Annotated in this window: 144 protein-coding genes (1 of these 144 running past the window's edge); 57 read left to right on the forward strand and 87 right to left on the reverse strand. The window is 44.4% G+C overall.

Translation table 11 applies throughout. The annotated features are described in order from the left end of the window. Window positions 1–24: 24 nt before the first annotated feature. Window positions 25–981: an IS110 family RNA-guided transposase gene (locus AC6R16_RS00585; RefSeq protein WP_500673213.1), complete on the reverse strand. Its 957-nt coding sequence runs from the start codon at window positions 979–981 to the stop codon at window positions 25–27. A 1502-nt stretch (window positions 982–2483) separates the two neighbouring features. Here AC6R16_RS00585 and AC6R16_RS00590 point away from each other — a divergent pair. Then, entirely contained in the window at window positions 2484–2864 is a 381-nt protein-coding gene (locus AC6R16_RS00590) for a nuclear transport factor 2 family protein (protein WP_500673214.1), read from the forward strand. A gap of 752 nt (window positions 2865–3616) precedes the next feature. Then, the gene (locus tag AC6R16_RS00595; RefSeq protein WP_500673215.1) at window positions 3617–4177 is read left to right on the forward strand and encodes a hypothetical protein; all 561 of its coding nucleotides are present in this window, start codon (window positions 3617–3619) and stop codon (window positions 4175–4177) included. 22 nt (window positions 4178–4199) lie between these two features. Here AC6R16_RS00595 and AC6R16_RS00600 read toward each other — a convergent pair whose 3' ends face one another. Further along, a complete protein-coding gene (locus AC6R16_RS00600; protein WP_500673213.1) occupies window positions 4200–5156 on the reverse strand; it encodes an IS110 family RNA-guided transposase in 957 nt (318 codons plus the stop codon). 323 nt (window positions 5157–5479) lie between these two features. On the opposite strand from AC6R16_RS00600, the gene AC6R16_RS00605 reads away from it, so the two are divergent. The 6 genes from AC6R16_RS00605 (at window position 5480) to AC6R16_RS00630 (ending at window position 8868) form a co-directional block, all read left to right on the forward strand. After that, window positions 5480–5896, forward strand: coding sequence for a GFA family protein (locus tag AC6R16_RS00605; protein ID WP_031849423.1), 417 nt, complete (start codon window positions 5480–5482; stop codon window positions 5894–5896). A gap of 147 nt (window positions 5897–6043) precedes the next feature. Next, window positions 6044–6664 (forward strand): hypothetical protein, encoded by a 621-nt coding sequence (locus AC6R16_RS00610; protein WP_500673216.1) that lies wholly within the window; start codon window positions 6044–6046, stop codon window positions 6662–6664. A gap of 138 nt (window positions 6665–6802) precedes the next feature. Further along, entirely contained in the window at window positions 6803–7117 is a 315-nt protein-coding gene (locus AC6R16_RS00615; protein ID WP_038210266.1) for a hypothetical protein, read from the forward strand. A 131-nt stretch (window positions 7118–7248) separates the two neighbouring features. Further along, window positions 7249–7530: a DUF6966 domain-containing protein gene (locus AC6R16_RS00620; protein ID WP_457869664.1), complete on the forward strand. Its 282-nt coding sequence runs from the start codon at window positions 7249–7251 to the stop codon at window positions 7528–7530. 142 nt (window positions 7531–7672) lie between these two features. Then, window positions 7673–8008, forward strand: a complete 336-nt coding sequence (locus AC6R16_RS00625) for an energy transducer TonB (RefSeq protein ID WP_171383815.1) — start codon at window positions 7673–7675, stop codon at window positions 8006–8008. A gap of 173 nt (window positions 8009–8181) precedes the next feature. Beyond that, window positions 8182–8868, forward strand: coding sequence for a hypothetical protein (locus tag AC6R16_RS00630; RefSeq protein ID WP_500673217.1), 687 nt, complete (start codon window positions 8182–8184; stop codon window positions 8866–8868). 746 nt (window positions 8869–9614) lie between these two features. Here AC6R16_RS00630 and AC6R16_RS00635 read toward each other — a convergent pair. Together AC6R16_RS00635 and AC6R16_RS00640 are read right to left on the reverse strand one after the other, a co-directional pair. Next, window positions 9615–10124, reverse strand: a complete 510-nt coding sequence (locus AC6R16_RS00635; RefSeq protein WP_069687311.1) for a MerR family transcriptional regulator — start codon at window positions 10122–10124, stop codon at window positions 9615–9617. 124 nt (window positions 10125–10248) lie between these two features. Further along, window positions 10249–11205 carry an IS110 family RNA-guided transposase gene (locus AC6R16_RS00640; protein WP_500673213.1) on the reverse strand — a complete coding sequence of 319 codons (957 nt, stop codon included), beginning with the start codon at window positions 11203–11205 and terminating at the stop codon, window positions 10249–10251. A gap of 288 nt (window positions 11206–11493) precedes the next feature. Here AC6R16_RS00640 and AC6R16_RS00645 point away from each other — a divergent pair, with 288 nt between their 5' ends. The 3 genes from AC6R16_RS00645 (at window position 11494) to AC6R16_RS00655 (ending at window position 13467) form a co-directional block, all read left to right on the forward strand. Next, the gene (locus AC6R16_RS00645) at window positions 11494–12006 is read left to right on the forward strand and encodes a hypothetical protein (RefSeq protein WP_500673218.1); all 513 of its coding nucleotides are present in this window, start codon (window positions 11494–11496) and stop codon (window positions 12004–12006) included. Window positions 12007–12139: 133 nt separating this feature from the next. After that, window positions 12140–12760 (forward strand): hypothetical protein, encoded by a 621-nt coding sequence (locus tag AC6R16_RS00650; RefSeq protein ID WP_500673219.1) that lies wholly within the window; start codon window positions 12140–12142, stop codon window positions 12758–12760. 143 nt (window positions 12761–12903) lie between these two features. Then, on the forward strand, window positions 12904–13467 hold the full coding sequence (locus AC6R16_RS00655) for a VOC family protein (RefSeq protein WP_500673220.1): 564 nt from the start codon (window positions 12904–12906) through the stop codon (window positions 13465–13467). 33 nt (window positions 13468–13500) lie between these two features. On the opposite strand, the gene AC6R16_RS00660 is transcribed toward AC6R16_RS00655, so the two are convergent. Further along, window positions 13501–14457, reverse strand: coding sequence for an IS110 family RNA-guided transposase (locus AC6R16_RS00660; RefSeq protein WP_500673213.1), 957 nt, complete (start codon window positions 14455–14457; stop codon window positions 13501–13503). Between the two features lie 1070 nt (window positions 14458–15527). Between AC6R16_RS00660 and AC6R16_RS00665 the strand changes: the two genes are divergently transcribed. From AC6R16_RS00665 to AC6R16_RS00735, 15 genes are all read left to right on the forward strand, one after another. Next, window positions 15528–15860 (forward strand): hypothetical protein, encoded by a 333-nt coding sequence (locus AC6R16_RS00665; protein WP_500673221.1) that lies wholly within the window; start codon window positions 15528–15530, stop codon window positions 15858–15860. Window positions 15861–15985: 125 nt separating this feature from the next. Further along, on the forward strand, window positions 15986–16183 hold the full coding sequence (locus tag AC6R16_RS00670) for a hypothetical protein (protein ID WP_500673222.1): 198 nt from the start codon (window positions 15986–15988) through the stop codon (window positions 16181–16183). Window positions 16184–16602: 419 nt separating this feature from the next. Next, the gene (locus tag AC6R16_RS00675; protein WP_500673223.1) at window positions 16603–17007 is read left to right on the forward strand and encodes a DUF1801 domain-containing protein; all 405 of its coding nucleotides are present in this window, start codon (window positions 16603–16605) and stop codon (window positions 17005–17007) included. A gap of 127 nt (window positions 17008–17134) precedes the next feature. Beyond that, window positions 17135–17590 (forward strand): GNAT family N-acetyltransferase, encoded by a 456-nt coding sequence (locus AC6R16_RS00680; protein ID WP_500673224.1) that lies wholly within the window; start codon window positions 17135–17137, stop codon window positions 17588–17590. Between the two features lie 140 nt (window positions 17591–17730). Continuing rightward, window positions 17731–18021: a hypothetical protein gene (locus AC6R16_RS00685; RefSeq protein ID WP_500642178.1), complete on the forward strand. Its 291-nt coding sequence runs from the start codon at window positions 17731–17733 to the stop codon at window positions 18019–18021. A gap of 144 nt (window positions 18022–18165) precedes the next feature. Beyond that, window positions 18166–18471, forward strand: coding sequence for an NIPSNAP family protein (locus tag AC6R16_RS00690; protein ID WP_500642179.1), 306 nt, complete (start codon window positions 18166–18168; stop codon window positions 18469–18471). A gap of 200 nt (window positions 18472–18671) precedes the next feature. Next, a complete protein-coding gene (locus AC6R16_RS00695) occupies window positions 18672–18935 on the forward strand; it encodes a hypothetical protein (RefSeq protein ID WP_500673225.1) in 264 nt (87 codons plus the stop codon). Between the two features lie 105 nt (window positions 18936–19040). Then, window positions 19041–19841, forward strand: coding sequence for a class I SAM-dependent methyltransferase (locus tag AC6R16_RS00700; protein WP_500673226.1), 801 nt, complete (start codon window positions 19041–19043; stop codon window positions 19839–19841). Window positions 19842–19871: 30 nt separating this feature from the next. Beyond that, the gene (locus tag AC6R16_RS00705; RefSeq protein WP_500673227.1) at window positions 19872–20876 is read left to right on the forward strand and encodes a S66 family peptidase; all 1005 of its coding nucleotides are present in this window, start codon (window positions 19872–19874) and stop codon (window positions 20874–20876) included. A gap of 82 nt (window positions 20877–20958) precedes the next feature. Next, window positions 20959–21489, forward strand: a complete 531-nt coding sequence (locus AC6R16_RS00710) for a GNAT family N-acetyltransferase (RefSeq protein ID WP_500673228.1) — start codon at window positions 20959–20961, stop codon at window positions 21487–21489. A 63-nt stretch (window positions 21490–21552) separates the two neighbouring features. Then, window positions 21553–22062 carry a GNAT family N-acetyltransferase gene (locus AC6R16_RS00715; RefSeq protein ID WP_500673229.1) on the forward strand — a complete coding sequence of 170 codons (510 nt, stop codon included), beginning with the start codon at window positions 21553–21555 and terminating at the stop codon, window positions 22060–22062. Window positions 22063–22199: 137 nt separating this feature from the next. Continuing rightward, complete coding sequence (locus tag AC6R16_RS00720; RefSeq protein WP_500673230.1) at window positions 22200–22814, forward strand: LysE family translocator; 615 nt, start codon at window positions 22200–22202, stop codon at window positions 22812–22814. Window positions 22815–22842: 28 nt separating this feature from the next. Further along, entirely contained in the window at window positions 22843–23145 is a 303-nt protein-coding gene (locus AC6R16_RS00725) for a DUF1330 domain-containing protein (RefSeq protein WP_494506025.1), read from the forward strand. A gap of 7 nt (window positions 23146–23152) precedes the next feature. Next, window positions 23153–23650 carry a GNAT family N-acetyltransferase gene (locus AC6R16_RS00730; RefSeq protein WP_500673231.1) on the forward strand — a complete coding sequence of 166 codons (498 nt, stop codon included), beginning with the start codon at window positions 23153–23155 and terminating at the stop codon, window positions 23648–23650. Window positions 23651–23683: 33 nt separating this feature from the next. Continuing rightward, window positions 23684–24217 (forward strand): lipocalin family protein, encoded by a 534-nt coding sequence (locus tag AC6R16_RS00735; protein ID WP_500673232.1) that lies wholly within the window; start codon window positions 23684–23686, stop codon window positions 24215–24217. Window positions 24218–24261: 44 nt separating this feature from the next. Here the strand turns inward: AC6R16_RS00735 and AC6R16_RS00740 are convergent, their stop codons facing one another. Next, the gene (locus AC6R16_RS00740; RefSeq protein ID WP_500673233.1) at window positions 24262–26154 is read right to left on the reverse strand and encodes a methyl-accepting chemotaxis protein; all 1893 of its coding nucleotides are present in this window, start codon (window positions 26152–26154) and stop codon (window positions 24262–24264) included. A gap of 175 nt (window positions 26155–26329) precedes the next feature. Beyond that, entirely contained in the window at window positions 26330–27148 is an 819-nt protein-coding gene (fdhD, locus tag AC6R16_RS00745) for a formate dehydrogenase accessory sulfurtransferase FdhD (RefSeq protein WP_500642187.1), read from the reverse strand. Between the two features lie 243 nt (window positions 27149–27391). Between fdhD and AC6R16_RS00750 the strand changes: the two genes are divergently transcribed. The 11 genes from AC6R16_RS00750 to cobB all read left to right on the forward strand — a co-directional run bounded on the left by AC6R16_RS00750 (window position 27392) and on the right by cobB (window position 38511). Continuing rightward, window positions 27392–27856 (forward strand): DUF3305 domain-containing protein, encoded by a 465-nt coding sequence (locus AC6R16_RS00750; protein ID WP_494506020.1) that lies wholly within the window; start codon window positions 27392–27394, stop codon window positions 27854–27856. Further along, window positions 27846–28367: a DUF3306 domain-containing protein gene (locus tag AC6R16_RS00755; protein WP_500673234.1), complete on the forward strand. Its 522-nt coding sequence runs from the start codon at window positions 27846–27848 to the stop codon at window positions 28365–28367. Before AC6R16_RS00750 ends, AC6R16_RS00755 begins: the two co-directional genes overlap by 11 nt. 177 nt (window positions 28368–28544) lie before the next feature. After that, window positions 28545–30206 carry a 4Fe-4S binding protein gene (locus AC6R16_RS00760; protein WP_500673235.1) on the forward strand — a complete coding sequence of 554 codons (1662 nt, stop codon included), beginning with the start codon at window positions 28545–28547 and terminating at the stop codon, window positions 30204–30206. A 12-nt stretch (window positions 30207–30218) separates the two neighbouring features. Next, window positions 30219–30854 (forward strand): TorD/DmsD family molecular chaperone, encoded by a 636-nt coding sequence (locus AC6R16_RS00765; protein WP_500673236.1) that lies wholly within the window; start codon window positions 30219–30221, stop codon window positions 30852–30854. 48 nt (window positions 30855–30902) lie between these two features. Continuing rightward, entirely contained in the window at window positions 30903–31100 is a 198-nt protein-coding gene (locus tag AC6R16_RS00770; protein WP_004745957.1) for a twin-arginine translocation signal domain-containing protein, read from the forward strand. A gap of 10 nt (window positions 31101–31110) precedes the next feature. Next, complete coding sequence (locus tag AC6R16_RS00775; RefSeq protein WP_500673237.1) at window positions 31111–33966, forward strand: formate dehydrogenase subunit alpha; 2856 nt, start codon at window positions 31111–31113, stop codon at window positions 33964–33966. An 11-nt stretch (window positions 33967–33977) separates the two neighbouring features. Further along, window positions 33978–34586: a formate dehydrogenase FDH3 subunit beta gene (gene fdh3B / locus AC6R16_RS00780; protein ID WP_004745954.1), complete on the forward strand. Its 609-nt coding sequence runs from the start codon at window positions 33978–33980 to the stop codon at window positions 34584–34586. Window positions 34587–34600: 14 nt separating this feature from the next. Beyond that, window positions 34601–35668 carry a formate dehydrogenase subunit gamma gene (locus AC6R16_RS00785; RefSeq protein ID WP_500673238.1) on the forward strand — a complete coding sequence of 356 codons (1068 nt, stop codon included), beginning with the start codon at window positions 34601–34603 and terminating at the stop codon, window positions 35666–35668. Continuing rightward, on the forward strand, window positions 35652–36068 hold the full coding sequence (locus AC6R16_RS00790; protein WP_500673239.1) for a hypothetical protein: 417 nt from the start codon (window positions 35652–35654) through the stop codon (window positions 36066–36068). Before AC6R16_RS00785 ends, AC6R16_RS00790 begins: the two co-directional genes overlap by 17 nt. Window positions 36069–36383: 315 nt before the next feature. Further along, window positions 36384–37604 carry an ammonium transporter gene (locus tag AC6R16_RS00795; RefSeq protein ID WP_500673240.1) on the forward strand — a complete coding sequence of 407 codons (1221 nt, stop codon included), beginning with the start codon at window positions 36384–36386 and terminating at the stop codon, window positions 37602–37604. Between the two features lie 169 nt (window positions 37605–37773). Then, entirely contained in the window at window positions 37774–38511 is a 738-nt protein-coding gene (gene cobB, locus AC6R16_RS00800; protein ID WP_500673241.1) for a Sir2 family NAD+-dependent deacetylase, read from the forward strand. Between the two features lie 15 nt (window positions 38512–38526). On the opposite strand, the gene AC6R16_RS00805 is transcribed toward cobB, so the two are convergent. The 6 genes from AC6R16_RS00805 to potA form a co-directional block, all read right to left on the reverse strand. Then, window positions 38527–39309, reverse strand: coding sequence for a GGDEF domain-containing protein (locus tag AC6R16_RS00805; protein WP_500673242.1), 783 nt, complete (start codon window positions 39307–39309; stop codon window positions 38527–38529). A gap of 95 nt (window positions 39310–39404) precedes the next feature. Beyond that, complete coding sequence (locus AC6R16_RS00810) at window positions 39405–40442, reverse strand: extracellular solute-binding protein (RefSeq protein ID WP_239854923.1); 1038 nt, start codon at window positions 40440–40442, stop codon at window positions 39405–39407. Window positions 40443–40628: 186 nt separating this feature from the next. Then, a complete protein-coding gene (locus AC6R16_RS00815; RefSeq protein WP_500673243.1) occupies window positions 40629–41663 on the reverse strand; it encodes an extracellular solute-binding protein in 1035 nt (344 codons plus the stop codon). Window positions 41664–41782: 119 nt separating this feature from the next. Further along, window positions 41783–42553 (reverse strand): spermidine/putrescine ABC transporter permease PotC, encoded by a 771-nt coding sequence (gene potC / locus AC6R16_RS00820; RefSeq protein WP_004745941.1) that lies wholly within the window; start codon window positions 42551–42553, stop codon window positions 41783–41785. Further along, window positions 42553–43413, reverse strand: a complete 861-nt coding sequence (potB, locus tag AC6R16_RS00825) for a spermidine/putrescine ABC transporter permease PotB (protein WP_500673244.1) — start codon at window positions 43411–43413, stop codon at window positions 42553–42555. Before potB ends, potC begins: the two co-directional genes overlap by 1 nt. Next, window positions 43394–44527 (reverse strand): spermidine/putrescine ABC transporter ATP-binding protein PotA, encoded by a 1134-nt coding sequence (potA, locus tag AC6R16_RS00830; protein WP_004745939.1) that lies wholly within the window; start codon window positions 44525–44527, stop codon window positions 43394–43396. The genes potB and potA overlap by 20 nt, the downstream gene beginning before the upstream one ends. A 371-nt stretch (window positions 44528–44898) precedes the next feature. On the opposite strand from potA, the gene AC6R16_RS00835 reads away from it, so the two are divergent. The 3 genes from AC6R16_RS00835 to AC6R16_RS00845 are packed head-to-tail and all read left to right on the forward strand — an operon-like array spanning window position 44899 to window position 47224. Continuing rightward, entirely contained in the window at window positions 44899–45702 is an 804-nt protein-coding gene (locus AC6R16_RS00835; protein WP_004745937.1) for a DUF2189 domain-containing protein, read from the forward strand. Beyond that, window positions 45695–46540, forward strand: a complete 846-nt coding sequence (locus AC6R16_RS00840; protein ID WP_500673581.1) for a glucosaminidase domain-containing protein — start codon at window positions 45695–45697, stop codon at window positions 46538–46540. The genes AC6R16_RS00835 and AC6R16_RS00840 overlap by 8 nt, the downstream gene beginning before the upstream one ends. A gap of 27 nt (window positions 46541–46567) precedes the next feature. Then, window positions 46568–47224, forward strand: a complete 657-nt coding sequence (locus AC6R16_RS00845; protein WP_500673245.1) for a DUF2987 domain-containing protein — start codon at window positions 46568–46570, stop codon at window positions 47222–47224. A gap of 201 nt (window positions 47225–47425) precedes the next feature. On the opposite strand, the gene AC6R16_RS00850 is transcribed toward AC6R16_RS00845, so the two are convergent. Next, a complete protein-coding gene (locus tag AC6R16_RS00850) occupies window positions 47426–48826 on the reverse strand; it encodes an MATE family efflux transporter (protein WP_500673246.1) in 1401 nt (466 codons plus the stop codon). A 340-nt stretch (window positions 48827–49166) separates the two neighbouring features. On the opposite strand from AC6R16_RS00850, the gene ttcA reads away from it, so the two are divergent. After that, window positions 49167–50060: a tRNA 2-thiocytidine(32) synthetase TtcA gene (gene ttcA, locus AC6R16_RS00855; RefSeq protein WP_500673247.1), complete on the forward strand. Its 894-nt coding sequence runs from the start codon at window positions 49167–49169 to the stop codon at window positions 50058–50060. A 69-nt stretch (window positions 50061–50129) separates the two neighbouring features. Here ttcA and uspE read toward each other — a convergent pair whose 3' ends face one another. From uspE to ccoN, 10 genes are all read right to left on the reverse strand, one after another. After that, window positions 50130–51077 carry a universal stress protein UspE gene (gene uspE, locus AC6R16_RS00860; RefSeq protein WP_272239965.1) on the reverse strand — a complete coding sequence of 316 codons (948 nt, stop codon included), beginning with the start codon at window positions 51075–51077 and terminating at the stop codon, window positions 50130–50132. A 143-nt stretch (window positions 51078–51220) separates the two neighbouring features. Continuing rightward, window positions 51221–51970, reverse strand: a complete 750-nt coding sequence (gene fnr / locus AC6R16_RS00865; RefSeq protein ID WP_004414051.1) for a fumarate/nitrate reduction transcriptional regulator Fnr — start codon at window positions 51968–51970, stop codon at window positions 51221–51223. Between the two features lie 88 nt (window positions 51971–52058). Further along, window positions 52059–52733, reverse strand: a complete 675-nt coding sequence (locus tag AC6R16_RS00870; protein WP_171324322.1) for a sulfite exporter TauE/SafE family protein — start codon at window positions 52731–52733, stop codon at window positions 52059–52061. Further along, window positions 52730–52894, reverse strand: coding sequence for a cbb3-type cytochrome oxidase assembly protein CcoS (gene ccoS / locus AC6R16_RS00875; protein WP_004745922.1), 165 nt, complete (start codon window positions 52892–52894; stop codon window positions 52730–52732). The genes AC6R16_RS00870 and ccoS overlap by 4 nt, the downstream gene beginning before the upstream one ends. After that, window positions 52895–55267, reverse strand: a complete 2373-nt coding sequence (locus AC6R16_RS00880) for a heavy metal translocating P-type ATPase (protein WP_500673248.1) — start codon at window positions 55265–55267, stop codon at window positions 52895–52897. A gap of 9 nt (window positions 55268–55276) precedes the next feature. Continuing rightward, on the reverse strand, window positions 55277–55756 hold the full coding sequence (locus AC6R16_RS00885) for a FixH family protein (RefSeq protein ID WP_069666315.1): 480 nt from the start codon (window positions 55754–55756) through the stop codon (window positions 55277–55279). A 107-nt stretch (window positions 55757–55863) separates the two neighbouring features. Further along, window positions 55864–56841 carry a cytochrome-c oxidase, cbb3-type subunit III gene (gene ccoP / locus AC6R16_RS00890; protein WP_171324316.1) on the reverse strand — a complete coding sequence of 326 codons (978 nt, stop codon included), beginning with the start codon at window positions 56839–56841 and terminating at the stop codon, window positions 55864–55866. Further along, the gene (locus AC6R16_RS00895) at window positions 56838–57014 is read right to left on the reverse strand and encodes a cbb3-type cytochrome oxidase subunit 3 (RefSeq protein ID WP_004745916.1); all 177 of its coding nucleotides are present in this window, start codon (window positions 57012–57014) and stop codon (window positions 56838–56840) included. The genes ccoP and AC6R16_RS00895 overlap by 4 nt, the downstream gene beginning before the upstream one ends. Window positions 57015–57029: 15 nt before the next feature. Beyond that, window positions 57030–57650 carry a cytochrome-c oxidase, cbb3-type subunit II gene (ccoO, locus tag AC6R16_RS00900; protein ID WP_004745914.1) on the reverse strand — a complete coding sequence of 207 codons (621 nt, stop codon included), beginning with the start codon at window positions 57648–57650 and terminating at the stop codon, window positions 57030–57032. Between the two features lie 13 nt (window positions 57651–57663). Continuing rightward, the gene (ccoN, locus tag AC6R16_RS00905) at window positions 57664–59091 is read right to left on the reverse strand and encodes a cytochrome-c oxidase, cbb3-type subunit I (protein WP_500673249.1); all 1428 of its coding nucleotides are present in this window, start codon (window positions 59089–59091) and stop codon (window positions 57664–57666) included. A gap of 259 nt (window positions 59092–59350) precedes the next feature. Here ccoN and AC6R16_RS00910 point away from each other — a divergent pair, with 259 nt between their 5' ends. The 7 genes from AC6R16_RS00910 to AC6R16_RS00940 all read left to right on the forward strand — a co-directional run bounded on the left by AC6R16_RS00910 (window position 59351) and on the right by AC6R16_RS00940 (window position 63675). After that, window positions 59351–59713, forward strand: coding sequence for a hypothetical protein (locus AC6R16_RS00910; protein ID WP_171324314.1), 363 nt, complete (start codon window positions 59351–59353; stop codon window positions 59711–59713). Window positions 59714–59921: 208 nt separating this feature from the next. Continuing rightward, on the forward strand, window positions 59922–61067 hold the full coding sequence (locus AC6R16_RS00915; RefSeq protein WP_500673250.1) for a hypothetical protein: 1146 nt from the start codon (window positions 59922–59924) through the stop codon (window positions 61065–61067). A gap of 468 nt (window positions 61068–61535) precedes the next feature. Then, on the forward strand, window positions 61536–61961 hold the full coding sequence (locus tag AC6R16_RS00920) for a phage protein (RefSeq protein ID WP_500673251.1): 426 nt from the start codon (window positions 61536–61538) through the stop codon (window positions 61959–61961). Window positions 61962–62085: 124 nt separating this feature from the next. After that, a complete protein-coding gene (locus AC6R16_RS00925) occupies window positions 62086–62367 on the forward strand; it encodes a hypothetical protein (RefSeq protein WP_500673252.1) in 282 nt (93 codons plus the stop codon). Window positions 62368–62399: 32 nt separating this feature from the next. Continuing rightward, window positions 62400–62777 (forward strand): hypothetical protein, encoded by a 378-nt coding sequence (locus AC6R16_RS00930; RefSeq protein WP_500673253.1) that lies wholly within the window; start codon window positions 62400–62402, stop codon window positions 62775–62777. A 141-nt stretch (window positions 62778–62918) separates the two neighbouring features. After that, the gene (locus AC6R16_RS00935; RefSeq protein WP_253649409.1) at window positions 62919–63254 is read left to right on the forward strand and encodes a hypothetical protein; all 336 of its coding nucleotides are present in this window, start codon (window positions 62919–62921) and stop codon (window positions 63252–63254) included. 34 nt (window positions 63255–63288) lie between these two features. After that, window positions 63289–63675 (forward strand): hypothetical protein, encoded by a 387-nt coding sequence (locus tag AC6R16_RS00940; protein WP_500673254.1) that lies wholly within the window; start codon window positions 63289–63291, stop codon window positions 63673–63675. 63 nt (window positions 63676–63738) lie between these two features. On the opposite strand, the gene AC6R16_RS00945 is transcribed toward AC6R16_RS00940, so the two are convergent. The 22 genes from AC6R16_RS00945 to AC6R16_RS01050 form a co-directional block, all read right to left on the reverse strand. Further along, window positions 63739–65007: a hypothetical protein gene (locus AC6R16_RS00945; RefSeq protein WP_500673255.1), complete on the reverse strand. Its 1269-nt coding sequence runs from the start codon at window positions 65005–65007 to the stop codon at window positions 63739–63741. 57 nt (window positions 65008–65064) lie between these two features. Further along, complete coding sequence (locus AC6R16_RS00950) at window positions 65065–66585, reverse strand: SIR2 family protein (protein WP_500673256.1); 1521 nt, start codon at window positions 66583–66585, stop codon at window positions 65065–65067. A 71-nt stretch (window positions 66586–66656) separates the two neighbouring features. Continuing rightward, complete coding sequence (locus AC6R16_RS00955; protein ID WP_500673257.1) at window positions 66657–67418, reverse strand: ORF6N domain-containing protein; 762 nt, start codon at window positions 67416–67418, stop codon at window positions 66657–66659. A gap of 256 nt (window positions 67419–67674) precedes the next feature. After that, window positions 67675–67830 (reverse strand): hypothetical protein, encoded by a 156-nt coding sequence (locus AC6R16_RS00960; RefSeq protein WP_500673258.1) that lies wholly within the window; start codon window positions 67828–67830, stop codon window positions 67675–67677. Further along, window positions 67830–68240: a hypothetical protein gene (locus AC6R16_RS00965; protein ID WP_500673259.1), complete on the reverse strand. Its 411-nt coding sequence runs from the start codon at window positions 68238–68240 to the stop codon at window positions 67830–67832. Before AC6R16_RS00965 ends, AC6R16_RS00960 begins: the two co-directional genes overlap by 1 nt. Beyond that, entirely contained in the window at window positions 68237–68665 is a 429-nt protein-coding gene (locus tag AC6R16_RS00970) for a M15 family metallopeptidase (protein WP_239826604.1), read from the reverse strand. Before AC6R16_RS00970 ends, AC6R16_RS00965 begins: the two co-directional genes overlap by 4 nt. A 16-nt stretch (window positions 68666–68681) precedes the next feature. Then, a complete protein-coding gene (locus AC6R16_RS00975) occupies window positions 68682–69095 on the reverse strand; it encodes a hypothetical protein (protein ID WP_500673260.1) in 414 nt (137 codons plus the stop codon). After that, the gene (locus AC6R16_RS00980) at window positions 69095–69745 is read right to left on the reverse strand and encodes a hypothetical protein (protein WP_500673261.1); all 651 of its coding nucleotides are present in this window, start codon (window positions 69743–69745) and stop codon (window positions 69095–69097) included. The genes AC6R16_RS00975 and AC6R16_RS00980 overlap by 1 nt, the downstream gene beginning before the upstream one ends. Next, window positions 69742–70518 carry a hypothetical protein gene (locus tag AC6R16_RS00985; RefSeq protein ID WP_500673582.1) on the reverse strand — a complete coding sequence of 259 codons (777 nt, stop codon included), beginning with the start codon at window positions 70516–70518 and terminating at the stop codon, window positions 69742–69744. The genes AC6R16_RS00980 and AC6R16_RS00985 overlap by 4 nt, the downstream gene beginning before the upstream one ends. 127 nt (window positions 70519–70645) lie before the next feature. Further along, window positions 70646–70783, reverse strand: a complete 138-nt coding sequence (locus AC6R16_RS00990) for a hypothetical protein (protein WP_500673262.1) — start codon at window positions 70781–70783, stop codon at window positions 70646–70648. A gap of 65 nt (window positions 70784–70848) precedes the next feature. Further along, window positions 70849–70986, reverse strand: coding sequence for a hypothetical protein (locus tag AC6R16_RS00995; RefSeq protein WP_272280831.1), 138 nt, complete (start codon window positions 70984–70986; stop codon window positions 70849–70851). A 9-nt stretch (window positions 70987–70995) separates the two neighbouring features. Next, entirely contained in the window at window positions 70996–71268 is a 273-nt protein-coding gene (locus tag AC6R16_RS01000; protein WP_272283386.1) for a hypothetical protein, read from the reverse strand. A gap of 9 nt (window positions 71269–71277) precedes the next feature. Then, window positions 71278–72099, reverse strand: a complete 822-nt coding sequence (locus AC6R16_RS01005) for a major capsid protein P2 (protein ID WP_171803105.1) — start codon at window positions 72097–72099, stop codon at window positions 71278–71280. A 9-nt stretch (window positions 72100–72108) separates the two neighbouring features. Further along, window positions 72109–72240: a hypothetical protein gene (locus AC6R16_RS01010; protein WP_257214423.1), complete on the reverse strand. Its 132-nt coding sequence runs from the start codon at window positions 72238–72240 to the stop codon at window positions 72109–72111. 107 nt (window positions 72241–72347) lie between these two features. Beyond that, window positions 72348–73067 (reverse strand): hypothetical protein, encoded by a 720-nt coding sequence (locus AC6R16_RS01015; protein ID WP_500673263.1) that lies wholly within the window; start codon window positions 73065–73067, stop codon window positions 72348–72350. Further along, window positions 73036–73527, reverse strand: a complete 492-nt coding sequence (locus tag AC6R16_RS01020; protein WP_500673264.1) for a hypothetical protein — start codon at window positions 73525–73527, stop codon at window positions 73036–73038. Before AC6R16_RS01020 ends, AC6R16_RS01015 begins: the two co-directional genes overlap by 32 nt. Further along, entirely contained in the window at window positions 73511–73981 is a 471-nt protein-coding gene (locus AC6R16_RS01025) for a hypothetical protein (protein ID WP_500673265.1), read from the reverse strand. The genes AC6R16_RS01020 and AC6R16_RS01025 overlap by 17 nt, the downstream gene beginning before the upstream one ends. Next, entirely contained in the window at window positions 73971–74213 is a 243-nt protein-coding gene (locus AC6R16_RS01030; protein ID WP_500673266.1) for a hypothetical protein, read from the reverse strand. Before AC6R16_RS01030 ends, AC6R16_RS01025 begins: the two co-directional genes overlap by 11 nt. A 218-nt stretch (window positions 74214–74431) precedes the next feature. Next, window positions 74432–74782, reverse strand: a complete 351-nt coding sequence (locus AC6R16_RS01035) for a hypothetical protein (protein ID WP_272283391.1) — start codon at window positions 74780–74782, stop codon at window positions 74432–74434. A gap of 411 nt (window positions 74783–75193) precedes the next feature. After that, window positions 75194–75766: a hypothetical protein gene (locus tag AC6R16_RS01040; protein WP_500673267.1), complete on the reverse strand. Its 573-nt coding sequence runs from the start codon at window positions 75764–75766 to the stop codon at window positions 75194–75196. Next, window positions 75763–76101, reverse strand: coding sequence for a hypothetical protein (locus AC6R16_RS01045; protein WP_171325507.1), 339 nt, complete (start codon window positions 76099–76101; stop codon window positions 75763–75765). Before AC6R16_RS01045 ends, AC6R16_RS01040 begins: the two co-directional genes overlap by 4 nt. Window positions 76102–76193: 92 nt before the next feature. Continuing rightward, entirely contained in the window at window positions 76194–76361 is a 168-nt protein-coding gene (locus AC6R16_RS01050) for a hypothetical protein (protein WP_272245722.1), read from the reverse strand. Between the two features lie 121 nt (window positions 76362–76482). Here AC6R16_RS01050 and AC6R16_RS01055 point away from each other — a divergent pair, with 121 nt between their 5' ends. From AC6R16_RS01055 to AC6R16_RS01080, 6 genes are all read left to right on the forward strand, one after another. Next, complete coding sequence (locus AC6R16_RS01055) at window positions 76483–76755, forward strand: transcriptional regulator (protein WP_500638932.1); 273 nt, start codon at window positions 76483–76485, stop codon at window positions 76753–76755. Between the two features lie 314 nt (window positions 76756–77069). Next, window positions 77070–77498 carry a phage protein gene (locus AC6R16_RS01060; protein ID WP_500673583.1) on the forward strand — a complete coding sequence of 143 codons (429 nt, stop codon included), beginning with the start codon at window positions 77070–77072 and terminating at the stop codon, window positions 77496–77498. Between the two features lie 123 nt (window positions 77499–77621). Then, the gene (locus tag AC6R16_RS01065; RefSeq protein WP_500673268.1) at window positions 77622–77903 is read left to right on the forward strand and encodes a hypothetical protein; all 282 of its coding nucleotides are present in this window, start codon (window positions 77622–77624) and stop codon (window positions 77901–77903) included. 47 nt (window positions 77904–77950) lie between these two features. Further along, the gene (locus AC6R16_RS01070; RefSeq protein ID WP_500673269.1) at window positions 77951–78313 is read left to right on the forward strand and encodes a hypothetical protein; all 363 of its coding nucleotides are present in this window, start codon (window positions 77951–77953) and stop codon (window positions 78311–78313) included. Between the two features lie 141 nt (window positions 78314–78454). Beyond that, complete coding sequence (locus AC6R16_RS01075) at window positions 78455–78790, forward strand: hypothetical protein (RefSeq protein ID WP_500673270.1); 336 nt, start codon at window positions 78455–78457, stop codon at window positions 78788–78790. Continuing rightward, window positions 78777–79211, forward strand: coding sequence for a hypothetical protein (locus AC6R16_RS01080; RefSeq protein ID WP_500673271.1), 435 nt, complete (start codon window positions 78777–78779; stop codon window positions 79209–79211). Before AC6R16_RS01075 ends, AC6R16_RS01080 begins: the two co-directional genes overlap by 14 nt. Window positions 79212–79319: 108 nt before the next feature. Here AC6R16_RS01080 and AC6R16_RS01085 read toward each other — a convergent pair whose 3' ends face one another. The 21 genes from AC6R16_RS01085 to AC6R16_RS01185 all read right to left on the reverse strand — a co-directional run bounded on the left by AC6R16_RS01085 (window position 79320) and on the right by AC6R16_RS01185 (window position 91468). Then, a complete protein-coding gene (locus AC6R16_RS01085; RefSeq protein ID WP_500673272.1) occupies window positions 79320–82115 on the reverse strand; it encodes a hypothetical protein in 2796 nt (931 codons plus the stop codon). Between the two features lie 10 nt (window positions 82116–82125). Continuing rightward, window positions 82126–82446: a GapS6a family protein gene (gene gapS6a / locus AC6R16_RS01090; protein WP_500673273.1), complete on the reverse strand. Its 321-nt coding sequence runs from the start codon at window positions 82444–82446 to the stop codon at window positions 82126–82128. Between the two features lie 305 nt (window positions 82447–82751). Then, window positions 82752–82910 carry a hypothetical protein gene (locus AC6R16_RS01095; protein WP_500673596.1) on the reverse strand — a complete coding sequence of 53 codons (159 nt, stop codon included), beginning with the start codon at window positions 82908–82910 and terminating at the stop codon, window positions 82752–82754. Then, the gene (locus AC6R16_RS01100) at window positions 82907–83317 is read right to left on the reverse strand and encodes a hypothetical protein (RefSeq protein ID WP_500673274.1); all 411 of its coding nucleotides are present in this window, start codon (window positions 83315–83317) and stop codon (window positions 82907–82909) included. Before AC6R16_RS01100 ends, AC6R16_RS01095 begins: the two co-directional genes overlap by 4 nt. Then, window positions 83314–83742 carry a M15 family metallopeptidase gene (locus tag AC6R16_RS01105; RefSeq protein WP_500673275.1) on the reverse strand — a complete coding sequence of 143 codons (429 nt, stop codon included), beginning with the start codon at window positions 83740–83742 and terminating at the stop codon, window positions 83314–83316. Before AC6R16_RS01105 ends, AC6R16_RS01100 begins: the two co-directional genes overlap by 4 nt. 16 nt (window positions 83743–83758) lie before the next feature. Further along, window positions 83759–84172 (reverse strand): hypothetical protein, encoded by a 414-nt coding sequence (locus AC6R16_RS01110; RefSeq protein ID WP_500673276.1) that lies wholly within the window; start codon window positions 84170–84172, stop codon window positions 83759–83761. Beyond that, window positions 84172–84822, reverse strand: coding sequence for a hypothetical protein (locus AC6R16_RS01115; protein ID WP_500673277.1), 651 nt, complete (start codon window positions 84820–84822; stop codon window positions 84172–84174). Before AC6R16_RS01115 ends, AC6R16_RS01110 begins: the two co-directional genes overlap by 1 nt. Beyond that, window positions 84819–85742, reverse strand: coding sequence for a hypothetical protein (locus tag AC6R16_RS01120; protein ID WP_500673278.1), 924 nt, complete (start codon window positions 85740–85742; stop codon window positions 84819–84821). Before AC6R16_RS01120 ends, AC6R16_RS01115 begins: the two co-directional genes overlap by 4 nt. Further along, window positions 85723–85926, reverse strand: coding sequence for a hypothetical protein (locus AC6R16_RS01125; protein ID WP_049843888.1), 204 nt, complete (start codon window positions 85924–85926; stop codon window positions 85723–85725). The genes AC6R16_RS01120 and AC6R16_RS01125 overlap by 20 nt, the downstream gene beginning before the upstream one ends. After that, a complete protein-coding gene (locus tag AC6R16_RS01130) occupies window positions 85926–86066 on the reverse strand; it encodes a hypothetical protein (protein WP_171323606.1) in 141 nt (46 codons plus the stop codon). The genes AC6R16_RS01125 and AC6R16_RS01130 overlap by 1 nt, the downstream gene beginning before the upstream one ends. 9 nt (window positions 86067–86075) lie before the next feature. Next, a complete protein-coding gene (locus AC6R16_RS01135) occupies window positions 86076–86348 on the reverse strand; it encodes a hypothetical protein (RefSeq protein ID WP_099608370.1) in 273 nt (90 codons plus the stop codon). Window positions 86349–86357: 9 nt separating this feature from the next. Beyond that, complete coding sequence (locus AC6R16_RS01140; protein ID WP_171323610.1) at window positions 86358–87179, reverse strand: major capsid protein P2; 822 nt, start codon at window positions 87177–87179, stop codon at window positions 86358–86360. Window positions 87180–87188: 9 nt separating this feature from the next. Next, window positions 87189–87320, reverse strand: coding sequence for a hypothetical protein (locus AC6R16_RS01145; RefSeq protein WP_257214423.1), 132 nt, complete (start codon window positions 87318–87320; stop codon window positions 87189–87191). A 107-nt stretch (window positions 87321–87427) separates the two neighbouring features. After that, window positions 87428–88147 carry a hypothetical protein gene (locus tag AC6R16_RS01150; protein ID WP_500673279.1) on the reverse strand — a complete coding sequence of 240 codons (720 nt, stop codon included), beginning with the start codon at window positions 88145–88147 and terminating at the stop codon, window positions 87428–87430. Continuing rightward, a complete protein-coding gene (locus AC6R16_RS01155; protein ID WP_500673280.1) occupies window positions 88116–88613 on the reverse strand; it encodes a hypothetical protein in 498 nt (165 codons plus the stop codon). The genes AC6R16_RS01150 and AC6R16_RS01155 overlap by 32 nt, the downstream gene beginning before the upstream one ends. After that, window positions 88597–89067: a hypothetical protein gene (locus tag AC6R16_RS01160; protein ID WP_500673281.1), complete on the reverse strand. Its 471-nt coding sequence runs from the start codon at window positions 89065–89067 to the stop codon at window positions 88597–88599. Before AC6R16_RS01160 ends, AC6R16_RS01155 begins: the two co-directional genes overlap by 17 nt. Beyond that, window positions 89057–89299 carry a hypothetical protein gene (locus AC6R16_RS01165; protein WP_500673282.1) on the reverse strand — a complete coding sequence of 81 codons (243 nt, stop codon included), beginning with the start codon at window positions 89297–89299 and terminating at the stop codon, window positions 89057–89059. Before AC6R16_RS01165 ends, AC6R16_RS01160 begins: the two co-directional genes overlap by 11 nt. Window positions 89300–89488: 189 nt before the next feature. After that, window positions 89489–89797, reverse strand: coding sequence for a hypothetical protein (locus tag AC6R16_RS01170; protein ID WP_500673283.1), 309 nt, complete (start codon window positions 89795–89797; stop codon window positions 89489–89491). Between the two features lie 440 nt (window positions 89798–90237). Next, window positions 90238–90810, reverse strand: a complete 573-nt coding sequence (locus AC6R16_RS01175; RefSeq protein ID WP_500673284.1) for a hypothetical protein — start codon at window positions 90808–90810, stop codon at window positions 90238–90240. Then, a complete protein-coding gene (locus tag AC6R16_RS01180; RefSeq protein WP_500673285.1) occupies window positions 90807–91076 on the reverse strand; it encodes a hypothetical protein in 270 nt (89 codons plus the stop codon). The genes AC6R16_RS01175 and AC6R16_RS01180 overlap by 4 nt, the downstream gene beginning before the upstream one ends. Window positions 91077–91240: 164 nt before the next feature. Further along, on the reverse strand, window positions 91241–91468 hold the full coding sequence (locus AC6R16_RS01185; protein ID WP_500673286.1) for a hypothetical protein: 228 nt from the start codon (window positions 91466–91468) through the stop codon (window positions 91241–91243). A 59-nt stretch (window positions 91469–91527) separates the two neighbouring features. On the opposite strand from AC6R16_RS01185, the gene AC6R16_RS01190 reads away from it, so the two are divergent. Beyond that, a complete protein-coding gene (locus AC6R16_RS01190; RefSeq protein WP_099608378.1) occupies window positions 91528–91800 on the forward strand; it encodes a transcriptional regulator in 273 nt (90 codons plus the stop codon). A gap of 66 nt (window positions 91801–91866) precedes the next feature. Then, window positions 91867–92289: a phage protein gene (locus tag AC6R16_RS01195; protein ID WP_500673584.1), complete on the forward strand. Its 423-nt coding sequence runs from the start codon at window positions 91867–91869 to the stop codon at window positions 92287–92289. Window positions 92290–92507: 218 nt separating this feature from the next. Here the strand turns inward: AC6R16_RS01195 and AC6R16_RS01200 are convergent, their stop codons facing one another. The 19 genes from AC6R16_RS01200 to AC6R16_RS01290 all read right to left on the reverse strand — a co-directional run bounded on the left by AC6R16_RS01200 (window position 92508) and on the right by AC6R16_RS01290 (window position 107721). Further along, window positions 92508–93083 (reverse strand): hypothetical protein, encoded by a 576-nt coding sequence (locus AC6R16_RS01200; protein ID WP_500673287.1) that lies wholly within the window; start codon window positions 93081–93083, stop codon window positions 92508–92510. A gap of 276 nt (window positions 93084–93359) precedes the next feature. Next, window positions 93360–93779: a hypothetical protein gene (locus AC6R16_RS01205; RefSeq protein ID WP_500673288.1), complete on the reverse strand. Its 420-nt coding sequence runs from the start codon at window positions 93777–93779 to the stop codon at window positions 93360–93362. Further along, window positions 93763–94101, reverse strand: coding sequence for a hypothetical protein (locus tag AC6R16_RS01210; protein WP_500673289.1), 339 nt, complete (start codon window positions 94099–94101; stop codon window positions 93763–93765). The genes AC6R16_RS01205 and AC6R16_RS01210 overlap by 17 nt, the downstream gene beginning before the upstream one ends. A 181-nt stretch (window positions 94102–94282) precedes the next feature. Beyond that, the gene (locus AC6R16_RS01215; protein WP_011080352.1) at window positions 94283–94723 is read right to left on the reverse strand and encodes a GNAT family N-acetyltransferase; all 441 of its coding nucleotides are present in this window, start codon (window positions 94721–94723) and stop codon (window positions 94283–94285) included. Window positions 94724–94857: 134 nt separating this feature from the next. Continuing rightward, complete coding sequence (locus AC6R16_RS01220; protein ID WP_500673290.1) at window positions 94858–95553, reverse strand: hypothetical protein; 696 nt, start codon at window positions 95551–95553, stop codon at window positions 94858–94860. Window positions 95554–95688: 135 nt separating this feature from the next. Beyond that, entirely contained in the window at window positions 95689–96351 is a 663-nt protein-coding gene (locus AC6R16_RS01225; RefSeq protein WP_500673291.1) for a hypothetical protein, read from the reverse strand. Between the two features lie 47 nt (window positions 96352–96398). Next, window positions 96399–97247, reverse strand: a complete 849-nt coding sequence (locus AC6R16_RS01230) for a hypothetical protein (RefSeq protein WP_500673292.1) — start codon at window positions 97245–97247, stop codon at window positions 96399–96401. 145 nt (window positions 97248–97392) lie between these two features. Then, the gene (locus AC6R16_RS01235) at window positions 97393–97689 is read right to left on the reverse strand and encodes a hypothetical protein (protein WP_500673293.1); all 297 of its coding nucleotides are present in this window, start codon (window positions 97687–97689) and stop codon (window positions 97393–97395) included. Between the two features lie 367 nt (window positions 97690–98056). Then, window positions 98057–98212 (reverse strand): hypothetical protein, encoded by a 156-nt coding sequence (locus AC6R16_RS01240; protein ID WP_171325482.1) that lies wholly within the window; start codon window positions 98210–98212, stop codon window positions 98057–98059. Then, window positions 98212–98622, reverse strand: a complete 411-nt coding sequence (locus tag AC6R16_RS01245; RefSeq protein WP_500673294.1) for a hypothetical protein — start codon at window positions 98620–98622, stop codon at window positions 98212–98214. Before AC6R16_RS01245 ends, AC6R16_RS01240 begins: the two co-directional genes overlap by 1 nt. A gap of 602 nt (window positions 98623–99224) precedes the next feature. Further along, window positions 99225–99374 carry a YoaH family protein gene (locus tag AC6R16_RS01250; protein ID WP_004742753.1) on the reverse strand — a complete coding sequence of 50 codons (150 nt, stop codon included), beginning with the start codon at window positions 99372–99374 and terminating at the stop codon, window positions 99225–99227. A gap of 90 nt (window positions 99375–99464) precedes the next feature. Next, entirely contained in the window at window positions 99465–100643 is a 1179-nt protein-coding gene (locus AC6R16_RS01255; RefSeq protein WP_500673295.1) for a conjugal transfer protein TraF, read from the reverse strand. Between the two features lie 59 nt (window positions 100644–100702). Beyond that, window positions 100703–101581, reverse strand: a complete 879-nt coding sequence (locus AC6R16_RS01260; RefSeq protein WP_500641095.1) for a DUF2861 family protein — start codon at window positions 101579–101581, stop codon at window positions 100703–100705. Then, on the reverse strand, window positions 101581–102240 hold the full coding sequence (vxrB, locus tag AC6R16_RS01265) for a response regulator transcription factor VxrB (RefSeq protein WP_500641096.1): 660 nt from the start codon (window positions 102238–102240) through the stop codon (window positions 101581–101583). The genes AC6R16_RS01260 and vxrB overlap by 1 nt, the downstream gene beginning before the upstream one ends. Beyond that, entirely contained in the window at window positions 102215–103666 is a 1452-nt protein-coding gene (vxrA, locus tag AC6R16_RS01270) for a sensor histidine kinase VxrA (protein ID WP_500673585.1), read from the reverse strand. Before vxrA ends, vxrB begins: the two co-directional genes overlap by 26 nt. 154 nt (window positions 103667–103820) lie before the next feature. Then, window positions 103821–105197, reverse strand: a complete 1377-nt coding sequence (gene pntB / locus AC6R16_RS01275; RefSeq protein WP_500673296.1) for a Re/Si-specific NAD(P)(+) transhydrogenase subunit beta — start codon at window positions 105195–105197, stop codon at window positions 103821–103823. A 13-nt stretch (window positions 105198–105210) separates the two neighbouring features. Beyond that, on the reverse strand, window positions 105211–106761 hold the full coding sequence (gene pntA, locus AC6R16_RS01280) for a Re/Si-specific NAD(P)(+) transhydrogenase subunit alpha (RefSeq protein ID WP_500673297.1): 1551 nt from the start codon (window positions 106759–106761) through the stop codon (window positions 105211–105213). 298 nt (window positions 106762–107059) lie between these two features. After that, window positions 107060–107338, reverse strand: a complete 279-nt coding sequence (locus tag AC6R16_RS01285) for an HlyU family transcriptional regulator (protein WP_500641099.1) — start codon at window positions 107336–107338, stop codon at window positions 107060–107062. A 20-nt stretch (window positions 107339–107358) separates the two neighbouring features. Beyond that, window positions 107359–107721, reverse strand: coding sequence for a late competence development ComFB family protein (locus tag AC6R16_RS01290; RefSeq protein ID WP_500673298.1), 363 nt, complete (start codon window positions 107719–107721; stop codon window positions 107359–107361). Between the two features lie 219 nt (window positions 107722–107940). Here AC6R16_RS01290 and AC6R16_RS01295 point away from each other — a divergent pair, with 219 nt between their 5' ends. Then, window positions 107941–109176 (forward strand): GGDEF domain-containing protein, encoded by a 1236-nt coding sequence (locus AC6R16_RS01295; protein ID WP_500673299.1) that lies wholly within the window; start codon window positions 107941–107943, stop codon window positions 109174–109176. Here AC6R16_RS01295 and AC6R16_RS01300 read toward each other — a convergent pair. Then, window positions 109173–109346 carry the final stretch of a GGDEF domain-containing response regulator gene (locus tag AC6R16_RS01300; protein WP_500673586.1) on the reverse strand. 762 nt of this gene lie beyond the right edge of the window, so only the last 174 of its 936 coding nucleotides appear in the window; its start codon lies off the right edge, out of view — the gene reads right to left on this strand; its stop codon occupies window positions 109173–109175. The genes AC6R16_RS01295 and AC6R16_RS01300 overlap by 4 nt on opposite strands.

Here is a 109346-nt window from a genome sequence, read left to right on the forward strand (position 1 = left end):
AACAAGAGACTATGGCGTCAATAGTTAATTTTTGGCGCTATTGTTATCCCACATTACACCGTCTCTGAGCATCGAGTTTAAGATCACAACCATCTTTCTCATGCAGGCAACTATGGCGACTTTTTTGGGTTTTCCTGCCGCAAGTAATCGTTCATATGTAGTCTTAAAAACAGGGTTACATTGGATGGCAGACATCATCGCCATATACATAACGGTTCTAACTTGAGTCCGACCTCCTTGTATTATGCGCTTTCCTTTGTAACGACCACTTTCTCTAACGATGGGTGCTACACCAATCAAACTAGAGGCTTGTTTATTGGTGATGTAACCAAGCTCGGGGACGTTACTGATGATGGATGCGGCCAGTATCTTACCGACTCCAGGCATGCTTTGAAGTATCTCATTCTTAGTCTGATATTCAGGTGAGATATCGATGAGCTTTGTGATTTTAGCTTCTACTTTTTCAATTTGATTTTTAAGAGCGGTTAAGATGGGCGTAATGGTTGAGGCGATGTTCTTTGGCAATATTTGTAGTCGGTTTCTTTCCATGGTCTGTATGGAGAGTAACTGATTTCGCCTTGATACTAAGTCACTCATTAATCGGATATTTTCGGCTTTTAGCTCGGTTAAGTCAGGCTGAACTTTCTCAGCATAGTGGGCAATGAGCGCGGCGTCTAAACGGTCGTTCTTAGCTCTTTGTCCGATAGCACCAGCGAACCTTTTTATCCTCAAAGGGTTCGCGATGACATAGGGTAGCTTTGCTTGGTCACAAGCAAGGATGAAGGGCATTTCTAATCGTCCAGTAGCTTCAATCACGACACGCTGAGGTTGGTGTTTAGCGATAGTTCTGACGGCTTCTTTAATGCCTTTGTCATTGTTAGGAACGGTGAAGTAAATGTCGAGCGGACGGATATAAATATCTAATTGTGATTTGCCAGTATCAACGCCGACATTAATGTTTTGAAGTGTGTTTGTATTCATAATAAGCTAACTCTTGCTTGCAAATGCGGGCTCGAGACCCAGAAGACTATTCGAGTGTGGTGCTTGGAGTTCTATCTGACGTTCGTACTTGTTATCGGTCTCTCGATAGAGGAGCCATCATTTAATCGAACTATCAGATAGAAGAACTTTAGTTGCAGCTAAAGTCTGGGTCTCACCTTACCCGATTGGAGTGCTTATTATCCATACAAAGCGTTTAAGGCAGATTCGCAACGCTCGGCATTTTGGGTTTGAATCGGCTTTAGTGATTAAGGCGCAATGGTTAAGGTTGGGTGGTTGCGTTGCTCACTACTTAACGCGGCGTTATGTCTACTTGTATTTCAAGGGCTTAAATATCTTAGGCTCTAGTTCTTTGTCCCTCTGCCAGTTCGTTCTGAGTAGACTCAGCAAATCCGCATTTTCGGTCTAAGTTCTTGAATCTCTCAGGCCGTAAAACATTCCAAAATTCGTGGGTTGCTTCATTGTCAGGTCGTGGCGGTCGGCTGTTTGTGTAACTGGCTTTAAGTCGCTTTGAGGTTCTTTGCCAATTAGCATCCTACCTTGGCAGTAGTCTCGGCAACTGACTTTTGTTTGGCGCTGTTGTGAGAAGAGACGAGGGCGCTTGTTGAATGTAAGCCAGGTTGCCTCATTGGGCAGGGAAGTGTTCATACTTGTTTTAGGTTGGTCGTATTTGGTGGTCAAGTTGCTTTTTACCTTGTGGTTTGGTTCAGAAAACCAGTCTAAAACAGCAGTTCTTTCTCAAGTAAGTCAGTAACTTGTGGTAAAACATAACAAACAATTTAAGCAGATTCGCAACGCTCGGCATTTTAGGGTTGAATCAGCTTTAGTGATTACGGCACAATGTTCAGGTCAAGTGGTCGCGTTGCTCACTACTTAATTGGGCGTTATGTTTACTTGTATTTCAATGGCTTAAATATCTTAGGCTCAAGTTCTTTGTCCATTTGGCAGTTCGTCCCTAGTAGACTCAGCAAATCCGCATTGTCGGTCTAAGTTCTTGAATCACTCAGCCCGTAAAACATGCCAATATTCGTGGGTTGCTTCATTGTCAGGTCGAGCTGGCTAGATTCAAGTTTATCTGGCTTTAAGTTGCTTCTAAGTTCTTTACCAATTAGCATCCTACCTTGGCAGTTGCCTCGGCAATTTGCCATTGTCTGGCGCTGTTGTGAGAAGAGACGAGGGCACTTGTTGAATGTAAGTCAGGTTGCCTCATTGGGCAGGGAAGTGTTCATACTTGTTGTTGGTTGGTCGCTTTTGGTGGCCAAGCTTGTTTCTAGCTTGTGGTTTGGTTCAGGCTTTTAGTCAAAATTAGTAGTTCTTTCTCAAGTAAGTCAGTGACTTGTGGTAAAACATAACAAACAATTTAAGCTGATTCGCAACGCTCGGCGCTTTCGGTTTCAATTAGTTTAGTGATTACGGTGCATTGTTTGAGTTTAGTGGTAGCGTTGCTCACAACTTAATTGGGCGTTAGGTGCTTGGAGGAAATAATGAATTCAAAGGAAGTTGTCCTAGCTTTTTGGGATGCGATGAAAACTAATGACTTTGCCAAAGCTAGCGAATGGCTGAGTCCTGATTTCGAGGGTTTCTGGCCTCAATCAGGTGAACTTACTGTTGGCAGAGAAAACTTCACAGCCATTAATTCCTATTATCCCGCAAACGGCGTGTGGGAATTTGAAATCCATTCGGTAGTCTGTGACGGTGCAACGGTTGTAACTGATGTCTCGATTACTGATAGTGTTCAAAAAGCTCGTGCTATTACTTTTCATACCGTTGAAAATGGTTTAATCATCAAGCAAAAAGAGTTTTGGCCTGATCCAATGGAAGCGCAAGAATGGCGGTCAAAATGGGTAACGGTCGTACAAGAATAAGCTACGCACCTAACAAAGCGTTTAAGACAGATTCCCAACGCTTGGCGGCTTCAGTTCAAAGTTTCGCTTAAGTGTTTATGGCACAATGGTTTAGGTTCAGTGGTAGCGTTGCTCACTACTTAACGCGGCGTTAGTTTGCAAGAGGAAAAACGCAGCTATATCGCAAGATCTAGTGGTAAAAGCTCAAAGTTGAAATTGTCGTATCGGCGTTCAATTTCAGTGTTAACTAGCGTGGTGAAAATTCAAAATTGGCATCGTTTCAACGGTTGATTTGTTCTTTGGTGCGGCGACTTTTGGGTTATCTGAGTCGAACTTTTTTGCTGAAACTCTGCTCGTTGAGTTTGTTGGTACAAAAGCCCATCTACTCGCTGAAATAGCGTTTTCTCTGGTGTGGTAAGTTCATGTGGTTTCAGTGGCTTTGTTGAAAGTCCGCATTGTGAGATTTGTTTTCCAAAAGCGCTTTTTGGTGTTGTTAGTTCGTTTTCTGCGGCGTTGTTTGTTCCACGTGGTTTCATTGAGTAGCCGCTTTGAGACTACGCCTGACTTAAGTGCATCAAAACACATAAATTTTATTGTTTGCAAAGTTTAAAATTACGTAAAATCAACGCTTTGGGTTTGCAAACTAACAAACTGCTCAAGAGGGATTCGCAACGCGTGGCATTTTTACTATGTGTTGATTTTAGTGATTAAGGTGGTTTTCGGCGGCTTCGGTATTGCGTTGCTCACCCCTTAGCAGGGCGTTAGGTGAAAATATGAGAAAAATTGAATTACCCGGGACAAATACAGTATCTATTCCGTTGAACTTCGATACTAGTCCAAATGCGCATGGATTTGTTGAATTTAAAGGTATCGATAGTGAAGATATGAAAGCCTTGGAAGTTTCAAAGTCAAATGTCTCGACAATTGTTTGGGCAACACTTTGCCTAGAGCGAAAAATGGAGCGAGTGCTGACAGACTTCTTTTTCGGGAAGTTTAATGGGTTTGATCCTAAACGACACCTGTTTGAAAAAGAGTTGCTTGAATCTTCTGCAATGCAGTTTAGCTTTAAGAAAAAGCTAATCCAAAAAGTTTGCGAAGAGCAAAAGTGTGTATCGGGTAAAAAATCTAGCAAGTTGCAAGGTGCCTTAAAAAGAATAATGGAAGTCCGAAATGCATTTGCACATGGTGAAATGGTGCTAGATGCTAAAGATGGCGTGGTTTTGAACTTCTATTCCGGTGAGCACAAGCAGTTTAAACTCAGCGAAAACTTTTGGACGGATGTTGAAACAGACTTTCACACTGCTGAAAAACTGTTGTCTGAAATTATCACCTAACAAGAGACTATGGCGTCAATAGTTAATTTTTGGCGCTATTGTTATCCCACATTACACCGTCTCTGAGCATCGAGTTTAAGATCACAACCATCTTTCTCATGCAGGCAACTATGGCGACTTTTTTGGGTTTTCCTGCCGCAAGTAATCGTTCATATGTAGTCTTAAAAACAGGGTTACATTGGATGGCAGACATCATCGCCATATACATAACGGTTCTAACTTGAGTCCGACCTCCTTGTATTATGCGCTTTCCTTTGTAACGACCACTTTCTCTAACGATGGGTGCTACACCAATCAAACTAGAGGCTTGTTTATTGGTGATGTAACCAAGCTCGGGGACGTTACTGATGATGGATGCGGCCAGTATCTTACCGACTCCAGGCATGCTTTGAAGTATCTCATTCTTAGTCTGATATTCAGGTGAGATATCGATGAGCTTTGTGATTTTAGCTTCTACTTTTTCAATTTGATTTTTAAGAGCGGTTAAGATGGGCGTAATGGTTGAGGCGATGTTCTTTGGCAATATTTGTAGTCGGTTTCTTTCCATGGTCTGTATGGAGAGTAACTGATTTCGCCTTGATACTAAGTCACTCATTAATCGGATATTTTCGGCTTTTAGCTCGGTTAAGTCAGGCTGAACTTTCTCAGCATAGTGGGCAATGAGCGCGGCGTCTAAACGGTCGTTCTTAGCTCTTTGTCCGATAGCACCAGCGAACCTTTTTATCCTCAAAGGGTTCGCGATGACATAGGGTAGCTTTGCTTGGTCACAAGCAAGGATGAAGGGCATTTCTAATCGTCCAGTAGCTTCAATCACGACACGCTGAGGTTGGTGTTTAGCGATAGTTCTGACGGCTTCTTTAATGCCTTTGTCATTGTTAGGAACGGTGAAGTAAATGTCGAGCGGACGGATATAAATATCTAATTGTGATTTGCCAGTATCAACGCCGACATTAATGTTTTGAAGTGTGTTTGTATTCATAATAAGCTAACTCTTGCTTGCAAATGCGGGCTCGAGACCCAGAAGACTATTCGAGTGTGGTGCTTGGAGTTCTATCTGACGTTCGTACTTGTTATCGGTCTCTCGATAGAGGAGCCATCATTTAATCGAACTATCAGATAGAAGAACTTTAGTTGCAGCTAAAGTCTGGGTCTCACCTTACCCGATTGGAGTGCTTATTATCCATACAAAGCATTTAAGAGTGATTCGCAACGCTTGGCAGTTTCGCTTCGCTCAAGTATAGCCAAGCGTCGCTCACACCTTAATGCGGCGTTATATGTTTTCATCAATTTAGGAGTTATTCCATGTCTTATTCTCAGGCTAGTTGCCTCTGTGGTTCAGTAAAAATTATGGCTGAAAAGGTTAATCCTAAGTTTACAGTTTGTCACTGTCAGTCGTGCCGTACTTGGGGCGGTGCTCCATTCTTTGCGGTGAAGTGTGGAACACAAGTGACATTTGAAGGTGTTGAGAACGTAAAAATGTACGAGTCTTCCTCTTGGGCTTCTCGTGGTTTCTGTACTGAGTGTGGAACTCATTTGTTTTATAAATTCAAAGAAACAGGGGAATACAATATGCCAGTGGGTCTGTTTCCCAATTTAGAAGGGTTGGAAATGGACATGCAGTATTTTAGTGATATGCGCCCAAGTTACTACTGCTTTGCCAATGAGACTAAGGAAATGACTACTGAAGAAATCATGGCCTATTTTGCAGATAAGGTGTAACCAAACATATAACAATAAATTTAAGCAGATTCGCAACGCTTGGCACTTTTGGTTTGAATCAGCTTTAGTGTTTACGGCACAATGCTTTAGGTAGGTGGCAGCGTTGCTCACTACTTAATTTGGCGTTATGTATATAAGGAGTTTATATTGAAAAAGGTCGGTTTGATAATTTATGGCGCTATATTTGCGCTACTACAGATTTTAAATATTGTTAGCTCAATATTAACCTCTTCTTTTTCTGTGGGCGTATTGGTTAGTACAGTGTTCACTACATTGTATTTGTTTGGCTTTTACGGATATATCTTCAAAAAACGGTTTTTTACTCCAAAAGTTTGGAGAAATCTCTTTTATCTACAATGTATAGCGTTGGTTCTACAGCTTCTTCCTTTGCTTAACGGCTTTAATATCGAGCTCCTTATTGGGGTGGGTATCGCAGTTCTTATCACTATCCCAATGCTTGTTTGCCTGTATCGTTACAGTTTGCCAGATAGCGATATTTGGGTCTCTGACTCGGACAGAGACAAAACATGGCAAATCGAACGACTGTTATCAAACGTTGAAGAAATCTCTGCATCCAAGACTGTTGGGGCGAAAACAACCACTGTAATTATGAGTAAAGCAGAAGATGGTTATGTAGTTCATATAAAGCGTATTTCTGAGGAAACAGAGAGTTTTAAAAACGAGTTCGTGACTCTTAGCAGAGCAATCGAGTTCATCGAAAAGTATGCTTCAATAAGTTCAGGTGAGCTTGTTGAATCATATACATAACAAAGCGTTTAAGGCAGATTCGCAACGCGCGGCATTTTCGATTTGATTCAGCTGTAGTGTCTACGGCATGATGTTTAGGTTTTGTGGTGGCGTTGCTCACTACTTAACGCGGCGTTATGTGGCTGAACGGGATGAATTATGAGTTGTGATAGTTGCAAACAAATTAAGTTAAAAATTGGCAGCCCAGATGATTTGGTTACAGCAATACTTCTTGTCAGAAGAAGCGTTGAAGCTAAAAGTCTTAAATACTTAGGGTATGGTGCTTTTGGTGAGCCCTTTTCAAGATTTTCCAATGGTAAGTGTTGGGGGGACATCGTAAATAATTATTTTGCTTGTAAATCGTGTGGTCAACTAATCCATTTGAGAGCGGAAACTTATCATGGAAGCGGTGGTCAGTTGGCTCAAATAGCTGCGTTGACTGAAAAGGTTTGTATCGATGGCTTCACCACATAACAATCTGTTTAAGAGTGATTTGCAACGCTTGGCATTTTCGGTTTGATTCAGCTTTAGTGTTTACGGCACAATGGTTTAGGTGGGGCGGCAGCGTTGCTCACCACTTAACGCGGCGTTATGTGTAGGTGTATATGGGACCGAAAACAAAAGAGTTAATAGAAGTTCTAGACAGGCTTGTTCAGATGTTGGATGAAGACGGGCAAGAGCACTGGCGTGATTGGATGTCACAAGCTCGAACATGGCTATTAGAATCTGACTTTAACGGAATAGAAAAAGTACTATTAGCATACGGTGGCATGGGCTCATTTAATGATATTTATATAAGCAAGTTAACTCGAAAAAACGATTGTTTTAGTGCGCTACGGACACGCGCATGGGAACTTGCAACTGAAATAAAGCACGGACAAGAATAAACACATAACAATCTGTTTAAGAGTGATTCGCAACGCGTGGCGTTTTCACTATGCGTTGCGTTTAGTGTTTAAGGTGGTATGCGGTAGCTTCGATATTGCGTTACTCACACCTTAACAACGCGTTATGTGAAAAAGGGTAAATATGAGATTTATAGAAATTTTCTTAGTGTTATTACTGGTCGGGTGCGCTAGCCCTGAGGAAAATACTGACCCTCTCACATATCAAGAACTCACACCTATAGAGCGTGTATTTCCCAAGTACCCTAAATTAGCAGTTGAAAGTCAATTATCAGGTTTTGTAGTTATGACTTTTAACGTCAATCAGCAAGGGCATGTAACTGATATTACAGTGGTAGAATCAAATCCAGAAGGCGTTTTTGATGAGGCTGCTGTACAAGCGTTATCAAAATGGAAGTATGGACCTTTAAATCATGCTGAATCTGTTCCTCAGAAACAGAAGCTAGAGTTTAAAATTTAACACATAACAAACTGCTCAAGACGGACTATCAACGCTCGGCAACTTTAGTTCTAGTTAGGTATGGTGTTTACGGCGGCTAGTTTAAGTATCGTGCTATGCGTTGCTAGCCACTTAGCAGGGCGTTAGCTACATTTATGCACCGAAAATTAAATTAGGTTAAGGATAATAAAAAAATGTCTAATGGACTGAAAACTATGCTTTTAGCGTTGCTAATGTTGACTTTTGATGCACAAGCAGAAAATGAAAATCGCTCGGATGTGAGAACGACAAAAGTAAGCATCATAAATCTATTTAACTATTATAATGAATTGGCATTCGCCGCTAAGCCTGAGTTACAGGTAGCTAAATCAGACGTTAAGGTGTCTTTGGCTTCAGAATACTTAGCATCTCTTAGTGAAAGTGATCGACTAAGCCTTGAAAAAGAACTGAACAAAATAAAAGATATTGAAGGCACTATTGGGCATGAACTTAGAATTGATACGGTGTCTCAATTGAATAGTTATATTGGCACGACGGAGGGGCAGTTTAAGGTATATGAATATATTTACCCCAATGCTTGTGCCAAAGTAGATATTTTAACGGTTATGAAAAATAAGCGTGAAATGGTAGCTGAGCTTAAATTGAAATCTCCTTACGATAGGATAGAAGACTGTGCTAAAGATGTGGCACTCACTCAATATATGTATCTTGGTTCAATATTTCAGTTAACGGAAGGGACCAACGCAAAGCAATTGTTACATAGTATCTATGAAAGCCTCAAGGCGAAGAAACCTTACAACTTCAGTTTAGATGGGGTTGAAGTAAATGTTGGTTTTGTAGATGGAGAGATTTTGCTTTTATCTATTGAGCCAGCAGTCTAGTGTACGTAGCTAACAAACTGCTTAAGACGGACTATCAACGCTCGGCAATTTTAGTTCTCGTTTGGTGCAGTGTTTGCGGTGGTTAGTTTAAGTGTGGTGGTAAGAGTTGCTAGCCACTTAGCAGGGCGTTATGTTTACTTGTATTTCAAAGGCTTAAAGGTCTTAGGCTCTTGTTCTTTGTCCCTTTGGCAATTCGTCCCTAGTAGACTCAGCAAATCCGCATTGTCGGCCTAAGTTCTTGAATCTCTCAGCCCGTAAAACATGCCAATATTCGTGGGTTGCTTCATTGTCAGGTCGTGGCGGTCGGCTTCTTGTCTAGGTGGCTTTAAGTCGCTTCTAGGTTCTTTGCCAATTAGCATTTCAGCTTGGCAGTTGCCTCGGCAATTTGCCATTGTTTTGCGCTTTGGCTGGAAAGAAAGGGTGCTCGTTAGTTCTTAGTCGGGTTGCCTCATTGGGCAGGGAAGTGGAATTACTGGCTTTGGGTTAGTCGCCTTTGGCGGTCAAGTCGGTTCTAGCCTTGTGGTTTAGTTCAGAAAACTAGTCAGAAATGGCAGTTCTTTCTCAATTAAATCATATGTTTGTGGTAAAACATAACAAACAATTCAACAGTGATTCGCAACGCTTGGCGCTCTCACTTCGGGTTGAGTTTAGTGTTTACGGCGCAGTGTTTGGGTTCAGTGCTTGCGCTGCTCACACGTTAATTGGGCGTTATGCATAATAGTCTCTTCCTTGAGGCTATTTTCACTCTATAGCGCTCGAATCTTAGTAATTTCGTCACCAGAAATACCTAGAGATTCAAGGAACTTCTGGTGTTCATTCGGCTCTAGTTCTTCAAATTTCTGATGCCATTTGACCATATCGGTTTCAGTGAACCCAGCGGCAACCATGATTTCTACCCAGCGTTCTTTATTCACAATGTTTTCCTCTAATAGACTTGGTTCTTGAAGCAATACGACCACAGCTTTCTGCTGTGCTCGTAGGTTTTGGATTTCTCTTTCCAGTTCATTGAAATGGTCTTTCAATATCTTGGTTTGAGACTCTCCGTTTCGGTCTAGTAATGTGCGAATACTGGAAACTGACAACCCGTATGAGCGATAAGAGGTAATCGTTTCTAATCGTTCAACCTCTTTCTCACCATACCAGCGGTATCCATTTTCGGAACGGCAAGCAGGTAACAGTAGTTCTTCCTTCTCGTAGTACAAAATAGTGGTGCGAGAGATTCCGAACTGTTTTGCGATTTGGGTGACAGTTAGCATATTTGCTCCATTGTTTGACCGAATGTGCATCTTGAACCCTAGCCTTATAGACGGGTCAACAGTTTAATTGTACATTCCTCTGATGTGGCACGAAATGCATAACAAGAGACTATGGCGTCAATAGTTAATTTTTGGCGCTATTGTTATCCCACATTACACCGTCTCTGAGCATCGAGTTTAAGATCACAACCATCTTTCTCATGCAGGCAACTATGGCGACTTTTTTGGGTTTTCCTGCCGCAAGTAATCGTTCATATGTAGTCTTAAAAACAGGGTTACATTGGATGGCAGACATCATCGCCATATACATAACGGTTCTAACTTGAGTCCGACCTCCTTGTATTATGCGCTTTCCTTTGTAACGACCACTTTCTCTAACGATGGGTGCTACACCAATCAAACTAGAGGCTTGTTTATTGGTGATGTAACCAAGCTCGGGGACGTTACTGATGATGGATGCGGCCAGTATCTTACCGACTCCAGGCATGCTTTGAAGTATCTCATTCTTAGTCTGATATTCAGGTGAGATATCGATGAGCTTTGTGATTTTAGCTTCTACTTTTTCAATTTGATTTTTAAGAGCGGTTAAGATGGGCGTAATGGTTGAGGCGATGTTCTTTGGCAATATTTGTAGTCGGTTTCTTTCCATGGTCTGTATGGAGAGTAACTGATTTCGCCTTGATACTAAGTCACTCATTAATCGGATATTTTCGGCTTTTAGCTCGGTTAAGTCAGGCTGAACTTTCTCAGCATAGTGGGCAATGAGCGCGGCGTCTAAACGGTCGTTCTTAGCTCTTTGTCCGATAGCACCAGCGAACCTTTTTATCCTCAAAGGGTTCGCGATGACATAGGGTAGCTTTGCTTGGTCACAAGCAAGGATGAAGGGCATTTCTAATCGTCCAGTAGCTTCAATCACGACACGCTGAGGTTGGTGTTTAGCGATAGTTCTGACGGCTTCTTTAATGCCTTTGTCATTGTTAGGAACGGTGAAGTAAATGTCGAGCGGACGGATATAAATATCTAATTGTGATTTGCCAGTATCAACGCCGACATTAATGTTTTGAAGTGTGTTTGTATTCATAATAAGCTAACTCTTGCTTGCAAATGCGGGCTCGAGACCCAGAAGACTATTCGAGTGTGGTGCTTGGAGTTCTATCTGACGTTCGTACTTGTTATCGGTCTCTCGATAGAGGAGCCATCATTTAATCGAACTATCAGATAGAAGAACTTTAGTTGCAGCTAAAGTCTGGGTCTCACCTTACCCGATTGGAGTGCTTATTATCCATACAAGCAATTTAAGAGGGATTCACAACGCTTGGCACTTTTGCTTCTACTTCAAATTTAGTGTTTATGGCACAATGCTTTAGGTGTGGGTGGTGGCGTTGTTCACCCCTTAATTGGGCGTTATGTTTCAGAGGATATGATGAGTAAAGAAGAAATTACCTTAGTTGCTGCTATTCTGGCTGCAACAACCTCTATTGTATCGTTAGTCCTGAGTTCAAGATTAACGTTAAACCGCGATAAGCGGATTGCAAGTTGGAATAAAGAAGTTGAAAGGTTGCATCAACTTGAAGAGAAAATTGGTCTCGCGATGGAGATCGTGTCCGTTTATACAGGCATCGATGAAAAAAAGAATGACTATATCCCCCTTCATGACGAACTAAAGTATATAGCAGGTAAATTTTCACGTTACCCAGCTTTGGCTAAAGCTATTCGTGGTTTTGTCCACGCTTGTAATCTTACGGTTCACAGCCAAATGGAACATCGGGATGAGCGTCCTTACAAAGAGGACGTCCAAAAGCAATATGAACTAGTCATAGTAGAGTGTGATCGTATCTTAAATCCTAAATGGTATAGTGGTCTTATCCGGTCAAAAACATAACAATCTGTTTAAGAGTGATTCGCAACGCTTGGCATTTTTACTATGCGTTGCGTTTAGTGTTTAAGGTGGTATGCGGGAGCTTCGGTATTGCGTTGCTCACACCTTAACAGGGCGTTAGGCTTCAGGAGGATAAATGTCAGAATTATGGAAAGCTATTAAGTATGACATAGTTAAGAGTTTGATAGATAAGCTCTTCATTGGAGCGATAGTTAGCGCGGCTGCATTTTATGCAGCACATTTGTTAGAAGAAAATAAGTCTATTAATAATGCTTATGTCGAATTTAACAAAACAAAAGTGATGAAGCTTGCTGAAGTCTGGGAGCAGGCTTATCTACTCAACACCTCTCTGCATTTATATGATGACTACTACAAATCGGTTGATAAAGAAATTAAGTCTAAAATGATAAAAATGCAGCAGCAAATCAAAGATGGCGTTCCAGCTAAGCAAGCTGAGTTAACCGTTTTGAATGCAGAGAAAACAATAGCTAGGGATTTTAAGAGACAGATCCTAGTCCTCAATCAAAAACACCTAAAGCCTTTTAATGATATATTAAATAAAAACATGTTCTGGCTAGAACCAGAGCATTTGACTCCTCTGTTAGAGTATTCGAAAGTTGTAAATGAAATAGCGAGAACTGCCTCGTTAACAAATGAGGCATCCAAACAACGAGTAAAAGTATTGCGAGCTAAGGCTGACGAGTATTCAAAAACTATCAATGACGTGAGGGATCAACTATTGCGGCAATCACTCTGAAGCTAAGAAGCCTAACAATCTGTTTAAGAGTGATTCGCAACGCGTGGCATTTTTGCTATGCGTCGCGTTTTGTGTTTAAGGTGGTATGCGGCAGCATCGGTGTTGCGTTGCTCACACCTTAACAGGGCGTTAGGATATTAAGGATGAAAATGGAAATTATGGATGAGATTATCTTTCCAAACATTCAGTTAAGTCATATTGAACTATACGTTCAAGACCTAGCTAAGATGGAAGACTTTTACAAAAGTAAATTAGGCTTTGTTGTCACTGATAGAGGTGAAGGGCAAAATGGTATGGTTTTTTTAAGTCGGAACCCAGAAGAGCATCATCAAATTGTTTTAAGTCCAGTGCAATCGCACAGGACTCTTGAAAGTCCAGTTGATCATATCTCTTTTAGAGTTAAAAATATTGATGAATTGAAAGCCTTCCATTCATCATTAAAGTCAGTTTCTGAAATAAGTTTGCAAACAGTATCTCATGGCACTACTTGGTCTATATATTTTCGTGATCCTGAAAACAATAGGCTTGAAATTTTCACAGATACTCCCTGGCATGTGAATCAACCCTGTAAGTTCGCTGTAAATTTAGATTTATCTCATGAAGAGTTAATCAAATTTACAGAGAATGAGATTAGAAATATGCCTGGATTTTCTCCAAATAGTGATTGGGAAATAGTTCATAAGAATAGTTTAGGTGTACTTGGTTAGCCATATCCTAACAAGAGACTATGGCGTCAATAGTTAATTTTTGGCGCTATTGTTATCCCACATTACACCGTCTCTGAGCATCGAGTTTAAGATCACAACCATCTTTCTCATGCAGGCAACTATGGCGACTTTTTTGGGTTTTCCTGCCGCAAGTAATCGTTCATATGTAGTCTTAAAAACAGGGTTACATTGGATGGCAGACATCATCGCCATATACATAACGGTTCTAACTTGAGTCCGACCTCCTTGTATTATGCGCTTTCCTTTGTAACGACCACTTTCTCTAACGATGGGTGCTACACCAATCAAACTAGAGGCTTGTTTATTGGTGATGTAACCAAGCTCGGGGACGTTACTGATGATGGATGCGGCCAGTATCTTACCGACTCCAGGCATGCTTTGAAGTATCTCATTCTTAGTCTGATATTCAGGTGAGATATCGATGAGCTTTGTGATTTTAGCTTCTACTTTTTCAATTTGATTTTTAAGAGCGGTTAAGATGGGCGTAATGGTTGAGGCGATGTTCTTTGGCAATATTTGTAGTCGGTTTCTTTCCATGGTCTGTATGGAGAGTAACTGATTTCGCCTTGATACTAAGTCACTCATTAATCGGATATTTTCGGCTTTTAGCTCGGTTAAGTCAGGCTGAACTTTCTCAGCATAGTGGGCAATGAGCGCGGCGTCTAAACGGTCGTTCTTAGCTCTTTGTCCGATAGCACCAGCGAACCTTTTTATCCTCAAAGGGTTCGCGATGACATAGGGTAGCTTTGCTTGGTCACAAGCAAGGATGAAGGGCATTTCTAATCGTCCAGTAGCTTCAATCACGACACGCTGAGGTTGGTGTTTAGCGATAGTTCTGACGGCTTCTTTAATGCCTTTGTCATTGTTAGGAACGGTGAAGTAAATGTCGAGCGGACGGATATAAATATCTAATTGTGATTTGCCAGTATCAACGCCGACATTAATGTTTTGAAGTGTGTTTGTATTCATAATAAGCTAACTCTTGCTTGCAAATGCGGGCTCGAGACCCAGAAGACTATTCGAGTGTGGTGCTTGGAGTTCTATCTGACGTTCGTACTTGTTATCGGTCTCTCGATAGAGGAGCCATCATTTAATCGAACTATCAGATAGAAGAACTTTAGTTGCAGCTAAAGTCTGGGTCTCACCTTACCCGATTGGAGTGCTTATTATCCATACAAACATTTAAGAGTGACTCTCCACGCTTGGCATTTTGGGTTTGGGTTAAATTTAGTGTTTACGGAGTCGAAGTTGAGTGTTGTGGTAGCGTGGCTCACACCTTAATTGGGCGTTATACGAACGAACAAATCTAAACCCAAGTGCAATAAAAAGCCCACTTGAAAGAAAGTGGGCTTGTGATTTTGTAAATATTTGCTTATTTGCTTGAATTCGAGATAACGAGTTTTTTATTAGTTTACCCTTTTATTTCTACTTCAATAAGAAAACCATTGGAGTCACTTTTAATCATAAGCCTTCCTCCTTCTTTGATAAGATGTAGTCCGTATAAACCTATAAAAAACAGATAGGTGCTCGTAACCAAGGTTACTAAGGTCAGAGTTAGTTTCTTTTTCATTGCGCATTTAAAACTAAGCAAACCCTATCTCGTATGCTGTTGTTTATGACAGCTCAGTTTTCGTGGCTTTAAAAATCGCCTGATAGTAACAATGTGATTAACTACTAGAGTCTTATTGTTGTGATTCGCTTTCGTTCAAATGTTCGGGATGAACTTGGATAATATCATGAGATAAGGGCCCTAAAGGGCTTAACATATAGAGTGGTGGCACTTTCGTGTTAGTCATGATTCCACCGAATGACTAACAATAAAATTATCTATTTTCTGTCATGCGTCTAGTGAAATGAATGAGTAATGGGAGGTATATCATGTGCCGAGTTCGTATAACAGTAAATTTAAGCAGATTCGCAACGCTTGGCATTTTCAGTTTGAATCAACTTTAGTGTTTACGGCACAATGGTTTAGGTAGGTGGTAGCGTTGCTCACTACTTAATTTGGCGTTATAAATTATCACAGTAAGGTGAACAAATTGTCCGGTAATGAAACGAACTATTCGAAGGAGTTGGTGGTTATCATCAACTCAGTCGCAGCTTTTATTATGATCTTCGTATTGAAGTTCGCATATGGCGCGCTTTATTTGAACCTTATGGAGTCTGGGAGTGATCGCTCTTGGGTAATTGGTAGCATCGTTAGTGCTTTTGTTGTCACTACCGTATGTGTTGGTTTGTTTTTGCGGAAAGAGATAGCAAGGAAAGTAGCAATAGGAGGTTCAGTATTTGGGCTATTTATATTTCCTGTGGGTACTTTGGTTTCTATAGTTTTTGCGCTGTGCTTGGTGAAAAATAAGGCCTACTACAAATAATTTATAACAAGCATTAAAGAGTGATTCCTTACGCTTGCCGTTTTGGCTTCGCTCAAAGTATAGGCAAGCGCTGCTCACACCTTAATGCGGTATTAGGCTGCTTTATAAGGAAAGAAATTAAGGATATGAATAGATTACTATTAATAGCATTCAGTGTTGCTCTTCTAGCTTGTAGTGCAACCGAAGAAACTAAAGTACACCCTAAGATAAAAGTAGATAGAGCGCTATTTTCTGGTACATGGCGTTGTGCAAATCCTGAAAGCTCAAAAGATGATGAGGTAAGTTACGATGTTAAAAGACTTATGCTAATAACGGGTTACTAAATGGTCAGGCTTTATTTATTATTAAGATGCCTGATGATTCGGGCGAGTTTGTGTATGAAGTAAAAATCAACGGTACCTGGGAGCTGAAACACAATGAAGTACACGAATATATAGATAGTGTTTCAGTCAAATCGTTCAATGATGTTTCAGTACCATTTGAAGAAAGGTTTAGGAAAGCAATTGAAGAAACAAAAGTGTCAGTGTCAACTATTCTAGCTATCGATAGAAAGCATTTAACTAGGCGTAGTGAAAGTGGTGCGGTTGACTCTTGTATAAAAGTATTAGAATAAAAAGTCTAATAATCTGCTTAAGCCGGACTGCCAACGCTCGGCGAATTTACTTCAAAGTTTGCTCAGCGTTTGCGGTACTTAGTTTAAGTCTCGCGCTATGCGTTGGCGCTATGTGAATAGGAGATTTCAATGGACAAGGCAGTCAAAGCTCGTTTCGATGAATACCCAGAGAATGTTCGTGTTAGGTTAGCGGAGCTACGAAATCTGGTCTTTCAAATAGCATCTGAGTTGGATCTTGGTGAAGTCGATGAAACTTTAAAATGGGGTGAACCAAGCTACAGTGTAAAAGCAGGCAGTCCGCTAAGAATGGACTGGAAACTCAAGTCTCCTAACAATTATTATCTTTTCTTTAATTGCCAAACCAAGCTAGTCGATACATTCCGGGAGTTGTATCGAGAAGAACTTGTATTTCAGGGAAATAGAGCAATAGTTCTGTCTTTATCGGAACCGATACCAGAAAGAGCCATTAAGTCCTGTTTAGAGTTAGCTTTAACCTATCAGCAGCGCAAAAATTTACCTCTTTTAGGCGCGTAAAAATTCACATCACAACAATCTAAGAGTGATACACAATGCTCGGCGCTCACACTTTAAGTCAGTTTAATGTTTATGGCACAATGTTTTAGGTAAGGTGCTAGTAGTCACAAGTAATAGGGACCTAAAGATGGAATTAAAGTATCGTTCAGCTGTTTTTGAAGATCTGGAAAGTCTTGTTGCTTTGCTTTCAAATGACCCACTTGGTAATAAAAGAGAAGACGCGTCTGTTCCGTTGAATAGTGCGTATATTGAAGCGTTCGAAGCAATTGCACGAGACCCAAACAATGAATTACTTGTCGTTGAACTAGAAAACTCTCTAGTTGGGATGCTTCAAATTACTTTTATTCCCTACCTGACACATATTGGTAGTTGGCGTTGTCTTATCGAAGGTGTGCGAATCCATAGTGACTATCGTGGACAAGGTTTTGGTGAGCATATGTTCGCACATGCTATCGAACTGGCGAAAAGCAAAGGCTGTACAATCGTTCAGTTAACTAGTGACAAACAGCGCCCTGATGCAATCAGGTTCTATGAAAAACTTGGATTCAAACCAACACATGAAGGGTTTAAACTCGCGTTGTAGGCCGTACGCAAACAATCTATTTAATAGTGAGCCACGCCTTAATTTGGCTTGAGGTGTTGTCGAGTTCGGTTTAGCTACATCTTTCCTGTGAATCTAATAGTTGTTAACCTTATGTCTGTATGAATGGTTAGGTAGTGGTTATGAAAATCAGTCTGTTGAGTTTAGTTTCTGCACTCCTTCTAAGTGGATGTTCTTTGTTTGTAAGCGAAAGCTACTTTGGTGAAAACTGGACTGGGCATCATATAAATGAACTTGTAGAGCAGTGGGGAGAGCCTCACGAAATGAAGTCTAAAGAAGGTGGTGTGATTGAAGCTGAATATAAAATTTTCAGCGACAGCTGTACGTACATCTTTATTACGGACGAGCAAGGAGTGATTAAATCTTATACGTATGAAAGTACATTTTTAGGAACATGCAAACCGATAGGGTAAACACCCACAATAAGCTCGAGATGGATTTATAACGCTTGACGTTGTAGGTTGTTGGGTTACGCCACAGTGTGGCTTAAGTACCTAGTATAGACGTGACACCGTAGCGCGGTGTTGGGCTCTGACCAATTAAAAGGAATAAACACAATGGTTACATGTTACGTTCGATATATCATCGACCCTTTCAAGCTATCCGAATTTGAAGAATATGCAAAAATGTGGATTCCACTAGTCAACAGACTAGGCGGGCATCATAATGGATATTTTCTTCCTTCAGAAGGCGCTAACAACGTCGCTTTAGCGTTATTTACCTTTCCCAGTCTAGCGGACTACGAGGCATATCGTAACAAGTCGTTAGCTGACAAAGAGTGTCTAGAAGCATTTAAATTTGCAGAAGAGACTCGCTGTGTTTTGAGCGTTGAACGTAGCTTCTTTAGACCGGTATTTGGCTGATATACACATCCGACAATACACTTTAGAGTGATTCAACGCGCTTGGCGCTTTTACTTCAAATAAGTTTAGTCTTTACAGCACAATGGTTTATGACAATTCTCACTACACGCATGCGCGTTATGTGCCAAGTGTGATTTGTCTTACACAATGTGCAACTAGGTGTCTATATTATGTGCGATAGTCATTCATAAGGAGTGGTTATGGCTCTTACAAGTAAACTTAAAGTCGTTATTTCCGTCATTGCGATGGCGATATCTTCGGTATTCCTTGCTCTGGACTTATTTGGTGTTATTCCCTTTTTGGTTCTAGTCGTGTCGTTTTTCACCGTTATTATCCAAGGAACTTTATGTTTTCTGGGGTATGAAGATGGAGATATGTTTGAAGCATACCAAGACTCTGAGCGAACAGAGGCTACAGCGATTACTAACTTGTTCAAAGATAAAAAGGACTGTGACAAACTTTGAGAAAGTAGGTTTTTTAAATAGGGTTTAGCATCTACAAAATAAAGGTTTAAGTTAGGTAAGCATTGCTCGTTACTTAATTTACGTTAACAGCGCTGGAGGAAGTCGGTGCAAGAAGAATATATGGAATACTACGCGAAGTTTGATGAAGACAATCGTCTTGTTTGCCAGAACATAACGCGTATTGAGTTTGATACTACAACGAGTATCCTTGGCAACTATATCGCCCCAGAAAGTCATGTGACCGAACTTGGTGCCGCAACTGGTCGCTATTCACTCCATTATGCTCAACAGGGTATGAAAGTATCAGCGGTTGAGTTGGTTCCTGAATTAGTAGAGCAACTTAATGATAATGCAAAAAGAAAGTCACTGAACTTGTCTGTCTATGAGGCCAATGCAACTGACGTTAGTTTTATCGAGAATGATAGCCAAGATGTCGTGTTAATATTAGGACCGCTTTATCATATACAGTCAAAATCCGATCGAGAGGCTGTATTGCAAGAAGCTCATCGTATTTTAAAGCCTAATGGTGTTGTAGCAATAGCCTATATAAGTCGGTTCTTTGTCGCTGGATTATTAGCAAAAATGTCTAGCGACTTGGTATTACCATCGGTTTTAAGTCAATTGAACGAAAGTGGCTTGGTTACTTCACCGGACGTAGATCCATTTTTTAGAACGGGTTACTTTGCTAAACCATCCGAGATTGAATCTCTAGCCATTCAAGCGGGGTTTAGTGTTGAAAATCATATTGCGACTGATGGGTATGTGCGCTTTATTGGTCAAGAGATCAACCAGCTAAGCGAGAATCAATATCAAGCTTGGTTGAAATATCACCTTTCTACATGCTCAGAACCGTCATTGCTTGGGAGTAGCAATCATGGTTTGGTTATTGCGAAAAAGTCCATTTAACGAAACTTTTATTATGGAGGGTTGAATTACGTGTTGTATCCAAAGGCTTTAAGTGTCGGTGACAAAATAGGCTTTTTCTCACCGTCATCGCCAGCAACAGTATTTGCGCCAAAACGATTCCAACGTGCAAAAGCTTATCTTGAATCTCATGGATTTGAGCTTGTTGCTGGCTCTCTTACGGGAAAGTCTGATAGTTATCGCTCAGGTTCGATTTTAGAGCGAGCAGATGAGTTAAACCAGCTCATTAGAGACCCAAGCATTCGTTGTATTATGTCAACGATTGGCGGTAACAACAGCAACGCTTTATTGCCCTACATTGATTATGACGCTCTACGTAGAGATCCTAAAATTATTATTGGTTACTCAGATGTAACTGCTCTACTCATGGGGATTTATGCACAGACGGGGTTAGTCACTTTCTACGGCCCAGCTTTAGTTGCATCATTCGGTGAGTTTCCTCCTTTAGTTGATCAAACATTTAAGTCTTTCTTAGAAATATTAACTACAGAATCAGGCCTATATTCTTATTCTATGCCAGATGAGTGGACTGATATTAAGCATGACTGGGAAACTCAGGATTCAAATAAAGCGACATATCCAAATGAATGGCGGTTCAAAGGTAGGGGAACAGTTAAAGGACGCGTTATTGGTGGCAATTTAAATACAATAGCGGGTATTTGGGGTAGTCCATATATGCCAGATATCCAGTTTGGCGACATCCTACTTATAGAGGACTCACTAAAGAGTATTGAAACAGTAGAGCGTTCGTTTGCCCACTTGCTCGCTTGCGGAGTATTCGATATGGTTGGCGCAATTGTACTGGGTAAGCATGAGTTATTCGACAATAAAGGGACCGGTCGAACTCCATTGGATGTCTTACTGGAAGTGTTAAACGGAAAAGAAGTGCCAATTTTATATGGTTTTGACAGTTGTCATACTCATCCAATGCTTGTTACACCTTTAGGTGTTCAAGCTAAAATTGACTTTGATAATTATCGCTTTAGTCTTGTAGGACAATGGCTGTCAGAAAAATAACAGTCCATTAAAGAGTTAATTCCCACGCTTACTTTGCTCACACCTTAAGGGGGCGTTATAAGCATTTATTGAGAAGAAATACATGGAAACAGAAAGGCTAAGATTAGTTCCTCCCTCGATGAAGATTCAGCCTTTGATGCTGGAAGCAATATTGGAAAGTAAAAAAGAATTAAGCGAGTATCTGCCTTGGGTTCAATATGCTTTGACTGAGTCCGAGTCAATAGAGAATACAAAGCAGGCTATCAGCAACTTTGAAAACTTCGAAGGTGAACTACGATATTCGCTAATCGATAAAAATACCAATCACTTCATCGGCGCAATTGGTTTAATCATCCGAGACAAAGATGTTCCTTTTTTTGAAATAGGGTATTGGTTACGTAGCTCATGTGTCGGGTATGGTTATATCGCTGAAGCGGTTAAAGTTTTAGAAACTTACGCATTTATAGAACTCAAAGCGAACAGATTGGAAATCAAGGCGGCCGAAGAGAATAGAAAAAGTCGAGCTGTTGCGGAGCGATGTGGGTACGCTTTCGAAGGTATACTGCGTAATGACCGTAAGCTTCCGTCTGGAATGCTAAGTAGTACAGCCGTGTATTCGAAAATCGGCTTATAACCTTAAACTATCTGCTTGTCGGTTACAGGTTCGTTAGGGTCTTTATCAACATAGGGAGGGAATATGGCAATTTCATTTAATAGTAAGAGACTGACAGTGGCTGAAATTACTGGAGAACTTTCTTTGAGCGCACACTCAAGTTTACTCGAACGAATTCCTCAAATCCTCACGCCAGCGGTTGTCGAAAATCTTCCTCCATATTTTCACGGCATTACTTCCGGTGAACAGGCCAGGGCCTGGCTTGAACGAATGTTGTTGGAGAGCCGCTTACTTAAAATAGAAGCAAAGAATCACGAACTAATAGGCTTCTTGTTTGCCTATGTGGAAGGTGAAGATTGTACCCATATCGGTTATCTACTTGCCGAAGATTACTGGGGGAAAGGTTTGGCTAGCGAATTGATTCAAGGCCTTATTGATGAAGTCGTGAAATCTGAACCATGGGTGAAACTCATAGGTGGTGTTGACCCAACTAACGTAGCTTCAGCGAAGTTGCTTACCAAAATGGGTTTCGTAGAGCAGCCAACTAGTGGCAGTGATGTGGTTTTCTATGAGTATAAGCTTCCCAAGCGATAGTTATTAAAATCAATTTAAGTAGAGTCACAATGTTCAGCGTTTTAGATTTGAATCGACTGTAGTGTTTACAGCACAACGATTTAAGTAGGGTGCTAGCTGCCGAATTAATCTAGCGCCAATTACATGGAGAAAAAATTGTGGAATTCTGGAAGTTATTGCTTTTTATACCTGCGTGTTTTGCGCTTAATATGACTCCTGGTCCAAACAACCTGTTGTCTATGAATAATGCTCGTTGTTATGGTTTCAAATCTGCCTTCATCGCTGGGCTTGGGAGAATAACAGCGTTTTCTGGAATGATTGCGTTAGCCGCTTCAGGTCTTGCTGTGGTTCTGTATACATCAGAAGCTCTGTTTCTAACTATTAAAATAGCGGGAGCAGCCTACCTGCTTTGGATTGCCTTTAATCTTTGGGGTTCAGAGTCAAGCCCAATCACAGAGTTTACAAATGCTCAAAACCGTTTGGGTTTAGCGAAGCAAGAATTTTTGCTAGCAGCTGGTAACCCCAAAGCTATTCTGATTTTCACTGCATTCCTTCCGCAGTTTGTCGATGTTTCGGCCAATGTAAATGAACAGTTTTTCGTTTTAGGGGCAACGTTTCTCATATTAGAAATGGGCGCAATATCGATCTATGCCATATTCGGAATATATTTGCGACAGTGGTTTGCGAAACCTGCAATGGCCAAGCGTTTCAACAGAGGCTGCGCTAGTTTCTTAGCTATGTCAGGGGCAAGTTTGCTGTTAAGTCGCCAGTAATTAATCTTATAGCAAAGGAGGCTATGAAATGTACGAGTTCTTAGTTGGCCTAGAAGTTTCAAATGATGATGTTTACTCAAACTACCGAGCTGCTATGAAGCCTATCCTCACTTCATATGGTGGCAAATTCGGTTTTGACTTCATTGTTTCAGAAGTTCTCATCTCTGAAGTGGATAAACCCATTAATCGAGTCTTTACAATACGGTTTCCAGATCAATCCGTTGCCGAAACTTTCTTTACAGACAGTGAGTATTTGAAAGTAAAGGAGCAACTCTTTGATACGGCTGTATCTCATACAACGATTATTTCGAGTTACAACAAAGAGGATTAATTATTACATGGAAGTAGTAGAAGCAAGCATAAGCTTAGCGCCTTTGCTCGCGAGTTATGCTAAAGAGTGCTATGAATCCGGAATTCCCAAATATGCCAATGTAGAGAGTGACCCAGAAAGCTACTTATCTGGTTTAATAGCACGAGCTCAAGAAACCTCTGAATTACCAAATGGCTATCTACCCAGTACCACATATTATTGCCTCGCGGATAACAAGATTTTAGGTGCGATTCGGGTAAGGAGAGGAAGTAACGCTAACGTAGAAAATGTGATTGGTCATATTGGTTACGAGACTAGGCCATCTGCCCGAGGTAAGGGGGTTGCTTCTCATTTGCTCGCCTGGGTGCGCGATCATGTTGTGACCGATCCTGTTATCGTGACGTGCTCAATCGATAACCCAACCTCTCAGAAAGTGATAGAAAAGAGTGGCGGAGAATACCTCGGTAACTACGAGGATAAAAATGAAGGTGTGGTGAAGCGCTATCGATTAGTGCGTCCAGTGTAAACGACGAAGTATGTAATCCATAAGGTTCGGTGTATGAAGGTAACATTTAAAACGGTTCTATTGCTTAGTACAGTTTTCATTTTGACCGCTTGCTTGGGAATGCCAAAGTCAGTGACACCTGTTGGTGATTTTGAACTCACTAACTATCTTGGTAAATGGTATGAGATAGCTCGTTTAGACCATTCTTTTGAACAAGGGCTTACACAAGTTACCGCGGAATACAGTTTACGCGATGATGGTGGGGTAAAGGTCATTAATCGCGGGTATAACAGTGAATCCCAACAATGGAAAGAGGCTGAAGGAAAAGCGTACTTTGTCGATGCAAAGAACCAAGGGTATTTGAAAGTTTCCTTTTTCGGGCCTTTTTATGGTTCCTATGTCGTGTTTGAGTTAGAACGCAGTAACTATGAATATGCGTTTGTGTCTGGCCCTAACAATGAGTACTTATGGCTATTAGCTCGAACACCAACAGTTAGTGATAGTGTGATAGAGAAGTTTAAAACCATGTCCAAAGAGCGAGGGTTTAACATTGATGAGTTGATCTTTGTCGAACAGCCTCAAAGTTAGGCAGACCAAGAGCCTCCGGAGAGGCTCTTTTTATAAAGCTGGGATTAGTACTTAAATTGCGCGACGATTTTCTCAAGTTTGTGGCTTACTCCTGATACTTGCTCACTGCACCTGACAGAGCCAGACACCACCTCAAAGGTGTTGCCCGCCAAATGCGCAATTTCAGTGATATTGCGATCAATTTCGGCAGAGACCATTGATTGCTCCTCTGAGGCAGTCGCAATTTGCGTGTTCAGGTCAAACATTTCACTAATCTGCTCACTGATACCTTCAATGGCCGCCACGACTTTATGAGTGTGTTCGTTGGTCGTTCTTGCCTGTGCTGCGCTGGTTGCCATTTGATTGGCCGTTTGCGAAATACCCTGAGTAAGCGACTGAATCGTCGACTCGATTTGATGAGTAGAGTCATTGGTCATTAATGACAGCTGACGTACTTCATCAGCCACTACAGCAAAGCCACGACCACTTTCACCAGCTCGAGCTGCCTCTATAGCGGCGTTAAGTGCAAGTAGGTTGGTTTGTTCCGCAATGCCTTGAATCGTAGAAACCACCTGATTGATTTCTCGGCTTTGCTCTTCAAGTGATACAACGTGGGTTTGAGATTCTTCGATACTTGCTGCTAACACATCAATTCGATCGCCTGTTGCATGTGTCATATCCAGCGCATTCTGTGCTTCTGTTTTCACGCGCTCGGCATTGTGCGCTGCAGACTCAATATTCGCGGTGATCTCATTAGTCGTCATGACCAACTCATTGACGGCGGTAGCGACGGACTCAGATTCCAGCTTCTGCTGTTCGGCGTTCTTCATACTCTTCGAGGCCGCTTGTTCTGAGCTGCATGAGCTTTCACTTAGTACTTCCATCACCGAGGCGACGTCTTTTATATGCGTGTGTAACTGGCTGACAAAGGTATCGAATGAGTTAGCTAATTGAGCTAGTTCATCATTACCTCTGGCGTTCATCCTGACGGTGAGATCGCCGCTGCCAGATGCGATATCTTTCATTAAGGTATTAATGATTTTGATCCGATTAAGAATACTTCTACCGATCACAAATAGCAGCAAAGAGAGCAGGGCAACCATGGTTAACCCGATTATTTGCAATTGCTGTTTAACTTGTACTGTCGCTAACGAAATCTCTTGCACGATAGCAGACTGTAACGAGGAGATTTCTTCTTCCGTATTGTGAACATTACTTCTCAATTGACCTCTTAAACCTTCATTAGCGCTATAGCCCAATAGCGTTCGAGCATTGATCAACTGCTCCGCTTTCGCTCGATAGTTAAAGAAGTAATTCGCTAACGATGGGTATTGGTCAACAGTCGATTCAAACTGACTTAGTGCATTGACTAAAAGCGTTTCACTTTCTTGTGATATATCGGATAGATATCGGAAATCCGCTTCCATTAACTCAAATAGCGCCACTTTTAAGTTAATATCACGTTGTTCGACGGCCAATTGTCTTAATTCGAGGCGAGCCTGCTCCAACTGACTTGTATAACTTGTATTACTGCCTTTACCTTCAAGCAAATTGACTTGGTTGACCAGTTGATGAAACTGAGCCTGATACTGTTCAAGTGTCTGCGAAATCGTTTTGGTCGACGAAGTGAAGTCAAGATCATTCAGTACTAAGGTATTGGATAAGTCTGCAAGACGTTCTGCCATTTGATCAAATGTCGAATCAAATCGCTTAGGGTATTTAAGATCTTTACGTGCTAAGAAGTCCTTCTCATGGCGTCTTAACATCAATAGATCGACTTCACTGGCCAGATTTTGACTCGCGGCATGCTCTAAAGACTGGAGACGCGCAAGGCTAGAGTGTTCAACAAAGCCGTAGAGAGCAACAAAAATTAAAAGCATGGCGTTGATAAGAAACAGTTTCGCGCGAATAGATAAAGCAAAACCTTTAGAATGCTGAGTGCCTGGAGAATCGTCCATGAACACCTCCCTGATTGCCTAGTGACGTCGATAGCTTATTAATGTGACAAATTTATAAATTTTTTATGACACATATATAAAACTAATAGCAGTGCACCACGTCTTTGCAAGTTTAGAGAGATAAAAAAAACGCACCTTATCGATGCGTTAACGAGTTGCAGGTACAGCTTATTCACTAGCCTTTTACGTCAAACTCAATCTTTTTGGCACCAGTAAAGACTTGAAAGCGTAGGCCTTTTGCACGAGCAATTGTAGTGATACCAAACTTCTCAGCGAGCTCTAACCCCATTTGTGTAACGCCAGAACGAGATAGAAGAACTGGTATCCCCATTTGCGCCACTTTAATCACCATTTCAGAAGTAAGGCGACCGGTAGTGTAAAAAATCTTATCTTCTCCAGACTCCTGATTAAGCCACATTTCACCTGCCAACGTATCTACGGCATTGTGACGACCTACATCTTCAACGAAAGAGAGGACTTCATTACCTTTACACACAGCACAGCCATGAACCGCACCCGCTTTTTTATACGTGTCGTTGTAATGAGTTAATGCTTCCAGCGCGGAATAGATTTCAGATTGCTTAAGAGGGACTTGAGGAACCTGATAGCCTTCGAGCTGCTTCATCACATTACCATACATGGTGCCTTGTCCGCAGCCAGAAGTGACGGTCTTTTTCTTGAGTGCGCTTTCGACTTGTTGAATGTCTTCTTTAGTGATCACCGCTGCCGTATGCGTTTCCCAGTCAATAATGACAGACTCCAACGATTCAGGATCACTGATAAAGCTTTGGTTTTTCAAATATCCGAGAACCAAGGACTCAGGGCGAGACCCAAGCGTCATTAAGGTTACGACTTCTTTCCAGTTCAGCATCACCGTAAGAGGGCGTTCACAGGCGATCTGCTTGGTCAGCCTTTCACCGTATTCATCAAACACTTCTACTTCGATGGTTTGCAAAGGGTTTTCACTGGTTTTAATAATGTTTGGTTTAACCACAGACGTTTCCTATCTAAATACTCAGTATTATTTTTGCTACTTGTTACTTGCAATTAGCGTTCCTATTTGTCGATCCTCTAATTTTGACAAACCAACGCCATCTCAGTCAGAGATTTCAACTAAATTGGTTGAATATAGAGCAAGTCAGTTATGGGTACAGATATTGCTTGCAGCATGAGCATATAACTCTATTTAAGTGATTTGTGTAAATCCATTAAATATCAAATTCGACGCTGGTGAACCATGTCAAAACATCAAACTGTGACTGAAAAAGTAGAAAAATCTGAAGAGCTTTGGCCAATTGAATGCCAACTCGTCGCACATGAAATCGCCACAGGTCTATGGACGACGACGCAATGGCAGTTAGTTTCATTCGACCTTACCCCAAATGAAACAAAGGCAACGGTTGCCTTGCTTCAATTGCATCGAGATGAGCGCACTGATTATCGATTTAACCTAAGTTCAAATCAGCCAAAATTGTTTTTGGTTCTAGATAATGTCGATTCTGATGAGACACCAAACATCGTTACCCTCACAGCTTCGCAAAGTGTCGCAGGCCAGTATATGGATGGCGATTACTTGGTGCTTTCTAATGATATGCCACTCCCTGTTCAAGCGTGGATGGAAGCCTTTATTGGTCGTCATGGGGAGCTGCTCGAACAAAGACGCAAAAAACGTAAAGGGGCAGGTAGAGCAAGTGGCAACTAGTTTTTTTAATCGTTGGTCTAAAAAGAAGTTAGAAGGTGAAAATGTTCCTCAGGATGAGCCTTTAGCCGAGCTCGATCAAGATGTCGTCTTAGCCGAGTCAGAGACAGCAGGGGAGCCTGAAACCGCTTTAGAACCAAGTACTCAAGTAGTTGAAGCTGCTGAGCAACCTGAGACGAACATCGCCTCACTTCTCACGTCAGAAGCTGAGTCTGCGGTAAAAAAAGCGGCGCTAAGGAAGCTGTTCCTATCGGGTCAGTTTAGTGAAATCGATGGCTTGAATGATTATGACCACGACTATAAAGCTGTAAAAAGCCTCTCTTCAGATGTTGCTGAAAAGCTTCGTGATTGGATGCAATCCGATGAAGAAGAGGTAGACAATAATACTCAGATGACAAGCAGTGATGATAACTTAGCTAAACATGAAGAAGTTAAAGAACAAACGATAAGCGATTCATCGCAATCGATAGAAAGTACGGAAACGGTGGGACAAAATATACCACACAAAGAATAGGTACATTTTGACTAAATCATCAATTTACGGAGTGGGACAAATTGTCTCACTCCGTTTTTTTATTGTGTAATTGGTCATCGAATAACGATAAAGCATTGATTTAATGAGTATATAAAGTTGGTACAGCAATTGCTTTTACTCGCCTAAGTGAATATTCCGTTCTACTGGAACAGAGCAATGCTAAAAGAACTACTACAAGAATCAACATCGGCAAACGGAAAGGCGCGACGCTATGCGTTTGAGAATACCGTTGAGCTAACCAATCTTATTCCACCAACTGTCAGCTATGAAAGTGGCGGTAACACACTCATTGTTGGCCCTACATCCATTATTGAGAGCGCCGCTGCTCAGTTAGAGCAGTTAAAGAGTGTCACCTTGCTGTCTACTGACGGTGAGAAAGGTGAGTCTAACAACCTCTATTTTGCTAGCTCAGTTCAAGTATCGGGTTTTCTAGGGACGTTTACTGTCGTTATTGAAAACAATGGAATTGAAAGTAATCTTGCGCAGGTTGCTATCAACAATGGTTGCTTCGATATCGTTCTAGACTTGTGCCTTAGCAGCTGTATGAGTGAAGAAGTCCCAGTCCCTGGTTATTACCCAGTGGGGCGCGGTTATCCAAAACTCGCGGAGGCGCTGGAAGAGATCCCGACTCTGATGGGCACGTTTGATAAGCCCAAGTTCTTTCGTTTATACACAGACTTATGTGCGCATAGCTCTCGTGGCGTGAAAGGGTGCGAGAGATGTGTTGATGCTTGTCCTGCCGGTGCATTATCCAGTGAAGGTACAGATAAAACAGGGCATAGAATCGAAATTAACCCTTACCTTTGTCAAGGAGTAGGCACTTGTGCAACCGCGTGTCCGACAGAGGCGATTCATTACGCGCTTCCTACTCCGCAAGAAACCCAGAAATTCATAGAACGCACACTAGCAAACTATGAGCAAGCGGGCGGGCAAGATCCTATTGTTTTAATTTGTAGCTCACGCCATGAACAATACAACGTGATGGCGCTTAAAGCACTACCAGATAATGTGGTTCCTGTTGTTGTAGAAGAACTGCCTTCAGTTGGAATTGATTCGTGGTTTGCAGCATTAGTGAATGGGGCAACTCAAGTTCTTTTTGCCGCCAGTCGTTTTATGCCAGAAACCATTCTTCGTGTCCTCAACAATGAAGTGGCCACTGCGCAAGAATTGCTGACTCAGCTCGGTATTGCGAAAGAGACCGTAGATATTCTTTATCTAGAATCTCTGAGAGAAGGGGCGCCAACACTTTGTACTGAATCGTTTGATCTAGCATTGGGCGATCTGCAAGGTAATAAACGTCAACGTCTTTTCACCGCACTAGATTCTCTCGCACAAGCTCGTATTCCTGTTGAGAACATCGTAGAACTGCCAGAAAGTGCGCCTTACGGTAATGTCAGCTGTGAAAGTAAAGATTGTACCTTGTGTATGAGTTGTGTCGCGGTTTGTCCTACCCGAGCACTACACACCGATGGCTCTTCTCCTTCACTTCAATTCGTCGAGCAAGACTGCATTCAATGTGGGCTATGTGCTAAAGCGTGTCCTGAACAAGTTTTGACTCTGACGCCTCGTATGAATTGGGACAAAGAGAGTCGCCAGCAAGCCCAAGTCATCCATCAGGAAAAGGCAGCCGAGTGTGTACGCTGCCACAAACCTTTTGCACCGCAGTCAATGATTGACATGCTACAAGATAAGTTACGCGGTCACTCTCATTTTGCCGATGAAGAAGCTCTGAATCGTATTGCTATGTGTGAAGACTGCCGAGTGGTGGACATGTTTGAGTCCATGGCAGAAGACCCAACCAAACAACTGAATTATTAAGGTGTGAGTACGATGGATAATCAACAACAAACAATTCGTGCAGATATCTACCTACTGCTGTCAACGCTGTACCGTCAGCAGCCATCAACTGAACTGATCGCTTTCCTCTCCCAACTAGAGACAGAGCAAGCCGAAAGTGCCATGCATCTTGCTTGGCACAAAGTGAAATCAGCAGCAATCGAAAGCAGCCAAGAGCAGCTAGAAGATGAATACCAAGAGCTATTTATCGGCATTGGTCGTGGTGAAGTCGTGCCTTTTGCGTCTTGGCACCTAACAGGGTCACTAATGGAGAAGCCGCTTGCGTCTATTCGTCATGATCTTGGACTTCTTGGTTTAGAGCGTGAAGAGCAAGTAAAAGAACCAGAAGATCACTTTTCAGCGCTCTGTGAAGTGATGTCTGTACTCACCGACGAAGAGGAAGAGCTACAGCAAGTGTTCTTCAACAAACATTTAGGCACATGGTTCAGCTCTCTGGTTAAACAACTGAAAGAAGCAAAGAACGCGAGCTTTTACTTGGCCGTAGCCGAACTGACGAACGCGTTTATGACTCTAGAGCAGGTGCGTTTCAGTGCCAATCTACAAAACAGCAAAACCAAATTAAAAATTGATGTGAAAAACGTGACTGAGTATGAGCAGCCTCAGCAATAACGTCTCACGTCGATAGCAATACCTACTAAAAAGGGTAAGGAAGCAATAATGAAAGATAATAAAGAGTTAAATCAAAGCCGTAGGGATCTTCTCAAAGGCTTAACGACCGCAGCAGTCGCTGGAGCCGTAGTCGCTGGCACTACCAAAGTGGCTAGCGCTGCAGAATCTGTAGAAGTGAAGCAAGACGAAAAGAAAACGGGTTATCACGAAACTCAACATATTCGTGACTACTACGAAACGCTATAGGAGCTAACCAATGAAATTAGTCAAACGCTCCGATAACGTGAGCAAAGAACAGAATCAGTTAGGTGTATCGAGACGTGCCTTCATGAAAAACAGCTCGCTTGCTGCTGGTGGCGCTGTCGTAGGTGCGAGTTTGTTTACACCCGGCATGATCAAAAAAGCAGAAGCAAAAGCTGTTGATCCTAATGCAAAAACAGAGATCAAACGTACCATCTGTTCTCACTGTTCTGTTGGTTGTGGTATTTACGCTGAAGTTCAAAACGGTGTATGGACCGGCCAAGAGCCTGCTTTCGATCACCCATTTAACGCGGGTGGACACTGTGCGAAAGGTGCTGCTCTACGTGAGCACGGACACGGTGAACGTCGCTTAAAGTACCCGATGAAACTTGAAGGCGGTAAGTGGAAGAAGCTTTCTTGGGATCAAGCGATTGAAGAGATCGGCAACAAGGTTTTGGATATTCGTAAAGAATCAGGCCCTGATTCTGTCTACTGGCTAGGTAGCGCGAAGCACAGCAACGAACAAGCGTATATGTTCCGTAAAATGGCATCGCTTTGGGGTACTAATAACGTCGATCATCAAGCGCGTATCTGTCACTCAACCACCGTAGCAGGTGTAGCCAACACTTGGGGTTACGGCGCTATGACTAACTCGTTCAATGACATGCATAACTGTAAGTCGATGCTATTCATTGGTTCAAACCCGGCAGAAGCTCACCCAGTCGCGATGCAGCATATCCTGATCGCCAAAGAGAAGAACAACTGTAAGATCGTTGTTGCTGACCCGCGTCGCACGCGCACTGCTGCAAAATCGGATCACTATGTCTCTCTTCGTCCTGGTTCAGACGTTGCTTTCATTTGGGGTATTTTGTGGCACGTTTTTGCTAACAAATGGGAAGACAAAGAGTTCATCCGTCAACGCGTATTTGGTATGGATGAAATTCGTGAAGAAGTCGCCAAGTGGGACCCGGCGGAAGTTGAACGCGTTACTGGCGTGTCTGAAGCGGATGTTTACAAGACAGCTAAACTACTCTCAAAAAACCGCCCAGGGTGTGTGGTTTGGTGTATGGGTGGTACTCAGCACACCACAGGTAACAACAACACGCGTGCTTACTGTGTGCTAGAGCTTGCGCTTGGCAACATGGGTAAATCGGGTGGTGGTGCGAACATCTTTCGCGGCCACGACAACGTGCAGGGTGCAACAGACCTTGGTGTTCTATCTCATACACTTCCTGGTTACTACGGCCTTTCTGATGGCGCTTGGAAGCACTGGTCGAAAGTTTGGAATCTAGAACACAAATGGGTTCAAGATCGATTCGATCAAAATGAGTATCGCGGCAAGAAACCGATGAATAACATGGGTATTCCTGTGTCACGTTGGATCGATGGTGTATTAGAAAACAAAGACAACATCGAGCAAAATGACAATATCCGCGCCATGTTCTATTGGGGCCACGCAGTAAACTCACAAACTCGTGGCGTTGAAATGAAGAAGGCAATGCAGAAGCTGGATATGATGGTCATCGTTGACCCATACCCAACAGTTGCAGCGGTAATGAACGATCGTACCGATGGCGTCTATCTTCTACCTGCGACAACCCAGTTCGAAACATACGGCAGTGTAACGGCATCTAACCGTTCTATTCAGTGGCGCGACAAGGTGGTTGATCCTCTGTTTGAATCAAAACCTGACCATGAAATCATGTACTTGCTGACCAAGAAACTGGGTTTTGCAGAGCAGTTGTTCAAGAACGTGAAAGTGGAAAACAACCAACCTGTTATCGAAGACATTACCCGTGAATTTAACCGCGGTATGTGGACGATCGGTTACACAGGTCAAAGCCCAGAGCGTTTAAAAGCGCACCAACAGAACTGGCACACATTCCACAAAACGTCATTAGAAGCTGAAGGTGGTGTTGTTCACGGTGAAACCTACGGCCTTCCTTGGCCATGTTGGGGTACACCAGAAATGAAGCACCCTGGTACGCATATTCTTTACGATACGTCTAAGCCAGTGGCTCAAGGCGGCGGCAACTTCCGCGCACGCTTTGGCGTTGAATTTGACGGCACAAATATCCTTGCCGAAGATAGCTACTCAAAAGGTTGTGAGATTGAAGATGGTTACCCAGAATTTAGCGACAAACTGCTGAAATCTCTTGGTTGGTGGGATGATCTAACGGCTGAAGAGAAAGCTGCAGCGGAAGGTAAAAACTGGAAGACAGACCTATCTGGCGGTATTCAGCGTGTTGCAATCAAGCATGGCTGTATTCCTTTTGGTAACGCGAAAGCGCGTGCTGTGGTTTGGACCTTCCCTGATCGCGTACCACTTCACCGCGAACCGCTCTACACACCACGTCGCGACCTTGTTGCGGATTACCCAACATGGGACGACAGCGAGTCTATCTATCGTCTACCAACCATGTACAAGTCGATTCAAGATAAAGATGTATCGGGTGAGTACCCAATCATCCTAACCTCGGGTCGTCTGGTTGAGTACGAAGGTGGTGGTGAAGAGACGCGCTCGAACCCATGGCTAGCTGAGCTTCAACAAGAAATGTTTGTTGAAGTGAACCCGAAAGATGCCAATGATCTTGGCTTCAAAGATGGTGAAATGGTTTGGGTTGAAGGTGCAGAGAAAGGCCGTATTCATGTTAAAGCCATGGTCACGCGACGCGTTAAACCGGGTATGGCATTTATTCCATTCCACTTCGGCGGCAAATTCCAAGGTGAAGATCTTCGCGGCAAGTACCCAGAAGGTACCGACCCATACGTTATTGGTGAATCTGCCAACATCGCCACGACTTACGGTTATGACCCTGTCACGCAAATGCAGGAAACCAAAGTCACCCTATGTAACATTCGCAAAGCTTAAGGAGTCAACAAATGGCTAGAATGAAATTCCTTTGTGACACCAAGCGCTGTATCGAATGTAACGGCTGTGTCACTGCATGTAAGAACGAAAATGATGACGCTCTAGAATGGGGTATCCAACGTCGCCGCGTCGTCACTTTGAATGATGGTGAACCGGGTGAGAACTCGATTTCTGTTGCTTGTATGCACTGTACAGATGCGCCTTGTATGGCGGTTTGTCCGGCAGACTGTTTCGAGCACACAGAAGATGGCATCGTGCTACACAACAAAGATCTTTGTATCGGTTGTGGTTACTGCTTGTTTGCTTGCCCGTTTGGCGCACCACAGTTCCCTAAACAGGAAGCGTTTGGTGAACGCGGCAAGATGGACAAGTGTACCTTCTGTGCAGGTGGTCCTGAAACAGAAGCGGGCTCTGTTGAAGAGCGTCAGAAGTACGGTGCGAACCGTATTGCTGAAGGTAAGCTGCCAATGTGTGCTTCACTATGTTCAACCAAAGCTCTTTTGGCAGGTGATGCTGAGAAGGTATCTGACATCTTCCGTCAACGTGTTGTAGAGCGTGGTGCTAAAGGCGCTGGTTGGACAGATGGTAACGATCTGTCTTACGACGCAACGAAAAGCTAAGACTGGAGAGATTCATGTTTTCAATGTTTAAACGTGCATCTCTTGTAATGCTGTCAATGATGGCAGCATTACTCTTTGCTTTATCGCTGCCTGCGCATGCTGAGCAAAAAGAGTCTGAAGTTGCACAACGTGAAATGACCCAATTGGCAGGAGCCGATTTCTGGCGTCAAGTTCGTCAAGGCGAAGAGGGCTACACGACGTCTCAGTTCCCTGAGCATGGAATGCTAATTAGTACCCCAGGTCAAACTTGGTACATTTTGAAAGAGAAATGGATGTCACCAGCGGGAGCTGTGGCGATTTTCGGTAGTATCGCATTCGTTACCTTAATGTACATAGTGATTGGGCCTCTCATGTTGAGCGCGCCAAGAACAGGTAAGAAGATCAAACGCTGGTCTCGACTGGATCGCGCCTTGCACTGGAGTATGGCGTTTACCTTCTTAACACTCGCGTTTAGCGGGCTGATGTTGGTTTACGGTAAACATTTCCTTAAGCCGTACATTCCGTCAGAGCTATGGGGCTTCATCATCATGTTAGCGAAGCAATACCATAACTACATTGGACCCATCTTCTACGTGTTACTGCTGTGTGTTCTGATTAAGTGGTGGCGTAAATCGATCTTTAAGAAAGTCGATATTGCTTGGTTTATGAAGCTTGGTGGCATGGTCGGTAAACACAAAGGTTCACATCCTTCAGCAGAGTTTTCAAACGCAGGTGAAAAAGCACTATTTTGGTTGCTTATTGTTGTGGGCTCTGTGGTTGCGCTTAGTGGTCTGGTGTTAGATTTCCCAATCTTTGGTCAGACCCGCCGTGATATGGAACTGTCTAACCTCGTCCATATGTTAGCGGCACTCATTCTGATCTGTGGTTTCGTGTTCCACATCTATATCGGCTTGTTCGGTATGGAAGGTGCACTAGAAGGTATGGTCACGGGTGAGGTTGACGAAACTTGGGCGAAAGAACACCACGATCTTTGGTATCAAGAAATGATGGAAAAAGAGCGTCAAGAGCAGGGAGTAAGTACTGCGGACAACAACTCTGATGACCAAGTAAAAGGAGCGCAGACAAATGAACAAACCTCATAAGGGCATTTGGGTTGCGTACATCCTAAGTTGCTTTACACCGTTCACCTGTTTGATCTCGGGTGTGATAGCCATCATCTATGCGGGATACCGTTTAGATAAGGGAGAGGATGGGGAGATCATTGATTCGCATTATTATGGGTTGATTAGAACCTTCTTCCTCAACCTAACTTACTTCGTTGTACTGATCATTACAGTCGCGACGTCGAATGGTGTTCTTATTGGTGTGAATGACTACTGGTATAAGAGCCATTTGATTGATGACATCGCTTACTATATTCCTTATGTAGGCATGTTATTCGGTTTGATTGCCATCGCGTTGTGGTTTGTTCGTATGTTCCAAGGTATGAATAAGCTGAAAGAGAACCAACCATTTAGCTTCGCTAAAGGTCCAAATCTTTAAATTTGAACCCAATCTAAATAAGCCCTGAATATTCAGGGCTTATTTATGCACCACAATAACCCGCCTCAATCTGGTGCGCTTATCCCCATAACCGTGCATTGCTTCACCAAAGGTGTGCGTCCGATTCCTTTAGCTGATTTCTAGCTACTAGATAAAATATCGATTATTCATAAGCTTAGTTATAATTTATAGAATCATAACTTACTGGCATGTAACTTGCCGTATCAGTGCTTCAAGCAATATCACCAATGTGGTGAGCAACGTTATATGACGCACAGGAAAAGTGCGCGACAACAAAAATGGAGACTTATACGAATGAGCGTAACAGCAAGTCAGGTTCATGGAGCCGTTCAAACCCTGACTCAAAGTTCGGACACACTTTTTCTTCTTCTAGGTGCCATCATGGTGTTCTTAATGCACGCTGGCTTTGCCTTTTTGGAAGTTGGTACAGTAAGGCATAAAAACCAAGTGAATGCGTTAGTTAAAATCCTTGCTGATTTTGGTATCTCAGCGCTTGCTTACTTCTTTATTGGCTATTGGGTCGCGTATGGTGCTAACTTTTTCGCAGACGCTCAAATTTTGTCACAGGGTAACGGATATGAGTTAGTTAAGTTCTTCTTCTTACTTACGTTTGCTGCTGCTATTCCTGCGATTGTTTCTGGCGGTATCGCTGAGCGTGCACGTTTTTATCCTATATTAGTCGCCACATTCTTTACGGTCGGATTAGTTTATCCCGTCTTTGAAGGCATGATCTGGAATGGTAACTTTGGCTTACAAGCATGGTTTGAAGCGCAATTTGGCTATGGATTCCATGACTTCGCAGGTTCAGTCGTGGTGCATGGTGTTGGCGGTTGGATAGCACTAGTAGCCGTTATCTTCCTAGGTATGCGTAAGGGACGTATTAGAGCAGGGAAACACACCAACTTCGCGCCTTCAAACATCCCATTCTTAGCTTTGGGCGCATGGATTCTTTGTGTTGGCTGGTTTGGCTTTAATGTCATGTCTGCACAAACCTTGAATGGCATCAGCGGGCTGGTTGCCATGAATTCATTGATGGCCATGGTTGGCGGTATCGTGGCAGCGCTAATCGCGGGCAAAAACGACCCGGGCTTTATTCATAACGGTCCTCTAGCTGGACTTGTTGCGATTTGTGCGGGCTCTGACCTAATGCATCCTATTGGATCGCTCATTACCGGCGGCGTTGCGGGTGCGTTGTTTGTTTATCTGTTTACCTATCTTCAAAACAAAACCAAGATTGATGACGTACTTGGCGTATGGCCTCTGCACGGCGTTTGTGGAGCGTGGGGCGGTATCGCAGCAGGAATCTTCGGTCAAAGCGCGCTAGGCGGGTTAGGAGGCGTGAGCTTTACCGTTCAGCTACTTGGCACTATTGCGGGTATTGCCATCGCAGTGATTGGGGCGCTCATAGTCTATGGAGTTATCGATAAAATATCTGGTTTACGCTTGTCAGAGGAAGATGAGTTTAACGGAGCAGACTTAGCCATTCATAAGATTTCAGCCACAAACGAAGACTAGTCTTTCGTTCACTCAATAGATAAGGCAGCCAAGTTAGGCTGCCTTTTTGTTTAACCTCACAAAAGCTAGGTAAAACATTGCATATTTCGACCATGGTCTAACTTGCAGCGCTAGGGAAGAGGGAGAGTCAATGCTAAGCTAATCTCAAGAACAGTAACAAGGAAGTAGTATGAATTTCCCGTATCGTAATGTCGTTATTTTAACTGGCGCTGGAATCTCTGCTGAGTCAGGCATCCAAACTTTCCGTACTCAAGACGGTTTGTGGGAAAACCATCGAATCGAGGATGTTGCCACTCCAGAGGGTTTCGAACGTAATCCCGATTTGGTTCAAGACTTTTATAATCAGCGTCGTTTAGGGCTGCAAGATCCATCAATCGAACCGAATGCTGCTCATATTGCCTTAGGAAAGCTTGAAGCGCAGCTCGAAGGCTCAGTAACGGTTATCACTCAAAACATCGACAACCTTCATGAACGTGGTGGGAGCAGTAATGTCATTCATATGCATGGTGAGTTGCTGAAGTCGCGTTGTAGTGAGTCTAATCAAGTCATTGAGGAAAAGGGGGAAATCAAAACAGGCGATCTTTGTCATTGCTGTCAGATCCCTTCGCAGATGAGACCTCACGTGGTTTGGTTTGGAGAAATGCCACTAAGAATGGGGGATATTTATGCCTCATTGGAAGCAGCAGACTTGTTCATTTCAATCGGTACATCTGGGGTAGTCTATCCTGCGGCAGGCTTTGTCCATGACGCAAAAATGCATGGTGCACACACGATAGAAATTAATCTTGAGCCGAGTGCCGTTGAAAGTGAGTTTGAAGAGAAGCGTTACGGCAAGGCGAGTATTGAAGTCCCTAAGCTAGTAGAAGAGATTTTAAGCCTACAGCAACCAGACGTAAAACATGCTTAGTGAGTAGTAAAACTCTCAACGTTTTCGTCGGGAGTTTTTCATTTGATACATTGCTTGATCCGTTTTTTCTAATGCCTCACTCAGCTCATTTTTTGATGTCGCCTCAATACCATAGCTGAAACGAATGCTTTCACCTTCTAACTCTTGTTTGAGTTTATCGACAAACTTTCGTCCTTCAGTTGGCTTAACGACAACAACAAATTCGTCACCACCAATTCGAAATGCTTGTTCATGCCGATCAATGATCTGATTGATTGCCTGTGCAAATCGGATAATCATTAAGTCTCCAACAGCATGGCCTTTATTATCATTAACTGCCTTTAAGCCATCTAGATCTAAATAGATAAGATCAAACGTCTGCATTCTGATATCAGACAATTTTTTCCGATTATAGAGGCCGGTTAGTTCATCTATACAAGCATCATTGTTGATTTGCTTGATCAGTTTAGTAAAGCCAAAGGCAATTAAGAGGTAGGCGATTTGAAGGCTGCCATCTTCAATCATAGTATCAACCAGATCGTATTCATCCGAGATTGCGTCTAGATAGCTGACTTCGGTTAAGACGTCGTATGCTTGATTAAAGATGAGTAACAAGAAACCGTATTTGATGTAGCCATTGTCGAGGATCGTGTTCCTAGAAATAACAAAGATGAAGATCAGAACAAAGAGGGTATTGCTTTCAAACCAGACATCATTGCGAGAGTCGATATAGTCGCTATGAGTTAAAAACGCTATGAGAGTAGACGTCGCAAACAGTAGGCATAATATTATCAGTATGACTTTATACCTTCTTTTCATAGCTCATCCTTAGCTAGCTTTAAGAGGTGTCCCTCAAATACAAAAAAGAGCGGCTTCTTGCCGCTCTTTAAGTATATAACTGATATCTAAAGTTGTTAGTTATCAACTTTTAGCTTTTGGAAGTACTCGTCATAAAGTACGCTTGCTTCACCCACTTCATCTTGCCAAGTACCACTATCCATCACTTCTTGAGGAGGGAAGATGCTTGGATCGTTTGCGAATTCTTTAGGCAGTAGTTTGTGAGCTGTCGCTACAGGTGTAGGGTAGCCAATCTCTAGCGCAATCTTAGCTGCGTTTTCTGGGCGAAGTAGGAAGTCGATCATCTTATGAGCCGCTTCAACGTTTTTCGCTTCTGCAGGAATAGCTAGGCTGTCCATCCAGAAAATAGCGCCTTTTTCTGGCCATACGATATCGATCGATGCACCTTCTTGGCGAGCCATGTAAGCAGAACCATTCCAAAGCATACCTAGTGAGACTTCACCTGCTAGATATGGGTTCGCTGGGAAATCAGAGTTAAACACTAATACGTTAGGCATCAGTTTTTTCAACTCTTCGTAAGCAGCTTTAATTTCGTCTGGGTTAGTCGTATTTGGCGAGTAACCCAGTTTAGTCAGTGCAATATGGAATACTTCACGTGAGTCATCCATCAGCATGAGTTGACCTTCCCACTTGCTATCCCAGAAATCATCCCACTTAGTCACTGATGATTTATCTAGCATGTCGGAGTTGATACCGATGCCTGTCGCACCCCAAATGTAAGGGATCGAGTAATTGTTGTTTGGATCAAAAGGTTTGTTTAAGAAGTTTGTATCCAAGTCAGCAAAGTGAGTAAGTTTCGCTTTATCGATTTGCTGTAGCATACCTTCTTTGCGCATCTTAGATACAAAGTAAGTAGACGGTACTACTAAATCGTAACCAGAACCTTGAGTCTTAAGCTTGGCGTACATGCTCTCGTTAGACTCGTAAGTCGAGTAGATGACTTTAATTCCGGTTTCTTTTGTAAAGTCTTCAAGAACTTCATTTGGAATGTATTCAGACCAGTTGTAGAAATAAAGCTCTTGATCAGCGGCCATTGCCGGCGCAGCGAATAGCGTCGCAGCACATAGTGCGCCTGCGTAGAATTTACTTTTCATTGGTTTTCCGTTTTATCTGTGTTTATCAGCACACAGTCACTCCGAACTGAGTACTCTGAAAAAACATGATTATTAGACTTGCTTGTCGTAGCGACAAACCTAGCAACGGGTAAGTATATCAGCCAAAACAAAAATAGGCAGCTTCTGCTACCTATTTTTACTTTGGTCATTTACCTAGATGAAGGATTATTGTCCTGCTTTCAGTTTTAAGAAGTACTCTTCATACTTAACGGTTAATTCACCGACCGAGTCTTGCCATTCAACGCGATCCAAATCTTCTTGAGAAGGGAATAACGGCGCGACATCTTTAAACTTCGCGTTTGATTCTGCTACTGCTGTCAGGTAGCCCGTGTCACTTGAGATTTGCTCAGCGATTTCAGGACGGAGTAAGAAGTCGATCATCTTATGCGCCGCTTCTACGTTTTTCGCACCGGAAGAGATGGCAAAGTTATCAACCCAACCAATACCGCCTTCTTTTGGGAAAACTAGTTTAAGGTTCATACCTTCGTTTTGTGCCGCGGCCGCAGAGCCATTCCACAACATACCAACGCCAACTTCACCTGACATATATGGAGCTCCTGGGTTGTCAGAGTTGAACACTAAAACGTTCGGCATCAGCTTTTGCAGTTCTGCATAGGCTTCGTCGATCTGTTTAGGATCGGTTGAGTTACCTGAGTAACCCAGTTTGCGCAGTGCAATATGGAACACTTCTCGCGTGTCGTCCATCAGCATCAACTGACCTTCAAGTTCTGGGTTCCATAAATCTGCCCAGCTTGTGAAGTCGTTAGGATCGTACATATCTGCATTGACCGCTAGACCAGTAATGGCGACTACATGTGGGATAGAGTAGTCGTTGTTTGGATCGTATGGCTTATCAAGATAGTTAGTATCTAGGTTTTTGAAGTTATTCAACTTAGACTTATCGATCTTCTGCAACATACCTTCATCACGCATCTTAGCGACAAAGTAAGTGGAAGGAACCACTAAGTCATAACCTTGATTATGCGTTTTTAGCTTCGCGTATAAGGTCTCATTAGATTCATAAGTTGAATAGATAACCTTAATCCCTGTTTCTTTGGTGAACTGTTCTAGGATATTACTGTTGATGTAAGGTCCCCAGTTCATAAAGACGAGTTCTTTGTTTTCGTCCGCAGCCACTGAACCGGAGAACAGGGAAAGCGCACATGCACTACCAGCTAATAGAGTAGCCCATTTTTTCATTTACGTTAGCTCCAAACCAAACGTTGCCTTTCGCGCAAATGATATCTGCGCTATTCAGCAGTAGATAGAAAAACAGAATGACTGATAGCCATTCTGTTTAGTGAATTACATGCTAAGTCTTATTTTACTTTTTCTCTGGCAAGTAGCTGAGAGGCTACCACCAAGATCAAAGAGACAATCAACATGACTGTTGCAAGGGCATTCACCTCTGGTGAAATTCCCACTTTAACCATCGAGTAGATCTTCAATGGCAAAATCTCATAGGTTGGCCCTGTGACGAATGAACTGATAATTACGTCGTCCAGAGACAGGGTAAAGCTCAATAGCCAGCCTGCAGCAACTGCAGGTTTAGCTAGCGGTAGAATAATCTGCTTTAGGATAACCCATTCACTTGCACCCAAATCTTTTGCCGCTTCTAGCATCTTCACGTCAAAGCCATTCAAGCGGCTGTATACCGTCACTACGACAAACGGCAAACAGAAGGTGATATGCGCGATTAATAGCGTAAAGAAGCCCAGTTGAGCGCCAAGCACTAAGAATAACGCTAGCAATGAAATCGCCATCACAATGTCCGGTGACATCATCACCACGAACAGCATGCCATTCACTGCACCTTTTCCTTTAAACGAATAACGGAATAGAGCAACCGCGGTTAAGCTACCGATGATCGTTGCTGCTGTTGCGGAAAACACCGCGACATTCAGCGAATGCCAAGCAGCCTGCATTAGGCTGTCGTTGTTAACCAAGGTTTCGTACCACTTAGTGGTAAAGCCACCCCATTTCATTCCAAATTTATTGGCATTAAATGAGTTAACGATCAACACAACGATTGGCAGATACAAAAACGCATATACCAAGGTCATAAAGCTAAATCTAACTGTACGTCCCATTAGTCTAGCTCCACTTTCTTATTCAATAACTTACCTGCGCGATAGTAGGCATATAGCATAATCGCCATCGCGATCGTTAGAGCAATACTGGTCGCGGCGCCGAACGGCCAATCTCGGGCATTCAGCACTTGGCTCTTAATTACATTACCAATCAGCAAGTTCTTCGCCCCGCCAAGTAGGTCAGAGATATAGAACATGCCGAGGGCAGGGAGTAGCACTAACAAACAGCCACCAATAATACCTGGCATCGTGAGCGGTAGAATAACCTTGGTGAACGTCTGAAACTTGTTCGCCCCTAAATCTTTTGCCGCTTCTAGGTAGGTGTGATCTAACTTCTCTATCGCAGAGTAGAGCGGCAAAATCATAAATGGCAGCAGAATGTAGACTAAACCAATCATTACCGCCGACTCTGTATACATAAGACGAATTGGCTTATCGATGATTTCCATTGCCATCAAAGACTTGTTAAGGACCCCTTGTGTTCCTAAGACAATCTTCAAACCGTAAGTGCGGATCAGTGAGTTAGTCCAAAATGGCACAATCACCAAAAACAACATTACCGGACGCCACTTCTCTGGCATTTTCGCCACGATATAGGCAAATGGGTAGCCAATCACCAAACATAGCAAGGTCGCAATAATCGCCATGTAGAATGAATGCCACAATACTTTGGCGTAGAGAGGATCCATCAAGCGGATATAGTTATCCAACGTGAAGGTCATCTCGATTAAGTTTGCTTCATCACGAGTTAGGAAACTGGTACCAATAATCATCAGATTGGGTACCAATACAAAAAGCGTTAGCCAACCTACGATTAACGCGATGATCGCGTTTTGAAGACTAAACTTCTTGGCTTTCATTGAGTACGACCTCCCAACTTTCAACCCAAGTGATCGCCACTTTTTGACCTAGAGAGTGGTCGACATCAGGATCGTCTTCGTTGAAGAATTCGCTAACCATCACTCGCATACCCGATTCAAGTTCAATCACCGAATCCAAGGTCATGCCTTTGTATGTGCGCTCAGTAACGTGACCGACAATGCCTTTCTGCTCAGACTCTTTAATCTCTTCGATACGTAAGTCTTCTGGGCGAAGTAGTACTTGCAGTTTGTCACCGCTAGCGGCTGGTTTATCGTAGTAAACCACCGACTCAACACCTTCAATCTCAGCACGAATACGTTTCTCATCAATACGCTCAATCATGGTGGCGTTGAATACGTTGATCTCACCAATAAAGCGAGCAACAAATAGGTTTTTCGGCTCTTCGTAAATTTCACGCGGAGAACCGTCTTGCTCAACCACGCCGTCACGCATAACAATGATGCGGTCTGACATCGAAAGGGCTTCTTCCTGATCGTGGGTAACAAAGATAAAAGTAATACCTAGCTGACGCTGTAATTGCTTCAGTTCGATCTGCATCTGTTTACGCAGTTTATAATCCAGCGCAGACAACGACTCATCAAGCAGCAACACTTTCGGTTTGTTGACAACGGCACGAGCAATAGCAATACGTTGCTGTTGACCACCAGATAACTGGTGAGGTTTACGCTGGGCCATTTTCTCAAGACGAACCATACGTAGTGCTTCCATTACACGAGGCTCAATATCGTCAGAAGGCACTTTTTGCATGCGTAGACCAAAAGCCACGTTTTCAAAAACCGTCATATGAGGGAAGAGTGCATAACTCTGGAATACAGTGTTTACATGCCTTTGCTCAGCAGGAACTTGAGTTACGTTTTGGTCAGCAAGGATAATTTCGCCTTTATCTGCGGTTTCAAAACCAGCAATCATCCTCAACACGGTTGTTTTACCACAACCAGAAGGGCCCAAAATCGTTAGAAACTCACCATGATTAACATCAAGGTTAAGATTTGCGATGATCTCCTTACCATCGAAACTTTTGCTAATTCCAGTCAGTTTAACTACTGGTTTTCCTGCATCTTGTTTAGCGTTCAACGTCTGTTTTTCTCCCACCTTGGTCACCGATTTGAAATGACCCGTCGTTACACAAATTCGAGGCGCGCATCATAATCACCAAAATTGTGAATTCAAAGCATTTTCTTATTCTGAAACACAAAAATTTTTGCAGGTAAAAGTAAACATTCCTTACCATACTCTCTGTATGCTAAATAAACCGCGCATTCAGAGGAGAATTTCCTTTATTTCTGAGTCAGATATCTATACTGATACGATGCGTTTAGTGGTTAATTATCAACCAAACAGTCGATAAAGCAAGCAGCAAGGCGAGATCCGATTTTAGACTGAGTTTGGTTGACGTATAATGAAGCCAATTTTTTATCAACAAGTTAGCTTGGTTATTGTCAAATCAGGCACTGGATTCAAGAATGAATAATGACATTGAAAAAGACTTCAACTTAGGTGGCAGCGTAGAGCGCGCACTTTCGGGCGACTACGAACTTAAAGCCGGCGAGGTCTTTAAGGAGGCTTGGCAACACACAGTAAAGCACTTCCTTTCTTTTTCTCCAGCGATAGTGGTGCTGATTGTACTGCAGTTGGCTATTTTCTACATCGCGCTTAAATTGCAGTTAGGTAACCCGGGGATCATTATTGATGCCGTTACCAATCCAGACGCCTTTGATCCAAGCATCTTTAACGCGATTATGGTGGCAAACTTTAGCTACGAAGTAATTAGCGCACCAATTTATGCAGGGATTTCTTTGATGGCGATGAGCCATGCCGCCGGTCTGATGACCAAACCTCGTCATATTGGCAAAGGCCTGCAATACACAGTGCCAGTCATTCTAGCCACCTTATTTAGCTTGTTGCTACAAGGCATAGCAGGGATGATTTTCCCGTTGCTATCTCTCTACCTATCTCTGGCATTTACCAACTCCATTCTTCTGATTTGTGAAAAGCAAGTGCCACCGATGCAATCTCTGCTTTTATCGCTTCGCGCAGTCAATAAGAAGATCTTCGTTCTAGCTGGAATATATTCTGTTGTCTCAGTCATGTTTGTTGTTGGTATGATGTTCTACGGCTTAGGGCTAATTTTCGTCCTGCCTTTCTTCTTCCACGTGAAGGGAATCGTATACCGCAATATGTTTGGCATTAAGTTAAAAATTATTGCTTCTGATAGACCAAAAGATGAAGACGACAATGACAACGATTCACAAGTGTTCAATGCGTAAAAGTGAATTCATTGCTATTGCTGCAGCTGGCGTTATCGCCGGCTGTAGTTTTTATGGCTATGAACAAAACCAAGCCGAAGAGCGTGAACGCCGTAAACAAGCGCAAGTCGCTGAGCAACAAGCTCCAGAGTTTATTGGCAAGTCTATCGGAGCCGCTCCAGACTTTTCTGCGATCAAAGATGTTAAGCAGAAGAAACAAGCGTTTTTTGATTACCTAAGACCGGGAATCGCTATAGAAAATCAGCGAATTGTTTCTGAACGCCAACGCTTAGATTCGATTAGAGATAATTTCCAATCAGGCTCTATCACTGCCTCTGATACCAGTTATGCTAAGCGCTTAGGCAAACTGTATAAGGTTGAGCTGCCTGCTGAAGGTGTCTCTCAAGAGTGGCTAAACAACATGCTCCATCGCGTGGATGTGATACCTGAAGCCTTGGTACTTGTTCAAGGGGCCAATGAATCCGCTTGGGGGACATCTCGCTTTGCAACGCAGGCTAACAACTACTTTGGCCAGTGGTGTTACAGCTCCGGATGTGGCTTAGTGCCCCTGCAACGGGGAGAAGGCATGACTCACGAAGTCGCGAAGTTTAGCTCTGTTCAGCAGTCTATTCATGGCTACTTCATGAATGTAAATCGAAACAATGCCTACAAAGCGCTACGTGAAATTCGTTACCAACGTCATCTCAATGACCAAAGCTTGACTGATACGGATGCGGCAATGGCATTAACCAATGGATTGCTTAAATACTCTGAACGAGGTGAGGCATACGTCAACGATTTACAAAGCATGATCAGGCACAATCAGCAGTTCTGGGAATTACCCTTAGCCAATCAATAGTAAGCTAAATCAATAAGAAAGAAAGTAATGAAAAAAGTATCGTTAGCGATTTTAGCCGCAGCCTTATCTAGCGCGGCAGTTTTGCCTGTTCAAGCTCAAGAATACATGTTTACTTACTCCAAGCTGTTTTCGCACATGAAACAGAATGCCAAAGAAGGACATGATGACGTAAAAGTGGGATTCTTTTTCCTTAACGCGGACACCAAACAACTGTGTGATATTGAAAAAGCGTGGATGGAAAAAGAAGAGCATTACGAAGAGCTGACTATCTCTCCATATAATGAGGTGATTGTCCCGCTCGACAACAACCTAAAATCTGCCAATCCGCTTGTCTTTGTTCATACCCCAATGGATATGCGTTGCGACTTCTCAATGGTTGTGATGACCAAAGAACCGTTCTCAGGAGAGATAAGCTACGGTCAAGTGAAAGTGCTTTTGCCTCAAATGCAGGCGATCTTAGAGCAGCTTGGTGGGATGTTTGCGAGTTGGTTTACACCGGATGTCGAAGGCGTCACGCTAGAGTTCCCGAACAAACTGAACTCGCAAATTCAGTTCTCTAACGGTACAACAAAACAAATTATCGATGGTAAGGTTCAAGTCGCGCTCGATGAAATAGGCGAGGGTGGCACAATGACCCTTCCTCAGGAAACTTCACGAGTACTTCCGTATCTGCCAAAAGCATAAAAGCTAAAAGGGTCGCAATTTGCAACCCTTTGTTTATACCAATCGGGATAAATATGTGCTCAGATAATTGCGCAGGAAAAATCGCTTAGAGCAAGGCATAGATTGCAGCTAGCTAGTTGACCTACCTACAAAATCTATAACGACGCTATCAGCGATTTTAACCAGCAAGAATGACCAGATATTTATTCTGATTGGTATTTTCTACACGATAGCTTGATTTAACTTTTCGCTTGATACGCTTTGTTGATTACGTCTGATCACGACGAAAAGTCGTATCAGCATGGCCAAAGCCGCAGTTGAAAGCCCAGTGACGATCCCAATCCAAAAGCCTTTCTCACCCATTGCTGGAACCAAGTAATCGGTTAAACCTAACACCATACCCAGTGGTAATGCCAATCCCCAGTAGGCTAAAATTGCCAGCATCATTGGCACTTTGGTGTCTTTATACCCGCGAAGCGCACCATTTGCCGACGTTTGTAGCGCATCACTAAACTGATACATCGCCGTAAACACCAGTAGGGTTGCGGCAGTCGCTGAAACGATAGGATCTGTTGTGTATAAACGGATGATCCACTCCGGAAACAGCAGAAAGAACGCAACTGACATTAACGATAGTAGTGCTGCGGTCACAACGCCGACGTAACTTCTCATTGCAGCAAGTTGGTCTTTTTGTTCACCAAGCGCATGTCCGACACGTATTGTGATGCCAAACGAAAGGCTCATTGGAATCATGTAGGTCATGCTCGAAATGTTTAGTGCTATCTGAGCCGCTGCCACATTTTCTGCACCAATTCGCCCAATAAGTAGGGCGATCACCGCAAAAATACTGCCGCATACCGCGATATTGAGTCCGATAGGAAAACCTAACTTAAACAGGTGACTGATCTCATCCCAAACTGGCTTTAACTGCCCAAAATGAAGAATACGCTTATAGTGATGATGATGTTTTATATAGCTATAAAGTAACGCGGACATCAGCCAATAAACAAGGCTTGTCGCCCAGCCACAACCAACGGCTCCTAGAGCAGGGAAGCCAAACTTTCCATAGATAAGGATGTAATTCACTGGGATGTTTACAAGCAAACCCAGAACAGAAATAAGCATAGGTGCGCGAGTATTGTTCATCCCTTCACAAAAACCATTTAAGGTATAAAACAGCGCGATGCCTGGAACACCAAACGCCAAAGCAACGACATAATCACTGGCAATAGGAATAATCTCTTGTGCCACACCAAGCGCAACCAGTATGTTTTCGCCCAGCACGAGGTACACCATCAAACAAGCACTCACGAACACTGCCAGCCAAAGCATTTGAACGAATGCGATCCGAACTTTATCGAGCTGTTGAGCTCCTCGATGGTAGGCAACGACTGGCGTAAGCGCCATGATGATACCACGCAGTAGCAGTGAGACAGGTAACCACAAGCTTGTACCAAGCGCGATCGCCGCAAGATCAGCTGCGCTGACTTGACCAGCCATTGTGGTGTCAACAAAGCCCATTGCTTGAGTGGCAAGCTGCATAAAGATGATAGGGAGCGAGAGATGCAACAGCGCACCCGATTCCTTAAAAAGACCAGAAACAGAAAAAGATGTGTTTTGCATGAAAGTAGATAAACACCAATATCAATGTACCAATGGAGGCAGGATGGCGACGTACATTGTAGGGTGTGCCTGTTAGACATCGGAAATATACGGGCTTTTGTGTTGTGATTCAACTCAAAAAACGCAGCAAGATAAACGTTTGCTCTTAAACAACTGGTATCACAATGAATCGCTTATTTTTTCTGATAGCAAATTGCGCTAAGTCAGTCGAACCTAATAATTCATCTTTGAGAATTAATGAAGCATTTAATCCTTGTGAAAAAGCTCGTATAATCCACGCCCCAATAAAACCACTTAGGAAGTGCTACTGTCGACTTGTTCGGCAATGTGAGAGCCCGCAATGAATCAAAAAGATACACGTAAAGAAACCTTAGAATTCAACAAACTTCAAAAGCGTCTGAGAAGAAATGTTGGAAATGCTATTACAGAATACAACATGATCGAAGAAGGCGATGTTGTAATGGCATGTATCAGTGGCGGTAAAGATTCATTTGCGATGCTTGATATTCTGCTTAACTTACAGAAAGCAGCACCGATCAAGTTTGAAGTCGTCGCGGTTAACTTAGACCAAAAGCAACCTGGATTCCCAGAGCACATCTTGCCAGACTACTTCGAGACGCTGAACATTCCTTACTACATCGTAGATAAAGATACTTACTCAGTGGTAAAAGAGAAGGTTCCTGAAGGCAAAACAACTTGTGGTCTTTGCTCTCGCCTGCGTCGCGGTACTTTGTACTCATTTGCAGAAAAAATCGGCGCAACCAAGCTTGCACTTGGTCACCACATGGATGACATCGTAGAAACCATGTTCCTAAACATGTTCCATGGTTCACGATTAAAAGCGATGCCACCTAAGCTACGTTCAGATGATGGCCGTAACGTGGTAATCCGTCCTTTGACTTACTGCCGTGAAAAAGATCTGATCAAATACGCGGAACACAAAGATTTCCCTATTATTCCATGTAACCTTTGTGGCTCTCAGGAAAACCTGCAGCGTCAATCGATCAAAGCAATGCTAATTGATTGGGATAAAAAGACACCAGGCCGCGTAGAAGCCATCTTTAAATCAATTCAGAATGTAAGCCCAAGCCAGCTTGCAGATAAAGAGCTGTTTGATTTCGTCAACCTTCCATTAGACCGTGAAGGCACCCGCGAAGAATACGAGTTTAGCGAAGCGACTGTCTCGTCAACCAACATCGACGAATCTATGTTTATCGACGTTACCAACATCTAAAACGGCATTTCACTCACATCAAAAAAAGGAAGATAGTCAGCTATCTTCCCTTTTCTTTATCTTACTGATTTAAATCGCGGTCTTGGGATCAAGTGGGCTAATGTATCCTTGTGGTTTAAGCGCCATCACATCGCAATTGATCTTATCAATCACATGCTCTGCGGTATTACCAATAAACACAGCTGACAAGCCTGTACGACCTGTAGTGCCAATAATCACCATTGCTGCGTTTAGCTTTTCGGCAGCATCTGGAATCACATCTTCCGGAAGGCCTTGTTCTACTACCGTTTGCTCCTCATCGTAACCATGTTTCTGGCGCAGCGCCTTCATGGCTGTAAGGTGGTGACCACGAACCGCATCTGTATAAGTAGCAGGATCAAACTCAGGAAGCTCAATCGTAATGTTCGCAGGAGTAACAGGGTAGGCGTTAACTAGATAAGGCTTAGCGCCTAAACGTTCGGTTAAACTGTTTAGTTGCTCAACCATGGCATCATTTAAGCCTAAGTGGGTTTCGTTTTCTGATCCGACATGCACAGAGGCAAGAACACTCGCATCCGCTGGCCATTCTGTGTTTTTAACCAATAAAACAGGACAAGGGCATTTACGGAGTAAGTGCCAATCGGTTGGAGTAAAGATGACAGACTCAAGTACGTCATGTTTACGCGTTCCTTTGATTACGATGTCATGCTCACCGGCAAACACTTCTGCGATAATCGCTTCATAAGGGCGGTTGTGCCATACAACACGAACATCAAACTCAATCTCATCATTGATGTAATCTTTGGCGATCTTGCGCATCCACTGTTCACGCTGTTGAATCACGCCACGGCGCATCGCATCGCGCTCATCAATCGACAGCATAGACGTCATGTCGTAAGAGAAGTCATAGATAGAGAGGAAGAAAGTCACTCGACTAGGCGACCGGCTTTTTGCGGCTAACTGCATCGCTCGCGCAAGCGCAGGCTGTTCGTCTTTGTTAATGTCGGCAACGACTAAAATCTTATTGTAAATACTCATATTGACTCCTTAGAGACGAGGAGGGGTATATGATTAATGTAGCTTAGATGAGAGGAGAGTTTTAGAAATACTTTGCGGAATATAAGAGAAGTATGATGTAGCTCTATTTCGAAGTGAATTGCGAGCTACATCATTGAAAATTATTACGATTCTGTTGATACGCCTGCCAGTTCCATCAGCGCATCGTGGTCAAGAATAGTAATGTATTTACCTTTAACACTTAAGATCTCTGATTTCTGGAATCGACCAAGCAGACGAGAGATTGTTTCTACCGTTAAACCAAGGTAGTTACCAATGTCACCACGAGTCATGGTAAGACGGAATTCGCGCGGGCTAAAGCCACGTTGCGAGAAACGAGTAGAAAGGTTGTATAGGAAAGCAGCCAAGCGCTCTTCTGCATTCTTCTTAGAAAGCAGCAAGATCATTTCTTGGTCACCTTTGATTTCGTTGCTCATCAAACGCATGATCTGCTGACGAAGCTTAGGCATTTTGCCTGATAGATCGTCTAGAATTTCGTATGGAATTTCACATACCATCGACGTTTCTAGCGCTTGAGCGAAGCTAGGGTGAAGGTCGCCAGTAATTGCGTCAAAACCTACCAAGTCACCCGCTAAGTGGAAAGCAGTAATCTGCTCATCACCTTGCTCAGTGATTGTGTAGCTCTTGATTGTTCCTGAACGAATCGCGTAAAGAGATTTTAGTTCATCTCCTGCTTTGAACAATTCCTGTCCTTTCTGGATTGGCTTCTTACGCTCGATGATTTGATCAAGCTGATCGAGTTCAGATTCATTTAGCGTAAACGGAATACAAAGCTGGCTGATACTACAATCTTGGCAGTGAATTGCACAGCCACCGGATTGAATACGCTTTGTTGCAGGCTTTTCAGAAATCATAACAACCTTTCACTATTTGATATACATCAATATTTTAGCATCCATTAGCCCTAAAGGGTAGCTTAAAAAAATGTATAAAAACAGTTAACTATAAACTAATTGATAAGAGACTAAGTGCGCCATACGCTGTGTACAATCCATAAATTAAGATAGTAAAAGCAACGATATGACGAAATATGTCGGAATTTTGCAGCTTATGGAGCGACGTAGCCGCATGGCCAACAAGCAGCATCGCTGGTAATGTACCTGCGCCAAATGCCAGCATCACTAAAGCACCGTTGATTGCGCTTCCAGACACCGCCGACCAAGTTAAAGTAGAGTAGACGAGACCACATGGAATCCAGCCCCAAATAAAGCCAAATGGGAGCGCATGTAGCGGAGATTTTAGCGGCAGCAGAGATTTTCCCGCAGGCGAGATCTTGCGCCAAATAACTTGCCCTAGCTTTTCTATATAGAGCAGGCCATGCCACCATCGGCCGATATAGCAAGCGAGTAGGATCATGAACAACGCCGCCGCCAAGCGTAACCAAACTAATACGTTGTTGAGCTGGCTAACTTCTGAAATAGAAGAGACCGCACCGCCAATCACTGCGCCAATGAGCGCGTAGCTAATAAGACGGCCACCGTTATAAAATAAAGGAACCAATTTTGATGGCTGAGACTGGCCTATAGTGAGCATTGAAGCAATACCGCCACACATGCCCATACAATGCCCAGCCCCAACAAGACCGATAAAGAAGGCCCCAATCCAGTCAGGACTCATTTAGGTGGGTTCTCTTTATGATCATCCTCATCAAACAAGATGTTGTGACCTTGACGCTCTAGATCTTCAAACTGTTCGCTTTTCACAGCCCAAAGGAATACAGCCACCGCGAGACAAACCAATACGATAGCGATAGGGATGAGGATATAAAGGCTTTCCATCTATTTACCTTTTTCTTTGAGCAAACGCAGAGAGTTAGATACTACAATAATTGAGCTCGCAGACATACCGACAACCGCAAAATATGGGGCAACAAATCCTGCTACCGCTAAAGGCAGTATCAATAGATTGTAGCCAAGTGACCAGGCAAGGTTTTCTCGAATGATTTTACGCGTTTGTAGTGCTAATTCACGCGCTTCTAAAATACGGTCAAGCCTGTCGCCTAACAGCACCATATCAGCCGATGCTTTCGCCACATCAGCACCACCACCCATAGCGACAGAAAGGTGCGCGCCGGCCAACGTTGGCGCATCATTGATCCCATCACCAATCATCATCGTAATGTCATCAGAGTCTACCTGCTGCAAGTAAGATAACTTATCTTGAGGTTTAGCTCCGGCTACGACATCTTCAATACCGATTTGGTTTGCAACAAGATCAGCGTTCTCTTTCGTGTCACCTGTTAGCAGAGTCACCTTTACACCCGACTTCTGGAACTTCTCGATAAACTCTTTGGTTTCAACACGAATAGGGTCACGATAGCCAAAGCTCGCGACATGTTGTCCATCAATAGAAAGAAAGACTGTATTCGCTTTGGAACGTTGTCCTTCACCCAAAACAAACTGGGCACTGCCAATCTTAACTTGTTTGTTTTGATAGATACCTGTGATGCCTGAACCAATAACATTCTCAACGTCAGATACCGTCACGTTAACATCAGCATAAGGTTTGAATGCACGAGCAATAGGGTGGTTGGCATGAGATTCAAGTGAAGCCGCAACCGCTAACAATTCATCTTTTGTGTAGTCAGCGTTGATCTCTACATCATTGATTTCAATATCACCGTGAGTCAGCGTACCTGTTTTATCAACAATCAGGTGATTCACCTTACACAGAGTTTCAAACACATGGCTTTTACGCAGTAGAATACCCAAATTGCCCATACGTGATGTCGCACAGGTTAATGCTGTTGGCGTCGCCAGAGACAACGCACAAGGACATGTTGCAACTAACACTGACAACATAATCCAGAATGCATCATCAGGTCTGCTAGAGTGCCAGAAGAACCAAGTGCCCGCTGCGATAATTAGAATGACTGCGACGAAATAGCGCGCAACAATATCGGCGATTTCAGCAATTTTGGGTTTTGATAACTGAGCTTCATCTTGCAGACGTACAATGTTAGAGATCATTGAGTCCGCTTTTGAAGAGGTGACTTCTAACTCAAACGACTCTTCACCATTGAGCGTGCCTGCAAAGACATGATCGTCAACTTGCTTAACGACGGGGAGAGATTCACCCGTCAGCATTGATTCATCAATATGAACGCGACCAGCAATGATCTTGCCGTCCGCTGGAATATGTTCACCCGGTAGAACGCGAATTTGGTCACCGACTTTTAGCGTTTTAACAGGGACTTGGTCACCGTTAAGTTTATTGGCAATAGCAGGAATCAGTTTTAACAGGTTTCCGCTTGCCGCTGCGGCTTTGCGGCGTGCGCGCATTTCGAGGAACCGACCAACCAAAAGGAAGAAAGCAAACATTGAGATAGACTCAAAGAACACTTCTCCTTGCTCAGTAACCGTTGCAACCAAACTTGCACAATAGGCAAAGATCATCGCAATAGAAACTGGGACATCCATCCCTAGAGTACGGCTACGCAGACTGCGCCACGCATTAATATAGAATGGTAGAGCAGAATAGAGCATCACTGGCGTGGCAAAGATCAAGCTTACCCAGCGGAAGTAGTTTTTAAACTCGGGCTCTAAGTCACCAAACACTTCTAGATAAAGCGCAACAGCCAGCATCATCACCTGCATTGTCGCAAGGCCTGCAATACCCAAACGATACAGGTATTGCTTCATCTGTTGGTGATAGGCAGCTTCTTGCTTGTCCGCTTCAAAAGGTGCGGCTTTATAACCAAGTTGGTGAATCAGAGAGAGTATTTCACTCAGTCTTGCTTGAGACTTGTCCCATGCTAATAAAGCACGGTTGGTTGTCGTATTAACTCGAATCGACAGAACCCCACTTTTGGAAGAGACTTGCTTTTCGATCAACCATGCACAGGCTGCACAAGAGACACCCTCCAGTGACAATGTCACCTCTGAACTATCTTTGCTATTACGGACGAATTCAGACTGTACGTCGTCATTGTCATAATGAATCAGTGCTTGAAGCTGCTCGGGGACAAGGTCTGCTTTTTCTGCAGGAGCAGTACGATATTGGTAGTAAGAGACCAAGCCGCTGTCGACGATAGTCTGAGCTACCGTCTCACAACCTGGGCAACACATCTCGCGTATGTCGCCCAAAATTTCGACTTTGAAATCCGTGTTGGCTGGTACATCTTCACCACAGTGATAACAGGATTTACACATAGACGCTTCTTAGTTAGATAGTTGCACTGCTGCCGACGTTGGGAACTCGATACGGCCTTGGATTAACCATTTCTCATCATGGGGCGTTAACTCAACAAACCATGGTCCTTGAAGCGCATCGTCAAGAGTGAATCGATATACACCACGCGCATCTGAAGTCACCAGTTTGGTGAAATCGTGATCAGGAAGGGTACGGTGGGCAAACATAGCAGTGATTGCTGGGTAGTGATCTAATTGACCTTTATCAAATTCAATCACCACTGCGTTCCCTTCAGAGTGGACTGAAGCTTTGAGCCCAAGCTCTTTGGTCACATTGACTCTTGAAATATCGACGTTGATCCCTTTACCTTTTTTATAGTAATCCTCGGTAACCAAATGAACAGAGTGGTTTGTAAGTATCGCCACTCGAACCAAAGTTAGTATAGATACTCCAACCGTAAGGGAGAGTATAAACCAGGGCCAAAACTGCTTATACCAAGGCTTTTCCATAAAAAAGTTCTCAATTGAAAAATTAAAAAAATTAGGGCTTTAACTGTAAAGAAAAGACAGCCCCTTTACCATCGATAGAGAGTAAGGGGCTGTAATAGAAATGTAACTTATTGTTCCGAGTTGCTTAAGCTCCACACATAAGCTGAAACTAGCTGAACTTTGTCTTCACCTAGAATGTCTTTCCAAGCTGGCATTACGCCCGAACGACCGTTCATTACTGTTTCAGTTACTTCTGCGCGAGAGCCACCAAACAACCAGTCTTGGTCAGTTAGATCAGGTGCGCCAACTGCTGGGTTACCTTTACCATCCGTACCGTGACACGCTGCACACACTACAAAACGAGCTTTACCAGCTTCTGCTTCGCGAGCGTTAACAGAACGTCCAGACAGGCTTAGCGTGTAGCTCACAACTTCTTTCACGCCTTGCTCGCCTAACGCGTCTTTCCAACCTGGCATTTGACCGATACGACCTTGCATTACAGTCGTAACAATCGCTTGTGGTTCGCCGCCGTATAGCCATGCATCATCAGTCAGGTTAGGGAAACCTTTCTGACCACGTGCATCAGAGCCGTGACACTGAGAACAGTTTTGCAGGAACAAACGCTGACCAACTTTCACTGCTTCATTATCCGCTGCAATTTCAGGGATAGGGCGCAGCTCAGTTGAGCCATCTACATAAGCCAGTTTCTTAAATGCTTCACCGAAGTAGGTATCTGCATCATCTAGCTCTTTAGCGTACTGAACCAACTGCTTATTCTCTTGCGCTTTTGCAATCGACGCTTTTGACTCTTCAAGAGAACGTACTGTTTGGTCAGAACTCTGCCAACCTAGAACGCCTTTGAAGTTACCTAGACCTGGGTACAGAGTTAGGTAAATAGCTGCGAATACAAACGTACCAACAAACAGATAAGTCCACCACTTAGGCAGTGGGTTGTTTAGTTCACGAATACCATCGTATTCGTGGCCCATATCTGCACCTTCTTCAACACCCATTTTATCTTTAAGGCACCAAAAAAGGAGCGCAGCACAGCCGACCAGTGTACCGACTGTGATGATGATTATCCAAAGACTCCAAAATGTCGTCATTGCTTAGTCACTCCTTGTTCTTTTTCAGGCGCTTTCTGCTCATCAGCAAAAACAAGGTTTGCAGCTTCATCAAAGCGTGCTTTACGGCTCTTACCGTAAGCCCACCAAACCACACCTAGAAAGCTAACGAACAGAACTATGGTCCAAATACTGTGAATAGTACCGATATCCATAATGTCACCCCTTTATTACTTCATTGCGTGACCAAGAGACTGAAGGTAAGCGATGATTGCATCCATCTCTGTTTTACCTTCTACATCTTTAGACGCGTTTGCGATTTGCTCATCAGTGTAAGGAACACCAAACTGATCACGGAAGATTTCAAGTTTCTTCTGAGTGTTCTTACCATCAAGAACATTTTCTTCAAGCCATGGGAAACCAGGCATGTTTGACTCAGGAACCAACTCACGTGGGTCAATTAGGTGTACGCGGTGCCACTCATCAGAGTAACGACCACCAACGCGCGCTAGGTCAGGACCTGTACGCTTAGAGCCCCATAGGAATGGATGCTCGTATACACTTTCACCAGCTACAGAGTAGTGACCGTAACGTTCCGTCTCAGAGCGGAATGGACGAATCATTTGGCTGTGACATACGTTACAACCTTCACGGATGTATACATCACGACCTTCCATTTCAAGCGCTGTATAAGGACGTAGGTTCTCTACAGGCTCAGTCGTTTGCTTTTGGAAAATCAGAGGAGTGATCTCTACAAGAGCACCCAAGCTGATTGCAAAAACGATAAGAATCGCGAGTAAACCGACATTGCGTTCAACAATTTCGTGGCGATTGTTAGAATTAGAACTCATTCTTTAAATCTCCTTATGCCGGCTGTGGGATAGCTTTAAGGCTATCTTTAGGCGCTGTTACCGTCTTATACGTGTTGTATGCCATTAGGAACATACCTGCTAGGAAAATAAATCCACCTAGGAAACGTACAAAGTAGAATGGGTAAGACGCTTCAACTGACTCAACAAAGCTGTATGTCAACGTACCGTCAGAGTTAACTGCACGCCACATCAGACCTTGCATTACACCAGAGATCCACATTGCAACGATGTATAGAACGGTACCGATAGTTGCTAACCAGAAGTGAGTATTGATTAGACCAACAGAGTACATACGCTCTTGACCGAATAGGCGAGGGACTAAGTGGTATACCGAACCGATAGATACCATAGCAACCCAACCTAGCGCACCAGAGTGTACGTGGCCGATAGTCCAGTCAGTGTAGTGAGACAGTGCGTTTACTGTCTTAATAGACATCATTGGACCTTCAAACGTAGACATACCGTAGAACGATAGAGATACAATCAGGAAACGTAGAATAGGGTCATAACGTAGTTTGTGCCAAGCACCAGACAGCGTCATGATACCGTTGATCATACCACCCCAAGACGGAGCGAATAGAACCAGTGACATCACCATACCTAGAGACTGCGTCCAATCTGGAAGTGCAGTGTAGTGTAGGTGGTGAGGACCAGCCCAGATGTATAGAGATACTAATGCCCAGAAGTGAACGATAGACAGACGGTAAGAGTAAACAGGACGTTCAGCTTGCTTAGGTACGAAGTAGTACATCATACCTAGGAAACCAGCTGTCAGTAGGAAACCTACTGCGTTGTGTCCGTACCACCACTGAACCATTGCATCCACCGCACCTGAGTAAATCGAATAAGACTTACCAATAGATACAGGGATTGCCATGCTGTTTACGATATGAAGAACCGCAACAGTGATGATAAAGGCACCGAAGAACCAGTTTGCTACGTAGATGTGAGATGTCCTACGGGTTATCAATGTTCCAAAGAACACGATAGCGTAAGAAACCCAAACAACTGCGATGGCAATATCGATTGGCCATTCTAGCTCTGCGTATTCCTTACCAGAGGTGAAACCCAATGGCAGAGTAATCGCGGCTGCTAAAATGATGGCTTGCCAGCCCCAAAAGGTAAAGGCGACAAGAGGGCCACCAAAGAGACGAGTTTGACAGGTACGCTGAACAACGTAATAAGACGTTGCGAACAGGGCACTTGTACCAAACGCAAAAATAACCGCATTAGTATGCAGAGGACGTAAGCGACTGTACGTCAACCACGGCGTATCAAAGTTTAGCTGTGGCCAAACTAATTGAGCGGCAATCAAAACACCAACGGCCATTCCGACAATGCCCCAAAGAATAGTAACAAGGGTAAATTGACGGACGACTGTATAGTTGTAGTTTTGTTCAAGCTGCTTTTCTTGGCTCATTTGCATGCTTCCAATTTCTAATTAACTACACTTTACTTCCAACACGACACATGTCGTAATGCCACCCAAAACTGTTAAGAAAATCACACCAAAATTCATTGGTTAAATATTCTTGCCAGTTTTTAAAAAAAGTGGCATTTTCAGCCGCCAACTATACTGCATTTAACAATTCAATGACAGCGTAGTAACCTTACAGTCGGTCTGGTTTTGGCCTTTTATTTTAAAACTTTGAAGTTTGTTACACGGAGAACCCCACATAATGGCAGCACAGAAACTCACACGAGGCCGTTTTGTTCAAATAATCATCATGTTAACCCTACTTATTACAGCGTTTATTTGGCGTACGGTCACATTTACTGAAGGGCAAGAAATAGAGTGTGAGTTGAAACCAAATTGTACTTTTAGTGTTAAAAATGACCAGTTTTCAGCTTCGAAATTGGAAGGAAAAATAACCCTGAATAAACCCTCAAATAACTGGAAAATTTCAACCGAAAATAAGTCTGTCCAAATCATAGAAAATGAAAATAATTGGCAAATAAAAGGGGAAGAATTCGATAACCTAGAAATTCAATTATCCGATCTACAAGAGAGCCAAATAGTCGGTGTGACGTTTAGAATTTAACCAAAAAACCATCCCGAATTTTCTCCCAATAATTTCTTCTAATGCGGTGACCTGATTTGATAGGTTTACCGCATAAAGTTACTTAGCCTGTCATTTATTCGTCGATTTCTTTTGTGAAGTCAATCTCGTGTTCTATCTTTTCAATTAATGATAGTTAACCAAGTAATTTCAAGTTTGTTCTCAGCTTGAAGCGCATGCGAGGGAAATAATGTCCACAGTCACAGTCTTTTTTAGTGGTACCGGCGCCACATCGGAAAATCATGTTCATAAAAGTTATGCTTCCGGTGAGTTAGTTTCTGTCCTCGCAAAAAACGTATTGGGTCGAGATAACATCGACTATATACAAGTTGATGGAGTAGGGAGTGGGAACCTAAGTGAATGGCGCAAACAGACCGGTGATCAGGTACATTGGACTCTGTTCGGCCAACTGGCAGGCTGGGGCGTAGAGAGCAATATCTCCCATGTCATTAACTTACTTAAAGGCAGTTCTAGCGAAAAGAAAGACTATAAAGATAGAGCAAGTGCTTTGTTGGATGAATCCAAACCTTTTAATCGCCTTAGCTCTGCGTATTCGCGCTGGAAACAAGAACGAAACGAGTTGGCCAGCGATCTGAAAAGCGGCTTGGATTTACAAATGCAGAACATAAAAAGAGAGCGGCAGAGAGATCCCATAACACAGCTGAATCTTATCGGTTGGAGTCGTGGTGGCGTAAGTTGCTTCGAACTTGCCAACGAGTTACTTGAGCATCCGCAGCTTGCAAACATAAGTGTCAATATATTCGCCCTCGATCCTGTACCAGGTGGTCTTAACGCCTTTAAGAACTATAAGTCGCTAGGCTCAAACGTAAAACAAATCGTCTGTTTTTATGCCAAAGACGAACGTTCTTTATTCTTCAAGGCTAGAATGCCAAAACTCCACAAGAACACTAAGTTCTACACAACCATGATTCCCGGTAGACATGCGACATTAGTGGGAGCATCACGAACGAGCGGCGGTGGCAAGGGTGAGCATAAACTCTTTGGCCCTGGACAGATCACAAGAGACTTTGCTGAAAAGGTTCTGACTAGTTGGGGAACAAATTTTTCGAGCAATTCAATGCTCAATTATTCAAAAGAGCAAATTCTAGAAACGTATCAGCGGATCGCAAGCAACAAAGCACAGTTCGAGAAAATGCAGAGTAACGTTTATACACTGAAGAATCAGATTTTCACGTCAACGCCAGATCGTATCGCAAAACCATCAGTGCTAATGGGCATTGACGGAATATTTGAAAACGCAGTAAACAGACATCATTACGATGTATTGAACAACAACATCTTCGCAATCAGAGGTACAGCTTCAGCGCTGTGTTAAACGATCACTAATAAACAGTATTAGAATCGACAGATTATAAATACTGTTTATTAGGTATTTTATGGTAAATCCATTATGTTCAATGAATTAGAGCAAAGTAGAGTACCAACAGCCATAAACAAGCCAGATTTCGCGTACACGCATATTCAATTTAACATAATATACATAATGCGCACTAAATTGTATTTTTTGCTCGGATTATCAATAGCTTGGTTTTCACTGCAATTGGTCATTTCTTGAAATCCTAACATTTTGTTTTGCTTCCAAATCTGAATTCAATTAGTCGATAAATAAGGATTCGCGCCTTGTCATTCGGTCTGTGCTTTTCCTAACTCAGTTTTGTCGCGCGACGACTTTAGTCATTCTTGTGGGTTTTTCATCGCCATTGACAATCAGTCTGCGCGCATTAAACGTCAGGACCTATTAAAAATTGGGTCGAATTAATTTTACTATTAGAAGGAAGATCACATGAATTTGTTGAGTTTTCATCAGCTCGTCCACCGTCAGTTCATGGACATCAAACAAGCCGCGGCGTTTTTTCACGTTCAACCGATCACAGTCAAACGCTGGCTGATTGGTCATCATCCCGTGCCACCGATGGCAGAAAAATTACTCTTGCTCAAATCTCGTGGCTATCTGCCCATCGACGAACGCTGGGATGGTTTTCGCGTGCATGAAGAACGCGCCACATTGATCACGCCCGAACGCCGCGAGTTTAGCCCCAAAGAACTGTTGGCCTTTGTCCATTGGCGCGACGAACATCGCCAATTGGTCGAGTTACACGGTCACATTAACAACCCTAAGCATTATCCACCTAAGGAAAACGTGCTGCCATTTTCAGGTGGCGGTCATCGTCGTCAGCCTGCGCCCTGGATACCGAGTAAATTTAAGTGACTATCGCCAGTTAGATTTTGCAGTGATTCTTCTCGATCACTCGACTCATGTCTCGCTCACGACTCTGTAAGGAAGTTTGCTTTCTATATACAGTGTCTCTTAAGAAGAATTCATGGAATAAACAATGCCGTTATATTGTGTCACTAATTGGCGCGACTATTCACTCATCACTGCCAAATCGCCGATGGCGGCCATTCAATCCCTCTATGGCCGCCATTACGAACTTTTAGACAATCAAACACTCACGCAAGACTGTGTGGTGCATGTAATGTGCTGCGAATATCAAGGCTATGTTGAATCGATCCTAGAGCGCATGCACCGTGATATTGACCGCGTTCTGTGGCTAGACATGTACCAAAATACGTTACGCTTTCAGTCAACTTGCAAATCCCTATCTATACATTAGAATAACTGTATGTATATACAGTCATTCTAATTATGCAGTTTAGATATGTGAAAAGTCACGTTGGTCAACGTGTCGATGATAAGGGTCAGGATCACCGCGGTCGCACTATCCAAGTGCCCTGCTTGCTCAAAGACGGAACGATCAAAGAAGCCCTATTTCGCGGCGCCATCGATGTGAATGAATGCGACAACTACCAACGTGTCAAGCTGGTTGGTTTCACGAGCTACAGTCCGGATGATGGCCAAACCTGGGTCAAACTTGAAACCCACTCATACCTGGTGGGCGTTCGGATCTGGGATGAGCATTACATCGTGCTATACGACGGATTACCCAAAGCCTTCGTCTACGAGCCCAAAGGCCCAACACGCTATTACAACAATGTAGTGCCTTTCCCTGTGAACAAGCCCTAGCCAATCACACTGCCTTGAGACGTTTGTGTGATGACTCTTCGTCAAGCTTGATCTTTATTCCTAATCCTCACCATGAGATAGTCAACGGTTTGCAATGATGCTATACCAACCCTTCACGACCATTAACTAAGGACTAAAGTGATGGCGGAACTGGGTTACTGCTCAATCAACAATCTGCAACTGTCGTCGGAGTCACTTGATGCTGTTGCCGAGATAAAAGACATCATGGAAGATGGCAATATGCTCGCGTATTCGGTTGGCGCCGTGCCGTTGTTCGATCTCTTCCTCGGTAAGCAAAAGCCAGCCGAGACGTTAATTAGCATCGCGGGCTATGATTGGGTTGAGTTTTCTGAGGTGTTATCCTCAGTGAACAGCATCGTTAAGAACCGAATTAATGGTATTGCCGAACCGTTAAGCTGGCGAACTCATGGAGAAGAAGGTGAATTTTGGAGGTGTGTATCCCGTGCGACGTTGTAGCTCCCTACTCTGCGCCTTGCTCATAAGCACTAGCGTGCACGCTGACGCCTTTCAGCAAGCAATGATTGACTATGGCAATAAGCTTGAGGAATGCCTTGCCATCGCGAAGAACAATACCGCCGAATTTCCTGTCACTGACTGGTTTTCTGAACTTGATATTCAAAGCAAGAAAAACGTGGTGCTTTATCTGTCGTTAGACAACCGTGCCCGTTGTTCTGCACAAGAAAAAGCCTACCTAATCAAAACTGCAGAAACGGCCCCTGCACCCGCAAAAGAGCCGTTACGTTTCTTATTGGAAGAAAAGCCTTATCGAGAATATATCAATGGTCTCGATAAGGACGAAGTGCTCCGAATCCAGAGTGAGTTTGCGAAGCCATTTGACTCACTTAGGGTTGGTGGTGACTTAGGTTTGCTAGAATAAAACGCGAAACCCTTTTCGATTACAAGAGATTAGAAATACCTCATAAAACGTTTGTGATATATTTCAGGTGATGTGTTTATTGGAGCTTTCCAGCATCATTAATTCCCAATCGGGGGTCTTTCCTTGCTCGATTATTTTACAAATAGCCTCCACACAGTAGGTGTCTGCCTCATCTAGAACCTTTGTTACTTCTTCATGACCTCTATGAGCAATTTTCACTTTTGCGTCTAGCTTGCCGGAATGCGCAGCTTGAGAGCGGCAACTATACAGCGATGAGAAGAATCGTAATAACTTTTTACGCTGCTCAACACTTTCACCTAAAAACAGTGCAGCTCGTAGTCTAAGAATAAAGGAGAGCTGCTCATTGTGTTGCTTGTCACTCAAAAATAGTGCTTCACAAGCTACCCCTAAATCTATAGCCTTATCAACGGGATTACTTCTACGTCGAGCTTGATTTATCCGCTCAATTGGTACGCGCAGCAAATCTCTTACATTTTGATCCAATGCTGCAAATTTAGAATACAACCGACTCTTTTGTATCCAGTCCTCTTCCGTTAAGTGCGTTGTGGTTCGTGAAAGTACATCGATTACAGTCCCACTCCACCCCCCACCGAGGAGCTCTTTGCAAGGTGTATTGTTTGGTAAATCGCACCAAGCTGCTACAGGAACAGGGGTAGATTTTTTAACTAACGTCAGAAATTCACAAAACTCATATAGTTTCTGAAAGCTTAAATGATTTGAAGATGACATTTCAGAGACATTATATGACTTAGGTCTAGCCGTAGCTTTCATTACTACAGCGGACTCTGGAGGACGGTAACCATTGTTCATGTGATGAGGCAAAAAACCCATTTTCAAAATGAACTCCGGCCTCATATATAATGGATACAAGGACTCTTTTACGCGAGAGTCTGGCAGTTTATCAAATGGTATAAGTTCAATGTTCTCATTAATATGAATAACATCTTTCACGCTAATTCCGGAAATCGTTAAAACTTGAAAACATGGTGTACTATCGGTGTCCAGAAATGACCCCAAACACTGCACAGCCTGATTTATACCGTCCAACCTAGATCTTCCAACAAGCCATCGAGCTAGAAGTTCAATACTGACTTGAGATGAACCACTGCCTGTATTCATGAGTTTATCTTCGAAAACAGCTTTGATTCTCTGTTGAGAACTTAAAAATAGTAATAATGATTCGAGTTCTTCTATCTTTATCGCGTAAAAATTGAAAGTCGGATCGGTCATAGCCGGAGTCGTCCGAATAGGACTATCAGTTAATTTTGGTAAGAGCTCAACCAGAATTGAAGTAAGTTTTTCGGTATCCATCACGACTCCCAAAGTTAGCACCTGCGCGCTTTTGAATTACATACCTTGCAAACCAAATTAGTTTTCGTACTTTGAGACTCTACGTATGATCTCTGGTATCTCATCATAAGATTCATACCATATCACCGTTACGCCTAACTCCTTCATTAGCTCTTCATTCAACGCATGATGCCTAAGTAAAAATTTTTCAGCGGCATCTACATTGTTTACAACAGCTTTCTTCTTGCCAGTCTCAGTGTCAAAACAAAAATCAGATGTAGACAACCTTTTCATAAATGAATAATGCTTCGACTGCTCAATATTTCTGGAAGATATGTCCAGTAGCCTGCGCAAATTAGGATCCGTCATTGATAGCCCAACCATCAGACAGTTATTCTCTCTAAAAGAGTTCAATTGAACTAGATTGGACCAGTGATACGAATCAGAATATATATGGTGATAGCCCTCTTCAGAGAACACTAAGGTTGAATTATCCAACCCTTCATAAAACTTTCTTACTTCTGGTAAGAAACCATGCACATGATAGATTGGTAGCTCATCAGGGTCGTAAACCTCATTATCTGTGTATATACAACGATGGTGGATAGTGTTTTCTTTGAGTTGTCGCTCCAGCAAATCGTCAAAATTATAGGTTACTACTGACTTTACTTTCGCTCCTGTTCGGCGTGGCAAACACATGGAGGCAATAGCTTTAATTAAATCAGAAGCAATTGGGTAACTATCATCTCGAAGCTTATATAGGTTATCAGTAACAGCCCTAACAAAATCCTTAGTTTCATTATCATTTTTTGATAGTCCTTTTCGCAGATAACGAGCAGCCATAAGAGCCGAAGGCTCATCAACTGTATTCAAACGATTTACCAAATCACCAATGTCCTCATCTTTAATTGCCACATCGTTGTCAAACTCTTGGGTAAGATAAGTGACAAAAAGTGAGTTTAGTAACGTAGTCCAATCCGGCATACCTGCACTGCTAGATACTCCAGCACCTAGAAACAAGGAAAACTGTCCTTTGCTATAACTATTTTTTAATTTTTCTATAACCTCATCACGCTCCACCCGCCAATCTCTAGGCGATTTTGAAATTGCAGAAGACAATCGCAATGCGAACAAGTTATCAGCTATTTTTTTAACTATTCGTTTATTCTTTGATGCGATCCTGTTGAGCTCTATTGGTCCCCAAACTATCAACTTAAATGGGAGTGAATAGTATTCTAACTCTGCCATGATACGATCCATAACAGAAACTGGGATCGGTTTAGCATTAACAAGTAAGAGATTCTGAAAAGGAGTCTCTATATATAAGCGCGAAGCTTGGTGCAGTAGTTTTTCAAGCTGCTTTGCGATGGGACCTGCGGCAAAATTAAACTTAATCTCTATTAAAGTAGCTTCTTTAAACTCATCAAAACCTTGTGGAGCATAGGCATCCCAAGAAACATTTTTGCCTTGGGATAACACAAACTCTTTTCCTTGGTTTTCGATATGGTGCTTAAAAAGGTGTTGTATAAAAGTTTCAAACGAGTAGTAACTCTTTGGCCCCCCAAAATCAATGTTTGCAATTATCTCATCTATAATCATTACTACTTATCTCATCTTATTGTTTAAACACAGCTTATGGGACTACTTCAACTTTCTAGTATCGCTACTGATCACAATCGGTCACTAAATATCTCTTGTAAAATAGCTTCGTCATAGGAATTTACTTTACCAAAGCGCTCATCAGGCACTTCATATATCGTTCCCGAACGACTGCGAGTCAATTGGGCTGCTCGAGCACCCCTTAACTTAGCTTCGGTCAAGTCTATTTTTAAACCTTTAGCTCGGCAAAAAGCCATAACAGTATAATGATTAGGTTGGCCAAATTTGTGTTCCAATGCAGCACTGGCGGCTTGCAAAGCGTTGTTAGCAAGCTCATTGACTGTTTTTACCTGTTGACGCGTATCCAATAAGTGCTGTTGAGTCTTTACGTTTTCTTGCTCTAACGTCTTAATACGGTTGTCATGCTCAAGAATTAGTTGAGATTGCTGAACTAGAAACTCCGCTGTGGACATTGGCTTTTTACTGTCAAAGTAGCCATCGGATAGCTGCTCTTGTACGTCCCATGAAAAGTCGTCATTGAATCCTTTGACTAACATGGAATACCCACGTTCAGTTAGTAGCACCAATCCAGAAGGTGGAACACTAATATTAAACTTGGAGAAAAAGTTCTGCTCATCTGGAGTTGCAAGAAAATAGTGCTTTCCGCTGACTAAGCGATGTTGATTTTGCCTAAAGAAACCCTCTGCGGTTCCTGAAGCTAGGCGGTGCAATATATCGACTATATGTGGTGTGACAACTCTCTCACCTTCAAACTCTATGACTGGGATAGTCAAATCGACAACAGTAACTTGACCAACTTGTGTTGAACTCACTATCGCTTTCCTCATGTTCATTAAACCACTCATTCTATGTGGACAAACATGCAATTTACAAGCACCTAATTTCATATTTTCTTATTATTAGAAACTCGGAACGAAAAACCGCCCTGTTGAGCGGTTTTTTTATCGTTTACGGCTTGTTTTTCGTCGCTTTCTCGTAGCGCTAGCTTTCACTACGCGTCCACCTCTGAGCGTATAGCCTTTCTTAAGTTGGCCGTTTTGCTTGCGGCCCTTGCACTTACAACATCGTTTAGCCATGACTGTCCTCCAGTTTGCGTATTCGTTGTTCCTGGTCTTGCTGCACTTTCTTTATCCAATTGATGTCGGTTTTGAGCGCTGCGATGGTGCCTACACTTGAGACCACGCCGGTGATTAAGGAAATGAGCATCGCTTCGAGTAGTCCCATCACTGCCCCCTGAACTTACCTGAGAAAAATTCGAGCAGATAACGAACCATGGCACGCATACCAAGCGTATCAATGACGACCGCGCCGACAACGTACCAGTATGGCTCAGGGATGTTCTGCAGCGCTGCAAAACCTTGTTCGACATAGGGCGCATAATCGGGAATGAATGACAAGATGAGCGGGATGAACACCACAAGTAGGATAAATTCATCTTTGAAGCCGCGCTCTTTGATGCTGACTTCATCCAAACTGCTGGCTTGTTCTTCACCTTTTTGTAGCCGGCGTACCCTCGCCTGATGCTTCTCCTGATCGAGCTCGTCTTTGCGCTTCAAGGCTTCCGCTTTATTGCGGTTATACTGCCTATAAGTCGCGAGTCCGCCATTAAACAAACTGACTATCGCGCCAATCATGGGTACACCTGTCGATCGAGCTCAATGTGTGGACCATCTTTAAACGACGTCCAGTCGCCACCCCAGACAATCGGCACGCCCAGTTCTCTGGCCGCTTGTTTAAACGCCCAACTGACTTGCTCGTAGTAACTGAAGCCCCATGTGACGTTTCCGTCTTCGTCATACACGACATAGTCAATCGCGTGACCGGTTTGGTGACGACTGATTCGCGAATAACCGTCAAGCTGACTGGCCTTGTCTTGAAAGAGCTGAAACTGCTCTTCGGCCGTGCGTTTTCCCGAGGTAATACCAAAATCAAACGGACTCAGCTCTAGCGCACGCCTGACCACGTTCTTTAAATCGTGATGGACGCCAATCAATTTGGTTTCGCTTCTAACCGACAGCGTGAAACCGCTGACGGCTTTATCAATCTGCTTCTTATTCATCAGATACACTCCCAGGCTAACTGTTAATAAGAGGGGGAATGCCCACCGCATCGGGCACCTCCTGTTTGAAGATCAAACGCGTTTCAATCCGTGAAACCAGCGCCACACTGCTCACCACTTGCAGCTCATCGGCGCCTTTGGGCTTAATGAGGGTCATCGGATAGTGATGATCGACGCCGGCTGCGAAAGACAGATACAAATAACGACGCTCAACAATCTGGTCACCTTTTAAAAACGACAGTGTCAGACTGCACAACTGCGCAGGAATCGTTTGGCGATTGCTCAGTGACGTGCGTTTAAACGACAAATCGACCAGTTCGACGTAGTCCGTAAAATGGAAAATCGCCGCCGTGCCAACGGTACCTTGTGATTCTGTGGCGATTTCAATATCGGGTTTGGCTTTGGGTGGTGGGTTATACAGCATCAACATTAGCGCATCTCCCCGACTCTGACGGTTTCCCCGTCTTTACCCTTAAGCGTGATGGCCTGATTGGTATTGAGTGGCAGATGGCCACCGGGATTAATCACCATAAAGCCCTGTACCATCACGGGCTCGGTATTGTCATCCGGCACCTGAAGAAACAGCGCTTTACGCTCGGAGCTGCCGGCAATAGTCTGTTCGGTGCCATCGAGCTCGAACACGCCTTCATCAATCGGCGCGTAGGTGTACAAAGTCACGCTAGGCGTCACGCTCAGCGTCTCGTTATCGACGTGAACCTTGAGCAATTCGTTCTGGATTTGGGCTCTGACTGTTCGTTGTATTTCGACCACACTTACGGGGCGCTGCACTTCATGCACCACCACCGCGTTGGACACATCGACTTTCTGAGCTTGGGTTAAAATTGGCACTTCACTGATTTGGTATTCAAACGTGGCGGCGTCATCGTGATGGTTTTCCAGAGTCAGCTCATCAAACTTGGTTACATCAACCGTATCGCCGCGTTGAATTTCAGTTGGCCTTAGCGCATCGCTGCGTATCATCAAGGTATGAGTCGACTCACGCAGAATAAGGAACTTACCCGCCTGTCCGGCGTTAAAGCTTAACGTTTGATGGGGTTCGAGGGTGTGCACTTGTCTCATGAGCGGCTTCCTTTAAACAGCACCGCGACGGTGATGATGGTGCCGGCGATACCGACAATCAGAGAAATGTTTTTCAGTAAGTTGTTGTCGGACTCAAGACCACCGGTCTGCTCGCGCGATTTGGCGCTACTGGCCATCGCCAGTGCCGCTTTGGTGGTTTCGGTTTGTTGGCCCGCCATCGACTTGATCGAGTCAATCGCGTACTGGCTGACTTCCGAGGTTTCTTCAAGCGCGGACGTACCGAAGTTAAACGCCTCATCGACGGTGTTATTGACCGTGTCGAGTGACCCTGTCACGATGATTTCGTTTGAGCGTAGGGTTTGCTGGCCAAAGTCGAGTGCTTCCTCGGCAAGATTACCCGCAATGGCCATCGCACCGTGGTCGGTCATGGTCAGATTGATATCGGAATCATTGACCCCTGCGACCATGATGCCGTAGTTATCTCGGCCCGCCGCCGCGCTACCACTGGTATTGGTCGTCGTTGTGACCGTACTTTGTCGACTTTGTGAAGAGCTTCTGCCACCCATATCTGCAAACCTTATTCGTAAAACGCGCTCATCGTCTCGGCGTTCTATCTCCTGAACCGGCAACCTGAGCCGCTTACGGATAAACCGCTCAGCGCCAGCGCGAAAGAAGTGCGCCCGTATCGAGTCAAAACCATGGGCTCTGGCATGATTAAGCGCGCCCAATGTGCCTGCGGCCATATCACCAACTAAAGCCACCACAACCAATTCTTTAGTGCCGTCTTTGAGTCCTTCACCCCTTAATAGCATCACGGTGTTATCAAGGCGAAAGACGTGTTCGCTGCCCTGTTTCACCGCGCGTTCGGCGTCGTGATAATAGTCTTTCAGTGGTGGTTTTAGTTGGTCTTTCACCCGCGTCCATTGTTCACGCTGAAGACTACTTCTTAAGTGCCACATACATGACGAGCAGCACCAACATCACGATCAGCCACCATTGTGAGCTAGTGCCACCGAGATTGATCCCGCCACCAGTAAAACCCATGTTATTGGTGGTGTTGCCCGACGTACCGGACATGGCCGGCCCTGACGCACCGCCTTGTAAGCCTCCGCCACCGGTTAACGACGTTAATGATCCAAGCATTACAGGCCCCCTTTAAACAAGATGATGGCGGCGATCACCGCAACCAACAGCAGGAGCTTATTCAGACCGTTGCTGGCACTCAGACCGAATACACTGCCCGCGCCAAACCCGCCTAACACCCAAAATAAAATTGGCATCCGCGTCTCCTACTTCTTAAACGCCATCACACCAAGCAACACCACGGTGGTCAGTGCTAGACCGCCACCGATGTACAGCACCATCGGATCGATACCAGATTGGGTGCCCATCGGACGCGTGACCACATTACCGGCGTTATCGACCTGCGGATGATTAGGCTGCTGGGTTTTGTTTGGATTGGAGGTTTGATCGTTGGTGTCGAATAGCCAGTCAGCATGTTCACCCACCGAATCGAGTGCCCCTGCGCCAAACTCCAGTAAATCATCAAAAAAGCTTTTCATGGGCGCTCCTTAGGCCGCGCCACCTTGCAGCTTCTCTGGTCGCTCAAGGCGTACCGATTCGACCAAAATAGGAATGGAACCGGGTACATCTTCGGTGGTGACCGAGAACTTCAAATTCGAGCTGTGCTGCGTGGGAAACAGTTCATCAATTGAGAAGCCGCGCACAATAGGATCGAAGTGGAAATAGCCTGCTTGCGGTGTGCGTTCGTTGCGCTTGGCGTTGGCTTCGGCGATAAACTTGTTCGCTTCAAACTCTTTGACGAAATCACGCTCAATTTCGAGCTTGGTGATCTTGTCGTGCATAAAGTGCATGCGGCGAATACTGATGAGCGGACTGGCGATCAGGTTAGTAAACTCATTCACGCCTGCTGCATTGGCGGGCATGGTTTCGCGTTTGACTAGTGGCACCACGACACGCATCGCTTGCGCGTTACTCACCCAAGCATGCACTTGGATCGTGAGTGGATCCGCATCCGCGCGCTTGTTGCGGAACTGAATATCGAGGTGAATGTTGTCACCCAGCTCTGTGACTAAGCCAGTGTAGCGCACCCCATTTTTGGTTCGAGCGACGACATCGCTGAACGGAATAATGTAATGGCCACTGGTGGGATCGCGGCGCTTGTAGCGCTCCAGCATCAACAGCTCTTCGCCGGTCAACACGTAGATTTCCTCAGCATTCAAAGTGATGGAAATTCGTGTCATGTCCTGCGCGTCAGCGTTGGTTTCGAGCACCAGTTCGTGATACGTCGGGCCATTGGGGATCGGCAGTGTGCCTTTTTGTCCCCAAGCCGCCCCGACCATAGAGTTAAGTTTGATTGGTTTGACTGACATAGCGCCCCCTTAGAACCAACCGGACTTGCCAAGAAGCTTATCTAACCCGCCGACTTTGTTGTTGACGGCCAAGATGATCGCCCCTGTCGTCAAAGCTGATACGCCAGCAATGATGGCAACGTTACGAGCATTCAATCGCATAGTGACATCCTCATTGAAATGGATGCCCTGACCCTAGGGTGCCTATGAGGGGTTGGATAGAGAGTGAAACCTATTAGGCAGACACTCTAACCTAATAGGTTTCAGCCTTACCGTGCAGGGTAGATTTTGCCCTGACGATGGTTACCGATACCGGGGCTTTTGAGGATGTAATCCGCATACTTCCCGTTGCCTAAATGCTCCCGCTCATGACAACCTTTCAGCGCGAGGATCGACTCGTACGGCACATCGTAATAGTCGGCAATATAGCGCGCATTACGTTTCGAACTGACCGCGCCAATGTAGATATGTTTCGATTCATCAAGCACGGTTTTCGGCACTTCCTGACTGCGCTGAAAGGTCGCGTGCATCACCAACCCAAAGCCACGACCACCGGTCCACAGTTCGCCCGCGACACCATCGAGTTTAGCGGTGTTGTTGGTGCACTTGGCCAGCTCCTCTATCACGCAATGCAACTCGTGCGCGTGTTGGCCATCGCCCAATGACCACACCATCTGCGCAAAGCGCTCAAGGTTGTCGCGGCTGCGTTCCTGATTCACAAGCGCCAGACGAAACGGCTTACGCTGCTTTCGCTCATACCAGGCACGCTGATAGAACTCAGAGAACGACGCACAAGGTACGACTTTGAGCCCTTCAAGCCGTTGCTCGGAGTGCTCGGCGTACGGATCGAACATCACCACTTGAGCCGACTTGGGGATCAGTTTGAGTTTACGAATGGCGGTGGTTTTACAGCTGCCCGTCGTGCCCATGTAACACACGTGCTGAGCATTCAGCGCGTTATTCTTGTTGACTGGATTGGGCAGCTTCATCCGTCTCTCCTTCTACCTGCGTGGCTTCCTTGCTGGCTTTGACCTCATTGAGGGCTTTTTCCTGACGCAATCGACGCACCTGAAGCGTACAACCGCCGACCAAGGTGCACGACGCCATGGCAAAGACCAGCTCTTTTTCATATTCGGCAAACCAAGCAAAACCGGCGGGCCCGTATTTCTGCAGCATTGGCGTAGCCGCATCGAGCCACTTGTTGCCGACGTTCTCATCGATTTCAAATGGCACATCAAACGCCGCACCGACGCTGAACTCGACAATGCCTAAGCCATAGCCGAGCATTTGGCGCGAGGTTTCCGGATCAAAGCTGGCTTCTTCCTGCTCGTCGCTTTCCGCCTGTTCAACGACTTGTTCTTCTTGCTGCATCTCATCGATGGCCGCTTGCGCGGTGAGATCACGCTCATCGACCGGTGCGGTCACGTCCATTTCATTGGTTTGACTCATCACTAGGCTCCTTGTTCTTCGTCAGCAAGACAAACAGCAACGCGCAGCCGCCGACAAAGGCTAAAGCGCCCGCGACGGTTCGTTTGGTTATCTTGGTCGGTTTCGGTTCAGTTATCGGGTTATCCTCACTACCCCCGTCATGAGGGGTTTCGTGCGGTTTGGTATCGGTTACCGAGTGCGGTTTTTGCGGGGTACTGTTTTTATAGCCAGTAGCAACCTCTTCACGGGTCGGTTTCATGTGGTTAGTTAACCAGTCTTGAAACGGTTTCCCCGCGCTTTGGTTGGCTTTGCAGTTGGGGCAAATGGTATAGAGCTGACCCAAACGGCGCTTATTCTTCGGTGGATCGCCGCCTTCGAGCACGCGATGTTCGCCAACGGCATGCACGGTACACACTTCGCCGCAACCATGCGTTGGACAGGCAATGTAGCCTTTGATGGGGTTCTTACTGGCCATGCTGCGCCTCCTCAAGTTCAATGAGCCGCTGATGGAAGTTCAGGGTAATGGCCTTCACAATGGAAACGGTGTTGTCGATGTGGCTTTTGGCTTGTTCGGCGGCCTGAATGGCGACCATCGGCTTTTTAAACGCAGGAATGCTTGACCAGTCTGGTGCAGATTGAGCCAGCGCCCGCTCGATGTCATCGAGTTTGGCCATTAAGTCGGCAAACTCTTGTTGTCTGATTGTCATACTGACCTCTGTCTCACGACGTTGGTGAATGGGTGCCCCTGTCTCACGACGTTAGCTCTTTGATTATGACGATTAATAAACCACTTTCAATCGTTATTTTCGATTAAAACCTCGGTTCTTGCCAGACCGTCGCGCAGCGACGCATATGGCGGTGGTGCATGACGGTTCACTACGGCTTATTACAGTGCTAAACCAATCAAAATGGGCGTTATCACGCATTATTTGACGGGTTTCGGTTTGGTTTCATCGACACGAGGCAGAATGGTGTGAATATACAGATACAAAAAGACAACGATGATGGTGTCGGCAAGGATCATAAAATCGTTACCGATGAGCAACGTGGTGCTGTCATCCTCACTGGGCATAGCAAACAAACCAATATTCACCGCCCAGGAATACCCAATGACAACCATTGTAAGAGAAAAACTCAGAGAATACAGACGACGAATGACAACAGCAGACATCCGACTTTTGACGATTAAGCCAAAAATCACCAATGGTATAAGAAACAATGCTATCTCGATGTAGATCATTACATCGCTCCAATTCGGGCCATCTATTTGTTTCATAAGTATATACTACTACGCTAGTAAACCACCCTACAGATCAATCCGTGTGACTTTCAACACACAGTCCAACTCTGACTCAGTACAATACTTCAAGCGCGGTTAAGGCGTCAGCTCGCTGGCGAGCAAGATACGCCGCTTCCTTAATGTTATCCCCGTTTTTCAGGGGGTAATACTAATCATCACTGTTATCTTTCTTTAGAAAGATCACTAGTCGTAGACTATGGATCAAACCGTTAAGATCCGGTTTCATGGAGCAGTTAATATGCCAAACCACCGCTTAGTCACCGCGTTATCCACAGAAACGGTGGATGACTGTGACAAAACGGTCATAAAAGCCGCAATCAAACCGGATTAAGGTCGGTTTTTCAGAGATTTAGCATGTGACAGACGGATCGAGGTTAGGCTGGTGGATCAACGATTGAGCGGGGATTGGTCGTGACGGCGGGCGAACTTACGCAGCAGCGTGATAGGTGTAAGCAGGTAACGGACATGGACGCCCGTGCGTGAAGCCATGCGCTTGATGGAGTCACTGGCGGCCGCCCTCGCCTTGAGCATCGCGTCGGTCAGACCCAGATCGGCAAAGTAGCGCTCGGTGATACGCTTAATCGAGGCTAAGCCGTACCACTCACCGTTTTCATTGTGTCTCGGTTGGGTGGACGTCAACCAGCCGCGCTGCTTGGCAAACGACACGCACTGTTTGACCCGCCAAACGGGTAAGCCCGTCCCTTCGGCCACATTGGCCCAGGTGCGGAGCAGAAAACCATTGCGCGTTGCGACGCCCACCTTACGGGTGCGCAGCTCAAGCTCACTGATCAAATAATCCATCACGGAAGCGATATCGCGCAGGAACTGGCGCTGCGTCGCTTTGCCGGACGCCGACAACAGATAAGCATAGCGTGAAGGATCTTGCAGCAGCGATGACCAGCGCGCTCGATGCAGCGCCGCTAACGGTCGCTCGCGTCGGGTAAACGTGGAAGCACTCATTGTAGTGTCGGACTCGCCATCTCGCGACACTCAGAGGCCATCACATCACAAACAAACCGTTCAAGTTCGTCAGTCAGTGGCGACACCTTGTTCACGCTGCCTGCATGGGACTCGGCAATACAATAGCTGTATTGCATCGCGTAGCTGGCCATTTCTCGCGCCACACCGTCAAAGCGTTTGGAGGGCGCCAGCAAATCACAGCCTAAGATCAATATCGGCGTGATAATGGTGGCTTGAGTAAGATGGTCCCCGCTGACGGCTTCAATGTCGCGTCCGGTGTGTATCGCTCTGATTAGGTGTGCCATGCACACCTCGACAATTTTCTGCTCTTCCATGCACTGGTTCCTTTACCTTGCGTTCCGTGAGCCTTTTTGGCCGTGGACGACGGTTACCATGGCGTCGATAACGTTTGACTAAATGAAAGGGATCAGTGACTGTGTTCATCACGCTGTCTGACTAGCTTCAAGACTTCGCGTAAGGCCACAATGAGCAGGCGCACGCTCGTTAAGGCTTTGCCCGTTTTGGCGGCGCGTTCGGCTTGATCCAGCGTCGCATCAATCTCAGTGTTTTGGTCTTCCATGTGGCGGTTCCTCACGTCCTTACCCTTCGGCGTTCACAGCCTATACCAACTTTTTTTGTATTAGAAATGCATCTCGGGGATGGCAATGAGGCTCGATTTACCCTTAAATCGTTAGTGACAGGAAGGCACTAGACCCATGGAAGTGATCAACTATACAAATGCACTTTTGAATCGCGTAAAAGCGATGTATGACCTAACCTCTGAATATCAACTCGCGCGAAAGCTCGACGTAAGCGACAAGCGATTGTATAACTGGCGAAAAGGCAGTTGTGGAATGGATTGGGATGTCGCGTTTAGGATCGCGGATATGCTAGGCGAAAGTGATCAAAATGTCGTGTATGGCCTACTTCCAAGCAAACACAAAAACTCCCGAGTAATCAAAGTGATAGAAGAAAACGCACCCGAGTAAAGGTGCGTTTTTTGCATTTAACTGCTTATACATAATGCGCACCCAGAACACTAATTTAGTCAGGAGAATCCCATGTCACGTTCACTGTGTAATTCGCTCATTGTCTTTCTTTTAAGTTGTTGTTTCGATTCCATTTAATCTCTAATTTATACAATTAATACACGCTGCGTTTTCGCGTTTCGGTTAGTTGTTTAAAAACATTACTTATCGCTCGCTGCGTGCAAAATGTGCGTTGATTGGCGCTGCCGATGAGTTTGGAAATAAAAAAAGAAAATAACTATCAACCTCCTCAACGGATTTCGAAGGAAGATCACATGTACAGCACCCATTCATTTCGTCAGTTACTGCACGCTCAGTTTATGGATCTCAATGAAGCCGCCGCGTTTTTTCACGTTCAACCGTATACCGTGACGCGTTGGATCAATGGCTATTCATCAATTAATCCCATGGCTGAAAAATTGCTTCATCTTAAAGCTCGCGGTTATTTACCACTGGATGCACGCTGGGATGGTTTTCGTGTCCATGAAGATCGCGCCACACTCATTACACCCGAACGTCGCGAATTCAGCCCCAAAGAATTGCTGGCGTTTGGCCACTGGCGTGATGAACATCGTCAGTTTGTTGAGTTACACGGTCACATTGACAACCCTAAGAAGTATCCGCCTAAGGAAAATAAGTGGCCTTTTTCGGGTGGCGGCTACCGGCGCAAACTGCGGCTTTGGGTGCCCAGCAAGTTTAAATGACTCACTTCAGGCTAAATTTGCAGTGATTCTTCCTTTGTAACTCGACTCATGTCTCGCTCACGACTCTGTAAGAAGATTCGCTTTCTATATACAGTGTCGTAAGAAGAATTCATGGAATAAACAATGCCGTTATATTGTGTCACTAATTGGCGCGACTATTCACTCATCACTGCCAAATCGCCGATGGCGGCCATTCAATCCCTCTATGGCCGCCATTACGAACTTTTAGACAATCAAACACTCACGCAAGACTGTGTGGTGCATGTAATGTGCTGCGAATATCAAGGCTATGTTGAATCGATCCTAGAGCGCATGCACTGTGATATTGACCGCGTGCTGTGGCTAGACATGTACCAAAATACGTTACGCTTTCAGTCAACTTGCAAATTCCTATCTATACATTAGAATAACTGTATATACATACAGTTATTCTAATTATGCAGTTTAGATATGTGAAAAGTCACGTTGGTCAACGTGTCGATGATAAGGGTCAGGATCACCGCGGTCGCACTATCCAAGTGCCCTGCTTGCTTAAAGACGGGACGACCAAAGAAGCCCTATTTCGCGGCGCCATCGATGTGAATGAGTGCGACAACTACCAACGTGTCAAGCTGGTTGGTTTCACGAGCTACAGTCCGGATGATGGTCAAACCTGGGTCAAACTTGAAACCCACTCGTATCTGGTGGGCGTTCGGATCTGGGATGAGCATTACATCGTGCTATACGACGGATTACCCAAAGCCTTCATCTACGAGCCCAAAGGCCCAACACGCTATTACAACAATGTCGTGCCTTTCCCTGTGAACAAGCCCTAGCCAATCACACTGCCTTGAGACGTTTGTGTGATGACTATTCGTCAAGCTTGATCTTTATTCCTAATCTTCACCATGAGATAGTCAACGGTTTGCAATGATGCTATACCAACCCTTCACGACCACACACTAAGGACTAAAGTGATGGCGGAACTGGGTTACTGCTCAATCAACAATCTGCAACTGTCGTCGGAGTCACTTGACGCTGTTGCCGAGATAAAAGACATCATGGAAGATGGCAATATGCTCGCGTATTCGGTTGGCGCCGTGCCGTTGTTCGATCTCTTCCTCGGTAAGCAAAAGCCAGCCGAGACGTTAATTAGCATCGCGGGCTATGATTGGGTTGAGTTTTCTGAAGTGTTATCCTCAGTCAACAGCATCGTTAAGAACCGAATTAACGGTATTGCTGAGCCGTTAAGCTGGCGAACTCTTGGAGAAGAAGGTGAATTTTGGAGGTGTGTATCCCGTGCGACGTTGTAGCTCCCTACTCTGCGCTTTACTCATCAGCACTGGTGTACAAGCTGACGCGTTTCAACAAGCGATGATTGACTATGGCAATAAGCTCGAAGAATGCCTCACTATCGCAAAAAACAACACCGCAGATTTTCCTGTTACTGATTGGTTTTCTGGACTTGATATTCAAAGCAAGAAAAACGTGGTGCTTTATCTGTCCTTGGACAACCGTGCCCGTTGTTCTGCACAAGAAAAAGCCCACTTAATAAAAGCGGCAGAGACGGCTCCTGAACCCGCAAAAGAGCCGTTACGTTTTTTATTGGAAGAAAAGCCATATCAAGAATACATCAAAGATCTCAAACGGGAAGAAGTGCTGCGAATTCAGCAGAAGTTTGCTAAGCCATTCGACTCCTTGAAAGTTGGCAGTAGCCTAGGTTTGTTGGAATAATTACGCCTTAACTGTTGGTATGGGAATGTTGGGTTAGAAAAGATTCTTCTACAATCCACATAGAGCCGAGCTTTCAGGCTCAGCTCTATTCAAATACTCATTTCTTTTCTAGTCGTGATCCTGGAATATGACCGAATGTCTTTTTACAATCGATTCGGCTTGTTCTGAGTAATGATTAGCTATATCACGTAAAGTCCTAGAAAATCGGTGCATTCCTAGTAAATCTATCGACTCAGCTTTCTCCGTAAACTGTTCATATAGCTCTATCTCTGGCTTGCCATCAGGATCGACAAAATGCGCTCCACGTGAGTTATAAATAGCTGTTTCATAGGCTTTCCTGACATGCTCAACTCCTCTTTGATTAACAAACTCAGCGAGATGCTTTTCAATCCAAAAATCATCTTCTGATTTTGGCGCATGTATCAAGACCTTTCCTAAGACCCTATAAGCTGACACTGTATGACCAGATTCTTTTGTACTCTTAGACACATACTCAAACCAATCGTCGAATAGTTTACTGTCAAATTGGCCACCTTCCACGGTCCCAGGGACGATTTTCCATCCATCGAGAAGATCATAGGCATTCATTGCTATATTCTTTTGAGCGTCACTAAGTTTTGGTTTCGTATCTTCTTTATCCGAAACATAGGCTAAGCGTACCACTTCACAAAAGAACTCTGGTTTACTAGCTAAACGCTTCTCAAGAAATTTAGGAGACCTAACTTCGAGACGGTGACTAGTAATTAATGGTAAGTACGCCCATTCAATTCTGAATCTATCATCATCATCTACGGATTCGCTACCTTGAATATACTCAATAAGCTTACTGATCTCGTGAGCGTCAATTCGACTAGTATTTTCCTCAGCATTCACTGCAGCCAACAAAGCTTTAATGGTCGGTTCAATCTCTAAAGTTTTTTCTGAATATAGAAGCCTATATAAACAATGTATAGCCGAGAAAGGTCTATCGTAAGCCAATAAACTATCTATCGCTCTATAAAGAGCATTCTTATCGCGGCATTGGTATGCATTGACATTTACCTTGCTCCAGTATTGTTGGCGTGTCTCAGTCGCGATTAGTGACTCCAATCTATCCCAAGTCTTCGTTTCGAAGGGCAGAAGAAGCAACAAATCAATTACACATTGCGCCTCCCATTCTGCTAAATTAAGTTCATCAATAAAGCTTCCCTGACTCAAATAGTTGCGACTCCATATGTAACCAGATAATAGTTCCGATGAAAGTGGGTCTTCGTTTGTCATCCATCTTAATATTTGTGATTCATCGTCCTCCGATACAATTTGAGCTAATGAGTTCCCGACTTGGCTTACACATTCAACGGTTGAAGCAAAATCCATTACTAGGGTATACCCTCCCTCGTCAAAAAGATCCTTTATGGCTTCATTTCTGGCACGCGTCAGTTTTTCTTCCTGCTCTTGCCACCCCCCTTTCTCTTCGAAAAGGTCCATGGCCCCACCTGCAAAAAGTCTTTTGTACAAAAGCATGTTATTTGTGGGCTGCAATAACTCCAAGATAGGCTCTAAAATCTGAACTCTTTCCGGCGAAAGTGCCCATTCTGTATAGCTGTACTTTTTGTGTTTGTTGACAAAAGTAAGAAGCGTTAACCACAAGTTGTACTTTTCCAACTCATCATCTAATGCACTTGAGTATTTACTTAAGATTGTAACGAAATTTGTATATGCCTCTTCATACAAATGATCGAGATGTTCAACTAAGGACAGGATACGCTTTGGATTGTCATTAGTGAGTTCAACAGCGTAATCAGTATATTTTAGTATCTGTTCTCTATAATGTTCGTTAGTAACGCCCTCGCTATAGCCTTCAGGAATAAACTTCCTCCATTGAGGCTTACAAGTCCCGCTGGTTGTACTGTGTCCCGATGGTAGGAAACCGAGAAGAACTTTCCAAGCCGTTTTAGGAAACTCCCTTTCTAAAGCTTTAACTGATGCAAATCTCTTTTGAAAATTTGAGGTAGTGTGCGGATGCCATGGAAGTAGTATGTCTGCGATCGAGTTACAAGGTCTATTGGACCAATTTCCACCTGGATCATGGCTATCCATTTCACCCAACAAGACGATACAACGAAGAATATAATCTGGAGACCAAGCAAGCTTCTCTAAAGCCCATAATAGGCCTGTCATGTAGTTAGCGCCTGATATTCCACCAACCCCTTCTTGAGAATATAGTATTTTAAAAGGTGCATCTTCATGTATGACGGCTTTCTCAACAGCGTCAATAAAACCGTCTGGAGCAGCTTCCGCCAACAACGGCTGTACGTCCTGTGTACTCGCCCAAAGAACCCAATTTCCTGAATCAAGGGTTTTCTCGACTACTTCTTCTGCGACATAACATCCATAGTTTAAGGAGCAGTTACTTAACATTTCTTTCAAAGTGCTCATTATCGCTAAGCCCTCAGCAAGGCCTTTCCGTAGAAGCCTACTATGGGACATTTCCAATCCATAAATGGGGGCAGCGAATCGCTTTTCAGGTTCTAAAGTGAACTTAGGATCAAGTTCTCCCAATACTATAAGCACTTGCTCTTTAAATCGGTCCAAATGCTCCTTATACAGCCTTGAAGCAAGCGCTTCCCATGCTGCTTTTCTATCAACTAAAGACCATCTTCCGGATGTATGCTTCAAGACTTTTTCTTTTGCCGAAGCAACTTGTCTTATTTTATGAATCCAACTTTCGTACTTTTGAGCTGTAATATATTCAATAACATCTATATCGGATTTTTTTGATTCATCCCAAGAGCCAATTAAAGCTACAAATGCTAAATCACTTTCGAAATCATGATCACCGAAATTGAAAACATATTTAGTCTCAACATTATCACCGTCGCCATAGTGGGACTGAATGACCTCCGATACACCCTTATCACTCATAGCTTTTCTCTCAATTGATAATTTTGTCGCGACCTACATTATCACCAGACCCACTATGCGTTTGTATAATGGTATTTTTTTCTAATTTTTGAACAGCACTCATCAAGTTAGTCAAAGTGCTATCTTGCTCTATCCTTCTTCGGATTGCGGTTTCACTTTGTTCATCAGTCAATTCTAGCTTCTCCAACGACAAAGCCATTTTCTCAATTGTGTTGTCATCTAAAACCCAATCACGCAGTTTGTCCTTTAACCGTTCTCCAGTAATGGCTACGCCATTTTTTAAGATGTCATATAGGACACCAGAAAGTATCGTTGACGTTAGAAATTCCACAGTGTTCTCCTACCTACAATTAATCGTATTAGCTTCTTATAGCTTTACCTAAGTCTAATCATACGCTCTCTAATAGGTTGAAACTAATGACCTAAATCATACTTGCTAAACAAATAGTTTCATAAATCATATTGTGTGATATTGGCATAAACCACCGCCCAATGTTGAGTGGCGTGCATTAGCGTCTGCGCTAGGTCTTTCGTCGTTTTCGTGTCGCACTGGCTTTAACGACTCTCCCACCTCGTAGTGTGTACCCTTTCTTAAGCTGGCCGTTTTGCTTGCGACCTTTGCACTTACAACATCGTTTAGCCATGAGGATCCTCCAGTTTGCGTATCCGTTGTTCCTGATCTTGCTGCACTTTCTTCATCCAGTTGATGTCTGTTTTGAGTGCCGCAATGGTGCCCGCGCTTGAGACGACACCAGTGATTAGAGCGATGAGCATCGCTTCGAGTAATTCCATCATTGCCCCCTGAACTTACCCGAGAAGAACTCCAGCAGATAGCGAACCATCGCGCGCATGCCAAGTGTATCGATGACAACCGCACCCACCACATACCAATACTGCTCGGGAATATTCTGCAGCGCTTCAAAGCCTTGTTCTACATAGGGCGCGTAATCGGGAATGAATGACAGTATGAGCGGAATGAACACCACAAGCAGGATAAATTCGTCTTTAAGGCCACGCTCTCTAATACTCACGTCATCGAGACTGCTGGCCTGCTCTTCGCCTTTTTGCAGTCTGCGTACCCTCGCCTGATGTTTCTCCTGGTCAAGCTCGTCTTTGCGCTTTAAGGCTTCGGCTTTATTGCGGTTATACTGCCTATAGGTTTCGAGTCCGCCATTAAACAAACTGACTATCGCGCCAATCATGGGTACACCTGTCGATCGAGTTCGATATGGGGACCATCTTTAAACGACGTCCAGTCACCACCCCAGACAATCGGCACGCCCAGTTCTCTGGCCGCTTGCTTAAACGCCCAACTGACTTGCTCGTAGTAACTGAAGCCCCATGTCACATGGCCATCTTCGTCATATACGACATAGTCGATCGCATGGCCGGTTTGGTGGCGGCTGATACGCGAATAGCCGTCAAGCTGACTGGCTTTGTCCTGAAAGAGTTGGAATTGCTCTTCGGCTGTGCGTTTACCTGAGGTAATCCCGAAATCAAACGGACTGAGTTCAAGCGCGCGCCTGACCACGTTTTTCAAATCGTGATGGACACCAATCAGTTTGGTTTCGCTGCGCACCGACAACGCAAAGCCGCTGACGGCTTTATCGACCAGTTTCTTATTCATCAGATAGACTCCCAGGCTAACCGTTAATAAGAGGGGGAATGCCCACCGCATCGGGCACCTCCTGTTTGAAAATCAAGCGTGTTTCAATCCGTGAGACCAGCGCTAAACTGCTTACCACTTGCAGCTCATCCGCCCCTTTGGGTTTAATCAGCGTCATCGGATAGTGATGATCGACGCCGGCGGCGAAAGACAGATACAAATAACGACGCTCGACAATCTTGTCACCTTTCAGAAACGACAGCGTCAGACTGCACAACTGCGCAGGAATCGTTTGGCGATTGCTCAGTGACGTTCGTTTAAACGACAAATCGACCAGTTCGACGTAGTCGGTAAAGTGAAAAATGGCTGCCGTACCAACGGTGCCTTGCGATTCGGTGGCGATTTCAATGTCAGGTTTGGCTTTTGGCGGTGGGTTATACAGCATCAACATCAGCACATCTCCCCGACTCTGACGGTTTCCCCATCCTTGCCTTTAATGGTCACGGCCTGATTGGTGTTGAGTGGCAGATGGCCACCGGGATTGACGACCATAAAGCCTTGTACCAGGACTGGCTCGGTATTCTCATCCGGTACCTGTAGAAACAACGCTTTACGCTCGGAGCTGCCGGCAATAGTCTGCTCACTGCCATCGAGCTCAAACACGCCCTCATCAATCGCTGCGTAGGTGTACAAAGTCACGCTAGGCGTCACGCTCAGCGTCTCGTTATCAACGTGAACGTTAAGGAATTCGTTCTGAATTTGGGCTCTGACCGCCCTTTGGATTTCGACCACACTCACCGGTCTTTGTACTTCATGTACGACCACGGCGTTCGACACATCGACTTTCTGCGCCTGGGTTAAAATCGGCACATCACTGATTTGATATTCAAACGTCGCCGCGTCTTCGTGATGGTTTTCCAGCGTGAGCTCATCAAACTTGGTCACGTCAATCGTATCGCCGCGCTGAATTTCGGTTGGGCGCAGTAAATCGCTGCGTATCATCAAGGTATGAGTCGATTCACGTAGAATAAGAAACTTACCCGCCTGTCCGGCATTAAAGCTTAGAGTGTGATTGGGTTCGAGGGTGTGGACTTGTCTCATGAGCGGCTCCCTTTAAACAGCACCGCGACAGTGATGATGGTGCCGGCGATGCCGACAATCAGCGAGATGTTCTTCAGTAAGTTGTTGTCCGACTCAAGGCCTCCGGTCTGCTCGCGCGATTTGGCGCTGCTGGCCATCGCCAGCGCCGCTTTGGTGGTTTCGGTTTGTTGGCCGGCCATCGACTTGATCGAGTCAATCGCGTACTGGCTGACCTCCGAGGTTTCTTCAAGGGCTGAGGTGCCGAAATTGAATGCCTCATCGACGGTGTTATTGACTGTATCGAGTGACCCTGTCACGACAGTTTCGTTTGAACGTAGGGTTTGCTGGCCAAAGTCGAGCGCTTCTTCGGCGAGATTGCCGGCAATGGCCATCGCACCGTGGTCGGTCATGGTCAGATTAATATCGGAGTCATTAACCCCTGCGACCATAATGCCGTAGTTATCACGGCCTGCCGCCGCACTACCACTGGTATTAGTGGTCGTTGTGACCGTGCTTTGTCGACTTTGTGAAGAGCTTCTACCACCCATATCTGCAAACCTTATTCGTAAAACGCGTTCATCACCTCGGCGTTCTATCTCCTGAACCGGCAACTTGAGCCGCTTATGGATAAACCGCTCCGCGCCAGCGCGAAAGAAATGCGCCCTTATCGAATCAAATCCGTAGGCTCTGGCATGGTTAAGCGCACCCAACGTGCCCGAGGCCATATCACCCACTAAGGCCACCACAACCAGTTCTTGGCAGCCGTCCTTAAGCTGTTCACCCCTTAGCAGCATCACGGTGTTATCAAGGCGAAACACCTGTTCACTGCCCTGTTTCACCGCGTGTTTAGCGTCGTGGTAATAGTCTTTCAGTGCCGGTTTGAGTTGGTCTTTGACTCGACTCCATTGCTCACGCTGCAGACTACTTCTTAAGCGCCACATATAGGACAAGCAGCACCAACATCACGATGAGCCACCATTGGGAACTGGTGCCGCCGAGGTTGATCCCACCGCCAGTGAAACCCATGTTATTGGTGGTGTTGCCCGAGGTACCCGACATCGCAGGCCCTGACGCGCCGCCTTGTAAGCCTCCGCCACCGGTTAACGACGTTAATGATCCGAGCATCACAGACCTCCTTTGGCGAAATACAGCAACACGGCAAGCATCCCGACGAGCAGCAACAGTTTATTGAGGCCTTTACTGGCGCTTACGCCAAACATACTGCCGACGCCAAAACCGCCGAGTGCCCAGAATAAAAGTGGCATCGGTCTCTCCTACTTCTTAAACGCCATCACACCAAGCAGCACCACAGTAGTCAGTGCCAGACCGCCACCGATGTATAGCACCATCGGATCGATACCGGATTTCGCGCCCATCGGACGCGTGACCACATTACCGGCGTTATCCACCTGTGGGTGATTCGGCTGCTGGGTTTTGTTTGGGTTGGAGGTTTGATCGTTGGTGTCGAACAGCCAATCGGCGTGCTCACCAACGGAGTCCAAAGCCCCTGCGCCAAACTCCAGTAAATCATCAAAAAAGCTTTTCATGGGCGCTCCTTAGGCCGCGCCACCTTGCAGCTTCTCCGGTCGCTCTAAACGCACCGATTCAACCAAGATGGGGATCGAGCCGGGCACATCTTCAGTGGTGACCGAGAACTTCAAATTGGAACTGTGCTGCGTCGGAAACAGTTCATCAATTGAGAAGCCGCGCACAATCGGATCGAAGTGGAAATAGCCTGATTGCGGTGTGCGTTCGTTACGTTTGGCGTTGGCTTCAGCGATAAATTTATTCGCTTCAAACTCTTTGACGAAGTCGCGCTCAATCTCCAACTTGGTGATCTTGTCGTGCATAAAGTGCATGCGGCGAATACTGATGAGCGGACTGGCGATCAAGTTGGTAAACTCATTCACGCCTGCGGCATTGGCGGGCATGGTTTCGCGTTTCACTAGTGGCACCACGACGCGCATCGCTTGCGCGTTACTTACCCAAGCGTGCACTTGAATGGTGAGTGGATCCGCGTCCGCGCGTTTGTTGCGGAACTGGATATCGAGATGAATGTTATCGCCGAGCTCCGTGACTAAGCCGGTGTAGCGCACCCCGTTTTTGGTTCTGGCTACGACATCGCTGAACGGGATGATAAAGTGCCCTGACGTAGCATCACGACGTTTGTAACGCTCAAGCATCAGCAGCTCTTCACCGGTCAACACGTAAATCTCTTCCGCATTGAGTGTGATAGAAATTCGCGTCATGTCTTGTGCATCGGCGTTGGTTTCGAGCACCAGTTCGTGATACGTCGGGCCGTTGGGAATAGGCAGTGTGCCTTTCTGTCCCCAAGCCGCGCCGACCATAGAGTTAAGTTTGATTGGTTTGACTGACATAGCGCCCCCTTAGAACCAACCGGACTTGCCAAGAAGCTTATCTAACCCGCCAACTTTGTTGTTGACGGCCAAGATGATCGCCCCTGTCGTCAAAGCTGACACGCCAGCAATGATGGCAACGTTACGAGCATTCAATCGCATAGTGACATCCTCATTGAAATGGATGCCCTGACCCTAGGACGCCTATGAGGGGTTGGATAGACAGTGAAACCTATTAGACAGCGACTCTAACCTAATAGCTTTCAACCTTACCGTGCAGGGTAGATTTTGCCCTGACGATGGTTACCGATACCGGGGCTTTTGAGGATGTAATCGGCGTACTTGCCTGTCCCTAAATGCTCCCGCTCATGGCAACCCTTCAGAGCAAGGATCGACTCGTACGGCACGTCATAGTAATCGGCGATATAGCGGGCGTTACGTTTCGAACTGACCGCGCCAATGTAGATATGCTTGGATTCATCGAGCACGGTTTTCGGCACTTCCTGACTGCGCTGAAAGGTCGCGTGCATCACCAGTCCAAAGCCACGGCCACCGGTCCACAGTTCGCCCGCGACACCATCGAGTTTGGCGGTGTTGTTGGTGCACTTGGCCAGCTCCTCAATCACACAGTGCAGCTCGTGCGCGTGTTGGCCATCGCCCAATGACCACACCATCTGAGCAAAGCGCTCAAGGTTGTCGCGGCTGCGTTCCTGATTCACAAGCGCCAGACGAAACGGCTTACCCTGCTTTCGCCCATACCAGGCGCGCTGATAGAACTCGGAGAACGACGCACAAGGCACGACTTTTAACCCTTCAAGTCGCTGCTCTGAGTGCTCGGCGTACGGATCAAACATCACCACTTGAGCCGACTTGGGGATCAACTTGAGTTTACGAATGGCGGTGGTTTTACAGCTGCCCGTCGTGCCCATGTAACACACGTGCTGCGCATTGAGTGCGTTATTCTTGTTGATCGGACTGGGCAGCTTCATCCGTCTCTCCTTGCACTTGATTGGCTTCCTTCGCCGCTTTGGCCGCTAACAACGCTTTCTCCTGACGCAGTCGACGCACTTGAAGCGTACAACCGCCGACCAAGGTGCACGACGCCATGGCAAAGACCAACTCCTTCTCGTACTCTGCAAACCACGCAAAACCGGCGGGGCCATATTTCTGCAGCATTGGCGTGGCCGCATCGAGCCACTTGTTACCGACGTTCTCATCGATTTCAAACGGCACATCAAACGCCGCACCGACGCTGAACTCGACAATGCCTAAGCCATAGCCGAGCATTTGACGTGAAGTCTCCGGATCAAAGCTGGCTTCTTCCTGTTCGTCGGTGCCGCTTTCCGCCTGTTCAATCGCGTGCTCTTCTTGTTGCATCTCATCGATGGCCGCTTGCGCGGTGAGATCACGCTCATCCACCGGTGTCGTGACTTCTGGTTCATTGATTTGGCTCATCACGCGGCTCCTTCTTCGTCGTCAGCAACACAAACAGCAACGCGCAACCGCCAACAAAGGCTAATGCGCCCGCGACGGTTCGTTTGGTTATCTTGGTCGGTTTCGGCTCGGTTATCGGATTTTCCTCACAAGCTCCGTGGTGACTGGTTTCGTGCGGTTTACTAACAGTTACTGAGTGCGGTTTTTTAGGGGTACTGGTTTTATAACCAGTATCAACCTCTTCGCGGGTCGGTTTCATGTGGTTAGTTAACCATTCTTGGAACGGTTTCCCCGCGCTTTGATTGGCTTTGCAATTGGGGCAAATCGTATAGAGCTGACCCAGTCGGCGCTTGTTCTTCGGTGGATCGCCGCCTTCTAAAACGCGGTGTTCTCCAACGGCATGCACGGTACACACTTCGCCGCAACCTTGCGTCGGACAGGCAATGTAACCTTTGATGGGATTCTTACTGGCCATGCTGCGCCTCCTCAAGCTCAGAGAGCCGTTGATGGAAGTTTAAGGTAATAGCTTTAATGATAGTGACGGTGGTGTCGATGTGGGTTTTGGCCTGCTCAGCCGCTTGAATGGCGACCATCGGTTTTTTAAACGTGGGTACGCTCGACCAATCTGGCGCAGATTGAGCCAGTGCCTGCTCGATGTCATCGAGTTTTACCATCAAGTCGGCAAACTCTTGTTGTCTGATTGTCATACTGACCTCTGTCTCACGACGTTGGTGAATGGATGCCCCTGTCTCACGACGTTAGCTCTTTGATTATGACGATTAATAAACCATTTTCAATAGTTAGATTCGATTAAAAAAATAGACAGATACGCTGTTTCACCGCTCTATGACCACCACAGGCTCTTGGTGAGTATGTCACGGTAAGACAGCGAATGATTATCTGGAGTGGTGGTGTTTAGGCTCTGCGGTTTGAGGCAGGATGGTATGGATGTACAGATACAAGAATACGATCAGGACACAGTCGATAGGAATGATTAAATTATTGCCTATCAACCACGATGATGTGTCAACAGGCTCTGGAAGTAACCCAACGTTGACCACCACAGCATAACTGAGGTACACCACAGCCAATGAGAAAGAGGTAAAGTAGACGCGTCGTATCATCGAAGCAGACAGATGGCTTTTCACGATAAGGCCGAAAATGATAATTGGCATTATTGATAACGCTATTTCTACATAGATCATCGAACGACTCCGACGCGTACCCAGTTGTGGTTAAGTATATACTAATGTAACGGCCATCAATGACATTTTCGCTTCGTTCACACAGCCTACCCCTGAATTTTGAGATCTAGCGACACGGTGACGAACTGGTTTAGGCGTCAGCTCGCTTGCGAGTAAGATACGCCGCTTCCTTAAAGTTATCCCCGCTTTTCAGGGGGTAACACTTATCATCACTATTATCTTTCTTTAGAAAGATCACTAGTCGTAGACTATGGATCAAACCGTTAAGATCCGGTTTCATGGAGCAGTTAATATGACAGACCACTGCTTAGTCACCGCGTTATCCACAGAAACGGTGGATGACTGAGATAAAAGCGTCATAGACGCCTCATTTACAGGCAGAAACAACGATTTTTCAGTGATTTAGCGTGCAGTAAACGGATCGATCCTAAGTGAGCGGATCAACGTTTTAATGGGGATTGGTCATGACGACGGGCAAATTTACGCAACAGCGTAATGGGCGTAAGCAGGTAACGGACGTGAACACCGGTTCGAATGGCCATCTGTTTGATGGTCTCGCTCGCGGCGGTTTTCGCTTTGTGGAAGGCGCCGCGCAGCCCTAAGTCGGTAAAATAGCGCTCGCTGATGCGCTTGATTGAGGCTAAGCCATACCACTGGCCGTTTTCATTGTGTCTCGGTTGGGTGGACGTCAGCCAGCCGCGCTGCTTGGCAAACGACACGCACTGTTTGACTCGCCAAACCGGCAATCCGGTCCCTTCGGCCACATTGGCCCAAGTGCGCAGTAAGAAACCACGACTTGTCGCCACGCCCACCTTACGCGTACGGAATTCAAGCTCACTGACCAGATAATCCATAACCAAAGCGATGTCGCGCAAGAACTGACGTTGGGTGGCCTTGCCTGAGTCCGACAGCAAATAGACGTGTTTAGACGGATCGCGGAGCAAAGATTGCCAACGCTCACGGTGCATGGCGGCGAAAGGTCGTTCACGACGGGTAAAGCGGCGACCACTCATTGCACTACCTGTGACACCGTCACCGACTGCTTAGTGCGTTGTGCCCGTATGACCCACTCAATATAGTGCTCAAGCTTGTCAGTCAGTTCAGTCAGCACGTCTTTTTTCCCGCAGTGCGTTTCTGCAATGCGCAGACTGTAGTTCATGGCATAGCTTGCCAACTCTCCGCCGACATTGTGATATCGGGTTGAGCTGGTCAACAAATCACTGCTGAGGATCAGCAATGGTGAAAGCATGCTGGCTTGAACCGAGGGATCGCCGCTCATTTCGCGTAAATCCTTTGAAGTCTTAATCGCCGCAACAAGGTGAGCCAGGCAGATCTGTAACACTCGTTGGTCGTCGAGTTCGCTGTGCATGTTCCTTTCCTTCAGTAGCTCGACGTGATCGTGGCCGACGGCGATGGCGCTCGCGATAACGACGCACACGGGGATTAATGCGCGCGCGGTTCATCGTCCACACCCTGCTCTAACAACGTCAGCAGTTCTCGGATTGACACGATGAGTAATCGTAAGCTAGTGTCTAAACGCCCCTGTTCGGCCTCTTTCTCTGCTTCACTCAGAACCGACACAATTTGCTGTTTGCTCGCCATCTCCGCTCCTACACGATCACGTACTGGACGCGTATCACTGTATTGAAAGTTTTTTCGTACCGCCAACATGTTATCCGGATTGCGCAGCCTAAATCTGTGCGCCTAGAATGGCTTGAAAGGAGCCTTATATGCCTGTTTTTAACTACACAAATTCTTTACTGAACCGTGTAAAAGCTAAATATCAGCTTACTTCGGAATACCAGTTAGCAAAAAAACTCGGGATTTACGAAAGTCGATTGCGGAAATGGCGTAATGGAGTTTGTGGGATGGATTGGGACATTGCGTTTCGCATCGCCGATATGCTCGGCGAAAGCGATCAAAATGTCGTGCTTGGGCTCCTACCCAATAAGCAGAAAAATGAACGTGTCATCAAGGTGTTAGATGAGATAAGACCGGATTGATCGGGGCTTTACCCTAGCGTACATAATGCGCACTTGGGTATCCAGAAACCCCACGAAATCCATCCCGTGCTCACACCCAACTTCCGTCAGCTGGTTCACCAACAATTTATGGATCTGCACCAAGCGGCCGAATTTTTTCACGTACAACCCGTTACCGTTAAGCGCTGGGTTTTAGGTGTCACGCCAGTCAATCCACTGGCCGAAAAGCTGCTTAATATCAAAGCCCGTGGTTATTTGCCGCTCGATATCCGCTGGGACGGCTTTCGCGTCCATGAAGAGCGCGCCACGCTCATTACGCCCGATCGACGCGAGTTTAACCCCAAAGAGCTGGAAAACTTCGTCTACTGGCGCGATGAACATCGTCAGTTGGTCAAATTGTATGGCCGACTGCACGATCCTTGTCCGACGCCACCGGTGCCCAATCTGCCGCCTTTTCGTGGCGGTCGCCGTGTCGAACCGAAACCCTGGGTACCGAGTAAGTTCAAATGACGTCAGCACCTGACGCTCTAGACGCACGTGCCGGACATTAGGTCCGGCGCGGTTGCGTGGGTGGGATTGAACTGGGTGGTGGCGCTGCGTCATCAATGGGGATTTTGTAGCGTTCATCCTGCAGCAACACACCTGCGGTCTTGAGCAACACTTGTTTGACTTGGCCTTGCGATGGTCGCAGCCGTACGCGTCTTCGATTTAACATAACGTTCCCTGAGTTAATCCGCTAACAAATCCAACTCTTCATCCAGCAACATTTCGAACAGCACGTCTTGCTGACGTTCAAACAGACTGTCAAAGGTGGCAAACATCACCGGCACCTCATGCCAACTGTCCAACACTTTGTAGCCGTACAAGCCATAATACGACAGGAACGGTTTGGGCGGATCGACGAGGTAGACACCGACACTGTTGGGATACGTCGACAGAAAATACAGCGCAATATAGGTGATCACCGACATCAATCGCTCGGTCATGGCCTGAGCGGCACGTCCGTCTAAGGGTTCAAGGAGCAGCGTATGTTGTCTCCCTACCCGACTGTCATAGACACCCACCAACAGCCCAGGTCGCGGTTGTTTGAATCGCTGCACGCCGATATGAAAAGCCCGGCCGGAGAAACACGATAAATGGTAGTGACTGAGCCAGTCCAAGACCGGGCTTTCATCGCAGACTAAGGAGCGATAACTCTGCTCACTGAGTGACGACACTTTCAATTCAAGATTCGTTTGATTGATGACATCTTGCAGAAACTGCACATCAATCGACTGACGTTGTACTGACGTTGTTTTATTCATGGGTTTCGCGCCTTTCATTAAGTGGTGGTGACGAACAAGGTCGCGAATAAGTTAAGGGCGTTTTCGAGGCTGGCGCGAGCGTAAACCGGATTAATTAAATGAAATAATGCCCTGTTCAGGGACAATTGATGCGATAACAACACGATACGAAACTGAATCAAGCAATGTGATTATTTAGTCGTTGTTTCAGTGGTGTTTGTCGGTTTTTTAGTTGAAAATTAGCTTTGGTTTGAATGAGGCTCATCAAAAAGCCGAACTGGCGTTCGGCTTCAGCGGTTACAGGGACTCGTAAACGTCATTGGCGACAAAGGGCGCTTGGATCTGATTTTGTATTGTCAGGAGCGCTTGACGGTCAACGCCGGGGGGCATTTCACCATTGAACTCATGCAAGCCAACGTAGTCGTTGAAAAACGTCTGAATATCTTGCGACTGCTGCGAAACGGACTGCTTCACTGCCCTGACCTGCTCGTCAATACACTGATTGTAGGCATACTGAGCCAAGTAACTGAGGGCGACTTTTTGCTCTTCCTTTGGCAAATTAGCCAACCATTCGGACTGTGGGAAGACGTCACTGCCTGACTTAGCCAGCTCGAAACAGTGTTCTTTCTGTGCCAACAAGGCGCTGTACGGCTCGGTTAAACTCGGAGAAGCACACCCCGCCAACAAAACCAATGATAAGCTACAAAGCCGCTTCACTGACGCACTTCCAAAATTTCTGTTCTTCACCATAGGTAAATAGCTCTTCCTGTTTTGCTAGGTTGTAGACTTGTTTTCTTAAGACGGGATTCACCGACGCCATGGCATGGCCAAAGTCATCCCAGTGGTACTCGTAGATATCTTGGGCTTTTTGAATGACACCGCCGCCTTGGGTTCGAAAGATTTCAAGGATTGGACTGGCCACCATCACACCGGCTAAGTAGTTGGCCAAATCCACTTTGTAATCGATGATTTTTAACGTCGACTGAGAGCGAGAAGACAGCTTTAATCCTTTTATCGAGCAATAGTCCTTTAACGACATAACGTTTCAACGTAATAGTATTAGATAGTAGCTAGTCTATCGACGTCATCACGAATAACAAATGAACCTGTACGCATATTGAATTACTGTCACAGATTCGATTGTCAAAGACACGTCCTCGCTTTTTCAGTAGATTCAAACTTAGAATACCACGCGTTGCGAATCATTCTTAAACAGTTTGTTAGAACGTTTTTTCCATGAATAACAATTTCTTACCTTCATAGAACGCTTCTTTAAATTGCGTATAGCCCAGCTTTTTATAAATATATATTCCTCTTGAGTTTGATTCGAAGACATCTAACCAGACTTTTGAACAGTTTAAGTTTTCCGCACAATACTGTTCCATCTCTTTAATTGCGAGTTGACCAAGCCCCTTTCCTTTGGAAGCAACAACAATTCTCCTGAACTCAACGACATCTTGGCTTTCTTGCGACAAAATTATGAAGCCTGACAACTCGTTTTCGTAGTACAAAGACAGATAAATTACGTCATTGCTCTCTATTAGACTTGCGTGCTTTTCTAGTGAATAAGGAATAACAAAGCCTTTTGTATCATGAGAACACTCCATTTCAACAAAAGCCCTGGCTTCTGATATCACCGACTTTCTTAATTCTAACACCATATTTTCCTAAACTTTCTAACGCCGCATTAAGGTGTGAGCAACGCTACCACCACACCTAAACCATTGTGCCGTAAACACTAAAGCTGATTCAAACCAAAAATGCCAAGCGTTGTGAATCCGTCTTAAACGCTTTGTTAAGTTTCTTTGTACCAGTAGTCTCCGCCTTTTGAAATAATGTCGTCTTCTAGCACTTTTTTATTCAAAGTATCAATTTTTCCGTCAACAAAAGACTTCACATGTTCAACCAAGCCACGAAACTCAACGAGATTTTCTAACGTGTATGTATCCGGCTGCCCTAACTCACGGGTAAAGTAAGGAACAGCCCCTTTTCTTCGCTTTGTATCCAAAGCCAGTACAACTTTGACTTTTTCTACCTTCTCCGCCCCACTATGTGCGGCAAAGTTGTTTCGCATATCAATGGCAGATTGGTGCTTCTTTCGAAAATCTTCATCAAGATTCTTCTTTTCAAGTTTGACCTTTCGACCTTCACAGGTAGCGAAACACTTCGCATAAAAAGTTAACGCTGCTACAAACAACCCTTTAATTAAATTATATCTCGCCCGATCATGATCAGACTTTCTGTTCTTTGGGTCTTGAGCAAGTTTTACATCTGCTTTCATCATTGACTCTATTTCATTGAGCCACACAGCAACACTACGCAAATCTTTTTCAATCAAAGTATATGAAGCTAAAACCTGAGCTTTAGGTGTTGTAATTTCAACTCTTTTTGCTTTGACTCGCTTATAGTAGTAGCGATTGTAAAAATCTGACGTTTCTGGGTTTAATACCGTCACTTTTGACCAACCATCACCTAAATCATCGTACTTCATTATTTCTCCAGAAACTTAACGCCGCGTTAAGTAGTGAGCAACGCCACCACGAAACCTAACCATACCACCGTAAACACAAAACCCAACGAGGGAATGAAAAATGCCATGCGTTGGGAATCTGTCTTAAACGCTTTGTTATGCCAATTTTTCGGGTTTGTATGTTCCGTTTTTTACTTTACGAGTATCAGACATCCACCACTCACACATATCCCAGTAATCGAGTTTAGTTGCCTCGTTGCCCATGCTTTTACGTATTTCCACCAAAAAGGTACCCAGCAGCTTCATCATATCTTTCAGAAAGTTCTCTGGCTGTCCATTTTCGTTCATGTTATACAAATACTGCATCATATCGTTATACGCTTTAACAACTTCATCGTTTGCCATTAAAGCAAGCTTAAAGCCCAAACGTCTGTATTCCAAAGTAAGCATCTTTGCAGTGCCAACATCAGACTTATTTTTTCCTTTGTTTCGCTTGTCCATTTCCCACGCAGCGTCAGACATCAAAAGGATAATAAATGGCTCCAATATTTCGTTGTATATTTCGATGCGGTCATCTCGAAGCTTATTTTCTAGTTCAATTTTACGTTCAATATTTTGTTTAATTTTCCACCCTATTGAAGATACAACAAGAACAATTATTGGAGTGGCTATACTACCTATTGCAGCAACGACATCTAACCAATGCTTTTCTTCCATCATTACTCCTAACTCTGTTTTTTCGCCATTGGCATAACGCCCAATTAAGTTGTGAGCAACGCTACCACTGTACTCAAGCACTTCACCGTAATCACTAAACAAATTGAAACCGAAAGCGCCGAGCGTTGCGAATCAGCTTGAATTGCTTGTTAAGCTACATTTAGCCACTTACTTAGATCTAGTTCTGGCTTCACTTTTTCTTGCATTACTTTCGAGCTAGGTAGAGATGTAAAGTCGATGTCTAGTACTTGCTGAAGTGTTTCGCTAGGTTCATACGCCAGTTCAAAAGAGCAAGCTTCATTAACGATATGAGCCACTTTTTGTATTTGAGAAACAAATAGCTTTATATCACCATCTTGAACAATTATTTGTACACTATCATACGTTACGCCACTGCCGCTATTACCTGCGTAAGAAGTTAAATGCAGTGAATCGGCAAACTTTCGAACAGTAGATTGCATTTCAACCAAAATCCGGTTTTGGTCAGGCTTCGAGCATGCCGTAAGTTCCGTCGATTGCTCAACAAAACGTGTGACCATAGAGTCGAAACTATCCCAAATACTAGCTGGTACAGAGAAATCACCATATCTCGCATTCGGGAATAGTGCTTTATGCAATTTCCTTGGGGAGGATGTGTGAAGTTTGCTATTCCACGTCTTATTTAGGTACTTTTCAAACTCTTCGATATGTTTGTAGTAGTTAGAAAAGCTATTTTGTTCATTCGCAACACGTATTTGCTCTTTGGTTTGCTCTGAGCGATGGTTCGCAGCAAGCAAAGCAACGATTGGTATGATTAGAGCTAAGATAGCTAGAGGAACACGAAATACTACCAAGGCATAATTAAACCCAGTATATGAATAATCTGGGGTTATCTGAGAATTAATACCGACGATCAACGCGACAATAATTGCAAAGCTAATAAAAACACCTACCACAAGCCAAAGAACCTTTAGCTCGATAAGGCTTTTTTGTGGATCAAAACGCAATTTGTTCTTCATTGTTTCTCCTGCAGCTTAACGCCCGCTTAAGGGGCAGCCAACGCCATTACCAAGCTTCCGCATAACACCGTAACCACAAAAACCAACGCATAGTGAAAATGCCACGTGTTGGTTGTCCCTCTTGAAGCGTTTGTTATGTGCGTACCTAAAAGTACGCTGACAGAATATCCACTTCCATATCGAGAAAGCCCGGATAGTAAAATTTAAACCCAGCAGACATAAGGTCATTTACAAGAAAATTAAAACGCTTTACCGCCATACAATATGACTGCATGGCATCCACTCCATAAACATACTCATCAATACCCAATGCCAATACACTAAATTTACAGCGATAATCACCTGCTTCTGAAATTGGAGCTGGCTCTGGTAAGCCTAGTTCAATAGTCACATATAGCTCTTTATCATTAGGTTTCTTTACTACATATTCGCTACTTATCATAAATATTCCTCAAAGCACATAGCAGCTATTAGACAGAAATATTCTGTATTTAGTCATAGAGTTCTTCTGTCTTTCGTACTAAAACAGCTAACACTATCTAACTTTTTCGGCAATTTATCAGTAGCTTAAAACTAGAGCAATCAATCAATGCGTTAAAGTGCATAGTAATTCTGTATAACATGCTTTAAATCAAGATTTGAGCCGAAGAAAAACAAAAAACCGCCCTATCTTGAGCGGTTTTCTTTAGCGTCTACGTCGTGTCTTTCGGCGCTTTCTCGTGGCGACTTTCACTACCCGTCCACCTCTGAGCGTATACCCTTTCTTAAGCTGGCCGTTTTGTTTGCGGCCTTTGCACTTACAACATCGTTTAGCCATGACTGTCCTCCAGTTTTCGTATCCGTTGTTCCTGATCTTGCTGCACTTTCTTTATCCAGTTGATGTCGGTTTTGAGCGCAGCAATCGTGCCAGCACTTGAAACCGCACCGGTGATTAGTGAAATGAGCATCGCTTCGAGTAGTCCCATCACTGCCCCCTGAATTTGCCTGAGAAGAACTCCAGCAGGTAGCGAACCATCGCGCGCATGCTAAGGGTATCGATGACGACCGCGCCAACGACATACCAATACGGCTCTGGAATATTCTGCAGCGCTTCAAAACCTTGTTCGACATAGGGCGCGTAATCGGGAATGAATGACAAGATAAGGGGGATAAAGACGACAAGCAGAATAAACTCGTCTTTGAAGCCGCGCTCTCTGATGCTGACTTCATCGAGGCTACTGGCCTGCTCTTCACCTTTTTGCAATCGGCGTACCCTCGCCTGATGCTTCTCCTGGTCGAGCTCGTCTTTGCGCTTCAGGGCTTCGGCTTTGTTACGGTTGTACTGCCTATAAGTCGCGAGTCCGCCATTAAACAAACTGACAATCGCGCCAATCATGGGTAAACCTGACGATCGAGCTCGATATGCGGACCATCTTTAAACAAGCTTCAGTCCGCACATACAATTCCAACCAACTATTACTTCCTTTTCACTCGCAAATAGTGACAACGTCACCAAACGTGCACGCACCTTAGTAGATACAAAATCATAGATACGAACCCTTTTTGTACCTTTTGAAAATCGATTATTAATCCATAACGAATTAGGCGACGTTCGAGACTGGCTTCAGATTTTATGAGTTACACGATAACGCGCCAGAACAATACACTGGAAGATAGTAAGCGCTTGCAGACTAGAATTACAGTTATGTAATTTTATTACGCACCACTAGGCAGCTCCATTTTACACAGAACAATCAACTGAGCTATCCTATTGTTTAATATCGATATTAACTGAAACTACTGTTCCTTAGGTGTGACTTTCAGCTTTATTACAAATGATGATTTGGTTGGAGTTTTATCTTGTTATGGTCGATGTGTGAGTACGGACGAGTAAGCTTGTTGATACATAATTCTGTTATAGTGCATCAAAATATACAGGTACAAAAAAAGAGCAGTTCCCTGCTCTTCTGTGTATTTATTGCTGAGTTGAGTTTGTTTCTACTGCTGCTTGGCTGCTTCGGCTCTAATTTCTTCAGCGACCATTTTTATCGCTTGAGCTGTGCTTATACCCTCTGCCATTAACTCTTGGATTTTCTCGACAGCTTTTTGCTGTTCTTCATGCGAAAGTGGCGGTAGATCATCAAACATAAAAAAGGCTCCTAAAACTTTAGGAGCCGACTATAGTACGATTTGGTTGTAAGCGCTAGTGCTTCGCTCCCCTATCCTTAACCCGGAAGCTTAATAACTAGTTAAGAAGTTAATATAGGCACCCATTGAGTTTTCATTCGTGTAGCTAGCACCGATATCCAATTGGAATAAGTTTAGTGGTGACAACCCAATACCAGCAGTCACTGTGTCATCGAGATTGTCATACGCTAGATTTCGATTCCAACCGGCACGCAGTTTTAGCTGGCGCATAATATCAATTTCGCCACCGACTCTGAGCATTTGTGTGTTGTCGTTGAAATTTGTATAGCGTTCTTCTTCGTTGAGATCATAGTCCACACTGATTGTGGCATAATCAGCAACTAAGCCGACACCAACTGTATAGAGCGGTCTCATTTGGTAAGAGTAAGAAATATCAGGTTTACCACTTACTGAAGATGGAATCGTTAAGGTTTTAATGTCTCGGCTCACTAAATTAGTTGCCGAAAAACCGACTCGCATAGGCCCATAAAACCAAAGGAAACCAGCATCCATATTGAACATGGTTTCACCGGTACCATTATCACGAACGTCTTTGATATCGTAGTTGGTAAAACTGGCTTCGTAGACATAGGTGTATATACGTTGCAGTTTAGGCGTAATACCGAAAGAAATGTGCTGGCCAAGGAAAGTCTGGTACTTTGCCAACGAAATACCGACTTCAGTTACCCCTACTGAAACCGCATTAACGGTACTATTTTGCGCATTTTCTAGGATTCTTAGATCATTGTCAGGGTTGGTACTATCACTGGCAATAAGAGGATTCGCGTAGGACTCTGCATAAGCTTTACCAAACACGTTAGCAGCAAGAAATTTGTTTGGGATGGCAAATGCAACCACACCACCTATTTCTAGTTTGGCGATGTCACCGTCTAATGCTTTTAAAGTGGCATCAAGCTCGGCGGCATTGAGATTAGCAGGATTACTAGTACCCTGCTCGATAAGGTCTGCCGCTTTCTTGAGGTCATCAACCATCATGTGCTCGTCGCTGTATGAGAGACCAAAGCTTGGAGTGATCATGCCATAGTCATCATTTCGGCGATAAATTGCGGTAAGAGCAGGGTTATAGAAAGGAGCGGTTAAAAAAGTTGCAGAAACGACACCTACTCCACCCATTGCGTCTCCGCGGGCTTCAATAGCGTAGTTTGCAGCGGACGCTGAACTGGCTGCAAGTGCAATAGACAATGTCAGAAGTTTTATTTTATTTTCCATAATTGTTATAAACTTTATGTTCCATATGTTTATATCGTTCTATTGTCTATTAACTTTAGTTATTCCTCCACTGAAACATCATAGGTCTTACTAATTATTTGTGATTGTTCAACAATTATCGGTCCTTGCCATCTTTGGTGGTTGATCGAAACGGCTAAAACGTACCTACCTTTGTCAACAATCCCATTATCTAAAGAGGTAGGATAATCGGAATCATAACTTTCACCCCAGACTTGGCTGTAGTTGCCATCAATGTAGTCATAAAGTGCTACATCAAGCTTAGGCAGTGGGCAATTAGGATTTAGTAAGGCGTTCCTTTCGAGTTTCCATTGTGCTTTCGCGTCCCAACGAACGGTCATTTCGGCCTTAGGTTCACCCAATACAAGCCAAGAGCTCCAAGAAGATTCATCCGAAGCGGTGACATCAATTCTAAATAGACCACTTTGGAGTCTACTGTTCAAGTTGTATCGCTTAATGTATTTTTGAGTACCAAGGTCGTTGGTAGATACTGATTGAATGAAAGAGTTATCGGTAGAAAGGTTTTTAGAGACCCAGCGCGTTAAAGAAATATCTTTGATATCACGATTTGATTCAATCTCAATAATCGCTCGATACGCGTCCCTGCCGGGGCTTTGTATTTCACTTCGACGAACGGTGACATTGCTAATCCACTCCGGTAATGAGCGATTATCTAGACTTTTTCCGCAATCTACATCTAAAGATTGAAGAAAAAGGTCATTTAGGTGGGGTGTGAGAGAGCGATTTTTTTCAAGCTGCCACACTTCTACTAGCGATGTAAACATCGCCGGTAAGTCATTGTTTAATAAGTGCCTATGAGCCTGTGTTAAAGGCGAGTTGCTTTCGAACCAAGGCACTTGTACCGCATTTGTTGACGCACTGACCATCAGTGCGCCAAGCAATAACTTTGCTCTATCCATTAAGCTTTCATTTTGTAGCCAACGCCACGTAATGTTTCGATTTCGAGTCCAGGTAGTTTTTGACGAAGTTGAAGTACATGGGTATCAACTGTACGTGTGGTCGGGAAATGGTTGTAACCCCATACATGATCCAATAGCTCATCACGGGTAAATACCCTGCCGAGATTACTTGCCAAAAACAGTAGTAGGTCAAACTCTGTGCGTGTCAAAGTTACCAACTCATCTTTATAGGTTACTTCGCGTGTCGCTTTGTCAATTACAAGGTGGTCAGTGACGACTTTGTTGTCATCTTGTGCTTCACCTTCTGGCGCTCTTAACTGAGCACGGACGCGTGCAAATAGCTCAGCTTCAGCAAATGGCTTAGTCAAATAGTCATTAGCACCTGCGTCCAATCCCATCACTTTATCTTTTACAGTAACTAACGCCGTCAACAAGATCACTGGTACATCTTTGATCTTTTTCCACTCTACAAGGTGATCAACTGAATCGCCATCTGGCAATTGACGATCAAGTATAACGAGATCCGCTTTGTCCCAATACTGTGCTACATCCGCGATTGTCTCTGAATGGAAGCACTCATACCCCGCTTGCTCTAAGCTAACTAAAAGACCATCAGCTAAGTTTTTATCATCTTCAACAAGAAGCAGTGTCTGTTTCACAAGGTATCTCCAAAATAAACGCTGTTGGTGGGCCAATTAACGACATTCTACCGCCCATTCGACCAACCATGGATTCCACTATGGTTAAGCCAAGACCAAGGCCACTTTTACTGACAAATGGCTTGCGTAACTGTCGCCAATCTTTTGCTGACAGATCACCCTGATCTTGAACTTTAACCGTAATTTTTTGTGTTTCTGTTGTCACATCAAGTACAACAGGCGCAACCCCATATTTATTGGCATTGCGGATTAAATTATCTATACAAGTGCCGAGCCAATAGACATTTAGTTTAGCTGCGACATCTTGGTTTACATTGAGCTTAACTTTCCCGCCAAACTCTTCTTCTACTTTAAACTCTAACCATTCTTTTACAGAAGGTACCCAGTCAGTCGCTAGCGGTTTGTTATCTGACTGAAGATAATCCTTACTCGCTTCAGCTAACTGACGTAATCGTCTTGAATCTTCACATAGACGGCGAAATTCATCATAAACGGATTCAGGTAAGTGCTCAAACTCGCGCCTGAACCCTTCTACTGTTAAAGACAAACTGGCAATTGGCGTCCTCAGTTCGTGAGTCAAGATTTGCAGAATCAACATTCTGCTTTTCATCTCTTGGCGCTTAGTGTTCCAACGGTACGCAGACCAGCCTAATACTAACAATATGTTGGCAATGACCAGAGCAACCATGCTAATACGCAAGATGTCCGAATGGTCTTCAACATCCCAACATAAGTTACCGCGTTGCACAAAACAGCTGCTTGACTCTTTCCTCAAGCTAAACGACAGCCCAGCGTCTTCGACAGCTTGTTTCCAAATTCGTTCTGGATAAACTAAATAGTTGTCGCTTTTTCTTAACCACAGCTCATTGCGTTCAATAAACATGCTAGAGCCAGAAATGAGCGCTACCATGGTATCTTCGTTCATCCTTTGCAGTCGACCCAATAACGTTGAGTCGGATGCCAAAGGACGCTCTTTTATGTGCATGTATTGCTGCAGTTGTTCAATATATTCTGGATACGTTTGAACATATCTACTCGCATAGGTTCCACCACCTGGGTGAATTAATGCACTTCTGGCAAACCACTTTTCACTAAGCTTATTCCCTTTACACATCGCTCGTGTAAAAACCAGTGGCTCAGTAATCAAAGGGCTAAGCGGCAGCTTTCCAGTACAGTTTTGCGCTAGCTTGTATAACCTCTGCACATCTTTAAGTGGATACGCCGACGTCTGTGGTAACATCGATTCCGGAGTTAGAAGCCTAGTTGGGTAATCAGACTGTAAACTACGGATATCGTAAGAAACGGTTGCCTGTTCCTGATCGAAAAGATCAACAAATCGGTCAATACGCTCCGGTAAAGACTCTGCAGATGCGCTACCTGAGAGGACCGCAATACCTATTGCGACCGCTTTAATTGTTGTCTTAATCAATGCAAAAATTCATTAAATCAGTAAGTTATGATTTAGAGTAAAACATTATGGCAAAAATATAAAACTGAAATGTAATATCAATGTCAGAAATGGTACTCACGAAACGAAAGAAGCCAGCGTAATGCTGGCTTCTGTATAGTGTAATCTGAATCTACAATGCTTTGAAGATAGATTCGACACTCTCTTTTGCATCACCAAATAACATCTGGGTGTTTTCTTTGAAGAACAGTGGGTTTTGCACGCCTGCATAACCTGTATTCATCGAGCGTTTAAACACGATAACGTTCTTCGCATTCCACACCTCAAGTACTGGCATGCCAGCAATCGGGCTATTTGGATCGTCAAGTGCCGCTGGGTTCACCGTATCATTTGCGCCGATAACCAGTACCGTATCTGTTTCAGAAAGGTCATCGTTGATCTCATCCATTTCTAGCACGATATCATATGGAACTTTAGCTTCTGCAAGCAGTACGTTCATATGACCTGGAAGACGGCCAGCGACTGGGTGAATACCGAAGCGCACTTCAACACCATGCGAACGTAGCGTCTCAGTGATTTCATGAACAGGATATTGCGCCTGAGCCACAGCCATTCCGTATCCAGGAGTGATTACAACAGACTTCGAGTTCTTAAGAAGCTCTGCGACCTCTTCTGCATTAGTTTCTCTGTGCTCACCTTGCTCAGCATCTGATGAAATAACGATTTCCTGACCAAATCCACCAGCAATTACACTGATAAATGAACGGTTCATCGCTTTACACATGATGTAAGAAAGGATCGCACCTGAAGAACCTACAAGCGCACCAGTAACAATCAGAAGATCGTTTGCCAACATGAAACCTGCCGCAGCGGCTGCCCAACCAGAGTATGAGTTAAGCATTGATACAACCACTGGCATATCTGCACCGCCAATCGAAGCCACCAAGTGATATCCGAAAGCGAAGGCAATTAAGGTCATCACCATCAGTGCAAACATACTGCCATCAGCATTAACAAAATGAAGCATTAACAGAGTCGATACGACGATTGCCGCTAGGTTCATCTTATGTTTATGCGGAAGGTTTAAAGGTGAGGATGAAATAATACCGCGCAATTTACCAAAGGCGACAACTGATCCCGTAAAGGTAACCGCGCCAATGAATACACCTAAGAAAACTTCAACTAAATGGATTACGTGTTCCGCGTGCGTTGCAGCCTCTGGCGCATCAATGTAGCTGTTGTAGCCAACCAGTACCGCGGCCATACCAACAAAGCTGTGTAGAATTGCCACTAACTCTGGCATTTCTGTCATCTCAACTTTCTTAGCGTAGTGGATACCAATACCACCACCAATAACCATGGCGATGATGATCCAAACAAAACCTTCAGACTCTGGGCCAAAGATCGTTGCGATCAAGGCGATCGTCATACCTGCAATACCGTAGTAGTTACCCGATCTTGCAGACTCTTGCTTAGACAATCCTGCTAAGCTCAATATAAAGAATAATGCAGCAACAATATAAGCTGCTTGTACTAATCCTGCAGACATTCCCTGTTACTCCTTAATCTTTACGGAACATTTCAAGCATGCGCTTGGTGACGGTGAATCCACCGAAGATGTTGATACTGGCGATCAATACAGCAATAAACGACAAGAATGAAACAACCCCATTTCCCTGACCGATTTGCAGTAGCGCGCCCACCACGATAATGCCTGAAATAGCATTAGTTACTGACATAAGTGGTGTGTGTAGAGCGTGCGTTACATTCCAAACAACGTAGTAACCGACAACACAGGCGAGAACAAATACCGTAAAGTGAGATAAGAATGCCGCTGGTGCCACTGAAGCAATCCATGCAAACGCACCCAAGCCTACAGCTAGACCGGCTATTTTCTTCACTGGAGAAGTGGGCTCTTCTTTTTTAGCCTCTGGCTTTGCAGCAGGTTGAGCTGGTTTTTGCTCTGGTTGAGCAGACACCTGAATTGGCGGTGCTGGCCAAGTAACCTCACCTTCTTTGACAACAGTAACACCGCGTAGAACCACATCTTCAAAATTGATGTTGATGTTGCCATCTTTCTCTTTTGCAAGAAGCTTGAGAAGGTTAACGATGTTAGTTGCGTATAACTGAGAAGACTGAGTCGGCAGACGACCAACCATATCGGTATAGCCAACGATCTTTACACCATTCTCTGTCGTGATGACTTTATCCGCTACCGTGTATTCACAGTTACCGCCATTGGCCGCAGCCAAATCGACGATCACACTACCCGCTTTCATGCTATCAACCATTTCCTTGGTTATTAGCTTTGGAGCTGGCCGACCTGGTATAAGCGCCGTTGTTACGATGATATCAACATCTTTGGCTTGCTCAGCGTAAAGCTCAGCTGCTTTTTTATTGAACTCGTCGGACATCTCCTTCGCGTAGCCGTCACCCGAGCCTGAATCTTCTTTAAAGTCGACTTCTAAGAACTCTGCGCCCATTGACTGGACTTGCTCTTTTACTTCAGGGCGAACATCAAACGCACGTACAATCGCACCTAGACTACCGGCAGCACCAATTGCAGCAAGACCGGCTACACCAGCGCCTGCGACAAGCACTTTGGCTGGTGGAACTTTACCCGCAGCGGTAATTTGCCCAGTAAAGAATCGACCAAACTCATGAGCCGCTTCAACGACGGCACGATAACCGGCGATGTTTGCCATTGAAGAAAGTGCATCTAAAGCCTGTGCTCGTGAAATACGCGGCACGGCATCCATTGCCATTACGTTAATGTTTTTGCTAGAAAGCTTTTCCATTAACTCTGGATTTTGCGCTGGCCAGATAAAACTGATCAAGCTTGCACCATCTTTCAATAATGCTATCTCGTCCGTTTCCTCCGAAAACAGAGGAGCATTGACCTTGAGGATAAGATCTGAGTTCCAAACTTCTTCAGTGGAAACGATCTTAGCTCCCGCAGCTTCAAAAGCAGAGTTTTCAAAACTCGCTAATTCGCCGGCTCCGCTTTCAACACTGACTTCGAAGCCTAATTTTAATAACTGCTCAACCGATTTTGGCGATGCAGCCACTCGCGTTTCTCCGGCGAGTATTTCTTTTGGCACACCAATTTGCATTAGCTATTCCTTGACTATTCGCAACAATGATTGTTCTGTTTTTATCCAACGTTTTTAGATACTTCAAGCATTTTGTAACAAAAATACAAAATATCATTACTTATAACCGATGGTAATGAATCATTTTGCTTATCAATTTGTTACCTAACCACATTATATTAAAGTGAGAAGAGGTCAAACCAGTAAGCGAAAAATCTCATTAAAACAAATGACTATGTGACATCCACATACAAAAAGAGCCATCAGAATAACGACTAATGGCTCTTAAATTTATGATGTTTGTCAATTTGGAGAGGATCTACTGAAAAATGTTGTCGCCCATTTGGTCTACAAACATTTGCGCTTTCTTAAGCATAAATTCATTTGCGTCGGTTTCGCTCGGCAGTACGTCAGAACGAATAAAACGGTGTGTTTTCAGTTCTTCGCCAAACTGCTTAGTAATTCTACCCGCAATTCGATACTGCCCACCTTCTGGTAAAGCCTCTTGATAGATAAGAAAGCCTTTGTATTCTACTGGCTCAACTTCAACTTTAGGTTGTTCTTTTTGACCACCAAACAAGCGAGAAAAAAGTCCCACAGAGTACTCCTTGGTAATGATTATTTTTTGTTAAGCAGAGGTTTTTCGAACCACTCTAGCTCAATGTCATCGTCAAACATCTGCTTGCTAAACACGACAAGAACTTCATCTTTCCTGTTTTTTCTACGGTCGTCAACAATCATACAGCTTGCAGCTTCGATTGCCGTTGCTGCGTATTCTTTAAGAGTAACAAGCCTCTCTTCCGGTAAAGCGGATAGAAAGTCTATATCATAGCGAATATACACAGGTCGTAACTGAGACAAAGCTAAACATGCAAGATCGGCAAGCTGCTCATGGTCAAATTTATCAACATACTCGGGCTTCGCAAGTTCTTGACCGACTAATGTCTCCATATAGTTATGTACGTCCACACTTATCTGCATATTACTCAACTCCTTGTAAGGACCATTGTTTGTCCTAGTATGTTTCAATTCGTCACCGCTTTCTACGGATCTGCGTATTTCAACGCCAATTTGTGACTACTATATAAACGTGCCCCTAATTTTCATCTATAAGTTTAGTAAAAAGCTTGGAAATTCATCAAATAAAAGTATTCTTAACAAGTTACCAATCAATAATAAGATCCAATTAGGCTAGGTTGAATGTCGTTTTCTGTAGTCACTACAAACTGGTTCCGTCTTTCGCTACCTTTGATGTTGCTGACGTTTATTGCATTTGGAATGAACAATGTAATCAACCTCACCTATTCGAATCTAGGAATAGTGACAAAGCTACCATTTGTACTCTTCGCTATAACTATAGTGCTAGCTAACGCATTTAAACAAAGTCGAATAGCGATGGTGGCCTCAGCGCTTGCTGTTTCTTATTGGGTCATACAGGAAAGGCTGCAATCTCCTTTATCATCAGGTACAACTATCCTAGAGCTATCTTTGCTCGCAGCATTGCTCCCTATCGCTTTGATTTTTGTCTATAGCTACAAAGATTCCTCTCTGTTCACTCGTACATTTGGGCTATATCTGTTTAAGATCGCCATGCTGTTGCTTTGGTCGTATTTGATATTGACCTATTTCTACGAAGGCGGATTTGAAAACATCAACGAAACGTTTTTGTTTGTATTACCACAGGTGTCAAAGCTTCCCTTTATTCTGGTTGTTTTTCTCACCGCCATGGTGCTTATTTTTGCTATATGTGTCTTGAACAGAAATAGCATAATTGATGTCGTGCTCTACTCCGCAACGCTGTTATCTGCCACAACGTTTGTATTTTTTGATGTCACCTACATCTCTAGCACCCTATTTTCCTTAGCGGGAGTACTTCTGCTGGTCTACCTGCTTTCTGCAAGCTATGAACTTGCATTTATGGATACGCTCACCGAGATCCCCGGGAGGCTAGCTCTTGAGTCAGACTTAAAACACCTCGGGCGAAAATACACCATTGCGATGCTAGATATCGATCACTTCAAATCATTCAACGATACTTATGGGCATGATACCGGCGATGATGTATTAAAGCTTGTCGCAACCAAACTTGAGCATGTTGGAGGTAGAGCGAAAGTCTACCGATATGGTGGTGAAGAGTTTACCGTGCTTTTCAAAGGGAAATTAGCTGACGATACACGTGACCATTTAGAACTGCTAAGAGCGTCGATTGAAAACTACAACATGGTATTGCGAAATCAAGATGCGCGCCCAAAAGACGATAAAGTAGGCTCTAAAAGCCGCGGGGCAAAGAAGAAGCAAGAATATGTTAACGTCACAATAAGTATTGGTGTCGCCGACAGCACAGAATCTAATAAGGTGTCCGAAGTAATGAAGGCTGCCGACAACGCGTTATACAAAGCGAAAAAAGCAGGCAGAAACCAAGTCTGTATTAATTAATCGTCACTCACTACGTACTGGTTTCTTCCGTTTACCTTAGCCTGATACAAACGCTTATCTACGAGTTCATAGAGTTGCTCTATAGTTTCGCGTCCATTTGGGATAAGTTGATATACACCTTGTGACACCGTCACGATTGGCGCAACATCGCTATATTCATGCTTCAAGTT

This window comes from Vibrio sp. R10-SG3-ISO10 (assembly GCF_059834185.1).

What these genes read in the sequence shown, in the direction of transcription:
- AC6R16_RS01045 (WP_171325507.1), bottom strand. Translation starts at nt 76,101, where the DNA reads ATGGAAGAGCAGAAAATTGTCGAGGTGTGCATGGCACACCTAATCAGA.
- AC6R16_RS00635 (WP_069687311.1), bottom strand. Translation starts at nt 10,124, where the DNA reads ATGCTAACTGTCACCCAAATCGCAAAACAGTTCGGAATCTCTCGCACC.
- AC6R16_RS01115 (WP_500673277.1), bottom strand. Translation starts at nt 84,822, where the DNA reads ATGAGACAAGTCCACACCCTCGAACCCAATCACACTCTAAGCTTTAAT.
- AC6R16_RS01125 (WP_049843888.1), bottom strand. Translation starts at nt 85,926, where the DNA reads ATGCTCGGATCATTAACGTCGTTAACCGGTGGCGGAGGCTTACAAGGC.
- AC6R16_RS00735 (WP_500673232.1), top strand. Translation starts at nt 23,684, where the DNA reads ATGAAGGTAACATTTAAAACGGTTCTATTGCTTAGTACAGTTTTCATT.
- AC6R16_RS01145 (WP_257214423.1), bottom strand. Translation starts at nt 87,320, where the DNA reads ATGCGATTGAATGCTCGTAACGTTGCCATCATTGCTGGCGTGTCAGCT.
- AC6R16_RS00835 (WP_004745937.1), top strand. Translation starts at nt 44,899, where the DNA reads ATGAATAATGACATTGAAAAAGACTTCAACTTAGGTGGCAGCGTAGAG.
- AC6R16_RS00740 (WP_500673233.1), bottom strand. Translation starts at nt 26,154, where the DNA reads ATGGACGATTCTCCAGGCACTCAGCATTCTAAAGGTTTTGCTTTATCT.
- AC6R16_RS01155 (WP_500673280.1), bottom strand. Translation starts at nt 88,613, where the DNA reads ATGAGCCAAATCAATGAACCAGAAGTCACGACACCGGTGGATGAGCGT.
- AC6R16_RS01040 (WP_500673267.1), bottom strand. Translation starts at nt 75,766, where the DNA reads ATGAGTGCTTCCACGTTTACCCGACGCGAGCGACCGTTAGCGGCGCTG.
- AC6R16_RS00815 (WP_500673243.1), bottom strand. Translation starts at nt 41,663, where the DNA reads ATGAAAAAATGGGCTACTCTATTAGCTGGTAGTGCATGTGCGCTTTCC.
- AC6R16_RS00770 (WP_004745957.1), top strand. Translation starts at nt 30,903, where the DNA reads ATGAAAGATAATAAAGAGTTAAATCAAAGCCGTAGGGATCTTCTCAAA.
- pntA (WP_500673297.1), bottom strand. Translation starts at nt 106,761, where the DNA reads ATGCAAATTGGTGTGCCAAAAGAAATACTCGCCGGAGAAACGCGAGTG.
- AC6R16_RS01200 (WP_500673287.1), bottom strand. Translation starts at nt 93,083, where the DNA reads ATGAATAAAACAACGTCAGTACAACGTCAGTCGATTGATGTGCAGTTT.
- AC6R16_RS01000 (WP_272283386.1), bottom strand. Translation starts at nt 71,268, where the DNA reads ATGAAAAGCTTTTTTGATGATTTACTGGAGTTTGGCGCAGGGGCACTC.
- potC (WP_004745941.1), bottom strand. Translation starts at nt 42,553, where the DNA reads ATGGGACGTACAGTTAGATTTAGCTTTATGACCTTGGTATATGCGTTT.
- AC6R16_RS01100 (WP_500673274.1), bottom strand. Translation starts at nt 83,317, where the DNA reads ATGATTGGCGCGATAGTCAGTTTGTTTAATGGCGGACTCGAAACCTAT.
- AC6R16_RS00840 (WP_500673581.1), top strand. Translation starts at nt 45,695, where the DNA reads ATGCGTAAAAGTGAATTCATTGCTATTGCTGCAGCTGGCGTTATCGCC.
- AC6R16_RS01180 (WP_500673285.1), bottom strand. Translation starts at nt 91,076, where the DNA reads ATGAGCGGCGATCCCTCGGTTCAAGCCAGCATGCTTTCACCATTGCTG.
- AC6R16_RS00790 (WP_500673239.1), top strand. Translation starts at nt 35,652, where the DNA reads ATGAACAAACCTCATAAGGGCATTTGGGTTGCGTACATCCTAAGTTGC.
- AC6R16_RS00660 (WP_500673213.1), bottom strand. Translation starts at nt 14,457, where the DNA reads ATGAATACAAACACACTTCAAAACATTAATGTCGGCGTTGATACTGGC.
- AC6R16_RS00995 (WP_272280831.1), bottom strand. Translation starts at nt 70,986, where the DNA reads ATGCCAATTTTATTTTGGGTGTTAGGCGGGTTTGGCGCGGGCAGTGTA.
- AC6R16_RS01170 (WP_500673283.1), bottom strand. Translation starts at nt 89,797, where the DNA reads ATGATCTATGTAGAAATAGCGTTATCAATAATGCCAATTATCATTTTC.
- AC6R16_RS00590 (WP_500673214.1), top strand. Translation starts at nt 2,484, where the DNA reads ATGAATTCAAAGGAAGTTGTCCTAGCTTTTTGGGATGCGATGAAAACT.
- AC6R16_RS01105 (WP_500673275.1), bottom strand. Translation starts at nt 83,742, where the DNA reads ATGAATAAGAAACTGGTCGATAAAGCCGTCAGCGGCTTTGCGTTGTCG.
- AC6R16_RS01120 (WP_500673278.1), bottom strand. Translation starts at nt 85,742, where the DNA reads ATGTGGCGCTTAAGAAGTAGTCTGCAGCGTGAGCAATGGAGTCGAGTC.
- AC6R16_RS01010 (WP_257214423.1), bottom strand. Translation starts at nt 72,240, where the DNA reads ATGCGATTGAATGCTCGTAACGTTGCCATCATTGCTGGCGTATCAGCT.
- AC6R16_RS01135 (WP_099608370.1), bottom strand. Translation starts at nt 86,348, where the DNA reads ATGAAAAGCTTTTTTGATGATTTACTGGAGTTTGGCGCAGGGGCTTTG.
- AC6R16_RS01140 (WP_171323610.1), bottom strand. Translation starts at nt 87,179, where the DNA reads ATGTCAGTCAAACCAATCAAACTTAACTCTATGGTCGGCGCGGCTTGG.
- AC6R16_RS00585 (WP_500673213.1), bottom strand. Translation starts at nt 981, where the DNA reads ATGAATACAAACACACTTCAAAACATTAATGTCGGCGTTGATACTGGC.
- fnr (WP_004414051.1), bottom strand. Translation starts at nt 51,970, where the DNA reads ATGATTTCTGAAAAGCCTGCAACAAAGCGTATTCAATCCGGTGGCTGT.
- AC6R16_RS01185 (WP_500673286.1), bottom strand. Translation starts at nt 91,468, where the DNA reads ATGTTGGCGGTACGAAAAAACTTTCAATACAGTGATACGCGTCCAGTA.
- AC6R16_RS01095 (WP_500673596.1), bottom strand. Translation starts at nt 82,910, where the DNA reads ATGATGGAATTACTCGAAGCGATGCTCATCGCTCTAATCACTGGTGTC.
- AC6R16_RS01250 (WP_004742753.1), bottom strand. Translation starts at nt 99,374, where the DNA reads ATGTTTGATGATCTACCGCCACTTTCGCATGAAGAACAGCAAAAAGCT.
- AC6R16_RS01030 (WP_500673266.1), bottom strand. Translation starts at nt 74,213, where the DNA reads ATGACAATCAGACAACAAGAGTTTGCCGACTTAATGGCCAAACTCGAT.
- AC6R16_RS01260 (WP_500641095.1), bottom strand. Translation starts at nt 101,581, where the DNA reads ATGGATAGAGCAAAGTTATTGCTTGGCGCACTGATGGTCAGTGCGTCA.
- AC6R16_RS00630 (WP_500673217.1), top strand. Translation starts at nt 8,182, where the DNA reads ATGTCTAATGGACTGAAAACTATGCTTTTAGCGTTGCTAATGTTGACT.
- AC6R16_RS01150 (WP_500673279.1), bottom strand. Translation starts at nt 88,147, where the DNA reads ATGAAGCTGCCCAGTCCGATCAACAAGAATAACGCACTCAATGCGCAG.
- AC6R16_RS00965 (WP_500673259.1), bottom strand. Translation starts at nt 68,240, where the DNA reads ATGATTGGCGCGATAGTCAGTTTGTTTAATGGCGGACTCGCGACTTAT.
- fdh3B (WP_004745954.1), top strand. Translation starts at nt 33,978, where the DNA reads ATGGCTAGAATGAAATTCCTTTGTGACACCAAGCGCTGTATCGAATGT.
- AC6R16_RS01220 (WP_500673290.1), bottom strand. Translation starts at nt 95,553, where the DNA reads ATGAAGTACGATGATTTAGGTGATGGTTGGTCAAAAGTGACGGTATTA.
- AC6R16_RS00805 (WP_500673242.1), bottom strand. Translation starts at nt 39,309, where the DNA reads ATGAAAAGAAGGTATAAAGTCATACTGATAATATTATGCCTACTGTTT.
- AC6R16_RS00620 (WP_457869664.1), top strand. Translation starts at nt 7,249, where the DNA reads ATGGGACCGAAAACAAAAGAGTTAATAGAAGTTCTAGACAGGCTTGTT.
- AC6R16_RS00615 (WP_038210266.1), top strand. Translation starts at nt 6,803, where the DNA reads ATGAGTTGTGATAGTTGCAAACAAATTAAGTTAAAAATTGGCAGCCCA.
- AC6R16_RS01005 (WP_171803105.1), bottom strand. Translation starts at nt 72,099, where the DNA reads ATGTCAGTCAAACCAATCAAACTTAACTCTATGGTCGGGGCGGCTTGG.
- AC6R16_RS00990 (WP_500673262.1), bottom strand. Translation starts at nt 70,783, where the DNA reads ATGTCCGGTACGTCGGGCAACACCACCAATAACATGGGTTTTACTGGT.
- AC6R16_RS00870 (WP_171324322.1), bottom strand. Translation starts at nt 52,733, where the DNA reads ATGAGTCCTGACTGGATTGGGGCCTTCTTTATCGGTCTTGTTGGGGCT.
- AC6R16_RS00600 (WP_500673213.1), bottom strand. Translation starts at nt 5,156, where the DNA reads ATGAATACAAACACACTTCAAAACATTAATGTCGGCGTTGATACTGGC.
- AC6R16_RS00680 (WP_500673224.1), top strand. Translation starts at nt 17,135, where the DNA reads ATGGAATTAAAGTATCGTTCAGCTGTTTTTGAAGATCTGGAAAGTCTT.
- AC6R16_RS01190 (WP_099608378.1), top strand. Translation starts at nt 91,528, where the DNA reads ATGCCTGTTTTTAACTACACAAATTCTTTACTGAACCGTGTAAAAGCT.
- AC6R16_RS00795 (WP_500673240.1), top strand. Translation starts at nt 36,384, where the DNA reads ATGAGCGTAACAGCAAGTCAGGTTCATGGAGCCGTTCAAACCCTGACT.
- AC6R16_RS00915 (WP_500673250.1), top strand. Translation starts at nt 59,922, where the DNA reads ATGTCCACAGTCACAGTCTTTTTTAGTGGTACCGGCGCCACATCGGAA.
- AC6R16_RS00850 (WP_500673246.1), bottom strand. Translation starts at nt 48,826, where the DNA reads ATGCAAAACACATCTTTTTCTGTTTCTGGTCTTTTTAAGGAATCGGGT.
- AC6R16_RS00785 (WP_500673238.1), top strand. Translation starts at nt 34,601, where the DNA reads ATGTTTTCAATGTTTAAACGTGCATCTCTTGTAATGCTGTCAATGATG.
- AC6R16_RS00930 (WP_500673253.1), top strand. Translation starts at nt 62,400, where the DNA reads ATGCAGTTTAGATATGTGAAAAGTCACGTTGGTCAACGTGTCGATGAT.
- AC6R16_RS00920 (WP_500673251.1), top strand. Translation starts at nt 61,536, where the DNA reads ATGAATTTGTTGAGTTTTCATCAGCTCGTCCACCGTCAGTTCATGGAC.
- AC6R16_RS01175 (WP_500673284.1), bottom strand. Translation starts at nt 90,810, where the DNA reads ATGAGTGGTCGCCGCTTTACCCGTCGTGAACGACCTTTCGCCGCCATG.
- AC6R16_RS00970 (WP_239826604.1), bottom strand. Translation starts at nt 68,665, where the DNA reads ATGAATAAGAAGCAGATTGATAAAGCCGTCAGCGGTTTCACGCTGTCG.
- AC6R16_RS00895 (WP_004745916.1), bottom strand. Translation starts at nt 57,014, where the DNA reads ATGGATATCGGTACTATTCACAGTATTTGGACCATAGTTCTGTTCGTT.
- AC6R16_RS00975 (WP_500673260.1), bottom strand. Translation starts at nt 69,095, where the DNA reads ATGTTGATGCTGTATAACCCACCACCCAAAGCCAAACCCGATATTGAA.
- ttcA (WP_500673247.1), top strand. Translation starts at nt 49,167, where the DNA reads ATGAATCAAAAAGATACACGTAAAGAAACCTTAGAATTCAACAAACTT.
- AC6R16_RS01015 (WP_500673263.1), bottom strand. Translation starts at nt 73,067, where the DNA reads ATGAAGCTGCCCAATCCAGTCAACAAGAATAACGCGCTGAATGCTCAG.
- AC6R16_RS00730 (WP_500673231.1), top strand. Translation starts at nt 23,153, where the DNA reads ATGGAAGTAGTAGAAGCAAGCATAAGCTTAGCGCCTTTGCTCGCGAGT.
- AC6R16_RS01245 (WP_500673294.1), bottom strand. Translation starts at nt 98,622, where the DNA reads ATGATTGGCGCGATTGTCAGTTTGTTTAATGGCGGACTCGCGACTTAT.
- AC6R16_RS00710 (WP_500673228.1), top strand. Translation starts at nt 20,959, where the DNA reads ATGGAAACAGAAAGGCTAAGATTAGTTCCTCCCTCGATGAAGATTCAG.
- AC6R16_RS01160 (WP_500673281.1), bottom strand. Translation starts at nt 89,067, where the DNA reads ATGGCCAGTAAGAATCCCATCAAAGGTTACATTGCCTGTCCGACGCAA.
- AC6R16_RS00650 (WP_500673219.1), top strand. Translation starts at nt 12,140, where the DNA reads ATGTCAGAATTATGGAAAGCTATTAAGTATGACATAGTTAAGAGTTTG.
- AC6R16_RS01085 (WP_500673272.1), bottom strand. Translation starts at nt 82,115, where the DNA reads ATGAGTGATAAGGGTGTATCGGAGGTCATTCAGTCCCACTATGGCGAC.
- AC6R16_RS00690 (WP_500642179.1), top strand. Translation starts at nt 18,166, where the DNA reads ATGGTTACATGTTACGTTCGATATATCATCGACCCTTTCAAGCTATCC.
- cobB (WP_500673241.1), top strand. Translation starts at nt 37,774, where the DNA reads ATGAATTTCCCGTATCGTAATGTCGTTATTTTAACTGGCGCTGGAATC.
- AC6R16_RS00935 (WP_253649409.1), top strand. Translation starts at nt 62,919, where the DNA reads ATGGCGGAACTGGGTTACTGCTCAATCAACAATCTGCAACTGTCGTCG.
- AC6R16_RS00980 (WP_500673261.1), bottom strand. Translation starts at nt 69,745, where the DNA reads ATGAGACAAGTGCACACCCTCGAACCCCATCAAACGTTAAGCTTTAAC.
- AC6R16_RS00675 (WP_500673223.1), top strand. Translation starts at nt 16,603, where the DNA reads ATGGACAAGGCAGTCAAAGCTCGTTTCGATGAATACCCAGAGAATGTT.
- AC6R16_RS01215 (WP_011080352.1), bottom strand. Translation starts at nt 94,723, where the DNA reads ATGGTGTTAGAATTAAGAAAGTCGGTGATATCAGAAGCCAGGGCTTTT.
- AC6R16_RS01020 (WP_500673264.1), bottom strand. Translation starts at nt 73,527, where the DNA reads ATGAGTCAAACCAATGAAATGGACGTGACCGCACCGGTCGATGAGCGT.
- AC6R16_RS00880 (WP_500673248.1), bottom strand. Translation starts at nt 55,267, where the DNA reads ATGTGTAAATCCTGTTATCACTGTGGTGAAGATGTACCAGCCAACACG.
- AC6R16_RS01235 (WP_500673293.1), bottom strand. Translation starts at nt 97,689, where the DNA reads ATGATAAGTAGCGAATATGTAGTAAAGAAACCTAATGATAAAGAGCTA.
- AC6R16_RS00685 (WP_500642178.1), top strand. Translation starts at nt 17,731, where the DNA reads ATGAAAATCAGTCTGTTGAGTTTAGTTTCTGCACTCCTTCTAAGTGGA.
- AC6R16_RS00725 (WP_494506025.1), top strand. Translation starts at nt 22,843, where the DNA reads ATGTACGAGTTCTTAGTTGGCCTAGAAGTTTCAAATGATGATGTTTAC.
- AC6R16_RS01075 (WP_500673270.1), top strand. Translation starts at nt 78,455, where the DNA reads ATGGCGGAACTGGGTTACTGCTCAATCAACAATCTGCAACTGTCGTCG.
- AC6R16_RS00925 (WP_500673252.1), top strand. Translation starts at nt 62,086, where the DNA reads ATGCCGTTATATTGTGTCACTAATTGGCGCGACTATTCACTCATCACT.
- AC6R16_RS00670 (WP_500673222.1), top strand. Translation starts at nt 15,986, where the DNA reads ATGAATAGATTACTATTAATAGCATTCAGTGTTGCTCTTCTAGCTTGT.
- AC6R16_RS00845 (WP_500673245.1), top strand. Translation starts at nt 46,568, where the DNA reads ATGAAAAAAGTATCGTTAGCGATTTTAGCCGCAGCCTTATCTAGCGCG.
- AC6R16_RS01295 (WP_500673299.1), top strand. Translation starts at nt 107,941, where the DNA reads ATGTCGTTTTCTGTAGTCACTACAAACTGGTTCCGTCTTTCGCTACCT.
- AC6R16_RS00625 (WP_171383815.1), top strand. Translation starts at nt 7,673, where the DNA reads ATGAGATTTATAGAAATTTTCTTAGTGTTATTACTGGTCGGGTGCGCT.
- AC6R16_RS00750 (WP_494506020.1), top strand. Translation starts at nt 27,392, where the DNA reads ATGTCAAAACATCAAACTGTGACTGAAAAAGTAGAAAAATCTGAAGAG.
- uspE (WP_272239965.1), bottom strand. Translation starts at nt 51,077, where the DNA reads ATGAGTATTTACAATAAGATTTTAGTCGTTGCCGACATTAACAAAGAC.
- AC6R16_RS00910 (WP_171324314.1), top strand. Translation starts at nt 59,351, where the DNA reads ATGGCAGCACAGAAACTCACACGAGGCCGTTTTGTTCAAATAATCATC.
- AC6R16_RS01055 (WP_500638932.1), top strand. Translation starts at nt 76,483, where the DNA reads ATGGAAGTGATCAACTATACAAATGCACTTTTGAATCGCGTAAAAGCG.
- AC6R16_RS00985 (WP_500673582.1), bottom strand. Translation starts at nt 70,518, where the DNA reads ATGCTATTAAGGGGTGAAGGACTCAAAGACGGCACTAAAGAATTGGTT.
- AC6R16_RS00885 (WP_069666315.1), bottom strand. Translation starts at nt 55,756, where the DNA reads ATGGAAAAGCCTTGGTATAAGCAGTTTTGGCCCTGGTTTATACTCTCC.
- ccoS (WP_004745922.1), bottom strand. Translation starts at nt 52,894, where the DNA reads ATGGAAAGCCTTTATATCCTCATCCCTATCGCTATCGTATTGGTTTGT.
- AC6R16_RS01165 (WP_500673282.1), bottom strand. Translation starts at nt 89,299, where the DNA reads ATGACAATCAGACAACAAGAGTTTGCCGACTTGATGGTAAAACTCGAT.
- AC6R16_RS01255 (WP_500673295.1), bottom strand. Translation starts at nt 100,643, where the DNA reads ATGGAAAATAAAATAAAACTTCTGACATTGTCTATTGCACTTGCAGCC.
- AC6R16_RS01240 (WP_171325482.1), bottom strand. Translation starts at nt 98,212, where the DNA reads ATGGGACTACTCGAAGCGATGCTCATTTCACTAATCACCGGTGCGGTT.
- AC6R16_RS00715 (WP_500673229.1), top strand. Translation starts at nt 21,553, where the DNA reads ATGGCAATTTCATTTAATAGTAAGAGACTGACAGTGGCTGAAATTACT.
- AC6R16_RS01290 (WP_500673298.1), bottom strand. Translation starts at nt 107,721, where the DNA reads ATGCAGATAAGTGTGGACGTACATAACTATATGGAGACATTAGTCGGT.
- AC6R16_RS00765 (WP_500673236.1), top strand. Translation starts at nt 30,219, where the DNA reads ATGGATAATCAACAACAAACAATTCGTGCAGATATCTACCTACTGCTG.
- AC6R16_RS01130 (WP_171323606.1), bottom strand. Translation starts at nt 86,066, where the DNA reads ATGCCACTTTTATTCTGGGCACTCGGCGGTTTTGGCGTCGGCAGTATG.
- AC6R16_RS00695 (WP_500673225.1), top strand. Translation starts at nt 18,672, where the DNA reads ATGGCTCTTACAAGTAAACTTAAAGTCGTTATTTCCGTCATTGCGATG.
- AC6R16_RS01065 (WP_500673268.1), top strand. Translation starts at nt 77,622, where the DNA reads ATGCCGTTATATTGTGTCACTAATTGGCGCGACTATTCACTCATCACT.
- ccoP (WP_171324316.1), bottom strand. Translation starts at nt 56,841, where the DNA reads ATGACGACATTTTGGAGTCTTTGGATAATCATCATCACAGTCGGTACA.
- ccoO (WP_004745914.1), bottom strand. Translation starts at nt 57,650, where the DNA reads ATGAGTTCTAATTCTAACAATCGCCACGAAATTGTTGAACGCAATGTC.
- AC6R16_RS00950 (WP_500673256.1), bottom strand. Translation starts at nt 66,585, where the DNA reads ATGATTATAGATGAGATAATTGCAAACATTGATTTTGGGGGGCCAAAG.
- AC6R16_RS01210 (WP_500673289.1), bottom strand. Translation starts at nt 94,101, where the DNA reads ATGTCGTTAAAGGACTATTGCTCGATAAAAGGATTAAAGCTGTCTTCT.
- AC6R16_RS01025 (WP_500673265.1), bottom strand. Translation starts at nt 73,981, where the DNA reads ATGGCCAGTAAGAACCCCATCAAAGGCTACATTGCCTGTCCAACGCAT.
- AC6R16_RS00775 (WP_500673237.1), top strand. Translation starts at nt 31,111, where the DNA reads ATGAAATTAGTCAAACGCTCCGATAACGTGAGCAAAGAACAGAATCAG.
- AC6R16_RS00655 (WP_500673220.1), top strand. Translation starts at nt 12,904, where the DNA reads ATGAAAATGGAAATTATGGATGAGATTATCTTTCCAAACATTCAGTTA.
- AC6R16_RS01035 (WP_272283391.1), bottom strand. Translation starts at nt 74,782, where the DNA reads ATGAAACAAATAGATGGCCCGAATTGGAGCGATGTAATGATCTACATC.
- AC6R16_RS00945 (WP_500673255.1), bottom strand. Translation starts at nt 65,007, where the DNA reads ATGGATACCGAAAAACTTACTTCAATTCTGGTTGAGCTCTTACCAAAA.
- AC6R16_RS00960 (WP_500673258.1), bottom strand. Translation starts at nt 67,830, where the DNA reads ATGGGACTACTCGAAGCGATGCTCATTTCCTTAATCACCGGCGTGGTC.
- ccoN (WP_500673249.1), bottom strand. Translation starts at nt 59,091, where the DNA reads ATGAGCCAAGAAAAGCAGCTTGAACAAAACTACAACTATACAGTCGTC.
- AC6R16_RS00810 (WP_239854923.1), bottom strand. Translation starts at nt 40,442, where the DNA reads ATGAAAAGTAAATTCTACGCAGGCGCACTATGTGCTGCGACGCTATTC.
- pntB (WP_500673296.1), bottom strand. Translation starts at nt 105,197, where the DNA reads ATGTCTGCAGGATTAGTACAAGCAGCTTATATTGTTGCTGCATTATTC.
- potB (WP_500673244.1), bottom strand. Translation starts at nt 43,413, where the DNA reads ATGAAAGCCAAGAAGTTTAGTCTTCAAAACGCGATCATCGCGTTAATC.
- AC6R16_RS01230 (WP_500673292.1), bottom strand. Translation starts at nt 97,247, where the DNA reads ATGAAGAACAAATTGCGTTTTGATCCACAAAAAAGCCTTATCGAGCTA.
- AC6R16_RS01110 (WP_500673276.1), bottom strand. Translation starts at nt 84,172, where the DNA reads ATGTTGATGCTGTATAACCCACCGCCAAAAGCCAAACCTGACATTGAA.
- AC6R16_RS00595 (WP_500673215.1), top strand. Translation starts at nt 3,617, where the DNA reads ATGAGAAAAATTGAATTACCCGGGACAAATACAGTATCTATTCCGTTG.
- AC6R16_RS01060 (WP_500673583.1), top strand. Translation starts at nt 77,070, where the DNA reads ATGTACAGCACCCATTCATTTCGTCAGTTACTGCACGCTCAGTTTATG.
- AC6R16_RS00640 (WP_500673213.1), bottom strand. Translation starts at nt 11,205, where the DNA reads ATGAATACAAACACACTTCAAAACATTAATGTCGGCGTTGATACTGGC.
- AC6R16_RS00605 (WP_031849423.1), top strand. Translation starts at nt 5,480, where the DNA reads ATGTCTTATTCTCAGGCTAGTTGCCTCTGTGGTTCAGTAAAAATTATG.
- AC6R16_RS00760 (WP_500673235.1), top strand. Translation starts at nt 28,545, where the DNA reads ATGCTAAAAGAACTACTACAAGAATCAACATCGGCAAACGGAAAGGCG.